This is a genomic window from Paenibacillus sp. FSL H8-0048 (assembly GCF_038002825.1).
Lineage (GTDB): Bacteria > Bacillota > Bacilli > Paenibacillales > Paenibacillaceae > Paenibacillus_AQ.
Genome location: NZ_JBBODF010000001.1, coordinates 3,744,649 through 3,859,991, shown reverse-complemented (window position 1 = coordinate 3,859,991; position 115,343 = coordinate 3,744,649). Strand labels below are relative to the sequence as shown.

94 protein-coding genes, 3 rRNA genes, 1 pseudogene and 3 riboswitches (2 of these 101 only partly in view) are annotated in these 115,343 nt (G+C 50.5%); of the genes and pseudogenes, 84 read left to right on the top strand and 14 right to left on the bottom strand.

Annotated features, from left to right (window positions below):
• From NSU18_RS16335 to NSU18_RS16285, 11 genes are all read left to right on the top strand, one after another.
• On the top strand, nt 1–2,571 hold the 3' portion of the coding sequence (locus tag NSU18_RS16335) for a glycosyltransferase family 39 protein (RefSeq protein ID WP_341149549.1). It extends 1,266 nt beyond the left edge of the window; 2,571 of the gene's 3,837 nt are visible here — the last part of the coding sequence; its start codon lies off the left edge, out of view; the stop codon is at nt 2,569–2,571.
• Nucleotides 2,572–2,668: 97 nt separating this feature from the next.
• Nucleotides 2,669–3,646: a glycosyltransferase family 2 protein gene (locus NSU18_RS16330; protein WP_341014700.1), complete on the top strand. Its 978-nt coding sequence runs from the start codon at nt 2,669–2,671 to the stop codon at nt 3,644–3,646.
• Entirely contained in the window at nt 3,636–4,040 is a 405-nt protein-coding gene (locus NSU18_RS16325) for a GtrA family protein (RefSeq protein ID WP_341014699.1), read from the top strand. Before NSU18_RS16330 ends, NSU18_RS16325 begins: the two co-directional genes overlap by 11 nt.
• Nucleotides 4,041–4,107: 67 nt before the next feature.
• A complete protein-coding gene (locus NSU18_RS16320; protein WP_341149548.1) occupies nt 4,108–4,761 on the top strand; it encodes a class D sortase in 654 nt (217 codons plus the stop codon).
• A gap of 127 nt (nt 4,762–4,888) precedes the next feature.
• A riboswitch (cyclic di-GMP riboswitch) is annotated at nt 4,889–4,970 on the top strand.
• 73 nt (nt 4,971–5,043) lie between these two features.
• A riboswitch (cyclic di-GMP riboswitch) is annotated at nt 5,044–5,124 on the top strand.
• A gap of 13 nt (nt 5,125–5,137) precedes the next feature.
• On the top strand, nt 5,138–5,947 hold the full coding sequence (locus NSU18_RS16315) for a transglutaminase-like domain-containing protein (RefSeq protein ID WP_341014694.1): 810 nt from the start codon (nt 5,138–5,140) through the stop codon (nt 5,945–5,947).
• 370 nt (nt 5,948–6,317) lie between these two features.
• A 16S ribosomal RNA gene (locus NSU18_RS16310) occupies nt 6,318–7,878 on the top strand.
• A gap of 324 nt (nt 7,879–8,202) precedes the next feature.
• Nucleotides 8,203–11,130, top strand: a 23S ribosomal RNA gene (locus NSU18_RS16305).
• Nucleotides 11,131–11,268: 138 nt separating this feature from the next.
• Nucleotides 11,269–11,385 (top strand): 5S ribosomal RNA (rrf, locus tag NSU18_RS16300).
• The 16S, 23S and 5S rRNA genes sit together here, the layout of an rRNA operon.
• A gap of 615 nt (nt 11,386–12,000) precedes the next feature.
• A complete protein-coding gene (locus tag NSU18_RS16295) occupies nt 12,001–12,747 on the top strand; it encodes an acyl-[acyl-carrier-protein] thioesterase (RefSeq protein WP_341149547.1) in 747 nt (248 codons plus the stop codon).
• A gap of 257 nt (nt 12,748–13,004) precedes the next feature.
• Nucleotides 13,005–13,592, top strand: a complete 588-nt coding sequence (locus NSU18_RS16290; RefSeq protein ID WP_341149546.1) for an RNA polymerase sigma factor — start codon at nt 13,005–13,007, stop codon at nt 13,590–13,592.
• Nucleotides 13,567–14,703 (top strand): DUF4179 domain-containing protein, encoded by a 1,137-nt coding sequence (locus tag NSU18_RS16285; protein ID WP_341149545.1) that lies wholly within the window; start codon nt 13,567–13,569, stop codon nt 14,701–14,703. Before NSU18_RS16290 ends, NSU18_RS16285 begins: the two co-directional genes overlap by 26 nt.
• Nucleotides 14,704–14,778: 75 nt before the next feature.
• Here the strand turns inward: NSU18_RS16285 and NSU18_RS16280 are convergent, their stop codons facing one another.
• On the bottom strand, nt 14,779–15,684 hold the full coding sequence (locus NSU18_RS16280) for a helix-turn-helix domain-containing protein (protein WP_341149544.1): 906 nt from the start codon (nt 15,682–15,684) through the stop codon (nt 14,779–14,781).
• A gap of 18 nt (nt 15,685–15,702) precedes the next feature.
• Nucleotides 15,703–16,146, bottom strand: coding sequence for a tRNA (N6-threonylcarbamoyladenosine(37)-N6)-methyltransferase TrmO (gene tsaA / locus NSU18_RS16275; protein WP_341014683.1), 444 nt, complete (start codon nt 16,144–16,146; stop codon nt 15,703–15,705).
• A 130-nt stretch (nt 16,147–16,276) separates the two neighbouring features.
• On the opposite strand from tsaA, the gene NSU18_RS16270 reads away from it, so the two are divergent.
• The 14 genes from NSU18_RS16270 to purN all read left to right on the top strand — a co-directional run bounded on the left by NSU18_RS16270 (nt 16,277) and on the right by purN (nt 32,588).
• A complete protein-coding gene (locus NSU18_RS16270) occupies nt 16,277–18,415 on the top strand; it encodes a DNA topoisomerase III (RefSeq protein ID WP_341149543.1) in 2,139 nt (712 codons plus the stop codon).
• A 147-nt stretch (nt 18,416–18,562) separates the two neighbouring features.
• Nucleotides 18,563–19,810: an MFS transporter gene (locus NSU18_RS16265; RefSeq protein WP_341149542.1), complete on the top strand. Its 1,248-nt coding sequence runs from the start codon at nt 18,563–18,565 to the stop codon at nt 19,808–19,810.
• A gap of 79 nt (nt 19,811–19,889) precedes the next feature.
• Nucleotides 19,890–20,153: a DUF1294 domain-containing protein gene (locus tag NSU18_RS16260; protein WP_341014679.1), complete on the top strand. Its 264-nt coding sequence runs from the start codon at nt 19,890–19,892 to the stop codon at nt 20,151–20,153.
• A 50-nt stretch (nt 20,154–20,203) separates the two neighbouring features.
• Nucleotides 20,204–20,638: a universal stress protein gene (locus tag NSU18_RS16255; protein WP_341149541.1), complete on the top strand. Its 435-nt coding sequence runs from the start codon at nt 20,204–20,206 to the stop codon at nt 20,636–20,638.
• A 163-nt stretch (nt 20,639–20,801) separates the two neighbouring features.
• Nucleotides 20,802–20,903: riboswitch (purine riboswitch) on the top strand.
• Nucleotides 20,904–21,147: 244 nt separating this feature from the next.
• Nucleotides 21,148–21,633 (top strand): 5-(carboxyamino)imidazole ribonucleotide mutase, encoded by a 486-nt coding sequence (purE, locus tag NSU18_RS16250; RefSeq protein ID WP_341149540.1) that lies wholly within the window; start codon nt 21,148–21,150, stop codon nt 21,631–21,633.
• A 239-nt stretch (nt 21,634–21,872) separates the two neighbouring features.
• On the top strand, nt 21,873–22,997 hold the full coding sequence (gene purK / locus NSU18_RS16245; RefSeq protein WP_445321863.1) for a 5-(carboxyamino)imidazole ribonucleotide synthase: 1,125 nt from the start codon (nt 21,873–21,875) through the stop codon (nt 22,995–22,997).
• Nucleotides 22,998–23,003: 6 nt separating this feature from the next.
• The gene (purB, locus tag NSU18_RS16240) at nt 23,004–24,299 is read left to right on the top strand and encodes an adenylosuccinate lyase (protein WP_076080170.1); all 1,296 of its coding nucleotides are present in this window, start codon (nt 23,004–23,006) and stop codon (nt 24,297–24,299) included.
• 369 nt (nt 24,300–24,668) lie between these two features.
• Nucleotides 24,669–25,559, top strand: a complete 891-nt coding sequence (locus tag NSU18_RS16235) for a phosphoribosylaminoimidazolesuccinocarboxamide synthase (protein WP_341149538.1) — start codon at nt 24,669–24,671, stop codon at nt 25,557–25,559.
• A 71-nt stretch (nt 25,560–25,630) separates the two neighbouring features.
• Nucleotides 25,631–25,876: a phosphoribosylformylglycinamidine synthase subunit PurS gene (gene purS, locus NSU18_RS16230; protein ID WP_019913657.1), complete on the top strand. Its 246-nt coding sequence runs from the start codon at nt 25,631–25,633 to the stop codon at nt 25,874–25,876.
• A gap of 5 nt (nt 25,877–25,881) precedes the next feature.
• Nucleotides 25,882–26,571 carry a phosphoribosylformylglycinamidine synthase subunit PurQ gene (gene purQ, locus NSU18_RS16225; protein ID WP_341149537.1) on the top strand — a complete coding sequence of 230 codons (690 nt, stop codon included), beginning with the start codon at nt 25,882–25,884 and terminating at the stop codon, nt 26,569–26,571.
• Entirely contained in the window at nt 26,549–28,795 is a 2,247-nt protein-coding gene (gene purL / locus NSU18_RS16220) for a phosphoribosylformylglycinamidine synthase subunit PurL (RefSeq protein ID WP_341014669.1), read from the top strand. The genes purQ and purL overlap by 23 nt, the downstream gene beginning before the upstream one ends.
• Nucleotides 28,780–30,276, top strand: coding sequence for an amidophosphoribosyltransferase (gene purF, locus NSU18_RS16215; protein WP_341014668.1), 1,497 nt, complete (start codon nt 28,780–28,782; stop codon nt 30,274–30,276). Before purL ends, purF begins: the two co-directional genes overlap by 16 nt.
• 657 nt (nt 30,277–30,933) lie before the next feature.
• The gene (gene purM, locus NSU18_RS16210; RefSeq protein ID WP_341014667.1) at nt 30,934–31,974 is read left to right on the top strand and encodes a phosphoribosylformylglycinamidine cyclo-ligase; all 1,041 of its coding nucleotides are present in this window, start codon (nt 30,934–30,936) and stop codon (nt 31,972–31,974) included.
• Nucleotides 31,974–32,588, top strand: coding sequence for a phosphoribosylglycinamide formyltransferase (gene purN / locus NSU18_RS16205; protein ID WP_341149536.1), 615 nt, complete (start codon nt 31,974–31,976; stop codon nt 32,586–32,588). Before purM ends, purN begins: the two co-directional genes overlap by 1 nt.
• A gap of 109 nt (nt 32,589–32,697) precedes the next feature.
• On the opposite strand, the gene NSU18_RS16200 is transcribed toward purN, so the two are convergent.
• On the bottom strand, nt 32,698–32,847 hold the full coding sequence (locus NSU18_RS16200; protein WP_341014665.1) for a hypothetical protein: 150 nt from the start codon (nt 32,845–32,847) through the stop codon (nt 32,698–32,700).
• Between the two features lie 388 nt (nt 32,848–33,235).
• Here NSU18_RS16200 and purH point away from each other — a divergent pair, with 388 nt between their 5' ends.
• The 8 genes from purH to ilvA all read left to right on the top strand — a co-directional run bounded on the left by purH (nt 33,236) and on the right by ilvA (nt 43,120).
• Complete coding sequence (gene purH / locus NSU18_RS16195; protein ID WP_341014664.1) at nt 33,236–34,783, top strand: bifunctional phosphoribosylaminoimidazolecarboxamide formyltransferase/IMP cyclohydrolase; 1,548 nt, start codon at nt 33,236–33,238, stop codon at nt 34,781–34,783.
• A 23-nt stretch (nt 34,784–34,806) separates the two neighbouring features.
• Complete coding sequence (purD, locus tag NSU18_RS16190) at nt 34,807–36,072, top strand: phosphoribosylamine--glycine ligase (RefSeq protein WP_341014662.1); 1,266 nt, start codon at nt 34,807–34,809, stop codon at nt 36,070–36,072.
• A gap of 228 nt (nt 36,073–36,300) precedes the next feature.
• Complete coding sequence (locus tag NSU18_RS16185) at nt 36,301–37,623, top strand: SEC-C metal-binding domain-containing protein (RefSeq protein WP_341149535.1); 1,323 nt, start codon at nt 36,301–36,303, stop codon at nt 37,621–37,623.
• Between the two features lie 70 nt (nt 37,624–37,693).
• Complete coding sequence (locus NSU18_RS16180; RefSeq protein WP_341149534.1) at nt 37,694–37,867, top strand: hypothetical protein; 174 nt, start codon at nt 37,694–37,696, stop codon at nt 37,865–37,867.
• 84 nt (nt 37,868–37,951) lie between these two features.
• Nucleotides 37,952–38,794, top strand: a complete 843-nt coding sequence (locus NSU18_RS16175) for an NmrA family NAD(P)-binding protein (RefSeq protein WP_341149533.1) — start codon at nt 37,952–37,954, stop codon at nt 38,792–38,794.
• Nucleotides 38,795–39,331, top strand: a complete 537-nt coding sequence (locus NSU18_RS16170) for a PadR family transcriptional regulator (RefSeq protein WP_341151053.1) — start codon at nt 38,795–38,797, stop codon at nt 39,329–39,331.
• 286 nt (nt 39,332–39,617) lie between these two features.
• On the top strand, nt 39,618–41,660 hold the full coding sequence (locus NSU18_RS16165; protein WP_341149532.1) for a methyl-accepting chemotaxis protein: 2,043 nt from the start codon (nt 39,618–39,620) through the stop codon (nt 41,658–41,660).
• A gap of 197 nt (nt 41,661–41,857) precedes the next feature.
• Nucleotides 41,858–43,120: a threonine ammonia-lyase IlvA gene (ilvA, locus tag NSU18_RS16160; protein WP_341014658.1), complete on the top strand. Its 1,263-nt coding sequence runs from the start codon at nt 41,858–41,860 to the stop codon at nt 43,118–43,120.
• Between the two features lie 461 nt (nt 43,121–43,581).
• Here the strand turns inward: ilvA and NSU18_RS16155 are convergent, their stop codons facing one another.
• Nucleotides 43,582–44,520 (bottom strand): hypothetical protein, encoded by a 939-nt coding sequence (locus NSU18_RS16155; protein WP_341149531.1) that lies wholly within the window; start codon nt 44,518–44,520, stop codon nt 43,582–43,584.
• 41 nt (nt 44,521–44,561) lie between these two features.
• Nucleotides 44,562–45,224, bottom strand: a complete 663-nt coding sequence (locus tag NSU18_RS16150; RefSeq protein WP_341149530.1) for a DUF1129 family protein — start codon at nt 45,222–45,224, stop codon at nt 44,562–44,564.
• Nucleotides 45,225–45,409: 185 nt separating this feature from the next.
• Here NSU18_RS16150 and NSU18_RS16145 point away from each other — a divergent pair, with 185 nt between their 5' ends.
• The 13 genes from NSU18_RS16145 to corA all read left to right on the top strand — a co-directional run bounded on the left by NSU18_RS16145 (nt 45,410) and on the right by corA (nt 57,927).
• Nucleotides 45,410–45,610 carry a hypothetical protein gene (locus NSU18_RS16145; protein ID WP_341014655.1) on the top strand — a complete coding sequence of 67 codons (201 nt, stop codon included), beginning with the start codon at nt 45,410–45,412 and terminating at the stop codon, nt 45,608–45,610.
• Between the two features lie 204 nt (nt 45,611–45,814).
• On the top strand, nt 45,815–46,645 hold the full coding sequence (locus tag NSU18_RS16140; protein WP_036693266.1) for an alpha/beta hydrolase family protein: 831 nt from the start codon (nt 45,815–45,817) through the stop codon (nt 46,643–46,645).
• Between the two features lie 83 nt (nt 46,646–46,728).
• On the top strand, nt 46,729–47,505 hold the full coding sequence (locus NSU18_RS16135) for a DODA-type extradiol aromatic ring-opening family dioxygenase (RefSeq protein ID WP_341014654.1): 777 nt from the start codon (nt 46,729–46,731) through the stop codon (nt 47,503–47,505).
• Between the two features lie 576 nt (nt 47,506–48,081).
• On the top strand, nt 48,082–49,191 hold the full coding sequence (locus NSU18_RS16130; RefSeq protein WP_341014653.1) for a DUF3048 domain-containing protein: 1,110 nt from the start codon (nt 48,082–48,084) through the stop codon (nt 49,189–49,191).
• Nucleotides 49,192–49,396: 205 nt separating this feature from the next.
• A complete protein-coding gene (locus tag NSU18_RS16125; protein ID WP_341014651.1) occupies nt 49,397–50,014 on the top strand; it encodes a DUF47 domain-containing protein in 618 nt (205 codons plus the stop codon).
• Nucleotides 50,015–50,026: 12 nt separating this feature from the next.
• Nucleotides 50,027–51,016 carry an inorganic phosphate transporter gene (locus NSU18_RS16120; RefSeq protein ID WP_341014650.1) on the top strand — a complete coding sequence of 330 codons (990 nt, stop codon included), beginning with the start codon at nt 50,027–50,029 and terminating at the stop codon, nt 51,014–51,016.
• A gap of 332 nt (nt 51,017–51,348) precedes the next feature.
• Nucleotides 51,349–52,077: an amino acid ABC transporter ATP-binding protein gene (locus tag NSU18_RS16115; RefSeq protein ID WP_036693252.1), complete on the top strand. Its 729-nt coding sequence runs from the start codon at nt 51,349–51,351 to the stop codon at nt 52,075–52,077.
• 33 nt (nt 52,078–52,110) lie between these two features.
• Nucleotides 52,111–52,965 (top strand): glutamate ABC transporter substrate-binding protein, encoded by an 855-nt coding sequence (locus NSU18_RS16110; protein WP_341149529.1) that lies wholly within the window; start codon nt 52,111–52,113, stop codon nt 52,963–52,965.
• Nucleotides 52,966–53,150: 185 nt separating this feature from the next.
• The gene (locus tag NSU18_RS16105; protein ID WP_341014648.1) at nt 53,151–53,801 is read left to right on the top strand and encodes an amino acid ABC transporter permease; all 651 of its coding nucleotides are present in this window, start codon (nt 53,151–53,153) and stop codon (nt 53,799–53,801) included.
• Between the two features lie 29 nt (nt 53,802–53,830).
• Nucleotides 53,831–54,481 (top strand): amino acid ABC transporter permease, encoded by a 651-nt coding sequence (locus tag NSU18_RS16100; RefSeq protein ID WP_341014647.1) that lies wholly within the window; start codon nt 53,831–53,833, stop codon nt 54,479–54,481.
• Nucleotides 54,482–54,568: 87 nt separating this feature from the next.
• Complete coding sequence (locus NSU18_RS16095) at nt 54,569–55,858, top strand: ATP-binding protein (RefSeq protein ID WP_341014645.1); 1,290 nt, start codon at nt 54,569–54,571, stop codon at nt 55,856–55,858.
• Nucleotides 55,859–55,861: 3 nt separating this feature from the next.
• Entirely contained in the window at nt 55,862–56,764 is a 903-nt protein-coding gene (locus NSU18_RS16090) for a response regulator (RefSeq protein ID WP_341014644.1), read from the top strand.
• A 203-nt stretch (nt 56,765–56,967) separates the two neighbouring features.
• Nucleotides 56,968–57,927: a magnesium/cobalt transporter CorA gene (gene corA, locus NSU18_RS16085; protein ID WP_341014643.1), complete on the top strand. Its 960-nt coding sequence runs from the start codon at nt 56,968–56,970 to the stop codon at nt 57,925–57,927.
• Nucleotides 57,928–57,954: 27 nt separating this feature from the next.
• Here corA and NSU18_RS16080 read toward each other — a convergent pair whose 3' ends face one another.
• The gene (locus NSU18_RS16080; protein WP_341014642.1) at nt 57,955–58,503 is read right to left on the bottom strand and encodes a tyrosine protein kinase; all 549 of its coding nucleotides are present in this window, start codon (nt 58,501–58,503) and stop codon (nt 57,955–57,957) included.
• Nucleotides 58,504–58,877: 374 nt separating this feature from the next.
• Between NSU18_RS16080 and NSU18_RS16075 the strand changes: the two genes are divergently transcribed.
• The 33 genes from NSU18_RS16075 to NSU18_RS15915 all read left to right on the top strand — a co-directional run bounded on the left by NSU18_RS16075 (nt 58,878) and on the right by NSU18_RS15915 (nt 97,412).
• Nucleotides 58,878–59,168, top strand: coding sequence for a YerC/YecD family TrpR-related protein (locus NSU18_RS16075; RefSeq protein ID WP_019913624.1), 291 nt, complete (start codon nt 58,878–58,880; stop codon nt 59,166–59,168).
• Nucleotides 59,169–59,171: 3 nt separating this feature from the next.
• Nucleotides 59,172–59,936, top strand: a complete 765-nt coding sequence (locus NSU18_RS16070; RefSeq protein WP_341014641.1) for a sirohydrochlorin chelatase — start codon at nt 59,172–59,174, stop codon at nt 59,934–59,936.
• 118 nt (nt 59,937–60,054) lie between these two features.
• A complete protein-coding gene (locus NSU18_RS16065; protein ID WP_341014640.1) occupies nt 60,055–60,948 on the top strand; it encodes a diacylglycerol kinase in 894 nt (297 codons plus the stop codon).
• Between the two features lie 387 nt (nt 60,949–61,335).
• Complete coding sequence (gene rlmD, locus NSU18_RS16060; protein WP_341149528.1) at nt 61,336–62,895, top strand: 23S rRNA (uracil(1939)-C(5))-methyltransferase RlmD; 1,560 nt, start codon at nt 61,336–61,338, stop codon at nt 62,893–62,895.
• Nucleotides 62,896–63,202: 307 nt separating this feature from the next.
• On the top strand, nt 63,203–64,186 hold the full coding sequence (locus NSU18_RS16055) for an ABC-three component system protein (protein ID WP_341149527.1): 984 nt from the start codon (nt 63,203–63,205) through the stop codon (nt 64,184–64,186).
• Entirely contained in the window at nt 64,125–64,400 is a 276-nt protein-coding gene (locus tag NSU18_RS16050; RefSeq protein ID WP_341149526.1) for an ABC-three component system middle component 6, read from the top strand. Before NSU18_RS16055 ends, NSU18_RS16050 begins: the two co-directional genes overlap by 62 nt.
• The gene (locus tag NSU18_RS16045) at nt 64,391–66,109 is read left to right on the top strand and encodes a DUF2326 domain-containing protein (RefSeq protein ID WP_341149525.1); all 1,719 of its coding nucleotides are present in this window, start codon (nt 64,391–64,393) and stop codon (nt 66,107–66,109) included. The genes NSU18_RS16050 and NSU18_RS16045 overlap by 10 nt, the downstream gene beginning before the upstream one ends.
• 117 nt (nt 66,110–66,226) lie before the next feature.
• Complete coding sequence (locus NSU18_RS16040) at nt 66,227–67,054, top strand: ParA family protein (RefSeq protein ID WP_341149524.1); 828 nt, start codon at nt 66,227–66,229, stop codon at nt 67,052–67,054.
• The gene (locus tag NSU18_RS16035) at nt 67,002–67,937 is read left to right on the top strand and encodes a ParB/RepB/Spo0J family partition protein (RefSeq protein WP_341149523.1); all 936 of its coding nucleotides are present in this window, start codon (nt 67,002–67,004) and stop codon (nt 67,935–67,937) included. Before NSU18_RS16040 ends, NSU18_RS16035 begins: the two co-directional genes overlap by 53 nt.
• A gap of 92 nt (nt 67,938–68,029) precedes the next feature.
• Nucleotides 68,030–68,197: a hypothetical protein gene (locus NSU18_RS16030; protein WP_341149522.1), complete on the top strand. Its 168-nt coding sequence runs from the start codon at nt 68,030–68,032 to the stop codon at nt 68,195–68,197.
• Entirely contained in the window at nt 68,197–68,802 is a 606-nt protein-coding gene (locus NSU18_RS16025; RefSeq protein WP_341149521.1) for a hypothetical protein, read from the top strand. Before NSU18_RS16030 ends, NSU18_RS16025 begins: the two co-directional genes overlap by 1 nt.
• A 20-nt stretch (nt 68,803–68,822) precedes the next feature.
• Complete coding sequence (locus NSU18_RS16020) at nt 68,823–69,935, top strand: SAF domain-containing protein (protein ID WP_341149520.1); 1,113 nt, start codon at nt 68,823–68,825, stop codon at nt 69,933–69,935.
• A 14-nt stretch (nt 69,936–69,949) separates the two neighbouring features.
• Nucleotides 69,950–70,672, top strand: coding sequence for a hypothetical protein (locus tag NSU18_RS16015; protein WP_341149519.1), 723 nt, complete (start codon nt 69,950–69,952; stop codon nt 70,670–70,672).
• Nucleotides 70,673–70,715: 43 nt separating this feature from the next.
• Complete coding sequence (locus NSU18_RS16010) at nt 70,716–71,564, top strand: MinD/ParA family ATP-binding protein (RefSeq protein ID WP_341149518.1); 849 nt, start codon at nt 70,716–70,718, stop codon at nt 71,562–71,564.
• A complete protein-coding gene (locus NSU18_RS16005) occupies nt 71,561–73,423 on the top strand; it encodes a pilus assembly protein CpaF (protein ID WP_341149517.1) in 1,863 nt (620 codons plus the stop codon). The genes NSU18_RS16010 and NSU18_RS16005 overlap by 4 nt, the downstream gene beginning before the upstream one ends.
• Complete coding sequence (locus tag NSU18_RS16000; protein WP_341149516.1) at nt 73,413–75,482, top strand: hypothetical protein; 2,070 nt, start codon at nt 73,413–73,415, stop codon at nt 75,480–75,482. The genes NSU18_RS16005 and NSU18_RS16000 overlap by 11 nt, the downstream gene beginning before the upstream one ends.
• 81 nt (nt 75,483–75,563) lie before the next feature.
• Complete coding sequence (locus NSU18_RS15995) at nt 75,564–76,043, top strand: ABC transporter permease (protein ID WP_071639604.1); 480 nt, start codon at nt 75,564–75,566, stop codon at nt 76,041–76,043.
• A gap of 64 nt (nt 76,044–76,107) precedes the next feature.
• Entirely contained in the window at nt 76,108–76,494 is a 387-nt protein-coding gene (locus NSU18_RS15990; protein WP_341149515.1) for a hypothetical protein, read from the top strand.
• Between the two features lie 11 nt (nt 76,495–76,505).
• Nucleotides 76,506–77,054 (top strand): hypothetical protein, encoded by a 549-nt coding sequence (locus NSU18_RS15985; RefSeq protein WP_341149514.1) that lies wholly within the window; start codon nt 76,506–76,508, stop codon nt 77,052–77,054.
• Entirely contained in the window at nt 77,041–78,003 is a 963-nt protein-coding gene (locus tag NSU18_RS15980; protein WP_341149513.1) for a hypothetical protein, read from the top strand. The genes NSU18_RS15985 and NSU18_RS15980 overlap by 14 nt, the downstream gene beginning before the upstream one ends.
• Nucleotides 78,004–78,109: 106 nt before the next feature.
• Nucleotides 78,110–79,216: a copper amine oxidase N-terminal domain-containing protein gene (locus tag NSU18_RS15975; protein ID WP_341149512.1), complete on the top strand. Its 1,107-nt coding sequence runs from the start codon at nt 78,110–78,112 to the stop codon at nt 79,214–79,216.
• A 4-nt stretch (nt 79,217–79,220) separates the two neighbouring features.
• Nucleotides 79,221–82,457 (top strand): DUF5704 domain-containing protein, encoded by a 3,237-nt coding sequence (locus NSU18_RS15970; protein WP_341149511.1) that lies wholly within the window; start codon nt 79,221–79,223, stop codon nt 82,455–82,457.
• Nucleotides 82,458–82,481: 24 nt separating this feature from the next.
• A complete protein-coding gene (locus NSU18_RS15965; RefSeq protein WP_341014618.1) occupies nt 82,482–82,973 on the top strand; it encodes a hypothetical protein in 492 nt (163 codons plus the stop codon).
• Between the two features lie 17 nt (nt 82,974–82,990).
• Entirely contained in the window at nt 82,991–90,199 is a 7,209-nt protein-coding gene (locus tag NSU18_RS15960; RefSeq protein ID WP_341149510.1) for an N-6 DNA methylase, read from the top strand.
• Between the two features lie 68 nt (nt 90,200–90,267).
• Nucleotides 90,268–90,579: a DUF6664 family protein gene (locus NSU18_RS15955; RefSeq protein WP_341014616.1), complete on the top strand. Its 312-nt coding sequence runs from the start codon at nt 90,268–90,270 to the stop codon at nt 90,577–90,579.
• A gap of 82 nt (nt 90,580–90,661) precedes the next feature.
• Nucleotides 90,662–91,483 carry an Rpn family recombination-promoting nuclease/putative transposase gene (locus tag NSU18_RS15950; protein WP_341014614.1) on the top strand — a complete coding sequence of 274 codons (822 nt, stop codon included), beginning with the start codon at nt 90,662–90,664 and terminating at the stop codon, nt 91,481–91,483.
• Nucleotides 91,484–91,590: 107 nt separating this feature from the next.
• Nucleotides 91,591–92,553, top strand: a complete 963-nt coding sequence (locus NSU18_RS15945; protein ID WP_341149509.1) for a DUF3991 and TOPRIM domain-containing protein — start codon at nt 91,591–91,593, stop codon at nt 92,551–92,553.
• A gap of 181 nt (nt 92,554–92,734) precedes the next feature.
• The gene (locus NSU18_RS15940; protein ID WP_341014612.1) at nt 92,735–93,682 is read left to right on the top strand and encodes a hypothetical protein; all 948 of its coding nucleotides are present in this window, start codon (nt 92,735–92,737) and stop codon (nt 93,680–93,682) included.
• Nucleotides 93,683–93,790: 108 nt separating this feature from the next.
• Nucleotides 93,791–94,354 carry a GNAT family N-acetyltransferase gene (locus NSU18_RS15935; RefSeq protein WP_341014610.1) on the top strand — a complete coding sequence of 188 codons (564 nt, stop codon included), beginning with the start codon at nt 93,791–93,793 and terminating at the stop codon, nt 94,352–94,354.
• A 43-nt stretch (nt 94,355–94,397) separates the two neighbouring features.
• Nucleotides 94,398–95,081, top strand: a complete 684-nt coding sequence (locus tag NSU18_RS15930; protein ID WP_341149508.1) for an RNA polymerase sigma factor — start codon at nt 94,398–94,400, stop codon at nt 95,079–95,081.
• Nucleotides 95,071–95,691 carry a DUF4367 domain-containing protein gene (locus NSU18_RS15925; protein ID WP_341014608.1) on the top strand — a complete coding sequence of 207 codons (621 nt, stop codon included), beginning with the start codon at nt 95,071–95,073 and terminating at the stop codon, nt 95,689–95,691. Before NSU18_RS15930 ends, NSU18_RS15925 begins: the two co-directional genes overlap by 11 nt.
• A gap of 295 nt (nt 95,692–95,986) precedes the next feature.
• A complete protein-coding gene (locus NSU18_RS15920; RefSeq protein ID WP_341014606.1) occupies nt 95,987–96,340 on the top strand; it encodes a plasmid mobilization protein in 354 nt (117 codons plus the stop codon).
• Between the two features lie 16 nt (nt 96,341–96,356).
• Nucleotides 96,357–97,412 (top strand): relaxase/mobilization nuclease domain-containing protein, encoded by a 1,056-nt coding sequence (locus NSU18_RS15915; RefSeq protein ID WP_341149507.1) that lies wholly within the window; start codon nt 96,357–96,359, stop codon nt 97,410–97,412.
• 466 nt (nt 97,413–97,878) lie between these two features.
• Here the strand turns inward: NSU18_RS15915 and NSU18_RS32420 are convergent, their stop codons facing one another.
• Nucleotides 97,879–97,953: a putative holin-like toxin gene (locus tag NSU18_RS32420; protein ID WP_445321862.1), complete on the bottom strand. Its 75-nt coding sequence runs from the start codon at nt 97,951–97,953 to the stop codon at nt 97,879–97,881.
• 472 nt (nt 97,954–98,425) lie between these two features.
• Between NSU18_RS32420 and NSU18_RS15910 the strand changes: the two genes are divergently transcribed.
• The 3 genes from NSU18_RS15910 to NSU18_RS15900 all read left to right on the top strand — a co-directional run bounded on the left by NSU18_RS15910 (nt 98,426) and on the right by NSU18_RS15900 (nt 108,031).
• Entirely contained in the window at nt 98,426–99,238 is an 813-nt protein-coding gene (locus NSU18_RS15910; protein WP_341014579.1) for a DUF6273 domain-containing protein, read from the top strand.
• A gap of 63 nt (nt 99,239–99,301) precedes the next feature.
• Nucleotides 99,302–103,606, top strand: coding sequence for an S-layer homology domain-containing protein (locus NSU18_RS15905; protein WP_341149506.1), 4,305 nt, complete (start codon nt 99,302–99,304; stop codon nt 103,604–103,606).
• A gap of 399 nt (nt 103,607–104,005) precedes the next feature.
• Nucleotides 104,006–108,031: an S-layer homology domain-containing protein gene (locus NSU18_RS15900; protein ID WP_341149505.1), complete on the top strand. Its 4,026-nt coding sequence runs from the start codon at nt 104,006–104,008 to the stop codon at nt 108,029–108,031.
• Between the two features lie 75 nt (nt 108,032–108,106).
• Here the strand turns inward: NSU18_RS15900 and NSU18_RS15895 are convergent, their stop codons facing one another.
• Nucleotides 108,107–108,862: an SDR family NAD(P)-dependent oxidoreductase gene (locus NSU18_RS15895; RefSeq protein ID WP_341014575.1), complete on the bottom strand. Its 756-nt coding sequence runs from the start codon at nt 108,860–108,862 to the stop codon at nt 108,107–108,109.
• A 145-nt stretch (nt 108,863–109,007) separates the two neighbouring features.
• On the opposite strand from NSU18_RS15895, the gene NSU18_RS15890 reads away from it, so the two are divergent.
• A complete protein-coding gene (locus NSU18_RS15890; protein ID WP_341014574.1) occupies nt 109,008–109,874 on the top strand; it encodes an AraC family transcriptional regulator in 867 nt (288 codons plus the stop codon).
• 35 nt (nt 109,875–109,909) lie between these two features.
• Here the strand turns inward: NSU18_RS15890 and NSU18_RS15885 are convergent, their stop codons facing one another.
• Nucleotides 109,910–110,047, bottom strand: a complete 138-nt coding sequence (locus tag NSU18_RS15885) for a hypothetical protein (protein ID WP_341149504.1) — start codon at nt 110,045–110,047, stop codon at nt 109,910–109,912.
• A gap of 319 nt (nt 110,048–110,366) precedes the next feature.
• Nucleotides 110,367–110,441, bottom strand: coding sequence for a putative holin-like toxin (locus tag NSU18_RS32415; RefSeq protein WP_445321861.1), 75 nt, complete (start codon nt 110,439–110,441; stop codon nt 110,367–110,369).
• Between the two features lie 268 nt (nt 110,442–110,709).
• On the opposite strand from NSU18_RS32415, the pseudogene NSU18_RS32410 reads away from it, so the two are divergent.
• A pseudogene (locus NSU18_RS32410) lies at nt 110,710–110,820 on the top strand (hypothetical protein); the annotation flags it as partial.
• 201 nt (nt 110,821–111,021) lie between these two features.
• On the opposite strand, the gene NSU18_RS15880 reads toward NSU18_RS32410, so the two are convergent.
• The 4 genes from NSU18_RS15880 to NSU18_RS15865 form a co-directional block, all read right to left on the bottom strand.
• Nucleotides 111,022–111,792: a helix-turn-helix domain-containing protein gene (locus tag NSU18_RS15880; RefSeq protein WP_341149503.1), complete on the bottom strand. Its 771-nt coding sequence runs from the start codon at nt 111,790–111,792 to the stop codon at nt 111,022–111,024.
• A gap of 272 nt (nt 111,793–112,064) precedes the next feature.
• A complete protein-coding gene (locus tag NSU18_RS15875; RefSeq protein ID WP_341014572.1) occupies nt 112,065–113,123 on the bottom strand; it encodes a hypothetical protein in 1,059 nt (352 codons plus the stop codon).
• Nucleotides 113,124–114,962: an HSP90 family protein gene (locus NSU18_RS15870; protein ID WP_341149502.1), complete on the bottom strand. Its 1,839-nt coding sequence runs from the start codon at nt 114,960–114,962 to the stop codon at nt 113,124–113,126. It lies immediately after the preceding gene.
• Between the two features lie 214 nt (nt 114,963–115,176).
• Nucleotides 115,177–115,343: the final stretch of a class I SAM-dependent methyltransferase gene (locus tag NSU18_RS15865; RefSeq protein ID WP_341149501.1), read on the bottom strand. 610 nt of this gene lie beyond the right edge of the window; the window shows 167 of its 777 coding nt (coding positions 611–777); its start codon lies beyond the right edge, outside the window; the stop codon is at nt 115,177–115,179.

Below are 115,343 nucleotides of genomic sequence, written 5' to 3'. Positions count from 1 at the left end.
GCTACATTGATTAAGCCGCAGGCACTGATTTTCACACCTGTGCTGCTGCTCGCCTTCTACCATCACCGGGCCTGGAAGCAGCTTGCGCTGGGAGCCCTGTACGGACTGGGGATTTTTCTTGTCCTCGCAGCTCCGTTTTTCTGGAACAATGGAGGGTTTGCAGGCTTAATTAACCTTTACAAAAGCACACTGTCCTCCTATCCGTATTCCACAGTGAATGCCTTCAATCTGTATGCCTTGACCGATCCGATGTGGTCGGCGCTGGATGTGACCTGGCTCGGCATCCCTTACCGTATATGGGGCTTTATTTTCATCCTGGTTGCAGTTGCACTTGCTGCGTATTATTCCTTGAATACCAAGGACCGCAAGGATCTCTCCAAGTCGTACTTCATCGCTATGGTGCTGATCACGGTTGTCTTCGTATTCGGTACCAAGATGCATGAGCGTTACTTGTATCCGGTACTGATCCTGTCCTTATTCGCCTTCATGGAGAGCCGGGACCGGCGGTTCCTGACCCTGTTCCTCGGTTTCTCCCTGACTCAGTACATCAATGTTGGTTACACACTGGCGTACCTGAATACCGGAGGAAATCCGCCGGCTGACGGCATTGTTCTGGTTACAGCTATTACCACTATCATTCTTGCGATATATCTGCTCTATATTGGATACGATGTATATATCCGCCGAACTGCGAAGCTTTTGCCTGAACCGGTTACTCCCAAGGAGGCGTACTCAGCAGATTTACTGCTTGCAGAAGGCATTAAGCCGCTTGCTCCTGCTGAGCGGCGTTCTCCGCTGAGGCTGAAGCGCAGAGACTGGATCTGGATGCTCGGTATCACCGCCTTGTACGGGGCGCTTGCCCTCTATCATCTGGGTGACAACAAGGCACCTGAGACTCTGTGGGAGCCGGCGGCCAGCGGCAAGAGCTTCTATGTGGATCTGGGGCAGGCCCGTCAGCTGGAGCGGGTTAATGTCTTCGGTGGTGTCGGAACCGGGAAATTTCAGCTGGAATTCAGCCAGACCCCTGATAATTGGAGCAGTCCGCTTGAGGTAAGCGAGGATGTCGGCAATGTCTTCATCTGGAAAAGCCAGCCGCTTAATGTATCCGCAAGATATGTCAAGCTCTCGGTTACATCTCCAGGCTTCACTCTTAATGAGATGGCCTTCTATGAGCAGGGGGCACCGAAGATTCCTCTGACCATAGCAAGCGTAACACCTGATTCAGGAGCAGCTAAAAGAGGAACGCCGGCCAATTTGTTCGACGAGCAGTCCGTCATTCCGGAGAACTCTAATTTCATGAACAGTACGTATTTTGATGAGATCTATCATGCCCGTACAGCTTATGAGCATTATCATAATATTGTGCCTTATGAGAACACGCACCCGCCGCTTGGCAAGCTGCTGATCGGGGTAGGGATGGAGCTGTTCGGCGTCAATCCGTTCGGGTGGCGGATCATAGGTACCTTGTTCGGGATTGCAATGCTGCCGCTGATCTATATCATGGCTATACGGTTGTTCCGTAAGACTACCTATGCGGCACTGGCAACAGGATTGTTCGCTCTGGACTTCATGCATTTCACCCAGACGCGGATATCAACCATCGATGTGTACGGTGTATTCTTCATTATGCTGATGTTCTATTTCATGCAGCGGTATTTCACGATGAACTTCTACCGGGTGCCGCTGCGGACAACGCTTGTTCCGCTGTTCTGGTCAGGACTGTTCTTCGGCATCGGGGTTGCTTCGAAGTGGATCGTGATTTACGGAGGCGCGGGACTTGCTATTATGCTTGCGCTGGTACTGTTTGAACGCTACAGGGAATACAAAGCTGCCGGACGTCTGCTGGCTGAAGGCAAGCTGGGAGGGCAGGAGCTCAAAGCCGCCTGCAGGACTGCAGATCAGTCCTTCTGGAAGAACACGATCATCACGCTGGCCAGTTGCATCGGATTCTTCGTCATCATTCCGGGAATCATATACAGCTTGTCCTTCATTCCTTCACTGTCTGCGTCGGCAGAGGGCTTCACCCTTAAGGGCCTGATTGATGCCCAGAAGAATATGTATAACTATCACAGCCAGCTTGTAGCAACACATCCGTTCGCCTCCTCCTGGTGGGAGTGGCCGTTCATGAAGCGTCCCGTGTGGTTCTTCAGCGGCGGCGAAGGCTTACCCGCAGGCAAGACGAGCAGCATAGTTACCATGGGCAATCCGCTGATCTGGTGGACAGGAATCTTCGCGATGCTGGCCGCCGTATGGTTCACTGTGAAGCGCCGGGACAAGAACCTGTACATGATCTGGATCGCCTTCTTCTCACAATATGTTCCCTGGATGCTTGTACCGCGTGAGACGTTCCTGTACCATTACTTTGCGATGGTGCCGTTTATGATTCTATCCATTGTGTACATTATGAAGCTGCTTGACAGCAGGTTCCAGGGTGCCCGATATCTGCGGTACGCCTATGTTGCGGCTGCTGCCATCCTGTTTGTGATGTTCTATCCGGTATTATCCGGCATGCAGGTGAACAGCAGTTATATCATTCAAGTACTTCGCTGGTTCCCTTCCTGGGTATTCTAGGAGGGGAGCTGTAACGAGCCGCATAGTTGTTGGAAGCTGATATTGATGAGGCACATCAAGGAAGCTGTGGCTTACAATAAATTTAGGAGGAACCCTTGTGAAGGCCAGATATAGTGTAATTGTCCCCATGTATAATGAGGAGGAAGTCATTCAGGTAACCTACGAGCGGCTCAAAAAAGTAATGGATGAGTGCGGGGATACCTATGAGCTCGTGTTCGTCAATGATGGCAGCCGGGACCGTACAGCTGAGATTATGCGCGGAATCAGTAATAGGGATGAGCATGTCAAGCTGATTGACTTCTCCCGTAACTTCGGCCACCAGGTGGCGATTACGGCGGGCATGGATTATGCTGAAGGTCAGGCTGTCGTGGTGATTGACGCAGATCTCCAGGACCCGCCGGAGGTTATCCTGCAGATGATCGCCAAGTGGAAGGAAGGCTATGAGGTAGTCTATGCCAAGCGGCTGAAGCGCCACGGAGAGACCTTTTTCAAGAAGGTGACGGCCAAAATCTTTTACCGTCTGCTCAGCAGCATGACCAGTGTGGAGATTCCCACAGATACAGGGGATTTCCGGCTGATCGACCGCAAGGTCTGCGATGTGCTGCGCGGTCTGAAGGAGAAGAACCGTTATGTACGGGGGCTGGTGAGCTGGGTCGGCTTCCGGCAGACCATGGTGGAATATGTGCGGGAAGAACGCTATGCCGGGGAGACGAAATATCCGCTCAAAAAAATGATCCGCTTTGCGCTCGACGGAATCACCTCCTTCTCGCATAAGCCGCTCAAAATCGCCTCCTATGTCGGCTTCTTCCTGTCCTTTTCCAGCTTCATCTACCTGTTCCTGGTCTTATTCCAGAAGGTCTTCACCTCCTGGACCGTGCCGGGCTGGGCGTCCATCGTCGGGGTGAACCTGTTGTTTAACGGCATTGTGCTGATGCTGCTGGGCGTCATTGGCGAATACATCGGACGGATCTATGACGAATCGAAGGATAGACCGCTCTATATCGTGCGCGAGACCAGAGGCTACCCGGATACAGAGGCTGAAGACACCCGGAAGGAAAGTGATTATGCAAGATAAGGCTTGGCGCGCAGGCATGATTCAGTTTCTGAAATTTAATGCGGTGGGCCTGCTTAACACATTCATAGATTTTGCGGTATTTACCCTGCTGCATTCCCTGGGGATGCTTAACACTCCTGCACAGATTATTTCCTACAGTGCCGGGACGGCCAACAGCTTTTTCTGGAATAAGAAGGTGACCTTTAAGGGAAGAGACAGAGGCGGGGATGGCGGCTTTGACCGGATGCAGCTGGTGAGATTTATTGTCCTGAATCTGCTGGTGCTGGGCATTTCGGTGCTGCTGATTCATCTTCTGACGGACCGGCTGGGGATACAGGTACTGCTGGCCAAGGTGCTGGTTACCTTCATTACAGTGATCATTAATTTCTTTGGAAGCCGGAAATGGGTATTCTAAAGAGACAGCATATCTTCCCGGTATTCTGAGGAGGTAGCACTTATTCTATATTGCGGAGGCGATTGTCATGCGGAAGTTATCCTATTTGATTATACTTGCCGGGGTCCTGATTATGCTCTACCCCAAAGGAAGCGAATGGTACGAGGACGCTCAGCAGCAGAAGCTGCTGGAAGAGGCCGAACAGGCTTATAGTGAAATCGTTCCTTCGGCTACCGCTCCTGCCAGCCAGGATCTGAGCAAGCCTTATGCGGAAGTCACCCAGCTGCTGGCGGAAGAGTCTGGTGCAGAAGAGCCGGTACCCACTACAGCGCCCGAGATTGAAGTTGGAGGCAAGATCACCGCCATTATTGAAATCGACAAAATCGATCTGAAGCTTCCTGTACTGGAGGGCGCCACCAAGACCAATATGAAGCATGCTGCGGCGCATATGAAGGTGACGGCTCCGATTGGCGCGGTAGGCAATGCAGCGATTGCGGCACACCGGTCAAGAACGGCAGGGCGGCTGTTCAACAGACTGGATGAGGTCGGTAAAGGGGATACCATTACTGTTATTACAAGCGGCCAGGAATACAAGTATGTTGTATATGATGTATCTATTGTAGAGCCTACCGATATTTCGGTGCTGAAGGGAAAGGATGATGATAAGATTCTGACTCTTATTACCTGTGATCCGCTTGTCAACCCGACCCACAGACTTATAATTCATGCCAAGCTGACCTGAATCTATCAAGACAAGGCGATAAAGGTCGAAAAAAACATAAAATTTTAGTATATTTGTGGTGGAATCTAGCATTTTGGGTCTTGATAATAGATAGAGGTATGGTAAAATAGAACTATCAAAAGCTAATACACGATAACGGCAAACCTATCGAAAGGTAGGGACGCAAAGCTACAGGGCCTTCCCGTCATGGATGGCAGCCAGCTACCGAATGAAGAGGCTTTTTTTGTTTGTTTTAATTCAGAATCTGTCATTATGTGGTAGTAGATTGGACAGATAAAGCTTATACGATAACGGCAAACCTATCGAAAGGTAGGGACGCAAAGCTAAAGGGCCTTCCCGTAAGAATGGCAGCCAGCTACCGAAAGGAGTTTTATCCATGAAAAAGTTTTATTTAATGCTGATTACACTTTTTGTGATCGTCACTTCCGTGCAGACAGGCACTGCTCAAGCCGCTAATGCAGATTCAGGCTGGTTAAATGTTGGACAACTTGATCAAGGGGTCATCGGGGTTTCGTACGACGTTCCTAAGGACAAGAAGATGAAGCTCATGATTACCAAGGACAATAACAGCTATACTTACAACTTATACACCTCCAAGCCGAACGAGACGTTCCCGCTGCAACAAGGTAATGGCTCTTATAAGGTTTCCGTTCTTGAGAATACTACCGGCAACAAATATAAAGTGCTATCTTCCGAGACTGTATCTCTCTCCATGAGCAATGTGAATGCCGTATATTTGAGCTCCGTACAGAATGTAAAGTGGAGTTCTTCCGATAAATCCGTTCAAAAGGCAGCCCAGCTTACAAAGGGTCTGACTACAGATGCAGACAAAGTTAAGGCTATCTACAATTACATCGTAACTAACGTGAAATATGATTACTCTCTGGCTAACAGCGTAAGCACAGATTATATTCCGAACAACGATAACACGCTTGCTACCAACAAAGGGATCTGCTACGATTACGCATCCTTGTTCGCTACTATGCTCCGCAGTGAAGGGATTCCAACCAAATTGGTTATGGGGAATACAAGCTATGTAACTTCATACCATGCCTGGAACGAAGTGTTCCTGAACGGCAAATGGGTAACGATTGATACTACAGTTGATGCAGGTCTGGGCAAGAACACAGCATCAACAGAACTGGTCAAATCAGCAAGCAAATATACTGCAGCGAAATTCTACTAAAAATAGCTGTGAACTATAGCATTACCTGAGAATAACCCGCTTAATGATTAAGCGGGTTATTTTTATTTATATAAAGGTTGCTTTTTAATAGAAGGATAGGTTATTATAAATAAGCGTTGTTGGAGCGGCAAAGGAAATGAGAGATTACTTAAATAAGTGATTTCGAAAATAAAGCTTGCATTGCTCGGAAGAACGTGATATATTATAAGAGTTGCTGGTGACGCGGTAATCGTCGCTGACAACGAGCTTGATCTTTGAAAACTGAACAACGAGTGAGTATCTGGAGATCACTTCGGTGAGATCCAAAATTAGAGAATGTAACAATTCTCGTCAGATGTTTCAAAATGAGCAATCGCTCTTTCTAAATACCAATTTGGAGAGTTTGATCCTGGCTCAGGACGAACGCTGGCGGCGTGCCTAATACATGCAAGTCGAGCGGAGTTTGAGAGGAAGCTTGCTTCCTTTCAAACTTAGCGGCGGACGGGTGAGTAACACGTAGGCAACCTGCCCTCAAGCCTGGGATAACTACCGGAAACGGTAGCTAATACCGGATAATTTCTTTCTTCTCCTGAGGAGAGAATGAAAGGCGGAGCAATCTGCTGCTTGGGGATGGGCCTGCGGCGCATTAGCTAGTTGGTGGGGTAACGGCCCACCAAGGCGACGATGCGTAGCCGACCTGAGAGGGTGAACGGCCACACTGGGACTGAGACACGGCCCAGACTCCTACGGGAGGCAGCAGTAGGGAATCTTCCGCAATGGGCGCAAGCCTGACGGAGCAACGCCGCGTGAGTGATGAAGGTTTTCGGATCGTAAAGCTCTGTTGCCAGGGAAGAACGTCCGGTAGAGTAACTGCTGCCGGAGTGACGGTACCTGAGAAGAAAGCCCCGGCTAACTACGTGCCAGCAGCCGCGGTAATACGTAGGGGGCAAGCGTTGTCCGGAATTATTGGGCGTAAAGCGCGCGCAGGCGGTTATTTAAGTCTGGTGTTTAAACCTTGGGCTCAACCTGAGGTCGCACTGGAAACTGGGTGACTTGAGTACAGAAGAGGAAAGTGGAATTCCACGTGTAGCGGTGAAATGCGTAGATATGTGGAGGAACACCAGTGGCGAAGGCGACTTTCTGGGCTGTAACTGACGCTGAGGCGCGAAAGCGTGGGGAGCAAACAGGATTAGATACCCTGGTAGTCCACGCCGTAAACGATGAGTGCTAGGTGTTAGGGGTTTCGATACCCTTGGTGCCGAAGTTAACACAGTAAGCACTCCGCCTGGGGAGTACGGTCGCAAGACTGAAACTCAAAGGAATTGACGGGGACCCGCACAAGCAGTGGAGTATGTGGTTTAATTCGAAGCAACGCGAAGAACCTTACCAGGTCTTGACATCCAACTAACGAAGCAGAGATGCATCAGGTGCCCTTCGGGGAAAGTTGAGACAGGTGGTGCATGGTTGTCGTCAGCTCGTGTCGTGAGATGTTGGGTTAAGTCCCGCAACGAGCGCAACCCTTGACTTTAGTTGCCAGCAGGTGAAGCTGGGCACTCTAGAGTGACTGCCGGTGACAAACCGGAGGAAGGTGGGGATGACGTCAAATCATCATGCCCCTTATGACCTGGGCTACACACGTACTACAATGGCCGGTACAACGGGAAGCGAAGCCGCGAGGTGGAGCCAATCCCAGCAAAGCCGGTCTCAGTTCGGATTGCAGGCTGCAACTCGCCTGCATGAAGTCGGAATTGCTAGTAATCGCGGATCAGCATGCCGCGGTGAATACGTTCCCGGGTCTTGTACACACCGCCCGTCACACCACGAGAGTTTACAACACCCGAAGTCGGTGGGGTAACCCGCAAGGGAGCCAGCCGCCGAAGGTGGGGTAGATGATTGGGGTGAAGTCGTAACAAGGTAGCCGTATCGGAAGGTGCGGCTGGATCACCTCCTTTCTATGGAGAATCGTTTCCTGCAACGGAAACATTCAAATCTTAAATCTAGCCGGTCGGCTAGTTACTCACTCGTTGGTCAGTTTTGAGAGCTCAAACTCTCACGCAAGAAACTTGATCCTTGAAAACTGGATACCGAAACGAATTTGCGTTTTAGAACATTCCTTTAAGCTGAACTTGTGTAAACAAGTTTTGAAGTTTTTAGCGATACTGAGCGATGGTTTTGGATTATGAGGGACTTTTGGCTTTGAATATTCTAGCAGGCGGAGTAATCCGGTTGCGCTATTCAAAACAAGATGAGCGAATAAGCCAATACCGGAGCGATTTGGTTAAGCTACTAAGAGCACACGGAGGATGCCTAGGCGCCAGGAGCCGACGAAGGACGTGGCGAACAACGAAACTGCCTCGGGGAGCTGTAAGCAAGCTTTGATCCGGGGGTGTCCGAATGGGGAAACCCAGCTGTGGTAATTCGCAGTTACTCGTATCTGAATACATAGGATACGCAGAGGCAGACCAGGGGAACTGAAACATCTAAGTACCCTGAGGAAGAGAAAACAATAGTGATTCCGTCAGTAGCGGCGAGCGAACGCGGAACAGCCTAAACCAAGGGGCTTGCCTCTTGGGGTTGTGGGACGTCTCACATGGAGTTACAAAGGAATAGGGTAGGCGAAGAGGTCTGGAAAGGCCCGCGATAGAGGTAAAAGCCCTGTAGCCGAAATGGTATTCTCTCCGAGACGGATCCCGAGTAGTGCGGGGCACGTGAAACCCCGTATGAATCCAGCAGGACCATCTGCTAAGGCTAAATACTACCTGGCGACCGATAGTGAAACAGTACCGTGAGGGAAAGGTGAAAAGCACCCCGGAAGGGGAGTGAAATAGAACCTGAAACCGTGTGCTTACAAAAAGTCAGAGTCCTCTTTATGGATGATGGCGTGCCTTTTGTAGAATGAACCGGCGAGTTACGTTTAACATGCAAGGTTAAGGTGAGAAGCCGGAGCCGCAGCGAAAGCGAGTCTGAATAGGGCGACTAAGTATGTGGACGTAGACCCGAAACCGTGTGATCTACCCCTGTCCAGGGTGAAGGTGCGGTAACACGCACTGGAGGCCCGAACCCACGCATGTTGAAAAATGCGGGGATGAGGTGGGGGTAGCGGAGAAATTCCAATCGAACTCGGAGATAGCTGGTTCTCCCCGAAATAGCTTTAGGGCTAGCCTCGGTGAATGGAGTGGTGGAGGTAGAGCACTGATTGGGTGCGGGGCCCGCAAGGGTTACCAAGCTCAGTCAAACTCCGAATGCCATTTACTTCTTGCCGGGAGTCAGACAGTGAGTGCTAAGATCCATTGTCAAAAGGGAAACAGCCCAGACCATCAGCTAAGGTCCCCAAGTGTGTGTTAAGTGGGAAAGGATGTGGAGTTGCACAGACAACCAGGATGTTGGCTTAGAAGCAGCCACCATTGAAAGAGTGCGTAATAGCTCACTGGTCGAGTGACTCTGCGCCGAAAATGTAACGGGGCTAAACACACCACCGAAGCTATGGCTAGATGCTTTGCATCTGGGGTAGGGGAGCGTTGTGTAGGGGTTGAAGGTGTACCGTAAGGAGCGCTGGACACTACACAAGTGAGAATGCCGGTATGAGTAACGAAAAGATCAGTGAGAATCTGATCCGCCGAAAGCCCAAGGTTTCCTGAGGAAGGCTCGTCCGCTCAGGGTAAGTCGGGACCTAAGGCGAGGCCGACAGGCGTAGTCGAAGGACAACAGTTTGAAATTACTGTACCACCGTAATCCGCTATGAGCGATGGGGTGACGCAGGAGGGTAGTGACGCGGACTGATGGATGTCCGTCTAAGCAGTGAGGCTGGTGTGTAGGCAAATCCGCACACCGTAAGGCTGGGCTGTGATGGGGAGCGAAAATTACAGTAGCGAAGGTCATGATCTCACACTGCCAAGAAAAGCCTCTAGTCAGGAGAAGGTGCCCGTACCGCAAACCGACACAGGTAGGCGAGAAGAGAATTCTAAGGCGCGCGGAAGAACTCTCGTTAAGGAACTCGGCAAAATGACCCCGTAACTTCGGGAGAAGGGGTGCCTCGGTAGGGTGAATAGCCCGAGGGGGCCGCAGTGAAAAGGCCCAAGCGACTGTTTAGCAAAAACACAGGTCTGTGCGAAGCCGTAAGGCGAAGTATACGGGCTGACGCCTGCCCGGTGCTGGAAGGTTAAGGGGAGCGGTTAGGACGCAAGTCCGAAGCTGTGAACCGAAGCCCCAGTAAACGGCGGCCGTAACTATAACGGTCCTAAGGTAGCGAAATTCCTTGTCAGGTAAATTCTGACCCGCACGAATGGCGTAACGACTTGGGCGCTGTCTCAACGAGAGATCCGGTGAAATTTTAATACCTGTGAAGATGCAGGTTACCCGCGACAAGACGGAAAGACCCCATGGAGCTTTACTGCAGCTTGATATTGAATTTGGGTACGATCTGTACAGGATAGGTGGGAGCCGTTGAAGCAGGAGCGCAAGCTTCTGTGGAGGCGCCGTTGGGATACCACCCTGATCGTATCTAGGTTCTAACCTAGTACCGTAACCCGGTACGGGGACCGTGTCAGGCGGGCAGTTTGACTGGGGCGGTCGCCTCCTAAAGAGTAACGGAGGCGTTCAAAGGTTCCCTCAGAATGGTTGGAAATCATTCGCAGAGTGCAAAGGCATAAGGGAGCTTGACTGCGAGACCTACAAGTCGAGCAGGGACGAAAGTCGGACTTAGTGATCCGGTGGTACCGCATGGAAGGGCCATCGCTCAACGGATAAAAGCTACCCTGGGGATAACAGGCTTATCTCCCCCAAGAGTCCACATCGACGGGGAGGTTTGGCACCTCGATGTCGGCTCATCGCATCCTGGGGCTGAAGTAGGTCCCAAGGGTTGGGCTGTTCGCCCATTAAAGCGGTACGCGAGCTGGGTTCAGAACGTCGTGAGACAGTTCGGTCCCTATCTGTCGTGGGCGCAGGAAATTTGAGAGGAGCTGTCCTTAGTACGAGAGGACCGGGATGGACGTACCGCTGGTGCATCAGTTGTTCCGCCAGGAGCATGGCTGAGTAGCTACGTACGGACGGGATAAGCGCTGAAAGCATCTAAGCGTGAAGCCCCCCTCAAGATGAGATTTCCCAACATGTAAGACCCCTTGAAGACGACGAGGTAGATAGGTTGGAGGTGGAAGTGCAGCAATGCATGGAGCTGACCAATACTAATCGGTCGAGGGCTTATCCAAATTTCGATCACGCAGATTCGTTTCGGATCCAGTTTTCAGGAATCAAATTCCTGAATGATTTTAAGCTGCATGTCCTTTCTAAGGATTGATATTTTGCGGGAGTGATCTCACAGATGTCTAGGCAGCGCAAAAATCACGTTTGGTGGCGATAGCGGAGGGGTTCCACACGTACCCATCCCGAACACGACCGTTAAGCCCTCCAGCGCCGATGGTACTTGGACCGAAGGGTCCTGGGAGAGTAGGACGTTGCCAAGCACTTAAGACCACTGTTGATTACTCAGCAGTGGTTTTTTTGTATGTATGGGGTGATGGCTGAAGGATACGAAGAAAGAAGGATACAGAGGGACAAGCATACACAGAAAGTAGGAGAAGGAATAGAAGACAGTTGGATTTTCTACACTTGCTGAGGAAGAAAAGGGTGATACTCGGACAGCAGTTGGATAAACCACACGTACTGAATACGAATTTAGCCCAAGCCATCGTAATGCTCCTCAACAGATGCTATTTATCCAACTGTTTCAGCTGAACGCGCCGAAACCGGCGAAATAAGATGCGTTTATCCAATTGCTTCAGGCGAACCGATCGAAACTAATTAGAGTGGCAGGTCACTTCTACTGCTGCAGCCTTCCAACAGAAACCAGCAAAGCGAAAAATCCTTCTATGCTTGGTGAAATTGAAGACGAGCAAGTAAGCTCTAGATGTGGACAGCTTGTGTGCAGATCAAAGAAAAATTCAAGCGGAAGAATACTTATGCACATGTGGATAGATTTAGATTTTTTTATACTTCTCCCCAAATAATGTGGATATCCGGTAAAATAATGTGGATAGATGCGGAAAATTGGGGATAGATATGCAAAGGAGTGTATGGTTATGGACAAGCATAGCAAGCTTTTGTGGACAGAGGCGTTCCAGGTTCATGCGAGTGATACTGACTTTCGCTCGAAGGGCAGATTGTCCTTCCTGCTTGATATCATGCAGCGTGCCGCAGATTTAGCGGTTAGCAATCTGGGGTTAAGTAACGATGAAATGCTAAAGTCGGGGATGGGCTGGATGGTCATTACGATGGATCTGAATCTTCAGCGTGAACCGTTGCAGGGGGAGCTGCTTCGTGTACATACCTGGAGCAAAGGCAATAAAGGGGCGCTCTGGCAGCGGGATTACCGGATCTATGACAGCCAGGATATAGAGCTTGCCTCTGCACGCTCCATCTGGGCACTGGTGGATATTAAGAAGCGGAAGATCCTGCGTCCATCGGCTCTTCCGATAGCTGTGGAGCCTTATCTCGAGGATTCGGTAGGAGACCAGCCGGACAAAGTAGTGATTCCGCCGGAGCTTACTTTGCAGGAAGCCTACACTTATCAGGTTAGATACAGCGGGCTGGATAACAATAGACATCTCAACAATGCACGTTATGTTGACCTATGCTGTGATGCGCTGAACTTGGAGGAATGGGAAGCGCGGGAGCTTACCGGCCTGCATATTACTTATGCACAGGAAGCCCAGTATGGCGAGGAAATTACGATTCTGCGCACTCCGCTGACCGATGATGGAGTATATATCCGGGGGCAAGGCAGCGGCCGGATGTATTTTGAGGCTTGTCTTAAGCTTAAGAAATAGGTTACTATCCAATATATTTAATTCAATTGCATTCAATTAAGACAGTTGCCTGGATTCCAAGGGACTGTCTTTTTTTAAAATATAAGAATTTATTTCATCCACACTATAACTTATCCTTATATTTCTCGCTGAAACGATACAGCCCTTAAGAAGGACGGCAAAGCCGTTTCTACTTGTATTCGCTATTTCCTGATATGTCACAAATACACAGTTGGCAGACGTTATACAGGTGTACAAGGAAAATGGAGGTGATTCTTTTGGAGCAAGGCAACCCCGGGGGCCAAATGAATCCAAATGGGATGGAAGAAGCTATTCAGAGGGTACACGCAGGTGACAGACAAGCTTTCACTGTCATCATTACTGCTTATGAAAGGCAGATCTATACGTATTGCTATTATATCTTAAGGAGCCGTGAAGAAGCAGAGGATGCTGTGCAGGATATATTCGTTAAGGTGTATCAGCAGCTTGGGCGTTATGAGAAGCGGGTTTCTTTTTCGGCCTGGCTGTATAAGGTGGCTTATCATCATTGCCTGGACCAGCTCCGCAGACGTAAGCGCCGCAGCCGGTTGCTGTCCCTTTATAAACTGCAACTGATGACGAATCAACAAGCATTGCCGGAGGAGTCACCGGTAGACCGGATTTTTGAAAAGCTCACTTCAGAAGAGCGGGGATTACTAATCCTTCGTGTCATTGAACAATATAGCTTCGAAGAAATTGCGATGATTACCGGAAGCAGTTCGGCGGCGCTCCGCAAAAAGTATGAACGGCTCCGTAAAAAACTGATCCAGGAAAAAGCGGATGAAGGAGGAGGATGCGCTCATGGAGAAGTGGCAGAATCAAACTGAGCAACAGATGCTGGAACACATCCGCAGCAACATGGGAAGAATCCAGCTTCCGGTAGATAGCTATAATGAGCAGATTATGAACCGCATTGAACTTTTGGAGACCAGAGGAGGAAATAAATTGTTTAAAAAGACGTTAGCAGCTGCAAGTATAGCCGCCCTGATAGGGCTCGGTACAGTAACTGCAGGATTCATCTCTCCGGCCTGGGCCGAAACCTTGAGTCAAATCCCTGTGTTCAGCAGTATATTCAAGCATACGGACAACCCGGGATTAAAATTGGCGGCGGAACAGGGCCTGACGACTTCACCTAACATGAGCGTAACCAAAGATGGAGTGACGTTAAGTGTTACGGAGGTATTTTATGACGGGATTCAACTGGCCCTTGGATTCAAAAGAGCTGGTGTAGCGGATGAGCGGATGCTGGCGGAGATTACTGATTATAAAACCAACGAATTCGATCAATCGACCAAAGGACTGTTGGGATTGCCTGAAGTTACCCTGGAATCTGGTGAGCGTATTGGCTTCGGCTCTTCTTCTACAGGAAACGTACAGGGGCAACCTAATACCCTTTTATTAGAAATGAGGGAATTGTGGAATACATCAGCTCTTGGAGATGAATTCAAGATTAATATCAGTGTGCCGGTTGCCCAGATCGGCGAGCCCTTTAAGTTCCAGGTAACGGTGAAAAAACTTGCGGAGGGCATCATCAATCTTACTCCGGGTCAGGGGGCAAGCATCGGCTCCTTCCATTATAAAGTGAAGAGTCTGGACATTACACCTGCTGCCATGAGACTAGTGATAACCAGTGACGGGGAAGTGCCTGCATCACCGGAGCAGACTGGGGAATTTGGTCCAACTGAGGTATTCTATGAGCTTGTGGATGATGCCGGTAATGTTATGGGTCCAAAGGGTCTCGGGTATGCCATGATGAAGGCGGTTCAGCATCCTATCGTGGATAGCCTGTACAATAACTTCCCGCAAAAACCTAAGACGATTACGGTCAGACCGTATACAATGACTTTGGATAATGAGCCGAAACTCTTGTTGGATGCTGATGGGAAACCGGTGAAAACTTATATGAAGGAGCTTGAAACAACGATACAAATTCCTTGAATTTCAGAAAAGTTAGGTGTGAAATAAATTATAATCTAGTCCGCGTCTGCTGTGCAGATGCGGGCTTTTTGACGATTAAAGCAATGTTAACGGGATGTAGATTTCACTTACGGAGTCCGGATGGTGGGGGCCCAGATAATCTTGGCCGTAGTATTCAAATTCATAAGAGAGGTTCAGGCGGTAATCGGTTCTTGGCAGAAAAACGCCATAGATATATTTGTAGGTGGCAGAAACCTCTGCGGATGGCCCTGTATGCTTAAATCTGAGATAACGTGCTGGCGGCAGAGTATGAGTTGTTAATTTGGTGCCTGTGAGCTCGCAGCTGGACTGAACGGTAGTGCCGGTACGTACAGATGCTAGGCTGTTCAACTCACAGGCAATGTGGAAGGAGATTCCCTGATTCTCATAGTTATCCGGCCAATAGCCTACCTGGTAATATTGTTCTGGAAGCTTACGGTCCGGGATAGCAGAAAGGCTGTGGAACAGCTGCTCCCATGCTGATCCGATGACCGACTGATCTTGCGTAACGGTAATGAACGGCCCCTGAAGTCTGATTTTCCCAAGCTCAATCAGGTCAGGAGAGGCACCCTTCTGGTCTGACCAATGCGGTAAATCAGCCGGCTGCAAGGGATGGAGCAGCAGAGGGATGTCCGGGTTAGACTTGTGGCGGATATGGGTGGGAGTAGTGTGCAGCAGTCTTTTGAAGGCCCGGGTGAAGGTCTCGTAATCATTATAAGCATAGTCCAGTGAGATCTCGTGACAAGTCCGCCCGGGTCTGCTTAGAATATCCCTGGCCGCCTCGGAAATCCTCCGTCTTGCTATATAGTCGCCCGGTGTGAGTCCGGTAACCCCTTGAAACAGGCGGATGAAGTGGAACAGGGAATAACCGGTCTCTCTGGAGAGGTCCAGAACAGACAGCGGCTGCTTCAGCTTCGATTCAATATATTCTATCGCCTGTAGAATGAGCTGGCTGTTCTTCATGTAGTCCTCTCCTCTAGCTTACTCTACAGTCCACTCTCCCCATGAGGCAGCCCATGCAGGCACTCTAACCTGACAGACACGGTCGGTGGACGGGAAATAAGCTTTGATATCAAGCACGGGCGTTCCCGGATAGGCATCCAGTCCGCTGACCTCCACAATTCCCTGATCTAGGTCAACGGATAGAATACGGGCAACCGTGAGTCCAAGCGGATTAGGGCGGACCGGAGACCGGGTCGCAAAAACACCGCTTACCGGAGCATCATAGGGAGGCTCGATCTGAGTAGTCCCCCGGAAGCTATCATCTGCAAACTCATGAATCCACCACAGGATCTGGCAGTGGCTGAAAGCATCTAACCCCTTTAAGGCAGGTCGGTATTCGGGTCTAATCTCAAGTTGCAGGTTCTGCTGTGTTCCGGTTACTACTCCTACTGGTATAATATTATACGATTCTAAGGCGGGCATTGGCTGTGACTCCTTTCGGCTGGGGGATGATTCTAGTCTACCGGAAGTGAAGGGAATTCGGCCTGATGATAATTGCGGACTTGTATGTCATGGTATAATAGGTTGTTGATGACAGGGAGGGGTTTGGACGATGAAGGTATTGGTATTGGCTGAAAAGCCGTCGGTGGCCCGTGAGATTGCGCGGGTGCTGGGCTGTGGAAATAAACAGAAGAGTTATATGGAAGGTCCGAAATATGTGGTGACCTGGGCGCTGGGGCATCTGGTTGGCCTAGCTGAGCCTGAGGACTATAACAATAAATATGCAACGTGGGCGCTGGAGGATCTGCCGATTCTGCCCGAGAAGGCCAAGCTTAAGGTGCTGCGTGAGACCAGCCAGCAATATAAGGCTGTGCAGCAGCTGATGAAGCGGCAGGATATTGAGGAGCTGATCGTAGCAACGGATGCGGCGCGTGAGGGTGAGCTGCTGGCCCGCTGGATTATGAATATGGCAGGCTGGAAAAAGCCGTTCCGGCGGCTGTGGATCTCTTCGCAGACGGATAAGGCCATTAAAGAAGGCTTCGCTTCGCTGCGGCCTGGACGGGATTTCGACCGGCTGTATGAGTCTGCACGCTGCCGTGCTGAGGCGGATTGGATGATCGGGCTGAATGTGACGCGGGCCTTAACCTGCAAGTTCGGCGCGCCGCTCTCTGCGGGGCGTGTGCAGACACCTACCCTGGGCATGATTATGGACCGGGAGAATGAGATTACCGGCTTCCGTTCCCAGGAATATGACCTGCTGACTGCGGATTTCGGGAGCTTCCAGGCGGGCTGGCGGGCGCAGGGCGGAGATGGGCGGATTTTTGACAGGGAAAAGACGGGGGTTCTCAAGGATAAGCTTACTGGCCGCAGCGGACAAATCACCAAGGTACAGAAGAGTGAGAAAAGCGAGCCGCATCCGCTGGCGTACGATCTGACAGAGCTGCAGCGTGATGCCAACCGCAAATTCGGCTTCTCGGCCAAGCAAACCTCAAGTGTGCTTCAGAAGCTGTATGAGCAGCATAAGTTGGTCACTTATCCGCGTACAGACAGCCGTTATCTGACCGCTGATATGACGGGTACATTAAAAGAAAGACTCGACAGCGTGGCTGTCGGGCCGTATGCAGCCCTTGCCAGACCGCTGCTGCGGAAGCCGCTGCCGATGACGAAGCGGATTGTCGATGACAGCAAGGTCAGCGATCACCATGCGATTATTCCGACAGAGCAGACAGTGCTGCTCAATCTGCTGAGTGCGGAAGAGCGGAAGCTCTACGATCTGATCGTCCGGCGGTTCATTAGCCTGTTCTATCCTCCGGCCCGTTATGACGCCGTAGCTGTGACGGTAACCGTGGACGGTGAAGGCTTCTATGTGAAGGGAACTACCATCAAGGATGCAGGCTGGCGTGAGGTATACGGCGGGGATATGAGCCTGGATGACGACGAGGAGAATGCGGGGGATGAGCCCGCAGCAGGAAGTGTGAAGCTGCCGGAGCTGCGGGAAGGCGATAGCGTGAAGCTTGCGCGCTGCATCATCAAGCCGGGACGGACACAGCCGCCGAAGCGTTATAACGAAGCCACGCTGCTGACGCAAATGGAGAAGCATGGGCTGGGGACACCGGCCACACGTGCGGATATCATTGAGAAGCTGGTCAGCTCGGATACGATTGAACGGCAGGGCAATCTGCTGCACCCAACCGGCAAGGGCAAGCAATTGATTGAGCTGGTCTCGGGGCAGCTGCGTACACCGGAGCTGACGGCACGCTGGGAAGCGGAGCTGGAGAGAATTGCGCGCGGGCAAGGGCGCCCGGAGCCTTTTTTGCAGGGTATCCGCAGTATGGCACAAGAGCTGGTGTCCGGGGTGAAGAACAGCGGGGCGGAATACAAGCCGCATAATGTCTCTAACAGTCATTGTCCGGAGTGTGGAACAAGGATGTTAGAAAAGAAGACCAAACGCGGCAAGCTGCTGGTCTGTCCGAAGGAGGACTGCGGCTATACCCGGGCGGGCGAGAAGCAGTTGTCGAACCGCCGCTGTCCGCAGTGCCATAAGAAGATGGAGATGAAGGAAGGCAAGGCCGGAAAGTATGTGCAGTGCCTCGGCTGCGGCATTACAGAGACGATGGATAAGGACCATAAGCATATCAATAAACGCGAGCAGCAGAAGCTGGTTCAGCAGTACAGCAAGACGGAAAGTGCCGGCAACAATCTTGGCGATCTGCTGAAGGCTGCGATGGAAGCGAAACAGAAGGGCGAATAGGCTTAAGGAATAAGACTGCCGGGATGTACCGGTGGTCTTGTTGCGGCTTCAGGGCTGTTCAAGGGACGGTAGATATGCTTTACTTACAAAGATTGAAAAGGGATCAGGCTTCAGGGTTTCGATAAATAGAGTGGGGCAGGTGGAGAAGTGGCAGCGGCTGAAGGTTTAGCGAATGTGGTGAAGGCGGCAGAGGCCCCGGGTAAGAAGGGGAGCAGCCGGTTGTATTTTCTGGTAATAGTCTTTATGTTCTGGTTCTCTTCGTATATCTATGTTCCGGTGCTCTCGCCGTATGTGGAGCATCTGGGGGCTTCTTATGTCATGGTGGGAGCGGTGCTGGGAATCTACGGCCTGATGCAGATTCTCTTCCGGCTGCCGATAGGAATGGGTTCAGATGTGCTTAACCGGCGGCGGCCGTTCATCTATCTGGGGCTGATCGCGAGCGGAGCGAGCTGTCTGCTGTTCCTGGCAGGGGCCCATCCGGGCTGGGCGCTGGCGGCGCGGGCGGTCTCGGGGATAGCGGCATCGGCGTGGGTGGTGTACTCGGTGATGTTCGCGGGGTATTTTCCGAAAGAGGAGGCGGGCAGGGCTATGGGGATGCTCCAGTTCACCACGGTGATTGCCCAATTGACCAGTATGATGATCAGCGGTTATATCGTTGATCACTTCGGCTGGAATACCCCGTTCATCATCGGAGGAATCGTGGCGGTGGCTGCGATGCTGCTGGTCGTCCGTCTGCCGGAGCAACAGCTGGAGAAGCGCACAGCGATTAAGCTCAAGGATCTGGCCGGTGTCGTGAAGGAACCGCTGCTGGTAAAAGTATCGCTGTTATCGGTGCTGGCCCATTGTGTGCTGTTCATTACGATGTTCGGCTACACGCCGAATCAGGCGCTCTATATTGGCGCGAGCAAGGGGAGCCTCGGCTGGCTGACGCTGGCTTTTATGCTGCCACATGCGATAGCGACCCTCTATGGTGCGCGGCTGTTCGGCCGGTGGCTGGGGGACCGGGGGACACTGATGCTGGGTTTTGCCGGAAGTGCGGTGTTCACGCTGCTCATTCCCTCGATGCCTACGCTCGCGGCGTTATGTGTAACACAGATTGGGAACGGGTTCATGCAAGGCCTGATCTTCCCGCTGCTGCTGGGGAAATCCGTCTCCGGGGTAGCTCCGTTTAAGCGGGCGACAGCGATGGGGTTCTATCAGGCGGTGTATGCGATCGGTATGTCGGGCGGTCCTTTTGTAGCGGGATGGATGAGTGCGGCGTACGGTCTGCGAGGAGGCTTCTGGCTGGGAGCCATTGCAGCGGTGCTGGCGGCAGTGCTGTCCTGGTTCTGGATCAGAGAGGCCGGAGCCGCAGGCGGGCGGAGCAAGAAAGAGCGGGAGCTGCAGGGCCGGTGATGTGAGGTTATTGGTTTTTTGCCGGAAAGGGTAATATAATAGAGAGCAAGGTAGGATGCCAGGAGGAGGGGCCGGAAGGATGGTCAAGGCGGTATTGCTGTGGTTCGCGCTGATCAACATTATCGGGTATGTAGTGATGTCGGAAGACAAGAACAAGGCCCGGAAAAGACGGGATCGGGTGCCGGAGAAAACATTGTTTCTGCTGGCGTTCATGGGCGGTGCGCTGGGTGTGCTGATTGCCATGTACCGCAAGCGCCACAAGACGAGGCATACTTCCTTCAGACTCGGAATTCCGCTACTGCTGCTGCTGAATATGCTGCTGTATGGGTATTTTTTGAGGTAAGCCGCTTGAGGGCTTGGTAATGATGTAAATAACAGAAAGAGGTGGCGTATATGTTATTCTCTAAAATTGTGCTTGCCTATGACGGTTCAAAGGCTTCGAATCAGGCTCTGGAACGGGCGATCGAGCTGGCTAAGGTAACTCCAGGGTCCTCCCTGTACGTCGTACACGCATTTGAATTCCCGCGGTTCTTCATCGGGGAAGCTCTCGCGCCTCTGCCGGCATCGGTGAACAAGGATTATTATGACCTCGCGGTCCAGACAACGGATGAAGTGAAAAGCCGCCTGGATGCCGAAGGTCTGAATGCTACGGTAGAATTGCTGCAGGGATCGCCTGCGGAAATTATTCTGAATTATGCCAAGGAGCAGGGTGCAGATGTGATCGTAATCGGCAGCCGGGGGCTGGGCGGTATCCGGGAGTTCGTTCTGGGCAGCGTCAGCCATAATGTGGTGCAAAGCGCGCGCATTCCGGTGCTGGTTGTTAAATAATAGAAGCTCTAGTAGAGGAACGCTGTGGCGTTCCCCTTTTTTTAGTACGTAAATGGGCAGATTAGCGGGAATAAGATTTTCATTTATGCCCAAAAGCGAACAATTTACAAGTCTGATATGACAATGTTCGTGTTTAAGTTGACATGATGTGTAGGGCGTTGTTAAACTGAATCTATGAAGAGCTCGTATAAAACCGGGGATAGGGCCCGGAAGTTTCTACCCGGTAACCGTAAATTGCCGGACTACGAGGAAATAGGATAACTGGAACGACAGCAGGGTAGCCTCCCCGCAGCCCGGGGCGGTGTTCCTGTATTCTCCTGCCTGTTAGGACGGGGAGAGTGCGGCTGCCGGGCGGTTATCACCTGATTCCTTAGTAGTCCGGGTCCACCCGCAGCAGAATGCGTCTGGAGTCCGGGCTATTTTTCACGGTTCATGCGGGAATTGGCAGGAAACGGGACACAATGAAATCAGAGAAATCTCTATAACGGAAATGGAAGGCTGGGTGAACGATGTCTGTGCAAGTAGGTGTCATTATGGGCAGCAAATCGGACTATGAAACGATGCAGCATACCTGTGAAGTGCTGGAGGAGCTGGATATAGCTTATGAGAAAAAGGTTGTCTCTGCACACCGCACACCGGATCTGATGTTCCGTTATGCCGAGGAGGCGGCGGAGCGCGGCCTGCGGGTCATCATCGCTGGAGCGGGCGGTGCGGCGCATCTGCCGGGTATGGTGGCTGCGAAGACCATGCTGCCGGTCATCGGTGTACCTGTGCAGTCGAAGGCCTTGAACGGCATGGACTCGCTGCTGTCGATTGTGCAGATGCCTGCGGGCATTCCTGTAGCGACAGTAGCCATCGGCCGCGCCGGAGCTATCAATGCGGCGCTGCTGGCAGCGCAGATCATCGGCGCCTTCGAGCCGGAGGTGGCGCAGCGTGTGCAGCTGCGGCGCGAGGCGACTCAGCAAGAGGTGCTGGAAAGCAGCGAGAGTCTATGAGCCTGGAGGAGCTGAGGGCCGGACGGCTGGAGGGTGGCGCGGAGCAGGCTAAGGCGGAGCGGGGGATGAAGGCTCAAGGCGGAGCGGAAGGCTTCGGGGCAGAGCGTGCGGTAAAGGCTGAAGGCAGAGCAATAGCTGCCGGAGCCGAGCCGGAGCGGGAAGAGACCGGGGTGCAGCCGCCACTGACGCTGCTGCCCGGTGCTACGATCGGCGTGCTCGGCGGCGGGCAGCTGGGGCGCATGATGGCGCTGTCCGGGAGCGCCATGGGCTACCGCTTCGTGGCGCTGGACCCGGCAAAGGATGCGCCCTGCGGGCAGATTACGCCGCAGATCACAGCGGCGTATAACGACCGGGACGCCGCGCGCGAGCTGGCGCGGCGCTCCGACGTCATCACGTACGAATTCGAGAACGTGGACGCTGGCGTAGCCGCGCTGCTGACGGAGGAATCGTACGTGCCGCAGGGCAGCGCGCTGCTGTATACGACGCAGCACCGGCTGCGCGAGAAGGCGGCGGTCGAGGCGGCGGGCGTACCCGTTGCCCCGTACCGCAAGGTGGGCAGCCTGGCGGAGCTGGAAGCCGCGGCTAAAGACCTGGGCTTGCCCTGTGTGCTGAAGACCGCCACAGGGGGGTACGACGGCAAGGGACAAGCCGTCATCCGCAGACCGGAAGAGCTGGCGGCAGCGTTTCGGCAGGTCGCGCCGGGGGCATCGGCTCAGGCTGACGGGGCCGCACAGGTGGACGCGCCGGAGCTGGTGCTGGAGAAATTCATCACTTTCAAATGTGAGATTTCGGTCATCGCCGCCCGGAGCGCCTCGGGGGAGGTCAAGAGCTTCCCGCCTGCCGAGAACATTCATGTGGATAATATCCTGCATCTCTCGATTGTGCCTGCACGGGTGCCGGAGGAGATTCAACAGCGGGCCTGTGAGCTGGCCGAGCGGATTGTCTCCGGCATGGAGGCGGTCGGGCTGCTGGCGGTAGAGATGTTCGTGACAGAGGATGGAGAGCTGTTCGTCAACGAGCTGGCGCCGCGTCCGCATAACTCCGGTCATTACACGATGGATGCCTGCGTGACCTCGCAGTTCGAGCAGCATGTGCGGGCCATCTGCAATCTGCCGCTGGGCGCTACCTCGCTGCTTACTCCTGTGGTGATGGTGAATGTACTCGGCCAGCATCTGGAGGGAGCCGTTCAGGCAGCCTGCCGTGCGAATGAGGAAGCGGACAGGCTTGGAGTATCACCCAAGCTTCATATATATGGTAAGACCGAGAGCAAAACCGGCCGCAAAATGGGCCATATCAACCTGCTCTGCAAGGATACCGGCGACGGCTTGTCCTGGGTAGAGCAAACTAACCTTTGGAGGAACTGACAAGCTATGATTGAACGTTACAGCAGACCTGAGATGCGGGCCATTTGGACCGAAGAGAATAAATTCAACGCGTGGCTGGAAGTTGAGATTTGCGCCTGTGAGGCATGGGCCGAGCTGGGAGTCATCCCGCATGAAGATGCCGCGAAGCTGCGCAAGGATGCCAAATTCGATATCGCGCGGATCGATGAGATTGAGCTGGAAACACGCCATGATGTGATTGCTTTTACCCGTGCGGTATCTGAGAGCCTTGGCGCAGAGCGCAAATGGGTGCATTACGGACTAACCTCGACAGATGTGGTCGACACGGCGCTCGGTTACCTGCTGCGTCAGGCCAACGAGATTCTGGAGCAGGATATCATCCGGTTCATTGAGATTCTAAAAGACAAAGCTATCGCCTACAAGGATACCCCGATGATGGGCCGTACCCATGGCGTACATGCAGAGCCTACGACATTCGGGCTGAAGATGGCACTGTGGTATGAGGAAATGAAGCGGAACCTGGAGCGCTTCCGTCATGCCGCGAACGGCGTACAATTCGGCAAAATCTCCGGGGCCGTCGGCACCTATGCCAACATCGACCCGTTCGTGGAAGAATTCGTCTGCCGCAAGCTGGGCACCAGCCCCGCACCAATCTCCACGCAGACCCTGCAGCGTGACCGTCACGCAGAGTACATGGCGGCGCTGGCACTGGTTGCTACTTCCCTCGACAAGTTCGCTACCGAGATCCGCGCTTTGCAGAAGAGTGAGATCCGCGAGGTCGAGGAGGCTTTTGCCAAGGGTCAAAAGGGCTCGTCTGCTATGCCGCACAAGCGCAACCCGATCGGCTGCGAGAACATCTCCGGTCTGTCACGTGTAATCCGTGGCCATATGATGACAGCTTACGAGAACGTGCCGTTGTGGCATGAACGCGATATCTCGCATTCCTCCGTAGAGCGGATCATCCTGCCGGATGCGACCATGCTGCTGAACTATATGCTGAACCGCTTCGGCAACATCGTGAAGAACCTGACTGTATTCCCTGAGAATATGAAGCGCAACATGAACCGCACCTTCGGCGTTCCGTTCTCCGGCCGCATCCTGACCAAGCTGATCGACAAGGGCTTCAGCCGCGAGCAGGCGTACGACACCGTGCAGCCGCGCGCGATGCAGGCTTGGGAGGAGCAGACCCAGTTCCGTGACATCGTGGAAGCCACCCCGGAAATCACTGCCGTGCTTAGCGCGGAGGAGATCGAGGATGCGTTCAATCCTTCCTGGCATCTCAAGCATGTGGACACTATCTTCCGTAAGCTGGAGCTGATCTGATTTATAAAAAAGGTAAGTCAGTGGTGAAGGGATGAACTGGAGAAGAGTTGGGCGGAGCGGTGCGGGAAGAGACGTTGGTCTGGAGCGTATGCGACAGTGGATGTGATTTAGATATTAGGGTTAAAGGAGGAACGGAGAGGGATTTTGGAACTGTAGAAGCGTCAGCGTTCGCCTTTATGTTTGGATTTCCACCGCTAAGCGGTTCAAATCAAGAAATTCAAACATAACAGCGATCGGAAGTCCAAAATTCCCGCAGTGACCCTATTAACCCGAAGGAGAAGCAGTTTCCGCTGATGCGAAGGGAACAGACCGCCCCAGGCGCTTTTAGCCAAATATACGCAAGATCATTTGTTCAAGGGAGGAAAGGTCATGACATCTTCGGCCATATCCACTGCCGTGGAACTAGTAAATGCGCCGCTGCTCTACAAAGGCAAGGTTCGTGAGCTATATGATTTAGGGGATGAGATACTGATCGTGGTAACAGACCGGATCTCTGCCTTCGATTATGTGCTGGATCCGGCGGTGCCGGACAAGGGCAATGTGCTGAACAGGCTCAGCGCCTTCTGGTTCGGCCAGACCCGGGAGCTGATCGAGAACCATGTGGTGCATATCGAGGTGGACAAGCTCGGGGACATTGTGAAGGACAGGGAAGCGCTCAAGAACCGGATCATGGTTGTCCGCAAAGCCGAGAGGATTGACATCGAATGTGTCGTGCGCGGCTGCATTACCGGCGGCGGCTGGCGGCAGTACCAGGAGACCGGAGAGGTCAACGGCATTGAGCTGCCCAAGGGACTGCGGAAAAATGCGGTGCTGGCGGAGCCGATTTTCACACCTGCGGCTAAAAATGATGTTGGTCACGATGAGGACATTCCGTTTGAGCGGATGCAGGAGCAGATCGGCGCAGAGCTTGCGCTTACGCTTAAGGAGAAGAGCCTGAAGCTGTTCGCTTTTGCCAGAGCCTATTGTGAAGAACGCGGCATCATCCTCGCCGATTGCAAATTCGAGTTCGGTCTGTTGGACGGTAAGGTGATTCTGATCGATGAGATCTTCACACCGGATGCTTCCCGCTTCTGGGCCAAGGACAAGTACGCACTGGATATCGAGATTGACAGCATGGATAAGGAGCCGGTTCGCACGTACCTGTCAGCCTCCTCCTGGGACAAAAACAGTACGCCGGACCCGTTGCCGGCTGAGGTGGTCGAAGAAACGTCGCGCCGGTACCTGGATATCTATCACCGCCTTACTGGAAAGTCGTTGTAGATTCATTTTAGTTGTATTCTCTACATTAAGCCTAATTCAGTTCATTAAATTCTAGGAGGAACTACAAGCGTATGTTAAAAGCGACAGTCTACGTCACCATTAAGAAAAGCGTGCTCGACCCTCAGGGAGTTGCCGTGCAGGGTGCCCTGCATTCCGTTGGATTCCAGGAAGTTGAAAGTCTGCGGATCGGCAAGTATATGGAGCTGACCCTCGATACCGATAACCGCGCAGAAGCGGAAGGACGCCTGAAGGAAATGTGCGAGAAGCTGCTGGCCAACACGGTGATCGAGGATTACCGCTACGAATTGGAGGACTAAACGTCATGAAATTTGCAGTACTTGTCTTTCCAGGCTCCAATTGTGACATTGACTGCTACAAGGCAGTAGAAGACAGCCTCGGCGAACCAGTGGATTATGTATGGCATACAGCGACAGACCTGTCGGCGTATGACTGCATTCTCGTGCCGGGCGGCTTCTCTTATGGTGACTACCTGCGCTGCGGCGCAATCTCCCGGTTCGCTCCGGTAATGGCTGAAGTGGCTAAGGCGGCAGAGCAGGGCAAATTCGTGCTCGGTATCTGCAACGGGTTCCAGATTCTGACCGAAGCAGGTCTTCTGCCGGGCGCGCTGCGCCGCAACATGTCGATGAAGTTCCGTTGTCATGACTCGGTGCTTAAGGTCGTTAATAACACAACCCCGTTTACTATTGACTATGCGAAGGATGAAGAGATCGTCATTCCTATCGCGCATGGCGAAGGCAATTACTATTGTGATGAAGAGACGCTAGCAGAGCTTCAGGCGAACAATCAGATCGTATTCACCTATGGTGACAACCCGAACGGTTCGGTGGCCGATATTGCCGGAATCAGTAATGTGGCGGGCAATGTAGTCGGCATGATGCCTCACCCGGAGCGTGCAGCGAATAGCCTGCTGGGCTCGGAAGACGGCAAACGGATGTTCACATCCATTCTCAAGACATGGAGGGATCGTTATGACGCAGCAAGTATCCGCTAAGGAGCCGAACGCAGAGCAGATCGCGGAGCAGAAAATCTACAGTCAGTTCGGTGTATCAGACAGCGAATATGAGCTCATTACCTCCTTCATGGGACGTAAGCCCAATTATACTGAAATCGGTGTGTTCAGCGTCATGTGGTCTGAGCACTGTGCATATAAGAACTCTAAGCCGCTGCTGAGCCGCTTCCCTACAAGCGGACCGAAGGTACTGATGGGACCGGGTGAAGGCGCGGGCATCGTAGATATCGGGGATAACCAGGCCGTTGTCTTCAAAATCGAAAGCCACAACCATCCGTCGGCAGTAGAGCCTTATCAGGGCGCGGCAACCGGGGTGGGCGGGATTATCCGCGATATTTTCTCCATGGGAGCAAGACCGGTGGCCTTGCTGAATTCCCTGCGCTTCGGGAAGCTGGAAAGTGACCGGGTTAAATACCTGTTCGAGCATGTCGTGTCCGGGATTGCAGGCTACGGCAACTGTATCGGGATTCCGACGGTCGGCGGCGAGATTATGTTCGACAACAGCTATGACGGCAATCCGCTGGTGAATGCGATGTGTGTCGGGCTAATCGATCATGACAAAATTCAGCGCGGTGTCGCCAAAGGGGTAGGTAACCCCGTATTCTACGTAGGTCCGCCTACTGGCCGTGACGGCATTCATGGTGCGACCTTCGCATCGGTGGAGCTGAGTGAGGAATCGGAAGCTAAGAAGACCGCCGTACAGGTCGGCGATCCGTTCATGGAGAAGCTGGTGATGGAATCCTGTCTGGAGCTGATCGACAGCGGCATCGTCCTCGGCATTCAGGATATGGGCGCAGCCGGACTGACCTGCTCCAGCGCAGAAATGGCGAGTAAGGCAGGCAACGGTCTGGAGCTGTATCTGGATCAGGTGCCGCAGCGTGAAGACGGGATGACCCCATATGAGATGATGCTCTCGGAATCCCAGGAGCGGATGCTGTTCGTGGTGGAGCCTAAGGATGAGGCGCAGGCGCAGGAGATTTTTGACCGCTGGGGCGTGATTTGCCGCAAGGTAGGTAAGGTGACCGATGACGGCCGCCTGAAGCTGTTCCATCACGGCGAAGTGGTCGGCGATATGCCGGTGAAGGCGCTGGTGGATGAATGTCCGATCTATAACAAACCGTCTGCAATTCCTGCATACTACGAGGACAATGCAGCGATTGATACGCTGCGGTATGAGGAAGTGACTGATCTGGGCGGTGCGCTGCGCACTGTACTGGGATCGCCTACCGTAGCAAGCAAAGCATGGGTATACAATCAATACGATTATATGGTACGCACCAGCACGGCGGTTCGCCCGGGTTCCGATGCGGCAGTGGTCACCATTCATGGTACGCGCAAAGGTCTGGCCATGACGACGGACTGTAACGGCCGTTATGTCTATCTGGACCCTGAAGTGGGCGGACGCATTGCTGTCAGCGAAGCGGCGCGAAATATCGTCTGCTCCGGTGCCCAGCCGCTGGCGATTACAGACAACCTGAACTTCGGCAGCCCGGAGAAGCCGGAGATCTTCTGGCAGATGGAACGCGCGGTAGACGGTATGGCAGAAGCTTGCCGGGTGCTGGATACGCCGGTTATTGGCGGGAATGTCAGCCTGTATAACGAGAATGCCTCCGGGGCCATCTACCCGACACCGGTTGTCGGCATGGTGGGACTGGTTGAAGATACGGATCACATTACAACCCAGGCCTTCAAGCAGGAAGGCGATGCTGTACTTCTGCTAGGCGTGACGAAGGCAGAGCTGGGCGGCAGTGAATTTCAGTATGCTGTGCATGGCTTGACGGAAGGCCGTCCGCCGGAGCTGGACCTGGCGACTGAGCGCAAGCTGTTGGATGCCGTCCTCGCTGCCATCCGCAGCGGTCTGGTGCGCTCGGCGCATGACCTGTCTGAAGGCGGCTTGGCCGGAGCGCTGGCAGAGAGCTGCATCAGCGGCAGTATCGGCGCGAATATTGAGCTGTCCGCAGGCGGGCTGCGCCCGGATGTGGCGCTGTTCAGCGAGAGCCAGTCCCGTATTATCCTGACTTCGGCGCCTGACCATGCAGAGGAGCTGAAGGCGGCAGTTGCCGCATACGGCGTGCCTGTAGAGATCATTGGAACCGTTGGCGGAGAGCGCCTGCGCGTTACACTGGACGGCTCGTCTGCACTGGATGAAGCTGTTACCGGACTGAAGACCATTTGGGAGGATGCTATTCCATGTCTTATGAAATAAAGACCGGGAACAAGCAGGAAGCCCCTATCCTGTGGACCGGCGACTTTTACAATGAAGGAACGGGCTCGGGAGATATTTTTGACACGTTAAAAGAGGAATGCGGCGTCTTCGGGGTCTTCGGACACCCGGAGGCTGCCTCCATGTCCTATTACGGACTGCATGCCCTGCAGCACCGGGGCGAAGAGAGCGCGGGCATCTGCGTGGCGGATGGACGCGACTTCAACTATCACCGCGGCATGGGCCTGGTGAAGGAAGTCTTCGACAAAGACAAGATTGCTTCGCTGGTCGGAGACATGTCAATTGGCCATGTGCGGTACTCCACCAGCGGAGACAGCCGGCTGACCAATGCGCAGCCGCTGGTCTTCAAATACCGTGACGGCGATCTGGCGATTGCCACGAACGGCAACATCGTCAACGAGCCGCTGATCCGCAAGCAGCTCGAACAGGGCGGCTCGATCTTCCAGACGACCAGTGATACCGAGGTGCTGGCGCATCTGATTGCGCGGTCACAGAAGGATTTTGTCGAAGCTACGAAGGATGCCTTGTCGCAACTGGTCGGCGGCTTCGCCTTCCTCTTGATGACCAATGACAAGCTGATTGTCGCCTCAGATACCCACGGACTCCGTCCGCTCGTGATGGGCCGTCTGGGCGAAGCCTATGTCTTCGCTTCCGAGTCGTGTGCGCTTGAAGTCATCGGCGCTGAGCTGGTGCGTGATATTGAACCGGGTGAGCTGTTGGTGCTGGATCAGAACGGCTTCCGTGAAGAACGCTTCGCAGAGCCTAAGCGCAAAGCACTGTGTGCGATGGAGTACATCTACTTCGCCCGCCCGGACAGCGACCTGAACGGCTCCAACCTGCACTCCGCCCGCAAGCGTATGGGCAGCCGTATGGCGCTCGAAGCCTTCGTGGATGCGGATATTGTCACCGGCGTGCCGGATTCCAGTATCTCCGCCGCCATCGGCTATGCCGAGCAGACGGGCATCCCGTACGAGCTGGGACTAATCAAGAACAAATATACCGGCCGTACGTTCATCCAGCCCAGCCAGGAGCTGCGTGAGCAGGGCGTCAAGATGAAGCTCAGCGCGGTACGCCGCGTCGTGGAAGGCCAGCGCGTAGTGATGATCGACGATTCGATCGTGCGGGGTACCACCTCGCGCCGGATCGTCAACCTGCTGCGCGAAGCCGGAGCCTTAGAGGTCCACGTGCGGATTACCTCGCCGCCGTTCAAGAATCCGTGCTTCTATGGCATCGATACCCCGGACCGCCGGGAGCTGATTGCCTCTTACAAGACCATCGCCGAGATGTGCGAGGAGATCAACGCCGATTCCCTGGCGTTCCTCTCTCCCGAAGGGCTGATCCAGTCCATCGGCGGCTATAATAGTGACGATTACAAAGGCGGCCTATGCCTGTCCTGCTTCGACAATGATTACCCGACGCAGGTGGATTTCGGCGGGGAAGAGAAGGACGGATGCAGCTGTTAACATCCCCCTAAGTCCCCCTTGCGAAGGGGGATTCCGGAGGGCGCTGCCCTCCGGCCACCCGAAAGTTTGGTGGAAGGAGCTTGCTCTAAACTTGCTAAGTAGGCTTGGGTGCGCGTCCCCGCTTTGTCCCTGTGTGCTGCGCACGGACGGGACACGCTTAGCGGCGCTGCCCCCCCGGCGGCCTGCGGTCCGCCGGCCCCTCCGGCTCCAGAATCTGTCCTGTTTGCTGCGCAAATCAGGAGATTCTGTCGCCTTAAGGCCCGCACGGCTTCGCCCCGTGCGGAGAAGAGCTCCCGCCCCCGTCCCGTTTGCTGCCGCAAAGTCGGGGTGACGGTCGCCTAAGGAGGCGCTGTGCGAAGCCCAGCGCCGACCCCTTGCCGCTGTGCAAGGCGCGAAGCTTCGGCTTGCGGCAGGGATTTAAACCCGGTGGTTGGAGTCATGGAGAGGAAATTTGGAACTGTAGGAGCGGTAGCGTCCGCCTTTATGGCCCGATTTCTACCGCAAGTAGCGGTATCAATCAGGAAATCGGGCCATAACAGCGGCCGGAAGTCCAAATGTTCCTCGGAATGACGACTATAACCACCCCAGAAGTGAAGGGTTCAAATCCCTGCCGCCCCGAACCCGCGCTCTAAACTAATCTAAATGAGGTGTCCAAACGTGTCAGAAGCGTACAAGAAAGCCGGAGTGGATATTGCGGCTGGCAATGAAGCAGTAGAACGCATGAAGAAGCATGTGAAGCGCACATACCGCCCAGAGGTAATGACGGAGCTGGGCGGCTTCGGCGCCCTGTTCGGCCTGAATAAGGACAAGTACGAAGAGCCGGTTCTCGTATCGGGAACAGATGGTGTGGGCACGAAGCTGAAGATCGCGTTCGCGGCTGACCGCCACGACACGATTGGCATCGATGCGGTCGCCATGTGCGTGAATGACATCGTGGTACAGGGCGCTGAGCCGCTGTTCTTCCTCGATTATCTGGCCTGCGATAAGGTTGTGCCGGAAAAGATTGAAGCCATCGTATCCGGGATCGCGGAAGGCTGCCATCAGGCGGGCTGCGCGCTGATCGGCGGCGAGACTGCGGAGATGCCCGGCATGTATGCGGCGGGCGAATATGATATCGCCGGATTCACTGTCGGCGTGGCCGATAAGGCGAAGCTGGTCACCGGAGCAGACATTGCTCCAGGAGACACAGTTATTGGACTGGCTTCGAGCGGGATTCACAGCAATGGCTTCTCGCTGGTGCGCAAGCTGCTGCTGGAGGAAGACGGTTACGGCCTGGATGAGGTTGTACCGGAGCTGGGAGCGCCGTTGGCAGACGTTCTGCTGGCCCCGACCCGGATCTACGTGAAGCCGCTGCTTGCACTGCTGGAACAGCTTCCGGTCAAGGGCATGGCCCATATTACCGGCGGCGGATTCATCGAGAATATTCCGCGCGTATTGCCGGAGAATGTGAATGTAGAGATCAACTACGGCTCCTGGCCGATTCAGCCGGTCTTCACTCTGATGCAGAGCAAGGGGCAGGTCAGCAACCGTGACATGTTCACCACGTTCAATATGGGCGTAGGGCTGGTGCTGGTAGTGGCAGAAGCGGACGCAGAGCGTGCGCTTGCGCTGCTTAAGGCCAGCGGGGAAGAGGCTTACCGGATCGGCACAGTTACTGAAGGAGAGCGCGTCGTTACCTTCACGGGAGCTGAAGTCTGATGGAGTGGGGCCGAATCGCTGTCTTTGCCTCCGGAACAGGCAGCAATTTCGCTGCACTGGTCCAGGCACAGCGGGAGGGCAGGCTGGGCGGAGGCAGCATAGAGCTGCTGGTCTCGGATAAACCGGAAGCGCCTGTAGCACAGCGGGCAGAGGAGGCAGGAATTCCTGCTCTGCTGCTGCGGCCGAAGGACTTCGCGGGCCGGGAGCAGTACGAGGCCGCGATTGTTGCTGAATTGCAGCGGCGGAACATCGGACTGGTGGTGCTGGCCGGCTATATGCGTCTGGTCTCCCCGGTTCTGCTCGCACCGTATACCGGACGGATCATCAACATTCATCCTTCGCTGCTGCCGGCGTTTGCCGGGAAGGACGCCATCGGGCAGGCGCTGGAGTATGGCGTGAAGCTGACGGGCGTGACCGTGCATTTTGTAGATGGAGGCATGGATACGGGAACGGTGATTGCCCAGCGCAGCGTGGAGGTCCAATCTGGAGATACCGCCGAATCGCTGGCTGCACGCATCCATCAGGTTGAATACGCGCTGTATCCTGAGGTAGTGAGTGCTTTTGCCGCCGGAAAAGTAGAATTGAACGGAAGAATGACGACTATTGCCGATTAAGCGAAGCTGTTGTATAGCTACCTGTGTTGACTGTTGAACCGGACTGATTTCGACATTTCAGGCAAACCCCGGCCGATTCTGATATTTCTCGGGAAATACTGCTGGAGCGTCAGAAATTGACGTAAGCTCTGGCGGCTTGGCCTGAAATTGCGAAAATACAGGTTTGCTGGCGTAAAGACAGAAGCACAAATAGCAGGACAGAAACACCAGGAAATTCTAAAATAATAGTTTGTTCTGCAGGATTCATCGCTGCAATCATCCGGAGTTCATCCGACAATCATCCACAGGTACAAGGTAATACTAATTTAAAGGTTTAGTATTCCCAACTCAATAAGCTAAGCTGCTGGAACAGGTGGATTTTCTCCATCTAATCTGGCTGATATATGCGGTTAGCGGAGCACAAGTGGAAAAAGTACAACTAATCCGGCCTCAATCGAATGATTGACCTTATCTGGCGTCATTTAAGTGTACATTTTCCAACTACTGCCCCGCTACGTGCTTCCCCGCCGAAATTAGATGACAAAAATCCAACTAAATCAGCTGCACCAATGAGTGGGGGCAAGCCGTCTTCAAGAGCAGCTGATCCATCAAGTAACTCTTACAACACCCCAATAATCTAGCGTCAATCCAGAGGAGGACTATTCAAAGTGAGTATCAAGAGAGCGCTGGTCAGCGTATCGGACAAACAGGGCATCGTGGATTTTTGCCGCGAGTTGTCTGCATTAGGCGTAGAAATTATCTCCACAGGCGGCACCAGCACACTTCTCGCGAAGGAAGGCGTTCCGGTCATTGGCATCTCTGATGTTACCGGCTTCCCTGAGATCATGGATGGACGCGTCAAAACCTTACATCCAGCCGTACACAGCGGCCTCCTGGCCGTTCGTGACAACGAAGAGCATACCCGTCAGATGAATGAGCTCGGCCTTGATTACATCGACCTTGTCGTGGTGAATCTGTATCCGTTCGCGGAGACGATTGCCAAGCCGGATGTGTCTTATGAAGAGGCGATCGAGAACATTGATATCGGCGGACCGACGATGCTGCGTTCTGCGGCGAAGAACCATGCGTTTGTCAGTGTGGTGGTCGATGCGGCCGACTATGCGAATGTGCTTGAAGAAGTACGCGCCGGTGGGGATACAACCCTTGCAACCCGCAAACGTCTTGCGGCCAAAGTCTTCCGCCATACGGCGGCTTACGACGCCCTGATTGCCGATTATCTGGCGAATGTCACCGGTGAACCGCTGCCGGAGCGCTATACGGTCACTTATGAGAAAATCCAGGATCTGCGTTACGGGGAGAACCCGCATCAGAAGGCTGCGTTCTACCGCAAGCCGCTGGCGGCGCAGGATACCCTGACGGCTGCCGAGCAGCTGCACGGCAAAGAGCTGTCCTACAACAATATCAATGACGCGAACGCGGCGCTCCAGATTGTCAAAGAGTTCGAGGAGCCTGCCGTTGTAGCCGTGAAGCATATGAATCCTTGCGGAGTCGGCGTGGGCACTAGTGTCTATGAAGCGTATCAAAAAGCGTACAATGCGGACCCTACCTCCATCTTCGGCGGAATTGTGGCTGCCAACCGGATTATTGATGCGGACACGGCTAATCTGCTGAAGGATATTTTCCTCGAAATCGTGCTTGCACCGGGCTTCACCGAGGAAGCACTGGACATTTTGACCAAGAAAAAGAACATCCGCCTGCTTAAGCTTGGCCACCTCAGCACTGCCGCATCCCGAAAGAGCAGCTTTGTGGTCACCTCTGTTGAAGGAGGTATGGTAGTGCAGGAGAGTGATGTACATTCTGTGAATCCTGAGGAATTGCAAGTGGTAACCGACCGTAAGCCTACCGAAGAAGAGCTGAAGCAGCTGTTGTTCGGCTGGAAGGTCGTGAAGCATGTGAAGTCCAACGCCATCGTGCTGGCGGCTGACGATATGACGGTCGGTGTAGGTGCAGGACAGATGAACCGTGTCGGTGCGGCCAAGATTGCCATTGAGCAAGCAGGCGGGAAAGCGAAGGGGGCTGTGCTGGCATCAGACGCTTTCTTCCCGATGGGCGATACTCTGGAAATGGCTGCGAAGGCGGGCATTACGGCAGTGATTCAGCCGGGAGGCTCGATCAAGGACGAAGAGTCGGTTAAGGTTGCCAATGAATACGGCATTGCCATGGTCTTCACCGGCGTACGCCACTTCAAACACTAGCACGCTGGGAGGATCAGAGTCTTATGGATATTTTAGTAGTCGGCGGCGGCGGACGCGAGCATGCGATCATCTGGAGCTTGTCCCGCAGTCCCCGTGCCGGTAAAATCTACTGCGCTCCCGGCAATGCCGGGATTGCGCAGCTTGCGGAATGTGTGCCGATCGGCGTCTTCGAGTTCGATAAGCTGACCGCTTTTGCCAAGGAAAAAGAGGTAGGTCTGGTGGTGATCGGACCGGATGATCCGCTCGCTGCAGGCATTGTCGATGCCTTCGAAGCCCAGGATATCCGTGTATTCGGCCCGCGTAAGAATGCCGCAGAGATTGAGGGCAGCAAGACCTTCATGAAGGATCTGCTGCATAAATACAGCATTCCGACAGCCGCGTACGAGAAATTCAGCGATTATGAGACCGCCCTGTTTTATCTGCGGAGCCAAGCGCTGCCGATTGTCATCAAGGCGGACGGCCTGGCCGCAGGCAAAGGGGTAACCGTGGCGTATTCCCGGGAGGAAGCGGAGCAGGCCCTTCAGGAGATCATGGTCGACAAGGTTTTCGGGGAAGCAGGTGCGCAGGTAGTCATTGAAGAGTTCCTTGCCGGGCAGGAAATGTCGATTCTGGCGTTCGTGGATGGCGAAACGGTGCGGCCAATGGCTGCGGCCCAGGACCATAAGCCTGTATTCGACGGCGATAAAGGACCTAATACGGGGGGCATGGGTACCTATTCCCCGCTGCCTCATATCGATGAAGCGATCATCCGTGAAGCGGTAGAGACGATTATTGAACCGACAGCCAGAGCGATGGTAGCAGAGGGGCGGCCCTTCAGCGGAGTGCTGTTCGCCGGGCTGATGATCTCGCCGGACGGCAGACCGAAGACGATTGAGTTCAATGCCCGTTTCGGGGACCCGGAGACCCAGGTGGTTCTTCCCCGGCTGCGGAGCGATCTGCTGGAGATCTTCCTGGCTGTGACCGAAGGCAGACTCGCCGATATTCCGATCGAGTGGAGCGATGAGGCGGCAGTCTGCGTGGTCCTGGCCTCGGAGGGATATCCCGGGCCTTATCCGAAGGGAGTGCCGATCAGCGGGCTGGAAGACAGCGGCTCGGCACTGGTCTTCCATGCTGGAACTGCACGCAGCGAGGACGGCGGCTGGGTGACTACCGGCGGCCGCGTGCTTGGAGTGGTAGGCCTGGGGGCAACCATTGCCGAAGCACGTACATCAGCTTATGCCAGTGCGGAGACTATTACGTTTGCGGGTAAACAGAACCGCAGTGATATCGCAATGAAGGCACTGGTCTGAGGAGAAAGTCCCAAAAAAAGGACTGACAAGTTGTAGGAGAAGTGCTATAATACAACTCGTACGGGGGAAAATGTGCGGATATATACAGATAAAGGGTCTTTCCTTTCTAAGGAAAGGCCTTTTTTAAAATTGAAGCATTCATATGTTTCGCGCTACGAATGCTATTATAGTACAATAACAGCGATGCTTATGCGGATGTACAGTTACTGATTTAAGGGGGAATTAGTTTTGAGTAAGGTAGGAAGAAACGACTTATGCCCGTGTGGAAGCGGGAACAAATATAAGAAATGCTGCATGGAGAAAGACAGAGCCGCAGCCCAGTCGATGCTGCGGCTGGTTAACGCAGGAGATGCAGCTGCGCAAGCACCTGTAACCATCCCCGGCGTAATCGTGCAAGAGGAACAGCCGGCTACGGTAAGTGCTGCTCCTGCTGCGGCCAAGCTAACGCTGCCCAAGCTCAAGAAGATGGTGACGAAGGAGCTGAGCTGGGAGCATCCGGCCCATGAACAGCTGGCGCTGGAGCTGATCGAGCGTATGAGAGACCAGTATGACCGGGAGCTGATTCTGGAGGCACTGCTGCTGTGGAACGGTTTCTCCCGCCAGACCAAGCCGGCCGTGAAGAAGACAGGCTCCTTCTGTGCGGCAATCGAATACCTGCTGTCCGAGGAATACGGCTTCATGCTGTCGCAGGCGGAGCTGGCAGACAAATACGCGATTACCACGGCCACGATCTCCCGCAAGGTTAAAGAGATCTATAACTATGTCGAGGAATACGGCATGACCGGGGAAGCAGACGATTTGATGGCGCTGAACGGAGACGAAACTCCGCAGGAGAAGGCGCAGACCCTTCTGGCCCAAGCTATGGAGGCAACCTCTGCGAAGCGGCGGGTCCAATTGGCGGAGAAGGCGCTGGAGCTCTATCCGGACTGCCCGGAAGCCTACCTTATTCTCGCCGAGGAGACGGAGAATGAGGAGGACGCCCGGGAGCTGCTGAAGGCGGGAATCGCCGCAGGCAGACGGGAGCTGGGCGAGTCTTATTTTACGAAGCATAAAGGGTTCTTCTGGGGGCTCTATGAGACCCGTCCTTATATCCGGATCTGCCAGAGCTACGCGGAATCCTGCTGGTTCGGCGGTAAGGCGGAGGAAGCAACAGAGATGCTGGAGCATATTCTGGAGCTTAATAAGGATGATAATACCGGTGCCCGCTATCTGCTGACTGCTGTATATCTGTATAGCAACCAGCTTGAAGCAGCAGAGCGGATCATTAAGAACTACGGTGAAGAGGATGCGGCGGCGGCTTTTGCCTATGACCGGATTGTGCTGGAGTTCAAGAAGAACGGGATTACCTCGCAGCTCAAAATGCTCTACCGCATAGCCCGCGGAGTGAACAAGCATGTGCCGGATTACCTGCTGGGCTTGAAGCGGCTGCCGAATAATCTTCCGGATTTTGTCGGTATGGGTGATCCCAATGAAGCGATTGAATATGTAATTATGCACTCGCGCTTGTGGGCGAGCCTGCCGGACCTGCTTAAGTGGATGCTGAAGCAATAGACGCTATAGATGAATACCAGACACAGTCCTTCGGGGCTGTGTTTTTTTATGGAAATTAGGAGCGACCTCCGTGATTTCACCGCACACCGCCCATGTAATCGAAAAACCGACTACAATGGCGATGGCGGGGGTAGATGAGCGCCATGTAATCGAAAAACCGACTACAATGGCGGTGGCGGGGGTAGGTGAGCGCAATGTAATCGGAAAACCGACTACAATGGCGGTGGGATTGGGCAACATATAAAACCCCTTGCCAACTTAGTCTAATTAGACTATATTATGAATTATAGTCTAATTAGACTAAACTATCTGAAAAGAGGTCCTCCTAATGTTATTTATTACTGGAGCAACTGGAACTGTCGGAAATCGGGTTGTACATCACCTCAATTCTAAGGCTGTCCATTTCAAGGCCCTCACCCGGACACCGGAGAAGCTGATAAGCGATCAGAGCGATCATATGAGTGTCGTCACCGGCGATATCAAGGAGTGCAGCGTCTGGTCAGACAGCCTGAGCGGTGTGGAGACCTTATTCCTGATTCTGCTGGATGATGCCGAAGAGATTCTCCAGGCTGCCCGGGACAAGGGTGTACGGAACATCGTGTTTTTATCCTCAGCCTCCATCAACCGCTCGGATGCCGGTTACAATGAGAACGCCATGAAGCATAAGAAGGTCGAGGAGCAGATACAGGCGTATGGCTTTCGGTATGTGTTCATCCGGGCGGAGGCGTTCATGCACAATACCGTTTACTGGAGGGACCTTTTTAGATACAATAAGGGGACGATCCGGTTACCGGCCCTGGAGGCTAAGCTGGCCAGTGTGCATGAAGCTGATATTGCCGAAGTGATCAGTGAGGTAGTAGCGGATTTTGACAGATTCTCCGGGCAGGTCTTGACGCTCACAGGAGCAAATATTCTTAGCCAGCGGAACATATTGACGGAAATCTCCAAGCAGCTTGGACAATCGATTCAACTGGAAGAGCAGACGATCGGGGACTTCCGTTCCTATATGAGTAAGTACATCGCTGAAGAGTATATCACCCTTAGAGTCCAGGACTGGGAGTATAGCCTGAAGCACAAGCTCGCCGTGACAGATACGGTGCTGACGATTCTTGGCCGGGAGCCTTATACGTTCAGAGAATGGATTGCGGAGCATCTCGGTGATTTTCAATAAATACAGAAAGAGGAATTCACTATTATACCCTTACTTATACTGGGTCTGCTGAAGGATTGCGGACAATCCAGCGCTTATGAATTGCTCAGTGTCTTCAAGGAACGGGATTACCGCTACCTTATCCATATGACGAAGGGATCGCTGTATTACAACCTCCAGAAGCTGGCGGGTGAAGGCTTGGTCCGGCTGGTGGAGGTCGTTAGCGTGAACAACTATCCCGAGCAATACATCTACGAGATTACCCCGCAGGGTGACGAGCATTTCAAAGGACTGATGGCCAAATACTCGGTGCAGACGGACGATATTACGTTAGCCTTTTATATGACTACGCTGTTCGCCCACCAATATGATCCTGAGCAATTCAAGGCGGCTGTAGCGGTGCAGATGGAACAGACACGGCGCAAAATTGCTGAAATTGACTATGCGCTGGATGCCAAGCAAGATAAGATCTACGATACGGCCAAATCGATGATGAATAATGTCAGAGCACACCATGAACTCAACCTGAAGTGGTTTCAGGAGCTGCTGGAACAGTAGGACGGTGTACTCCCCATACTCCCTTTTATTTGCTGAATACAGCAGAGACAAGGGAGTATTTTTTTGTGCAAAAAACCTGACATGAATAAGCGTAAATGCGGAAGAAGCGGGTGTTTAACAGGGTAATCATGAGAAAATACCTGACATGGACACAGTTCTTTCACAGCTTGCGGAGAAACGGTAAAGGGATAAAGGGATTTTTTGCAGAAATAAGTCGAAAAGACAGAGAATAGCCGCAGGTAGAGCTTAAGGCCTGAGTCTATTGACATGGGGATGGGGGAGTTGTATGAAAGCATTAAGGAATATGGGGATTCGTAGCAAGCTGTTTTTGTCGGTGATTCTGTCTGTGGTGGTTATTTTCATAGCGGTGTCTATAGTGATCTACAGCAATGCCAAGCAGCTTATCGTGGACGGGCTGAAGAGCTCACTGACGTACGAGAAAGGGGAGATCGGGGTGCAGGTCAGTGACCTGCTGCAGCCTGCTATTGACAGTGTGGCGCTGCTCAATGCCAATGCCTATCTCCGCGATTTCATCCCGAGGGTGAAGGATGCGCAGACGCTGAAGACTACGGACGGGTACGCGCAGCTGATCCAGACGCTGAACCTGATCAAGAACAACAATAAGAATCTGCTCAATGTATACATAGGTCTGGATGCGGTGAACAAGGTGATTACCCAGGATGAATTCGAGCCTCCGGCAGACTATGTGCTGAAGGAGCGAAGCTGGTATTCCGCTACGGCTGCGAACAAGCGTGTTACCATTACCAATCCTTATATTGATGCCGGGTCAGGCAAAATGGTCGTCAGTGTCAGCACACCGCTGCTTGATGATTCAGGCAAGCTGCTCGGTGTGGCGAGTGCAGATATTTCGATTGAGCAGATTACAGCGGCGCTGGGCGCTTTTAATTATAAGGGCAGCGGCTATGCCGTGCTGATTGATGAGACAGGGACGTTCATCTACCATCCCAATCCGGATCATATCCTGCTGAAGAAGATGGCTGACCTGGGCGGATCGTGGAAGGCTGTTGGCGATAAAATGCTGCAGTGGGGCTCGAATGTCTTCCAGACAGAAATAGATGGCGAGCCCAGCTATGTATCCTATTCACCGGCTGTGGCTAACCAGTGGTCAGTCGCACTGATCGTACCGCAGAAGCATGCGGAGCTTGCGCTGAAGCACTTTGAGCTGATATTCTTCCTCTCGATCATTGCTTCAATTGCGGTGCTGTCTGTCCTGCTGTATCTGGTCTCGGGCAGTATCCTGAAGCAGATTCCGCTGCTCACAGCTGCGTTCGGGCAGGCGAAGGACGGAGACCTGTCGGTAAGGGCAAGAGTGACCGCGGGAGGCGAGATCGGGGTGCTGGCCGAGAGCTTCAACGATATGATTGAGTCGCAGCAGTCGCTGATTCAGGAGATTATGCACAGCTCGCAGAGTATCTCGGGAGCGGTAGGAAATACAGAGCAGAACGTATTCGTGCTGGACGGCAGCATCACCGATATCTCAGGAGTTACGGAGGAGCTGTCGGCAGGTCTGCAGCAGACCGCCGCCTCGATGGAGGAAATGAATGCCAGCACAATCCAGGTCAAGGCTGCGATCCATGGGATTGCCCGCAAAGCCCAGGAGGGGGCGGAAGCCGCCGGAGAAATTAACGTACGGGCGGAGCGGCTGAAGGAGAGAGCCTGGGAATCCCGCACACATGCGGATAGCGTGTATGGGCTTAGTGAAGAGAAGCTGCGCACGGCCATCGAACAGTCGGGGTCGATCTCGCAGATCAGCGCGCTTACGGGCGCCATTCTGGAGATTGCCGCCCAGACCAACCTGTTATCGTTGAATGCTTCAATTGAAGCGGCACGGGCCGGAGAAGCGGGCCGGGGGTTCGCTGTAGTGGCGGAGGAGATCCGTAAGCTAGCCGATAATTCGCGTGAGACGGTGACTGAGATCCAGGGAGTGACTGGAGCGGTTGTGCAGGCGGTGTCCAATCTGGTGGAGGCTGCGGAGAGTATGCTTGGCTTCATGGACAGCCAGGTGAAGAAGGACTACGATGCCATGCAGGAGACCGGAGAGCGGTACAGTGAGGATGCCAGGTATATTGAGGAGCTGGTGACGGATTTCAGCGCCACCTCGGAAGAGCTGCTCGCTTCCATTCAGAGCATGCTTACAGCGATCAGCGAGACAAGCAGTGCGACGAATGAGGGGGCGGAAGGAGCGGGGGCCATTGCTGCCGGAGCGGAGCAGATCATCGGGCGTTCCGGCAGCATCGTAGCGGAGATGGAGGAGATTAAGCTCAGCTCGGCGCAGCTGCTGAGTGCAGTGTCGAGGTTTAAGGTATAGGGGGCTGCGTTGAGCGGGCGGTCCGGCTGGTAGAAGCCGGACCGCCCGCTTGCTTATCGGCAGGGTGCTCCTGCGCTCCATTCCACTCTCAGTGGATGTTATGGTGTGTGGAGAGGACAAGGGTTGAAAAAAAGTCCTTGGAAGAGTATGTTACAAGAAGCGAAACGATAAGAAAGAGACAGTGAGGCGGGGAAAACATGAGAGAAGGCGAAAACCGGATCGTAGGAATGGAAGATATTGTACGCGCACACCATGTGCTGCGGGAGGTTATCGTCCGTACGCCGCTCCAGCTGGATGCGGTATTGTCGGCCAAATACGGCTGTAATGTATATTTGAAACGTGAGGATCTGCAGATTGTACGCTCCTTCAAAATCCGGGGAGCCTATAATATGATCCGCAGTCTGTCTGACGAAGACAGAGCCAAGGGCATCGTCTGCGCCAGCGCGGGCAATCATGCCCAGGGGGTGGCTTATTCCTGCAAGGCACTAGGCATCAAAGGCAAGATATTCATGCCTAGCACTACTCCTAATCAGAAGATTAAGCAGGTCCGGCGCTTCGGCGGCGAATTCGTCGAGGTAATTCTGAAGGGTGATACCTTCGATGATGCTTACGATGAAGCGCTGCAGGCTTGCATTGACCATAGCATGACCCTGATTCATCCGTTCGATGAGCCGCGTATTATTGCCGGCAACGGTACCATTGCCATGGAGGTGATGGAGAATCTGGACAAGCCTGCGGACTTCGTGTTCGTCACCATCGGCGGCGGTGGGCTGGCAGCCGGTGTAGCTACCTATATCAAGACGGTGAGCCCGGCAACTAAGGTTATTGGTGTGGAGCCTAGCGGCGCAGCCTCGATGATTGAGGCTATGGAGAGCGGCGAGGTGGTCACCCTGAAGGAGATTAACAAGTTCGTAGACGGCGCGGCGGTGAAGCGTGTGGGCGGCCTGACCTTCGATATCTGCTCGAAGCTGCTGGATGATGTGGTGAAGGTGCCGGAGGGCAAGGCGTGTACCACTATTCTGGAGCTGTATAACGAGAACGCCATTGTGGTGGAGCCTGCCGGTTCCCTCCCGATTGCTGCGCTGGACATGTACCGTGATCAGATCCGCGGCAAAAGCGTGGTCTGCATCGTCAGCGGCGGCAACAACGATATTGACCGGATGCAGGAGATCAAGGAGCGTTCCCTGATCTATGAAGGGCTCAAGCATTACTTCATGGTCAACTTCCCGCAGCGTGCGGGTGCCCTGCGCGAGTTCCTGACCGAGGTAGTCGGACCTGACGATGATATCACCCGGTTCGAGTACACGAAGAAGAATGAGAAGGAGAACGGCCCGGCCCTGGTCGGCATTGAGCTGATGTCCACCGATGCCTACGCCCCGCTGATTGAGCGGATGAAGCAGAAGGGCGTCGATTACGTGGAGATTAACAAGGATGTCAATCTGTTCAGTATGCTGATCTAATCTTATAGAAAACAGCCCCGTCCGGCGTGATTGCGGACGGGGCTGTTTCCCGTTTTAGGGGAATGTTGCAAGAAGTGCAGCAATACTGCCCCATAGAAGCGACTTATGCTGGAATCCTGCATGAAATGCAACAAAGCCAGCCCTAACTTGCACTAAACACCAGAATTTCTGCAAATGATGCAACAATGTAGCTTATCCAGTAACATTTTTAGAGAAATCCTGCAAAATGTGCAACAATCCGGCTCCATCAAGCGCTCGGTGAGAGAAAACGCTTAGAAAGGGCAAGAGATAGGCGGAGCACCTCCAAGAAAGGAAGAAGCCCTTCAGATCGTATGCGAAAACCGGCTGCAAGGTGGCCAAAAGGCATATGGGCTGGATGAATATCATCAGAAGGCGATGAGGCATCAGCATCCTTCACCCGTTAGGATAATTGTGTCTTGTATGGGATGTAGTTGAACCGCCTACAGCTGAGGCACCTCAGTCTTCAAATACTGCTTCGCCTCGTCGTCCAGCAGGTAGCCGTTACTCTTCATCAGCTTCATGAAGCCCTCAAGCTTCTGCAGGAAGGCGCTTGTGCCGCTGTTCTTGGCCAGGATTCCGGTGTAGGCCTTCTGCGCCTCCAGATCCATCTCCAGATTATCGTAATGGAAGAGCGGGGTGTTGTTCTGGCCGTAGAAGGTGTTCACAGCATACTGGTCATACAGCTTCTTGACGGCCTGCACCCGGTTGGATTTGGGATAGGTCTGGATGAATTGCTCCTGGGTCAGCGCACGGTCGGCCACCTCGCCCCAGGCAATGATCAGCCCGTTATCCTTGGAAGGAGGCAGATCGGATTCAGCCGCCATAATGGAAATATAGCTGCTGATATCCTCCGTTACATAAGGCTTATATTTGCGGTAAGCCGCATAATCAATCACCGGGTAAAAGCTTCCCTCGGCGGTATCCAGCTTGTACCCGCTCTCTCCCGCACTTTGCAGCAGGGCGCGCAGGGCGGCGTTATCCGTACTCTCAGCCAGCTTCTCCATGCTGACTCCTCCTCTGTAGACGGTGAGGAGCTTCCGCTGGACCTCGCTGCTGCTGAATTTCTTCTCCCAGGAGGGGAGCAGCGCCTTATGCAGGTTCTCCAGCTTCAGCGTCAGTACAGTCGCCTGATACGGAGTGACTGCATATAACTTCGTCTTCATATAGGCAATGGCTCCCGGCAGGTTACCGCTGGACAGCAGCGGCAGCGCGGCCGTATAGACCGCTTCTGCATGGCTGGCAGTCTTAGCGCTCGCAGCTGTACCGGAAGTGCCTGTCCGGCTGCTTCCGCTGCCTTCAGCACCGGCCTGTCCGGCTGCGCCTGACTGAAGCCCTATGAGCAGGGCGATTGCGGCGGATAGAACGGCATGCTTTTTCATTCGTGTCTCCTCCTGTGTGGAATGGATGTGGGATACAGCCTCTAAGATGGGAAGAATATCAATTTCAGCCCTAGACCTCCGGCGGCGGCCAGAGCCAGACTGACCCAGGGCGAGACCGGAATGACCGGGAACAGATTATCGAGGAATATGCCGGCGAATACCGCAATCACGGCAATTCCGATATAGATGCCCAGGGCCTTAATGTCGAAGGTCTTAGGCTTCGGACTGTCGTCCTCCGAGAGGGAGGCCATCCATTTCATAATAAGCTCAACCAGCACGATGGAGCCTGCGCCGACAACGACCAGAGTGAACAGGCTAAGCTGGCCGAAGAGTTCGTGCGGACCGCCGCTCCACTGTGTAATCAGGCCGGCAATGCCCATCGTCCCGAACAGCAGGGTCAGAGCGGACCAGGAGATCATCAGGGAGTTCTTCAGCCGGCTTCGCGGTGTGCGCGGCGGGGCACTGTCCATCACGTCCTTGAAATAATCGCCGGGCTTCTCGCCAAAAACCTGCTTGGCGTTCTTCCCCTTGGCTTGTCCCTTCAGCAGCAGCGCGGCCGCCTCCAGCAGCAGCTCCTCTGCACGTACAGCATCTACTGAACTGGCGCGCATCGCCAGAATCATATCTTCGAAATAAGAGCGGTTAGACGGCGTCATCTGCTCCCGCAGCAGGTTGTTCTGCTTAATCATAGCTTTGACTTTCATAGTGTGGACCTATACCTCCAGCATTGAGTGATCAGGATACCTTCAACCTAGAGTATACGTTTGTGAACCAGCCGTGTGCAAGGACAACGTTCGTTCACGAAGGTCTGAATAATCCTTTTGGAAGAGTAAACACTGAAGAGGTGGTGGCTTCACCAACTATAGCTAGAGGGAAGGCAGGGAGCGTTATGGAACAGGAGAACAAGCAGGATCCGGGCAAGGCTGTGAACGGCGGTACCACGCCTGCACCGACTAATGATGTGGGGGACTGGGGCAATTCTGACGGCTTCAGCCTATGGGATGCTGCGGGTCAGGGCCAGGAGGACGGGCTCGGGGATTGGGAAGGCCGGCAGGAGACACACGACATGTTTCACGACAGCTATGACTGAGTGATGCCTAAGCGGATATGGGCCTCTTTCGCTCCAGAGGGAGTGGAAGGGGCCTTTTCTCCTGTAGAGCTGATGTAAGCTGCTGGCTTCATGCGTATTGACAACAAATTAGTACAGATAATATAATAGAAGTATTAATCATACTAAATTAATCGGAATTATTATAATTTAAAATAAATTAGTGAATCAGGGGAGGACGCCGCAATGGAACGGAATATCATCATCCGGCATAACGGAGAGGAATTGACAGCGAGCATACATTATCCGGCCGCAGACCGGGCAGGGACAGGACGGTGCAAGAACCGGGTGCCGCTTGCAGTGATCTGCCACGGCTTCGTGGGCAGCCGGATCGGTGTCGACCGGATCTTCGTCAAGGCCGCCCGGGAGCTGGCGCAGGATGGCTATATGGTAATCCGTTTCGATTATGCAGGCTGCGGGGAGAGCAGCGGCGATTACGGCAGTGAGGATATGGAGTCGATGATCGGGCAGACCCGGGCGGTGCTGGATTACGGCATCAGCTCGGCCGATGTGGACCCGCAGCGTGTGACGCTGATCGGACACAGTCTGGGCGGCGCGGTGGCGCTGCTGACCGGTGTCCGTGACCGGCGAGTGAAGAATCTTGTACTGTGGTCAGCCGTCGGCTATCCCTTCAATGACATCGTCAAGATTGTCGGCAGGGAAGCCTTCGACCGGTCGGTGAAGAGCGGTTCGGCCGATTACGCCGGCTATTCGTTCACTCCGGTATACTTCAATTCCCTGGCCGCTTTCCAGCCGTTCCAAGAGGCAGGGAAGTTCAGCGGCGATGTGCTGGTTATCCACGGGACTTCCGACGATGTGATTCCTGTAGATTATGCGTTCCTCTACCAGAAGCTGTTCTGGACCCGGCCGGAAGGACGGTGCGACAAGGAGATTATTTTCCAGGGCGATCATACCTTCTCTTCGGGTCCGGCGCAGGAGCAGGTGCTGAAGCGTACCCGGGATTGGATGAACCAGCAGGAGCATCTGCAGGAGGAATGGCAGAACTGGATGATATAGGAGCGGTAACGGCACTCGCAATGGCAGGGAATTAGCTGTAAAATAAAGGGGAAGACCATACCGGAAATGGAGGCTCTTACCCTATGAAATTACCGGCCTTTTTCATTGCGCACGGCTCTCCGCTGCTGGTACTTGAGGATAACGACTATACGCGTTTCCTGCAGCGGCTGGGTTCGGATCTGGGGAAGCCCCGCGGCATTGTGATCTTCTCAGCTCATTGGGACAGTCCCGATCAGCTGATCACAGTGGACGCACAGCATGAAACGCAGCATGATTTCTACGGATTCCCGGAAGAGATGTATCAGCTGAGTTATCCTGCTCCAGGTGATCCTGCACTCAGCAACCGTATTTCGGAGCTGTTCAAGAATAGTAATCTGCCCCATCAGCCCGTGCTGGGCCGGGGTCTGGATCATGGCGCATGGGTTATCCTGAGCACCATGTTCCCGCAGGCGGATATTCCGGTCGTGGCCTTATCTGTGGATTCGCTCCGCTCGCCTGAGGAGCAGTACAACATCGGCCGGATGCTTGCACCGCTGCGCGAGGAAGGTGTCCTCCTGATTGGCAGCGGCGGTCTGGTGCATAATCTCAGACTGCTGAAGCAGAAGGATCAGCCGGAGCAATGGGCGCTTGACTTCGACGGATGGATTGCAGGGCGGCTTAAGGCCTGGGATCTTCGCTCCCTGTATGCGTATGAGAAGCAAGCGCCGCATGTGAGGGAGGCTGTACCTGCCTACGGCAAGGAGCATTTTATCCCGCTCTTCTATGTAATGGGGGCAGCCGATGAAGGCAGACGGGCACAGCTAATGATTCAGGCCTACCAATACGGTACACTCAGCCTGAACTGCTGGATGCTTGACTGACTACTATATGAATGTCAAACGAATGGGTACAGGATACAGCCGTTAATCAGGCTGTGTCCTTTTTTCGTTACCGGGGATAGTATATATTTCAAAAATGGGCGGATATCCAAACCGGCGCATAAGGAAGCACGGAACAGCAGGTGGATTTTCTCCCCTTGTTCAGGAACGGTACATCACCTTTCCGGCAACAGTTGGAAAATCAACACTTAATAATCGACGAAAAATCAAATTGGACAAAACTCACGAAATTAAATGACGTTTATCCAATTAATTCCCCTGAATGAGTCAAATCCTCCAAATTAAGATACGTTTATCCATTTATTGCATAGAGCGAATGAGTGACGTAGAGCGGTTGATTGACGTAGAGCGGATAATTGGTGTAGAGCCGATGGGATCATGAGCAGCAACAGCAATAGGCATTGGGTCTGATCCAGCCGTAAGGAGGCTTAGATGTACCCACCAGGAAATGTGTGAGGTAGTGCGTTCTGTGAAGATTTTTGCTGCACTCAAGACAAACTCTGCCAGCTATGATTAAATGAAGGAAGCAAGCTGTAACTTACGATTAGGAGGAACAACGTGTCTATATCGATGAACCGTTATGTATCCCGTCCTGTATATGCTCTAGTCCTTGCCGCCGTGCTGCTCTCTGCCTGCGGGGAAGAGCAGGCAACGCCTGTGCCTGTGCGGGTGGTAGCGCCTACAGCCCAGGCGCAGCCGACCGAAGTTACGCAGCCGTCGCCGACAGCAACGCCGGCCCCGCCAATAGCGGTCTCCGTCTTAACAGGTCTGCCTGCTGAGGAGGAGAGCCTGCCACGTCCGCTCGCGGTTATGATCAATAATGCTCCGGCGGCCCGTCCGCAATCCGGGATCAGCGAGGCGGATATTCTGTACGAGGTGCTGGCCGAGGGCGGTATTACCCGGCTGATCGGTATCTTTCAGAGTCATGCCGGGGTGGTGAAGATCGGACCGATCCGCAGTATCCGCCCGTATCTGATCGATATCGGCGAGAGCTACGGCGGCATAACGGTGCATGCCGGAGGCAGTCCGGACGCTTATGCCATTCTGCAACGGCAGAAGAAGGCGGATATGGACGAAATCGGCCGCGCGGGTGCCTACTTCTGGCGGGACAAGGAACGCAAGGCTCCCCATAACCTGTACAGTAATGCCGCTAAGCTTAGAGAAGGGGCAACGAAGCTGGGGTATGAGGAGAACGTGAAGGTCCCCGGGTTTCTTTTCAATGATCCGGATTACATACCTGTGGAGGGCACCCCGGCGCTTGCGCTGAGTGTGAACTTCCTGCTGAAGAGCTACAATGTCGGGTACCAATACAACGCAGAGCAGCGCACGTATGCCCGCCTGGTGAACGGCAAGCCGCATCTGGATCTGAATAATAACCGTCCGGTGGAAGCGGCGAACATCATCGTGATGGGTTCGGATCATAAGGTGCTGGACGATGTAGGCCGGTTGCAGGTGGATACGGAGCTGGGAGGAGAAGCGGTGTTGTTACAGCGCGGCGTAGCGATTAACGGCAAATGGTCGCGCAGCCCCGGAGACGTCATCCGGTTTGTGAAGAAGGACGGCAAGGAGGCGCTGATGTTCCCGGGAATCACCCATATTCTGATTGTCCCGAACAGCCCCTCGTTCAGCAGTCATGTCGAATATGAGCTGGCGCCTGCATCCCGCTAAGGCCGGCTGGAGAATTGAATGTTCGGATGATTATTTTCGCGATTACAGGGAATTGTTATTATAGTGTAAAAAAGTTCGTTTTTTTGTCTTCTATCCCTTCTGTCGATATGATAAGATAACAAGGGTTGTCATTCATTTTCATGCGGTTTACATGGAATGACTTCATTTTTTTCACGGCAATATTATGTAAAGGGGTCTTAGACTAATGAAGCTCAGAAAAAAGGATATATTCTTTGAGACGCTGGAAAACATGGCTGACACCATTGTTCAGGCTGCGGATTATTTCGCTCAGAATATCTCGAGTCTCCAGGGCAATGTGGAGAACTTCGCCGGGGAGATGAAGAAATACGAATCCCAGTGCGATACTTACACCCATACTGTCATCAAGGAATTGAACAAGACGTTCATTACGCCGCTGGAGCGGGACGACATCATGGATCTGATCACAAGCATGGACGATGTCATTGATGGTCTGGAGGCCTCTGCCTCGCGTTTCTATATGTATAACCTGCTGGATGCGGATGAATATATTGTTCAGTTCGCAGAGATTCTCCGCCAGAGTGCATACGAGATCCAGAAGGCGGTTCATTTGCTCTCCCAGAAGAAGCTGCTGGCGATCCGCGAATACACCATCCGTCTGAATGATCTGGAGAACCAGGGCGACGAAGTCCTGCGTATCTGCACCAAGGCCCTGTTCGAGACTGTGAAGGACCCGATTGAGCTGATTAAGCGCAAAGAATTGTATGAGCGGCTCGAGACCACCACGGATAAATGTGAAGACGTAGCCAACATGCTGGAATCGATCATCATGCGTAACTCATAAGGGGCCTTAAATATGGATACATCTATATATGTATTAGCTTTTGTTATCTTTCTTGCGCTGGCGTTCGACTTCATCAACGGGTTCCATGATACCGCTAATGCAATTGCTACCTCTGTCTCGACCCGTGCGCTGAAGCCGCGTACAGCCATCATGCTGGCCGCCTCGATGAACTTTATCGGCGCATTGATGTTCACCGGCGTAGCGAAGAAGATCGGGGGCAGCATTACCGATCCGACCCTGCTGGATAACGGGATAGACATTGTCACAGCGACGCTCATTGCGGCAATTATCTGGAATCTGGTCACCTGGTGGCTGGGTATTCCTTCGTCCTCCTCCCATGCGCTTATCGGTGCGTTAGCCGGTGCGGTGTATGTCGGGGCAGGTACAGAGCATATCAAATGGAGCGGGTTCATTGAGATCGTAGAGGGGCTGATTTTCTCCCCGCTGATCGCTTTTGTAATCGGATATATTGTGATGACGATCTTGAAGTGGATCTTCGCGAAGCGCAGTCCGCATACGGTCAACAAGGGCTTCCGTTCGATGCAGATCGTGACGGCCGCGCTGCAATCCTTCACCCATGGTACGAATGATGCGCAGAAGGCGATGGGGATCATTACCTTTGCCCTCGTCACCTCGGGACGGCTCGATACGATGGAGGTTCCGCTCTGGGTTAAGATTGCAGCGGCTACATCCATGGCACTCGGAACGTCTATCGGCGGCTGGAAGATTATTAAGACGATGGGCACGAAGATTTTTAAAATCGAGCCGATCAACGGCTTCGCGGCGGATATTTCGGCGGCCTCTGTTATTTTCACGGCTACGCTGCTGCATCTTCCGGTAAGTACAACCCACGCGATTACCTCATCGATTCTGGGTGTAGGTTCAGCCAAGCGCTTCTCCGCTGTCAAATGGGGAGTGGCCGGACGGATCGTGGTTACCTGGTTCATTACCATTCCGATCAGCGCCTTGCTGTCGGGAGTGATCTTCAAGCTCTTCTTCTAAGACTGAACAGAATAGATTGCCTGGACAAGATGTCGCAGAAGCCATGGATGGCTTTAGGACATCTTTTTTTGCGTTCAGCGGTAAGCCCCGGCCTAAGCGGAGGTTATTTGATTTTTCAAGAGAGGAATGTCACAAAAGGCTACACGAATCTGATAAAAAATGTTAATAGGCATAAAAAGAAAATGAAATACATCACATATTTAAAAGAAAATAACATATGAGAAATGAATTTTGCGTAGTATTATGTAGGATTTGGTAGTCTCTGAAGTAAGGTTTGTTTTAAGTGTTACCATTGCTGACAAACACCCGAATAGACAAAGGAGGCCTGGCCATTGATCGACTTTCATCAGGTAGACAAACATTACGGACAATTCCATGTACTGAAGGGCATTGACCTGCATGTTCAGGAAGGGGAAGTAGTTGTTGTAGTCGGTCCTTCCGGCTCCGGCAAGAGCACGATGCTGCGCTGCATTAACCGTCTGGAGACGATCACGAGCGGCGGATTAACTGTGGACGGTATAACTGTAAACGAACGCAAGACAGATATCAATACCCTGCGCAAAGAGATCGGAATGGTCTTCCAGCACTTCAACCTGTACCCGCACAAAAAGGTCATTGATAACATCACGCTGGCCCCGGTGAAGGTACTGGGCTTAAGCAAAGCGGAAGCGGAGAAGACCGCAATGTATTATTTGGAGAAGGTCGGCATTGCCGACAAGGCAGAGTCCTATCCTTCCCAGCTGTCCGGCGGACAGCAGCAGCGGGTGGCGATTGCCCGGGGTCTGGCGATGAAGCCGAAGATTATGCTGTTCGACGAGCCGACCTCGGCGCTGGACCCGGAGATGGTCGGGGAGGTGCTTGATGTTATGCGCGCCCTGGCCCGCGAAGGCATGACGATGGTCGTTGTGACCCATGAGATGGGCTTTGCCCGCGAGGTGGCGGACCGGGTTATCTTCATGGATCAAGGGCAGATCGTGGAAGAGGCGGAGCCGGAAGCCTTCTTCGCCAGCCCGAAGGAAGAGCGGACGCGTACTTTTCTCAGCCGTGTATTAAGCCATTAAATTAAATAAATAGGAATCCGGGGAGGAACCGAAATGAAAATGTCCAAGAGCTTCAAGGTGTTAAGTGTGCTGATGATTGCGGCCATGCTGGTCATTGCCGGATGCGGCAACAACAAGGGCAAGAACGAACCTGCGGCAGGCGGCAATGCAGCCGGAGGGGCAGCAGCAGACTCTGCGGCCATTGCCAAGATCAAGGAGCGCGGTAAGCTGCTCGTCGGCGTGAAGTTCGATACCCGCCTGTTCGGTCTGAAGGACCCGGCCTCCGGCAACGTGGAAGGCTTCGACATCGACATCTCCAAGGCCATCGCTAAGAAAATTCTCGGTGACGAGAATGCCATTGAACTGAAGGAGGTCACCTCCAAGACGCGTATCCCGATGCTGAATAACGGCGAGATTGATATGGTTGTGGCGACCATGACTATTACGGAGGACCGCAAGAAGGAAGTAGATTTCTCTGACGTCTATTTCCAGGCCGGGCAGTCGCTGCTTGTGAAGAAGGGCAGCCCGATTACAGGCCTTGCGAGCGTTACGAAGGATACGAAGATCCTCGGCTCCAAGGGGGCAACCTCGATCAAGAATATCAAAGAGAAGGTGCCGGGCGTAACCGTGCTTGAATTCGATAACTATCAGGATGCGTTCAGTGCGCTCAAGGCGGGCCAAGGGGATGCGCTGACTACGGATGATGCGATTCTGTACGGAATGGCTTCACAGGACCCGGGCTTCGAGGTGGTGGGGAAGCCGTTCACGGATGAGCCTTACGGCATTGCGGTTCAGAAAGGCAACGCAGATGTAGTTAAGGCGATTAATGATACACTGGCTGAACTGAAGGCGAATGGGGAGTATGATGCCATCTATACGAAGTGGATTGGTAAAGCTCCGGCTAAATAAGCCTGTTCCAAGCAAGGGCTAGCTTCATCCAAGGGAAGAATAAATATATAGGTTACACACTAATTTCTTGTAGAAACGGTACCGCCTTTTCCAAGGACGGCAACGCCGTTTCTACTTGTTTGTAGGAACGGCAGTCGAGCCGGGCAGGAACGAACTCATCCACAGGTAAAGGCAGGTGAACATTAATGGATTTCTCAATATTAACGAACTACTTTGGACTCTATATGGAAGGCTTCTACGGTACGCTGCTGTCCAGTGTGCTGGCCCTGATCGGCAGCTTCCTGATCGGTGCGGTCATTGCCGTCTTCCGTATTACTTCAGTGAAGGGTCTGCGCTGGTTCGGCGCGGTGTATGTGGAATTCATCCGCAATATCCCGCTGCTGCTGGTCGTGTATATTTTCTATTACGGGCCTTCCGCTCTGGGCTTCACACTGGACGGCTTCAAGGCAGGAACCATCGGACTCGCCGTATATACCTCGGCCTTCATCGCCGAAGCGATCCGTGCCGGAATTATGGCCGTGCCCAAGGGACAGATGGAGGCGGCCCGTTCCTCCGGTCTCAGCTACATACAGACGATGCTGCATATCATTCTGCCGCAGGCGATCAAACTGGTCATTCCACCGCTCGGCAACCAGTTCATTAACCTGATTAAGAACTCCTCGGTACTGACTCTGGTGGCCGGTCTTGATCTGATGTACTTCGCCGACGGGATCTCTACAGAGACTTACCGTACCTTTGACACCTACATTTTCGTAGCGGTATTCTATCTGGTGCTTACGCTTCCGCTCAGCTACGGCGTGCGGGTCTGGGAGCGTAGACTGCAGCGCAAATATTAAGAGAACGCTTGAGCTAAAGGAGGGATATTATGGATTTCACAGGTGCATACTCTGCCGAGAATCTGAAGTTTCTGCTGGACGGATTGTATGTAACGCTGATTGTTGCTTTTGTATCGATCTTCCTGAGCTTTATCATCGGCTGTATCATTGGCGTCATCCGCTACTCGGAGGTGCCGGTGCTGTCTCCGGTCATGTTCTACCTGGTGGAGCTGATCCGTAATCTGCCGCTGCTGCTGATCATCTTCTTCATCCGCTTCGCCTTGCCGGAGGTCGGGATCAAGCTCGGACTGATTACTGCGGCCATTGCGGCATTAACCATCTTCGAGGCGGCGATGATTGCCGAGATTGTCCGCGGAGGCTTAATGTCGATCGACAAGGGGCAGATTGAGGCGGCGCGTTCCTCCGGTCTCAGCAATGTACAGACCTTATGGCATATCGTGCTTCCCCAGGGGCTGCGGCGGATGGTTCCGCCACTGGTCAGCCAGTTCATCTCCCTGCTGAAGGATACCTCGCTTGCTGTTGTGATTTCACTACCGGAGCTGATGCATAACGCCAACATTGTCATCGGCCACAGCTACAGCTATGCGATCCCTACGCTGGCGCTGGTTGCCCTGATTTATTTTGTCGTCAATTACCTGCTGTCGCTGCTGTCCAGAAGGCTTGAGCACAGAGCGGTATAACCTTAGCCGAATGAGGATTAAGCCATATTCAATCCAGTGCGGCTATGATACTATAGTTGTCAACCTCTCTAGGCAGGAGCAGTGGCGATGGGACAATCGATTCTGAGAATGAAGGCGGTACAGATTCTGCTGGTGGCCGCTGTTACTGCGGTAGCCGGAGAATTCAAGATCAACCCGTTTGACGGAGATGTCTTCCGCATTGCCATGGGCAGCAGCGCCTTTCTCCTCTTCCTGTTGTTGATGAGGCAGCTGCCGTATATCCGCACAGGCTGTGCCACCGGGGTGGTCGTGCTGTTGTTCCGGACTGCTATGGATATGGTGGAGGGAAGCGGACTGACGGTAGAGCAGAGCCTTAGCAGCCACTTCTCGGCAATGATCTATTACATGGTGTTCGGCGCACTGATGCATATCATCAAGAGCCGGATCGATACCTTCCATCCGCTGGTGCTGGGCGCCGTTGCTGCGGTGATCGATCTCCTGTCCAATGAAATGGAGCTGCTGACCCGGCTGATTGTGCTGGATTCGGCTACCTTCCGGCTGAACGAGTGGACGTACCTGATGGCAATTGCGGTCTTGCGAACGTATTTCACCACTGGCGTATACAGCAGCATCTCTGTCAGCCAGCTGCGTATCCGGGAGCGGGAGCAGCATGAACGGACCCAACAGATGCTTGGATTCGGCTCCGGCTTGTACGGGGAAGTGTTCTATCTGAAGAAGTCTATAGGCACCCTGGAGCAGGTAACGCTGAACAGCTTCGAGCTGTACAGTAAGCTGAAGGACGGGGAAGGTACGAGGCGTTACAGCCGGCAGGTACTCGACATCACCCAGCAGCTCCATGAGGTGAAGAAGGATTCGCAGCGGATTCTGGCAGGACTGGTGAAGCTGGTGGAGCGTGAGGTGAACGGGGACATGCCGTTATCGGGCATTCTGCAGTTCGCGGTCAAGAGCAATGCCAAATATGCGGAAATGCTGGGCAAAGAGATTAAGTTCCATATTCGCATCACCTCCGATTACACAACCGACAGCTACATTCCTCTATTGACCCTGCTTAACAATCTCACCGCCAATGCGGTGGAAGTCATCCAAGGAACAGGCAGCATCCATCTGAACGCTTTTGAGCAGGACGGTATGACGATTCTGACAGTGACTGATAGCGGGACGGGCATCGGGGAGCATGATCTCCACCTGCTGTTCGAGCCGGGCTTCACCACGAAATTCGATGAAGAGGGCATCGCTGCCACAGGGATCGGGCTCTCTCATGTACGGGATATAGTGAATATGTTCGAGGGAAGCATTACGGTTCAGCCGGTATCGCATACCGGAGGGGCGATGTTCCAGATTACAGTGCCGAGCATGAAGCTGCGGAAGGAGGAATAGAGGATGCCGCTATCATTCTGTATTGTAGATGACGACGCGTCGGCGAGAAGAATGCTGCAGCATATTATTGAGGACAGCGGGCTTGGTGAGGTGACGGGTACTGCAGCGAGCGGACAGGAAGGGGTTGCTCTGATCCTGAGCGAGACCCCGGACATTGTGCTGATGGATCTGCTGATGCCGGACCAGGACGGGATTGAGACTATCCTCTCTCTTCAGGCACAGGGCTGCCGCTCCAAATTCGTCATGATCTCGCAGATTGAGAACGGGGATATGGTCAGCCGCGCCTACAGGAGCGGAATTGAATTCTTCATCCGCAAGCCGATCAATAAGATTGAAGTCGAATCTGTTCTATATAAAGTGAATGAACGTTACGCCATGGGCCGTTATCTGGATGAGATCAAGCTGACGCTGGGCAAGCTGGAGGGCCTGCAGTTCGGACTGCCGCAGCTGCCGCCGGGCAAGCGGACCGTTAAGGAAATTGTCCAGCCGATTCTGATGAATATGGGCATGATTTCGGAGAATGGCAGCCGTGATATTATCACGATCATGGAACTGGCGGTAGCGGAAGGGAAGAGCGGAAGTCTTCCATCCCTGAAGGAACTGTATGAGCTGACTGCTGCCAAGTACAGACCGGTGCCTGCGGAGGCAGCCAAAGAGGTCAAGGCTATCGAACAGCGTCTGCGCCGCGCCTTGGCGGCGGGTCTGACAAGTCTCGCGTCCATCGGTCTGACGGATTACGGGAATCCGAAGTTCGAGCATTATGCGCCGCTGTATTTCGACTTTGAAGAGGTGCGCCTGAAGATGAAGGAGATTGAACAGGGCCGGGATAGCGGCAAGGTGAAGGTGAACATTAAGAAATTCCTGCAGGTGCTGCATCTGGAGGTGCTGGAAGGCTTGGGCCGCTAAGCCGGATACGGGACTATGGGTCCGGGCCCTTCAGAGCAAATGGCATCGTCAACTATAGAGGCAAGACCCAAGAAACCTCCGGAGCCGCTGTTCAGCGGGCTGGCGGTTATTTTTTTGCGGGGACATGCGGTACAATGGGAGAAAGCAACTAGAATAGCGCGGCTCTGCTGCGGATTGCCTACATAGGGCGGAGGAATTATATTATGATACGAACACTTGCCGTAACGCATACAGGTGAAGTACTGACCGATCTGCAGCTTCAGGATATCATCCTGGATGATTATTCCTGGATCTGGGCGGATTTCGCTATGCCGACGGAGGAAGAAACCTTGAGGCTGGACACCTATTTTCATTTTCACCCGCTGGCGATTGAAGATTGTATGCATGTCTTGCAGCGGCCGAAGCTGGATTATTACGAGGATGTGCAGTTCTTCGTGCTGCATTCGCTGAATGAGCGGACGCTGGAGGCTGAAGAGATCGACCTGTTCCTCAGCCCGAAGTTCCTCGTCTCCTACCATCATCAGGACAAGCCGGAGATGGAGGAAGCGTGGCAGATGGTCAAAGCTGAGATTCATAGCCGCAAGGGCTGGTCGGGCGGGCCGATGGCCGCTGCTTATACCGTGATGGACAAGCTGGTCGACAGGTATTTCCCGTCCCTGTATACGCTGGAGGATGAACTCGCGGATCTGGAGAGCCAGGGCGGTAACGAATCGGTGGAAGAGCTGATGAGCCAAGTCTTCAATGTGCGCGGAAGGCTGCTGAAGCTGCGGCGGACAATTGTGCCAATGCGTGATCTGATGTACCGGATTGTCAATTCGCAGCATGTACAGAGTAACGGGGAGGAACGGGTCTACTTCGGCGATATCTACGATCACCTGCTGAAGCTGACCGACATGATTGAAGTTGACCGGGAAATGACCGCCGACCTGCGTGACAGCTATATCTCGCTCAACTCCAACCGGATGAATTCCATCATGAAGACACTCACGGTGATTACCACGGTATTCATGCCGCTGACGCTGATCGCCGGAATCTATGGAATGAACTTCAGGGTGATGCCGGAGCTGGAATGGAAATACAGCTATTTCGCAGTGCTGCTGCTTATGCTGGTGCTGGGAATCGGAATGTTCGGCTGGTTCCGGCGGAGCGGCTGGTTTAAGTAACGGGAAAAGCGCGTTAAACGCCGCCGCTTAGGAACGGCGGCGCTTAACGGAGGAAGGCCCGCCGGATTTACGCTTTTTGGAGGTGGTATGGCGGCGCTTCGGGGCGGGGCGTCTTTTTTTGCGCCGTTTGGGGCTATAGAGGGCTGCATCCTCCTCGGCGGCGAGCTCTCCCGCTCCGCTTCCCTTGCCTTTGCCGAAGCCGCCCATCACTAGCTTCACCATCGGAGCCATCTGTGAGAAGCCCTGCATCACCTTCTGCACCTTGCCCATGGTGTTGACTATTCCGTCAATACCGCCCATCCGGTCAACGATTCCCTTGAGCTGTTCCATATTCGCCAGACTTCCAAGATTGCCGAGTCCGCCCAGGAGGCCTCCGGCCTTCGCGGTAGAAGCTTCTGCAGCAGGGAGCGCGAGTGCCGTCTCGGTGACTTCAGCACCATAAGCAGGCAGCAGCTCAGGTTCTCCGGGAAGCGGGGCAGGTGTATAAGCAGATAGTCCCGGGTAAGGCGACGGATTGTAGGGTTCAGCCAGGGAACGGCCTTGCTGGCGGGAATGATTATAGTAATGCTGAGGCATAGGATCACATTCCTTCGTTAGTGGTTTGCTATACTGTATGTCATGGGCGAACAGACGGTATAGACGAATGCCCGGGTAACCGGGATACCAGCGGAAAAGGGCGGATGCCTATAGAACGGAAGAAGGAAGTGAAGAAACCGTGTCCATGCTTGATTTTGCACGGTTTTGTAGTACTATGAGTAAGGCGGTCTAACCTGGAAGCCGGAAATAGATTAGAATTAACCCCGGCTACGGTGTGCGCCTGGGGTGGACGTTTGTCCGTCGGTTTCACTCTTTACAGCGTGAAACCGTTAATGCTTGAAAAATGTGCTCCAGTACAATATAGTAGAGGCAAGATAGTCATATTAAGTTAATGCTTAGGGGATGATAGGGCGATGCAGCTAAAGAAGCTAAACGATAAAAGTATCGATCAATTATTTGAGGCTATTTTAACATTGAAAAATATGGAAGAATGCTATGTATTCTTTGATGATTTGTGCACCGTGAACGAAATTCAATCGCTCTCACAGCGCCTTGAGGTTGCGCGGATGCTGGGCAAGGGGTCTACATATAATCAGATTGAAGCCGAGACGGGGGCAAGTACAGCAACAATCTCCCGTGTGAAGCGCTGCCTGAACTATGGCAATGACGGTTATAAGCTTACGCTGGAACGTCTGGGCCGGTAATCCATGGTTCCGGGTGTATTGTTAATCAGTCACGGCTCCCGGGATCAGGCCTGGGTGTCGATGGTTGATGAGGCAGTGAGCCATCTCATGCTCCGGGAGGAGCTGCCGGTGGCAGTGGCTTTCCTTGAGCTGGTAGAAGGACGATTGATACAGGATGGAATTGATAAGCTGGAACATGCAGGGGTCACAGATATTATTGTGATCCCCTTGTTTGTTTCTTCCGGCAGTACGCATGTCGATGAGATAGAGTATGCACTGGGCGCTAAGCCGGTTCCTGAGCGGGAGACCGACCTTGCGCCGTTCAGGGTTGCCGCGAAGGTTCATTATGGCTATCCTGTCGATGATGATCCCGATATTGCGCAGATGCTGTGGGATAAGCTTCGGGAACTGTCGCAGCATCCCGGACGGGAGATGGTACTGCTGGTCGGACACGGCAGCAGGCATAACGGCTTCCGGCAGCGCTGGGAGCAGGGAATCTCTTCGCTTGCTGCGCGGGTACGGGAGGTTAGCGGGCTGGCTGCAGCTGATTACGGGCTGTTGAACCCGGACAGCCTGAGAAGCCGGGTGGAGCATTGGCAGGAGCAGGGCTATGATGTGCTGGTGGCTCCGCTTTTTTTGAGTGAGGGGTACTTCACTAAGGTGGTTATTCCGCAGCGGCTTGAGGGGCTTGAGTATGCCTATTCCGGCCAGACACTGCTGCCGCATCCGCTGCTGCCGCGCTGGATTCAGCGGCAGGTGGAAGCAGCGCTCCAGCGCCTGGAGACTTGAGAGCCAACGTTAATTCGTACGCGGGTAATGGAGCTGACCCCCTGACATTGCTTGTGGGGTACAGAATTGGGTATAATCAGTAAAGTTATCCATTATATAAACAGGTGGCGTTCCGGTAATGAAAACTGCGAGATTGATTTATAATCCCACTTCTGGTCGGGAAGAAATGAAAAGACGACTCGCCGATATTCTTGACCGGCTGGATATGGGCGGTATCGAAGCTACCTGCCATGCAACAACGGGAGAGGGCGATGCTACTGCGGCTGCAGCCCAGGCTGTGGAACGCGGTACTTATGATCTGATCATAGCTGCCGGAGGCGACGGTACGCTCAATGAAGTGATTAACGGGATGGCGGAGAAGCCGAACCTTCCGCCGCTAGGCATATTACCGCTGGGAACAACGAATGATTTCGCGCGGGCCATGGGCATTCCGAAGAATTGGGAGGAAGCCTGCGACCTGATTCTGCGTCAGGAAGCGCGCTTGATTGATCTCGGCAAAGCCAATGACCGTTACTTCATTAATATAGCAGGCGGCGGACAGCTGACGGAGCTGACCTATGAGGTCCCCAGCAAGCTGAAGACCATGATGGGTCAGCTTGCCTATTACCTGAAGGGGATCGAGAAGATGGCCAGCCTTGCTCCACAAGAGCTGTATATCCGCGCGAACGGCCAGGAGATGATCCATGACGAGTTCATGCTCTTCCTGATCGCCAACACGAATTCGGTCGGCGGCTTCGAGAAGCTGGCTCCGGGGGCGCGTATCGATGACGGCTTGCTCGATGTTATTGCCGTTAAGAAATGCAACCTGGCCGAGTTCATCCGGCTGGTGCGTCTGACCATTCGTGGAGAGCACCTGAGCGACAAGAAGGTTGTCCATTTCCGCACCGATGCCATGGAGGTAACCTCTCCCGGCCACGTGCAGCTGAACCTGGACGGTGAGCTGGGCGGTACCCTGCCGGGCAATTTCAGTATCCTGCCGCAGCATCTGCGGATTTTCGCGCAGAATAGTTAGTTGACTGGCTGGTGGCAATGGGGAGAGGTATGCTGAGGCCAAGCGTCAGCGGTGATGCGGCGGGCGGCGGATTGAGGCAAGGCGTGTGATGGAAGGGTCTGAGCGGCCAGTGTGCTGTGGCGAATTGCTGGGTTTGCGGACTCAGCGGCGCTTATTTGTGCCAACAGCTGTTTTGCGGCAGCTAAGTGGACTCCAGTGACCTTATGTGCGGATTTTGAGCTCGGAATTGTCTGCTGGAGACGAAATAAGCGCACTACGGTCCGCATCGACGCCGGATTCACAGCTTTTTGAGAAAATAGCGGCTTTACAGTCCTGCTTGCTTCGTTTGATGGTACTGTAATTAACGTGATAAATAGTGAAGAACATGAAAGAAGTGAACCTATATCTATGAGTAAACACCGCAGCGGGCGCAGTGGAAGCCGCCGGAAACAAGCACCGGCCGCTGTTGTCGGACTGCCTGTAAATAAGAATGACGAGGTCCTGCTCGATATTATCGGCATGACCCATGAAGGTGAAGGGGTAGGCCGTGTAGAGGGCTTTACCCTATTTGTGCAGGGAGCTCTTCCCGGTGAGAGAGTCCGGGCCAGAGTGCTGAAGACCAAGAAGCAGTACGGCTATGCCAAGCTGCTGGAACTGGTGCAGGCCAGCAGCGACCGTATCGCGCCGCCCTGCCCGATCTATGATCAGTGCGGCGGCTGCCAGCTGCAGCATATGGAATACACCGCGCAGCTCGCGTGGAAGCGGCAGCTGGTAGTGGACAACCTGCAGCGGATCGGGAAGCTAGAGGTGGCTGGTGCCGGTGCGACAAGTAGAGATACAGTGGGCGGTAGCGCTGATACGAATGGTGCAAATGCAGGTGCAGAGCTTGCTGCGGTTGAAGGTGGCAATGCGGCCGATGCAAGTTACCGGGCTGAAGGCATCCGCGTGCTGCCTACGCTCGGCATGGACGAGCCCTGGCGTTACCGCAACAAGGCCCAAGTACCTATCGGGGTGGCCGAAGGCGGTCTGGTCGGCGGCTTCTATGCACGGGGCAGTCACCGGATCATCGACATGGAGACCTGTCTGATCCAGCACGAGGATAACGACAAGGTCGTCGCCACCGTCAAGAGCCTCGGCCGTGAGTTGGGCATCACCGCCTACGACGAAGAGACCGGCCGTGGCCTGCTCCGCCACGTTGTGGTGAAGAAGGCATTCCGCACCGGCCAGATGATGCTGGTGCTGGTCACGAACGGCCGGGATATCCCGCATCTGGATGCTTGGCTTGGCAGCATCCGTGAGCAGCTTCCGGCAGTGGTCAGCATCTGCCAGAATATCAACACCCAGCGGACCAATGTCATCTTCGGCAACGATACCCGTGTCCTCTGGGGCAGTGAGGTCATCTATGACTACATTGGAGATGTACAGTTCGCTATCTCGGCACGCTCCTTCTACCAGGTGAACCCGGCGCAGACCGAGGTGCTGTATGGCAGAACTCTGGAATACGCTGCACTCACCGGCAAAGAGACCGTAATCGATGCCTACTGCGGCATAGGCACCATCTCCTTATTCCTGGCGCAACATGCGGATCAGGTGTACGGGGTTGAGATCGTGCCCGAAGCCATTGAGGACGCCCGCGCCAATGCGAAGCTGAACGGAATGAACAACGTGAAGTTCGAAGTCGGCGCTTCGGAGGATGTCATCCCGGCCTGGAAAGAGCAGGGCATCACCCCGGACGTCATCGTCGTCGATCCCCCGCGCAAGGGCTGCGACCCGCGCCTGCTGGAGACCATCCTGCTGATGCAGCCGGAGCGTGTCGTGTACGTGTCTTGCAACCCGTCGACACTGGCCCGCGATTTGCGGGTGCTGGAGGATGGGGGATACCGGGCGGTGGAGGTCACGCCGGTGGATATGTTCCCGCATACGACACATGTGGAGTGCGTAATAGGACTATGTCGAACAGATACGTAGAAGTCTTCCGTTGCCAGCTTCCAGTTAATTATATGTCCTTTACCAATAAGGGGAAGGACTACAGAAATAAGGTATTGAATGACACCATAGATGTTTCTATTGTTTTGGATTTGAAGTGGGAAAATGACTTTGGTAGCTTCTAGTTGAAATAAGAATGCTGAGAGAGTGTCCTTACAGGATGCTCTTTTCAATTTTCAGGTCTTTTCTTTTTAAATTCAATATGGATCTATTAAGCAATTGGCTGAAGTAGTATAATGTAATAATAATAATTTTGCTTTCAATTATTATTATTTGGGGGACTGTCTGAATGAAAAGGCAAAGATACTACACCTACATCTCAGAAAGACTAGAAACTCTTGCTAATAGAATAAAAACGAACGGTAAATTAAATGTACTGGATTTAAATATCCATGCTGAGTCTTTTTTCAGAGACTTATTAAACATTGTTTTGAAATTTAACTTACAGTCAGCTAATACATCAACGGCTAACACAGAAGCAATTGATTTAATAGATGAAGTAAATAAACTAGTTGTGCAGGTTTCCTCAACTGCCACAAAACAAAAAATTGAGAGTACATTGAAGAGGGAAAAAATATCGGCTTATGCTAAGTTAGGATATAATATAAAATTTGTGTTTATTGCAGATGATGCAAAAAATTTACGAAACATTACTTATAACAATTCTTATAATATCTCTTTCGATCCTCAGCAAGACATCATAGATAAAGTAAGCATTTTAACTACTATTTCTCAATTATCTATAGGAGATTATAGCTTAGTATATGACTTGTTTGTAAAAGAGTTTGGAGGAGCACCAAGTCAGGTGAAAATCACTTCAAACTTAGCTACTATTGTGAATTTGTTAGCCGTAGAGGATTTAGAAGAAGGAACTTCAACATCTGTCTTAGATGCATTTAATATTGATGGCAAAATAATTTTCAATGAACTGGAACTTATCAAAGAAACAACTATTAATGAATATATTCCCTATTATTCAAAACTTGATTCAATATACAAAGAGTTTGAACGAGAGGGCAGGAATAAGAGGATTTCTGTACTACGTAAATTGACATCTCTTTACGAGAAGGAATTATGTAAGCCAGAATTGAGTAATGTGGAAAAATTTTTTAATGTGGTTACTAATCTTGAAGAGTATATTGTCAGTAGTAACAATTTAGATGACATTGAGGAAGATGTTATTGAAATGTGTGTGAAAATAATTACTGTAGATGCATTTATTAGATGTAAAATCTTTAAGAATCCAGAGGGGTACAATTATGTTGCTTCCTAACGATATAAAACCAGAACTTAGTGTTTATTACTATGCATCATTAATACTTAAAATAATTACGGAAAAAAAAGAGAATGAAATACTTACTCTTTACCAAATTGTTAAGCAAAAATTTGATATTTCGCTAAGAATGTTCTCATACTGCTTAGACTGGCTGTATTTAATTGAAGCAGTTAAAGTTGATGAGAAAGGAATTGTATCTATATGTACCTAAAACAACTTATAGTATCTTCTTTTTCGGAAATTATTCGTAATATTAATTTTCATCTTGGAGCAAATTTAATAGTTGATGAAACTAAAGGGAAAAGTGATTTAGAAACGGGGAACAATGTTGGGAAAACAACGGTTCTTGCTCTTATAGATTATTGTTTGGGAGGAAATGCAGAAGTAATCTATATTGATCCTGAGACTAAAAAGAACATTGATTATGTAAAGAGTTTTTTGATGGATAAGGAAGTTCTAATTACCTTAATCCTTAAAGAAGATATTACAGATGATTCTTCTCAAGAAATAGTAATTAAGCGGAATTTCTTGCAGAGAAATAAAAAAATTATGTCTATTAATGGAGAAAACTTAACTAAGAATAGTGGTAAAGATTTTGAAAGAAAGCTAGACGAATTAATTATAGGGAAAAGAGAAATTCTTAGCCCCTCTTTTCGTCAACTCATAGCTCATTATATCAGGTATCAAAATGACAGAATTAATAATACTTTAAAAGTGTTAAATACATTTACGACCAATTTCGAATATGAAACTTTATATTTGTTTATGTTTGGGTTACCTGTTTCTGATAGATCTCAATTAAATACTAAATTGAAGGGAGAACAGGAGCATAAAAAACGGCTAGAAAAACTTCATTCCAAAAATGAACTGGAAATGCAATTAGATATTGTTAGGAATAATATTTTTGAACTCAACAAGAAAAAATCAAACTTAAATATTAATGAAAATTATAGGCAAGAACTTGAAGAACTGAATGATTTGAAATATCGGGTAAGCACTATAAGTTCTAGGATAAGCGAATTGACATTGCGAGAGCAACTTCTTCTTGAGACAGAGGAGGAACTGAAGCAAGACATGTCAAATATTAATTTACCTGAACTAAGAGAAATATACACGATAGCTAAAAAAAATATAAGTAGTATTCATACTACTTTTGAACAACTTGTTGAATATCATAATAAAATGATTATAGAAAAAATAAGATTTGTTACTCAAGATATTCCTAGAATTCAATCATTAATTGTTGAACATAAAAAAGGTCTTGATGAATTACTGTTAAATGAAAAATACTTATCTCAGAAAATTATTGCAAGTGATACTTTTCAGGATTTGGAGAATATTGTGAGTGAACTTACAAAATTATACCAACGCGTAGGTGAACTTGAAAGCGGAATTGAGCAATTAGAAACTGTGGACAAGAGTATTACAAATATTTTTAATGAAATAACATTACTGGAAGGCAATAGATTTTCTGATGGTTTTCAAGAAATACTGAAAAATAAATTGAAGGAATTTAATAGTATATTTGCTAATGTTTCTAACCAATTATATGGTGAACAATACGGGGTATCTTTTACAGTGTCAGAAGATACTAAAACTAAACAAGACTACTATAAGTTTGAAAGCTTTAATGCAAATACGAGTTCAGGAAAAAAACAGGGTGAAATTATTTGTTTTGATATAGCCTATATTTTATATGCAAGAAAAGAAGGTCTGCCTAATTTGAATTTTATTCTTAATGATAAAAAGGAATTAATGCATGGCAATCAGTTAAAAAAGGTCAGTAAGTTTGCAAAAGAAAATAAAATTCAGTTAGTGTTCTCAATCTTAAAGGACAAGCTGCCTACAGAACTTAATAGTAATGAACACATTGTTTTACGCTTATCGGATCAAGAGAAACTTTTTAAAATCGAAAACTAGGTTATCCAAGAGAGTGTCCTTCACAGGATGCTCTTTTTTTATATAGATATTTCTAAAGAGCCGATTGCCCTGAAATTCAGCGCAGTCGGCTTTTTCACATTGAAGGGAGGAAATCAAATGACAAAGGTAATCGCCCTAGCTAATCAAAAGGGCGGTGTAGGCAAAACGACAACGGCTGTAAATTTGGGAATCGGCTTGGCTAAGGAAGGCAAAAAAGTATTGCTAGTGGATGCAGATGCGCAAGGGAATTTGACAGATTCCTTGGGCTACCGAGAGCCTGATAGCATTCCTGTTTCGTTAGCTACTTTACTTGTCAAAACGATGATGGAGGAGTACTACGATTCACAGGAAGGAATATTGCAGCATAAGGAGGGCGTTGCACTCATCCCAGGCAATATTGAGCTGTCGGCGGTTGAGGTTTCTCTTGTAAACACGATGAGCCGCGAAACGATTCTGCGCTCATATATCGACAGGGTAAAGCCGGATTTTGATTATGTCCTTATTGATTGCATGCCAAGCTTGGGGATGCTGACAATCAATGCCTTGGCAGCAGCAGATAGTGTCATTATTCCAGTACAGTCGCATTATTTGCCAGCAAAGGGTATGGCTCAGCTTTTGCAAACCATTGCCCGTGTGCGCCGTCAAATTAATCCGAAACTGGCGCTGGATGGTGTACTGCTCACGATGGTAGATAGCCGCACGAATTTCGCCAAGGATATTGCTCATCTGCTTCGGCATGAGTATGGGGACAAGTTGCGTGTTTTTGAGGATGAAATTCCCTTGTCCATCCGCGCGGCAGAAACGAGTGCCAAGGGAAAAAGCATCTATGCGCATGATCCAAATGGTCAGGCTGCGAAGGCGTATATGGCTTTTACGAAGGAGGTGCAGCGTATTGGCAGCGAAAGACGACAGACGCGCCAGCATCAAGCTGAGCACAGTCGATGATTTATTCTCGACAGATGAAAGCCGTGCTGATGCGCAGCGGGAAAAGGTAGTGGAGATTCCACTTGCTGAAATCAGTGAGTTTCACGGCCACCCCTTTAAGGTCAAGGCAGATGAAGCCATGCTGGAAATGGCAGATAGTGTGAAGCAATATGGTGTTCTTGTTCCCGGTCTGGTGCGTCCGAAGCCAGATGGCAGCTATGAAATGGTTGCGGGGCATCGGCGAAAAAAAGCCAGTGAGCTTGCGGCTGCAGAAACTATGCCGTGTATTGTAAGAGAACTGGACGACGATCAGGCAACGATCATTATGGTGGATAGCAATTTACAAAGGGAGAACATTTCAGCGAGTGAGAAGGCCTTTGCTTACAAAATGAAGATGGAAGCGATGAATCGGCAGGGTCAGCGTAGTGATTTAACTTCCCGACAAGTTGGCGGGAAGTTGGACAGTGCTGATGCTATTGGTAAGGAAGCAGGGGAGAGCGGTAGACAAATTCAACGTTATATCCGCCTAACCGAACTTACCCCAACCATTCTTGAAATGGTGGATGAAAAGCAAATTGCCTTTAATCCGGCAGTAGAGCTATCTTACTTGTCCGAAAAAGAGCAGCAGAACCTCTACGAAACGATGCAGTCTGAGGATTGTACGCCATCATTGGCACAAGCGCAGCGTATGAAGAAGCTAAGCCTGGATGGGCGGCTGAATATGGATGTTATTTTTTCCATTCTTACGGAGGAGAAACCGAACCAGAAGGAGAAGCTGCATATCCAGCGTGAACGAATTGAGCGTTTTTTTCCAAGGGAATTCACTGAAAAGCAGAAGGAAGACCTCATTGTGCAACTGTTGGAGGGCTGGTATCGAAAGCGGCAGCGTGAGCATGAGCGCTAATGCTTGTATACACAATCAAATAGGGTAACCGGCTCTCCTGTAAAGGGAGAGTTTTTTTATGCCCTTTTTCAGAGAGAGGAGGTGAATGAAACATGGATTTTACTAAGGGGATGCGACGTGCCTATGAACGCTTGATGAAGGAAAAGCCCGGCTTTGGTCGCCATAAGCAAGAGGATGACAAGGAAAGTCATCATCCGTGCATCTCAGACCGTAAGCAACGGACAGGAGAACAAGAAAAGCATGGAAAAGAGGATGCTTAATGGCGCAGGAGAAACGGGTGGTAAAGGGATATGAGGTCGTTCAAGCCATTGAAATCGGCAAGGTTGAGGTGATTCTCGCTGTAGCCGAGCAGCAGAACAAGCCTTATTTGGTCTGTTATTGCACACGGCAAAATCTGCTGAGCATGGAGCAATATTATGGTGCGGAGTCAGGAAACGACTATTTAATGGCTATGCAGGATTTTACGGAGCGTATTCAGGATGAGGTAGCTGCCTTGCAGCAAGAGCGGGCCAATCTTCTGCTGGATATGCCTGTATTAACGGCGAATGAATGTTATGCACTTACCAGTGAAGCTAATTTTGAAAATGAGCTGCTGGCTATTCGCCCTGAACGCCTGCGCCCTGAATATCGGGCCGCACATCACCAGCTTGTTGTGGCTATAGGCGGCTTTGGGATGTCCCCTCACTCCAGAGGCAGGACTGTATATGTCAGAAATGTATATTCGGGTAAGGAGCAGCGCTGGAATCGGGACGATATGCTGGGGAGCGTGAAACCAGAGCATATTCCACGTTGGGTGCAGCAGCGACTAGAGCAGCAGCAAGCACCGGAGAAGAAAAGGGCGCAGCAGCGTGTGGATGCACGTTAAATAGAAAGGAGATAGAAGCTATGTCATGGACGTATCATCGTCGTAAGCTATTCATCATAGCTAGCATTATTTTAGGCGTGTTGTTCCTTACCGCAGCGGTTGTTTTTACCGTAAAAAGCCAGGCGGAGCAACAGCAGCAGAAACAGGTCATAATTTCAGAATATGAACAACAAATTCAGCAATTGAAGGTAGCGGAGCAGCAGGCACAAGGTGAAACATGGGCATTAACTCGCGCCCTGTCTGCTGGAAGCCAAATTACAGCGGATGATTTAAAATCAGTTGCAGTACCTGCTGTCATGCTAAAGGCAAATGTAATTACAGATAAAAATGCGATTATTGGCAGGTACACCAAGGTCGAGCTACAGACCGATGCGCTTATTTCTCCAGCTATGCTATATGAGGGTAAGCCAATTGCAAACGATGTACGGGTTCAAGAGCTTCAAATTATACAGCTTCCCACGTTGCTGAAAAAGGAGCAATACGTGGATGTGCGGATTCAGTTTCCCACAGGTGAGGACTTTGTAGTTCTTTCCAAAAAGCAGGTGCTACAGCGAGAAGGGACTGTCATTTGGCTAGAGCTAAATGAGTCCGACCGAATGCTGTTCTCCAGTGCGACTATAGATGCCTACTTGCAGGGAGCAAGACTATATGCATTGACCTATGTAGAGGCTGGTCTACAGGCAGCAGCTATCGTAAATTATCCCGCAAGCAGCGTAGTGCTGGATTTGTTGGAACAAGACCCAAATCTGATTGAAAAGGCAACGACAGATCTGGCGCGTAGACTTCGTAAAACACTGGAAAGTAATTTGAGTGACATGAGCGAGGCAGATAAGCTACGGGTGATGTCTGGCAATATTTCCGTGCAGCAGCAGCTTATGAATGAGCGCGCAGCAACGCAGCAAAGCAATTTGGCACAGCAATCGACCTTGCCGCAGCCGGAGCTTGCTGAGCCCGCAGCACAGGAGCCAATTTCAGTAGAGCCCGGGGTGGAGGAAGTACCTACCACAATCCCAGGAACAATGCAGCCAACGAGTGAACCTGCTCCACCATCCCCACAGGTCACTCTACCTGCTTCTTCAGAGCCACAGCCATCTAGTGATACGGATAAGCTACAGGAAATTTTTAATCAGTGAGGAGGAAGTACAACGTGAAGAAAATTGCGTTCTTAGGCGCGCCGGATAAGAGCCATCTGCTTCTCATTTTGGGTAAGCTGCTAACGACTATGGGGCTAAAGGTACTACTGGTGGATTCCACTATAGGACAGGGAGTAAGGAGCTATTTACCAGACAGCTCTTATCTTGCAGCGGTGTATGAGTTTAAAGGAATGGATATTGCTTATGGATTTATCACAGTAGCACAATTAGAGCGCCAACTCCAGCCACAGACGACCGCTAGGAGCTATGATATTATGCTGCTGGATACCGACCATACAGAGTTTATTTCAAGGAAAGAACTACTCTCCTATGACAAGCGAGTCTGGTGCAGTAGCCAGTGGATGCACCATTTAAAGCGAAATGCAGAGCTAATGCAGCGATTGTGTTTGCATGAAGTGGAGGAAAGACCCTTGTCCTTCTATAAAATGCTCACCCAGCTTATGCCCGCAAGCATCACAGAAATCTATCTTGATGAACTGCTGGATACCCAGCATATCCAGTGGGAGAATCCTATTTTTCGTTTTGCACTGGACGAGCGTAATCTTTCTGTGGAGCTGGATAATCAGCATCACAACCGAATAGACATTAGACGGATAACAGGCAGCTATCGCCGCACTGTGCTGGATATGGTCAAGCATCTGCTGGAATGGGATGAGAGGGCAGCGCAGCAGGCATGGAAGCAACTGCGGAAGGCACGAGTCAGAGGAAGATACTGATGATGATGAAGAATGAATTGGACAATAAGGAGGGAGTTAATCTGTGGGACATACGATTGTGTGTTGGAGTCCGGTATCCGGTCAAGCGGGAGTAACCAGCAATTTGACGGCGGTATCTGCCTTGCTGGGACTGGAGTATACGGCACGTTCCGTGCTGTTTGGTCACACCACGAGCAGTTTTGCCGCACTGGAGCAGGGTTTTACACGCGCCTCATGGCAGCAGGGTGACCTACTGAGTGGCACGGATATGGGGGTGGATGCGCTGCTGCGGCTGGTGCAAAATCAAAAGCTGCAGCCTACCATGATTTATAACTACACACTGCCGTTGCTTAAGGACAGGCTAGACTTGCTGCCAGGCTCTGAGCGAACAGATGAGAGCTTTATGCTTACGGCAATGCCTTGGCTATCCTCCATGTTGGATATGGCGAAGCGCGCTTATGATTTGGTGCTTGTAGACGGTGGCTGCGGTGCTAGGAGTGCGTGGACGATGAAGCTACTACAAGAGGCGGATGTGCTAGTGATCTGTCTGCCACAAAATAAGCTGGTACTTCAGCAGTTTTTTCGGCATGCAAGCATGCAGGAGCTACTGGAAAGTAAAAAGCATTTACTCGTGTTTGGTCAGTATGATAGCCATTCGGTCTGGACTGCCAAAAATTTGTTGCGACAGTTTGGCAAGCAGCGTGAAGCTACTTATCCAATGAGCTACAACACAGGCTGGCTGGATGATCGTCAGCATGGCGATGCGCTTCGTTATTTCTTCCGAAATCGGCAGGTAGGAAAGGCGCATGAAAATTATAATTATGTCCAGGAGGTAAGAAAAGTGGCGCAGGCACTCATCAACGAGTGCGGACTCCAGCCCTTCTTTGGTGGAAGGGGGGAGACGGATCAATGATGGCCACTTGGCATGGCTTGCTTATTTTAGGCTTACTGCTGGCAGGAGCTAGCCTGCTGTTTCTTCGCATGAACCGCATCATGCCCGACCAGCCGAAAGAAGCTCCCATTTATACGCTGGAGGGCATGACAGATTACATCAAGCATACGCTGCATGAGCTGACAAGCGCGAATCTGAGCGACTATGGCTTATCAGAAGAGGAGTATCGTCGGCGTAAAAGCAAGCGGGCAGAGCTGAAACGCGCGCTGCGTGGTGCAACCTCTGGCGATTTGCGGGACAAGCAATATGTAAAACAGGTGATTACTGATTTGCTTACCCACCACTTTACACTGGATGAAGTCAGCCTAAATCGGCTAATTCCCTTTGACAATCCTGAACAGCTTACATCACAGGAGCACTTTGATATTTTGCTGCACAAATATAAGCAGCAGCATGGCTATGAGGCGCTTAGTCAGTTGATTCAGTGCTATGCGTTGGACGAGGCAAAGCTGCTAGAGGATGAAGGAAATGAGGAGGTTTATCGCATCACAGCCGAGGAGATTACTGAGATTTATGAGCAGGAGCAGCCGCTGCTTGAAGTGCAGGACAAGCTGGAGCTTGTGGTTCAATGGATTTATCAGCAATACAAGGGCTTTAGTGTGGTGGACGAGCTACGGGATATGCACATAGATGGCATATCTGGCGGGGTATCGGGTATTCCTCCTTCCGTATGGGAGGGCGAGGGCACAGCCCAGGCAAGACTGCGAGAGGTTCCGCGTTCCTATGATAGTGTCTGGCTATTCTATCAGGGGAAATCTATTCATTTGAGCTTTTTGTCCTTTGGTTCAGAACAGGAGCTTCGCCGTGTCTGCCAGAATATTTACAAGCACAATTTCCCCGGTCAGCTGTCCGAGGCAAACGGCTATAAGGTCAATGAAATGGCAGATGGCTCTCGCGTGGTTGTGCTGCGCCCCCGATTATCCGAATCGTGGGCTTTTTTTGTGCGTAAATTTGATGTGCAAAGTGCCACACTGGAGCAGCTTTTGCAGGACGAACATGCGGAGCTGCCGATTGGACTTATTCGCTTTTTGGTCATGGGTGAACGGATTACAGCAATTACCGGTGCACAGGGTAGCGGTAAAACGACCCTGCTTATGGCAATGGTAAAACATATTTCGGCGCTGCTTCCCATCCGGGTACAGGAAATGAGCTTTGAGCTACAGCTCCGCAAAATCTATCCGAATCGTAACATTCTCAGCTTACGTGAAACAGATACCATTTCTGGTCAGGCAGGTCTGGATATTCAAAAGAAAACGGATGGCTCCGTTAATATTTTGGGTGAGGTAGCCACCGATCCGGTCGCAGCCTGGATGGTTCAAATGGCGCAGGTGGCTTCCTTGTTTACACTGTTTACCCATCATGCCAAGACCTTTCGAGATTTGGTTTATGCGCTTCGTAACTCCCTGCTTAAAACAGGTGTGTTTACGAATGAACGAGTAGCCGAGCAGCAGGTCGTCAGCGTCATTAACTTTGATATCCATCTGCGCCGTGATTTGGATGGGCGGCGTTATATTGAACGCATTACAGAGTGTGTGCCATTGGAGCATGAAACAGCCTATCCCACACACTTTCGGGAGCTGCCTACGCTAGAGGGAAAAATGAGCGCCTTTATGGATACGATGACCACGTATTTTCAGCGCTCTACGGACCGCCCGTTATACGAGGCGCACAATGTAGTGGAGTTTCAGAATGGGCAGTATGTTGCCGTGAATCCTTTATCAGCCCCTTGCCGCAGCGCCATTCTGGAGCGGCTCTCTGGCCCTGACCAAGCGGCTTTTTTGGCATTTCTAAGCCATTGGGGGGATGAGCATGAGGCTTGATGGACTTTCGTTACTGCTGGGAACAGCAACGGTGCTGTTTCTGGGTGTCGGGGTTGCCTTTCTCTGGCTCTCTCGCTACAGCTCTGAGGTAGGTGCGGCGCGACAATATGAGGCCTTGCGCAAGCCAGCCAAGAACAGTAAAAAGCACGCACTGCATCAGCTCATGCAGCGGCTATACCTGCTGTGCAGTAGGTTGCCTTTGATTCATGCCTATCTAAGCTCCATTCGCAAACGGTTGACCATCCTGCAAATGGGGGATGAGTGGAAGCTGCGGCTGGAAACGATGCGCGTGACCATGTGGGCATGGAGTGTGCTTGTATTGGCGAGCCTCCCCCTGCTCTTCTGGGTGCGTGATCCCTTGAGTCTGCTCATGCTGATCATTGGCTGCTGGGTCGTGCATGGGATGATGGCCGATGTGGCAGTGCAGCGCTTGGAGGTTCGCCTGCTGCGCCAGCTTCGCACCTTTTTAGGTGATCTGCGGCATCATTATCATCGGCATGGCATGGTGGAGGAGGCACTTTATGAGGCGGCAGATTCCGCCGCTTATGAGATGGCGCTTCATGGTCAGGAACTGGTGGAGGTGCTATCAGACAGTCATTCGGAGGAACGGCTGGAGCAGTATTTAGAAACTGCACCTAACCGCTATTTAAAAGGCTTGGCGGGACTTTCCCACTTGACGAAGGAATACGGGGACAAGCAGACCGAGGATGGCTCTCTATATTTAAAATCATTAGGCAAGCTGACCAATGAGCTGAATATGGAGCTACTTAGACGAGAACGGCTTGGCTTTCTGCTGCAAGGCTTATCCGTGATTGCCCTATTTCCGTTGTTGTTCACACAGCCTCTGGAGGCATGGGCAAGTCGTTATTTTCCGGCAATGGCAGCCTTTTATACGAGTACCTCTGGCTGGGTAACCAAGCTAGGTGTGCTGCTAGTGGTATGGATCTCCTATGTTTTGCTGCGGCACATTCAGGAGCTGGAGGTAACGCCCAAAACTACGAATCGAGCAATTTGGGAAAAGCGCTTGTATCAGTGGGGCTGGGTTCGCAAGCTTGTCCATCGCTTAGGGCCAGCTCCTGGCTCCGATGAAGCGACCAAGCTAACTAGGCTGCTCAAGGAAAGCGGATCTCCGCTGCGGCTGGAATGGTTTACGCTCCGGCGAATAATGGCAGGAGCCCTCGCCCTGCTCATGGCAATCTGCATAGGTACGGCACTGCACATCACAGAGCGCCATCAGCTCCTGTACACGCCTGTGCGCTCTGGCATCCTGCTCGGTCAGCCGACATCGGAGGAGCAGGCAAGCGCAGAGGCCTCTTTAGCTCTGGATAGACAGATGATGGAGCAACTAAAGGGGATGAAGCAGCGCTCAATGGAAAACATTTTATCACTTTTAGGAGGTGAGGCCGACAAGGGAAAAACCGAAGCGCAGCTTGAGGCAGATGCGCGGCGCATTTTAGGCAAGCTGGAGCAGCTTGACCAACAATATGTGAAATGGTGGGAGGTGCTGCTTATTCTGCTAGCTGGCTGGGCGGGTTACTACCTTCCAGTAGGCATTCGTCTATTTCAGCGAAAAATGCGGCAGATGGAAATGAAGCATGAGGTAGATCAATTGCATACAGTCATAGCCATGTTAGCCCATATGGAGCGCATGTCGGTGGAGGATTTACTGATTTGGCTGGAGCAGTTTGCAAGGCTATTCAAGGAGCCGCTGGAATCCTGCCTGCTGCATTTCGACCAAGGCGCTGAGCAGGCGCTTGTACAGCTCAAGGAGGATGTACCCTTTCTTCCCTTTGTGCGCACAGTCGAAAAACTGGAGCTGGCGGCTCAGAGTCTGCCACTTCGAGAGGTTTTTGACGATTTGGAGTCCGAGTATGCCTTTGCCCAAGAGCAGCGCAAGCAGGAGTATGAGCAATTAATTGAACACAAGGCAGGCTGGGGCAGATGGATTGGGTTCGCTCCTATGATGACGCTCATTTTTGGCTATCTGGTGCTGCCCCTCATTTGGGTCAGTCTGAATCAAATGTCGGTGTATTATGAACAACTTCAACGCATTCAATAACTCACAAGGCTCTACAGGCTCTTCCATTAGGGGAGGGCTTTTTGCTGTACCACTTTATACCTTCAAAGGAGCGAAAAAGATATGTCAAATGCACAAAAAGCACTGGTAATGGCCGCAGGGATTTTCCTTGCCATCGCCCTGATTACACTGGCGGTTGTTTTGTTTACGTCCGCACAGGATTCCACCAAGGCGGCGCAGAGCAATTTCAGTAATATTCAAACCGAGCTATCCCAAACGGCATTTACCGTCTATGACAATACCACGCTGTCTGGCAGCCAAGTCGTCAATGCACTGCGTAAGTTCAGCGATCAGGAGCAATTCGGCATTCAAATCGTGACAGGTAAAAATCCGACAGGACAATGGTATGGCAAGGTGATTAATGCTGGAGTGCCGCTGGATAGCATCACCTATGGAACGGTCGTTGGCGAAGCGCCAGGAAAGCTTAGTCATACGGTGGATGAGGCGAATGTGAACTATGTCAATCCGAGTGGGAAGTTTAAGGCACAACTGGTACTGGATCGCAGTAACGTCATTCGTGGTATTATTTTCCGTCAGCAATAAGAAATAGCAGGGTTAGTGGGCAGACCTGCGTCTGCTCGCTGCTTTTAAGAAAGGAGGCAGCGACATGGGACATGCAACCAGGAGTATGCTGGAGATGAGCGCGGCATGCTTGCTGTTCCTGCTAGCGATAACGAGTGGGCTAGGGCTATTCACCACAGGGAATGCCATGACGAGGACTGCTTACTTGGCAGGAACAGGGCTGGATCGCAGCATTCAGCAATCTCTTAGCCCCCTTACGGGAGATGGTCGTTTGTCAGGCAATGAGGTTTTGCATCTGCTTGCCCGTTTGGAGGAGGGAGCTGTTGAAATCGTGGTCGATGGTGTGCGGTATTCCGCTCCCATCGAGCGTGAGAACGGACTGCCTGAGGGCCCTCGGATGAATGCACGCTATCAGGTGCATTATGACCGCGATTCCAATGGAGAAGTGCTACGTGTCCGCTTGTCCTCATAAAGGAGAATGCGATGAACAGCTATATGAAGGTTTTTTCCATCCTGTTAGCTGTGCTGCTGTTGTACCTGTATCCCATCTATACCGCTTTTCAGCAGCAGGATGATTTATCGGAGCTAGTGGCGATGAAGGCGACAACCACGTTTGTAGACAGTGTACGAGACAAGGGGTATATTTCGCCAACAATGTACAATGATTTTGTTCAAGCACTGTCCGTAACAGGCTTGGTGTTTGACGTACAGATGCAGCATGAAAGCAAAAAAATTGTGCCTGTATACACCGATGTGACGCGGCCTGAAACCTTTCAAAATCGCTATGAGCTGCTTACAGACAACTTTTATCAGGCACAAATTATGGAGACGCTGTTCCCCAAACAGTCTATGCCTAAGGATGACCCGCTTCGCCGCTACAAGCTGCAAATAGGGGATACCTTTGCCGTAACGGTCGCCAATAAAAGTCGCACGCCAGGCACAGTGATGTTTGATTTTATAAACAACGCTGTCAGCGCAAGCGAGAAAATAGTCATTCCTTACGGCGGGGTGGTGCGTAATGAAGTGGATTGAATGGGCTGTTGTTGGTATATTGATCTTCTTTCCGTTCGCGCAGATCAATCAGCTTGAAACCGAGCTGCTGCGGAAAACAATGCTGCTGGAGCTACGCTACGATGCTGCTTTGGATGCCGCTGTAGATGCAGCGGCGCAAGCGCTACTTCTGAATGCAAATGAGCAAAAGGAGTCCCGCTACGAATCGGTCAAGCGTATAGCCATAAACAAGGAGGCTGCAATAGAAGCCTTTTATCACACGCTGTATCTAAACTTTGGGATTGCGGCAGATCCGATAGCGCAGGGTGTGCTAAGGCGATATGTTCCGGCAGTCGCTATTGTTGGCTATGACGGGTTTTATGTGTATACAGAGGATGAATGGATAGATAGCAATGGCCAGACCATTATGGGGGCAGCCTGGGGCTTAAAGAAGCCTTATGTCTATTCGGATACGGCGGGCAATAGCTTTTCCTTTACACTGGATGAGCAGGTATTGGCATATGCTGCTGGCACGCATAGCTGGCAGGAGGGCTTACGCTCGGAGCTATCAGCAACAGCTATTCCGCTGCTGAACGATGGGAGCCTCTTTAAACAGGTTCGGCAAAGCACTATTGTTCAAGCTCTTCAGGACGAGCTGGCTTATCGGATTAACCAGCATACTGAGGTTGCCCTACGTAGCGGTGTAGCTTATACCTTTACACTGCCATCCATTCCACTAGAGGATTGGCACAATTCCATTCAAGATGCAGGTGTCATTGCTTTTTTGCAAGGAATTCCGATGGGCAGCAAGGTGTACAACAGCTATGCCTTTGGTGGTAGTCGAGTGGTCAAGCTGCCCGAAATTGTGGGCGCACGCAAAGGAGAATTGAAGGTATATTACCGCCGTTCCAGTAGCTACAACTATCCTATCGAAGAAACCTTCACCAGCGAGCATGCTGCCGCACAAAAAGGCTATATGCCCTTGCCTTAAAGCTTTGCGGGAAGGGTAGACATGCTATTATGTTGACGTTATGCTTACTGTAATAGGGTTATCCTTCCAATATTGTAATTGAAAATAATCGAAGAGGTGAAGCAGGATGAGGAAATGGACACTGGCTATGCTTATAGCCGTTTTGCTTGTGAGTGTACCTGTTGCAAGTGCGACTGCCTCCAGTTTACCGCCTACCTTTGTGAGTGTCGTGCTGGATGGCAAGAAGATTTGGTTCCCCGATGCACAGGCCTATATTGATGCGAATCAGCGTACGCTAGTACCTGTAAGATTTGTCGCGGAATCGCTTGGCGCCAAGGTGGGCTGGGAGGGGAAAAGTCGATCTGTTCCCATTTCTCGTGAGGGGCAGGATATTCGCCTGACCATTGGCTCCGCAATAGCTACTGTGAATGGGAAGCAGGTCGAATTGGATACACAGGCTGTCATGACTGACGGTAGAACGTTTGTGCCGCTGCGCTTTGTCAGCGAGGTGCTGGGCGCTGAGGTAAAATGGGAGAGCAAGACATCAACGGTGCTGATACAAACAAAAGAACTGTCCGAAGCAGATACCAATGAGTGGGGACGACTCATCCGAAAGATCAATCTTCCTAAAAATGCGGCAGATTATCCGTACATTTTGGCAGATATACCGAATGAAATGTATGAATTGGCTTATCCGTATTCAGAGCCAACTGATCGAAGAGTGGCGGCACAGCTTTACTCCAAGGTTCCTGAATTTACAATGGAAAATATAAATGTATGGATGGGGCGATTAAAGACTTTTGGCGGTCTGTGGCTTAATGTCGATTACAGAACAATAGACGATGCTTGGGTGCAAGCTGTGTTTAATACAAAAATGCAAAACTCTAATGCAGAACTAAAATACATTCGACAGTATGTAGATTGGGTAAAGACCAACAAAATTCAAGTGGCAGGCTATTTGGAGCCAGAGCCATCACTAATTTATAAGGATGGATTTGGTTCTTATCACGTACGAGTAAAATTTCGAGTAAAATTTATCGCCTTTAATAAGCAGGAGCAGCTTATTTATGATGAGTGGTTTCCCCAAGATATAAAGCTTGAAAAAAACGTATGGTATGAAGGATACTCCGATATTAAATTGACTACGAACGTAGGTGGCGATTGGGGAAAAACCCTAAAGGTTTCACCAACTGCAAGCCTATTTAATAATTACACCATGTCAAAGGTGGAGTAATCTTATGAAAGATACAAAATTTTATAAGCGTCTACTGTGCATGCTGCTTGCATGCACTTTTTTTATGCCAATCTTCCCTAACCAGCAAGCAAAAGCTGCACCGCCTATTATGGGTGTAGAGGACGGCATGGTGAAGTTTGAAATAACCAGCACTGCTGCATCCAACGCTATCCGATACCGTACAGTGGGATGGGTTGTAACAAGAGAACAGGTATGCTCTACAACCATTCCCAAGCAATGTGCTGATCCAAGGACTAAGCCTCATGCTGTATTCCTTAATCAAGAGGTGAAGCAAACAGGACAATCTCCAAATCCTCCAGTACCAGGAAAGCCCCTGACCTCCTATTACAAAATACCAGAGGAGATTGTAACACAGCGGCTTTGGGCAGCAGGCATGGAGGGCATTAAGGATAATGATGACCTGTACTTTTATGCGGTTATGGTTTCTATCAATGGGGATGGTACGGTTCGCAAGGGACCATTTTACACCTTGTCTGGTATTAAGGGCGCGGAGGGCTGGCGGCATCCCGATGATCTCGATGATTATTTTGGCATCCATCTATACTATCGAAGTGCTGACTTTCCAGTAGATATTATTGCTAAAACGGTTGATGGACAAGTCATTCAACAGCCTCAGGTTACTTTTTTAAAGGGTAAATATAAAATCGGGGAGGAAATCAATCACGAATTTCCAGAAGTTATTGAAGATGGGGGCAAAACCTATACGATTGTCCGATCCTATATATCACCAAAGCAGGATAATACCCAAAAAAAATGGCTGCAAGAAAATCCAGAAACAAATGATAAGGTGCGTGTTCGGAGCTTTACCGTTGCATTAGGTGGAACCGATCTTGTTGCAGAATACAAGCAGCAGGACGGAGGACAAACAGAGGAGCCTTTACCTGGGGGCACGAAGGAAGCTGAAATAATGGAGCCATCAGTAACAGCGTCTATACAAGCAGATAAACGAGGACAAGAGAAATTTGATGTGCTCAAGGGCATTCCAACCTCAGAGTCTCTTTATGTACAAGCTCAGGCCAAATCCTATTTATATCGTAGCAAGTTCTCAGAGATAAAGGGCAAAAAATCATACCCTATTACTGTTAGCCGCACCTATACTTTGCGCTGGACAGAAACCAAGCCGGGTCCTCCTGACAGTGAGGGAAATGCAACGACTGTATCAGTTAGCCGTTCAGATACACAAATAGTGACCAATAGCTATACAGTAGAGCGAAAATATAGCTATTGGCTGATTAATCGGTTAGAAGTGTACGGCCTTGAAAAAGCAACCGTTTCAAATTATGCACTGCCTGCTGGTCAGGTCGTACTCCAGCCGAAGGGCTATACACAGCCCAATGTAGCTGTCACGCATACAACAGATACTGCATCTCATCTCACTGATCCTGTCTATCAAAACGTAACGCTGCCTGGACAAACGATACAGGGCGGTAGTAGTCGTCCAAGTGTCCCTAGTGAAAACTGGAAGCCACAGGCGGAGGCAGCCATTGGGAAAATCAAGGTAAGAAACGATTCACTGGTGTTCAGCGGTCAAACGGTGATGGATAGCCGTCAGGCAGAGGAGGCCGCACCAGCACCGGGAAGTATTCCTGCGCCGTCCATGATTGGACAGAATGTGTTGTATGGGCAGGGCTATGTGATTGATGCAAGCAAGAGCAACAAGGTTAGTCAGCCAAGCTCAGGCAAGCTGGATTATAAGCTGGTCAAGGGGATTGGTGGCGGACAAGCACAAAGCTTCCCGATTCAAGGCATCAATCCTGTAACCGTTCATACTCCCGTAGTTAACCTGGCATCCGTATCTGACGACAAGGCGCATAACCAGAAAACACAGCCCACTGCTGGACGTTCAGCGCTCATTTTAAATCGTCCCTTTACTGTAGCTATTCCAACCAGCGGACAGCATCGGAGCATCACAGGCTACGGCAGTCGCGATTATGCCAAATATATGCGGGACAAGCAGGTTTGGTTTCCATTTGATGTGTATCGGGCAGATCGGACAACACTGATTCCCAAGGAAACCTGGATCTCCATTCCTGTCGGGGAGCTACAGACTGCCTTTTATCTGCCGACTTGGGTGGATGAAGGCCATTATACCATGTTGTTCCAAACGCTTGCTGAAAACAGTCCCGCAGCCTTCACCTCACAAATGCATGCCAATCTGGACAATGCGCATCATGTTGCGACACAAACCGTTGATGTGGAGGTAATTGGGCGTATATTCGATTTTCGGATTACGGATATTGCCGATTATCAGTGGGAAACGGTGTTCCGTACAGCTAAAGGCAGTGCCACACCGACCGGAAATAGCTACTGGGTTGGAAAAAACGGCATTGATGGTGCAGCAAGAGGAAATACCTCTCCATTTGTGCTGCCGATTCGTCCTGGTAGTCACCCGGAAATAGGCAAGAAAAATATTGCGGTAAAAACAGGCTATCAGTTCAAGTTTGAGGTGAAAACACTCGGTAACATGTTCGGTTCAGGCGATGGCATTAAAATTACGCCTACCTTTTATTTTGTAGACAGTACGGGGAAAAATCGACAGGAGGTAGACCTGTACTATCACTCGGGAAATACACGCTTCATCCGAATTGGCTCTAGTGCAGATACAGAGCGAAGACAGGTCATACTGGACACGCGCTTACGAAATGTTTCCCAGCAGGAGTTGACGCAAACGGCTATCTCTCTATGGGCCTTAAACGGTTCAACTGGAGATCAGCAGACGTATGTTCGTCAATTTCTGAAAAATGCACAACAGAACACCTACGTGGGCGGGTACGATGTCATGCTGCTGCCGCCACAATTGCGAACCCTGATTGGCAGCAAGAAGGCTCCATCAGGTGTGAATGCTGCTCGCGTCCAAGCCTCGGTACAATGCTGGTTTGGGGAGTACAGTCTGCCCGCCGCACCTTATGTCGTACCTAAGGGCTTTAATGTAGCTGAGTACGGGCGCACCCATCGGCTGGACGACAAGTCTTCTATTTTTCTTCGGAATGGTTATATTATCGTAAATTTCAAGCTGGAAACGATTCGCAACCAAAAGCTGAACGAGCCGCATTTGCAGTATAAGGATGCGCCGCTCAGCAATCAATGGCAACTGGAGGGCTTTCAGCGTAGCTTTGTTGATCCTTACGGGGCAACCTTCTCCCTGCTGGATGGAGATGTTGTCTTTTATCATGCCAACTTATCCAGCTATAACGACTTTGGAACAGGGGGCACCCATTAACTAAACCAGCCGGGAGGAAAAGCTATGGATGAAAAGCTGCAAGCCACCGCACCAGAGGATGCGGCTTATTTTTATTCCGCATCTGCTGAGGAGGAAATTAGTCGAGCCTGTATCGGGCATTTGCGTGGTGATTTTGGGCGTTCAGGGGAGGAGTTTTGGGTCAATTGGTTCACGAGAAGCTCCCCTTATGAAACGCCTGCGTTTAAAGATGAATTGGGCAAGGTATTCCAAGCGATGGGTGAACAGGAGGTATTGAAAAGTCGCCGTCACATGCTTCGCTTTTGCAGCCAGCATCCGGAGGCGCGTATTGGTGGTGCATGGAGTACAGATGTATACGGGTTTTCCATGCAAACCCAGGAGCATCGTTATTATTTACGCTGCTTTCCCTTTGCGGGCGATTACAATTTCTATGTGTATTGCTACCGTAAGGAGCATTTTCTGGAAAAGCCGCTGGCGAAAGGGTCAGAAGCGCCAGTAGCATCACATAAAAAACTGCCGCGCGGAGCGGAGCGTTAAAAGGGGAGGGGCGAGCATTGACTGCAAAAATGCAGCAAATGGTGGAGCTTTCTGCACAAACGGCTCGTAGCGTCACGGATGATCCTGAACAGTGGGGCGCTTTTTTGCGAACAGCAGCATGGAATTATAAGTATCCCTTTCATGACCAGCTGCTCCTGTTTGCACAGCGTCCCGATGCAACGGCCTGCGCAACTATAGAGGTGTGGAATAAGCGCTTGGATCGCTGGGTAAAGCGTGGAGCCAAAGGCATAGCATTAATTGAGGATCGGGGTAGCACGCTTGGTCTTCGCCATGTGTTTGATATTTCAGATACGCAAAGCCGCAAGGCACAGGAGATAACACTTTGGCATCTCAGGCCAGAGGACAACACTGCGATTGCCGAAACACTAAGCAATAGGCTAGACCAAGAAGGCGAATATGCCACCTTACCTGAATTACTAATCGCCACCGCAAAACAGGCGGTAGAGGACAATAGTACAGATTATGTTCAGGCGATAATGAAGGAGCTAGAGTTCAGCTTATTGGAAGAGCTGGAGCCATCGCATGTAGAGCTGTTGTTTCGCCTGAACGCACAGTATGCGGTAGGCTATATGCTACTGACACGATGTGGCTTTTCTGCCGCGGACTATATTGGCGAAGAAGAGCTAGCAGGTATTGGCTATTTTAATACCTTGCCTACCCTATCTCAATTGGGGGCTGCCATCAGCGATGTGTCAGAAATGCTGCTGCGCGAGTTGGAATCAACCATTCGAGAGCAGCGACGAGTTGAACGTGCCCCCGTACAGCAATATAAGAGCCGCAGCCTTGCAAAACTAACACCGCTCCAGCACAATAAAGCTAACAAGACAGAAGGGAAGGATGAGCATGGAACTGAGCTACACCCGTCAAGGGGACTACCAGCTTCCAAATCTGGTATTGTCGGAGGAGGTAATGGCGATTGGCAAGTATGGGATGCTGCGCAAAAGCTACCTCCAGACGCAGCAGAAGGGCTTGTACGCCAGTCTAATGTTATCGGGCAAGCTACAGGCCCATCTGACAGAGATCGAACAGACCCTGCGACAGCAGCTCGAAATCGTTATGAGCCAGCTCCTGCTGATGCAGCCAGCACCAGACAAGGCGAGCGAGCCGATGGCATGGACGGCTCACATGAACAGCCTCAAGCAACAGGCGGAGGAGCTTCTACTGCCGGAGCTGATTTACAGCTAAAATGGCATGATCGGAGTGCGGAGGACAATCGTCTTCCGTTTTTTCATGACTATAAGGCGATTAATGAGCTGCTGCGCATAGCGCCCTTGCGCGAGAGCAAGGCAGCTATTGAACTGTTTTTTGCTCAAAATGATGAGCCGCAAGCACGGCAACTGTATGTACGAAGTCTGTTTGAGCCTGAACCGTCGGAGCTTATACTAGCAAGCGGACTGCGTATCGGCTATGAGCCTTATGCGAATGTCCTGCATCTATGGACAGGATTAGCAGAAGCACGAGAAGCACAAGGCTTCTATGATTGGGGCGTCATTGCCGGACATATTCAAAGCATGCTGCTTCTACAGGAGTTTCAAGAGCAAGCGACATTACCCACCGTTGAACAACAGCTATTATGGATGGAGGAAGCAGAGGCGGAAAAGGCCTCTGCTTTTGCTTTGCCTCAAGCGGTCATAGATGCCATATTACAGCAGGGAAGCGGATTTGAGAATAGCAAGTATCGGATTGCTGCTCATTTTCAACAGCATTTATCTCCCAAGGAGCATGCCGATTTTCTAAAGCAGGAGTACGGTGAGGGTGGTCGTGCCCCTATTCTTACGGGTACGGAAATAAGGGAATGGCATAACAGGAAGGGGATTACACTTGAGCGTGGCTTCAGCGGAAAGCCTGACGACAAAATCACCTTGTCCTGGATGAAGGTACAAAAGCGTATCCGTGAATTAATTGCGTCTGGACGTTATTTGACCCAACCAGAGAAGGAACAATTCGCTCTCTATCTGCAAAGAGAACAAGGAGAAGCAGAGCTTGTTCATAATGAGGCTGTGACTAATGAAGCTGTTCAAACGAATCAAGATACAGCCAAATATGAGCGATATATATATTCTCAAGGGGATACAGTATTTGAAGATGAAACGGAGTATGAGATTGCCTTCTTCACCAAGGAATTTGTTCGACTTCGGGATGCAAATAGCCCCTATTATACAATGGATGTTTCTCATGAGCAGCTCAAGCATCTTTTGCGAATCAATCCGCTAAATTCAGATTTTTGGCGGCTTCTTGACAGAGAAGAACAAGCTCAGACCATTATCAATAAAAATAACCAAGATGATCCTTTACAGAGCATGAATAATCAAGAGAAGGACATCAGGCAAACACAAGTCCAAGCTATAAGCAACACTTCATTAGGAGACCAGGATACAAAAGGTTCTAATGCAAACCATCCCGCTCCAGGTAATTTTCGTATTCAGGATATTGAGCTTGGACATGGTAGTGCCAAAGTAAAGTTTACCTACAATATAGAAGCCATTCAGCTTTTAAAGCAGGTGGAGGAGGAAAATCGTCAGGCCACCACTGAGGAGCAAAAAATTCTTGCCCAGTATGTGGGGTGGGGAGGATTAGCGCAAGCCTTTGATGAGGGAAATACCCAGTGGAGTAGCGAGTACAATCAGTTAAAGAGCATACTGGAGCCGGAGGAATATGAGCTTGCACGTTCCTCCACACTAAATGCCTATTACACTCCCCCAACCGTTATTCAAGCGATATACAAGTGCCTGGAGAGAATGGGCTTTCGTAGCGGAAATATATTAGAGCCAGCCTGTGGAACAGGCAACTTTTTGGGTCTTGTGCCGGATTCCTTTCAGGATTCACGGCTTTTTGGCGTGGAGCTGGATAGCCTTACAGGCAGGCTAGCTAAGCAGCTTTATCCCGATGCATCCATTACCGTAAGTGGCTTTGAGCAAACGACACTGCCTGACAGCTTTTTTGACCTTGCCATTGGCAATATACCCTTTGGTGGCTATGGCGTTTCCGACAAAAAGTATGACAAGCACAAATTCTTAATCCATGATTACTTTTTTGCCAAAACGTTGGATAAGGTACGACCTGGTGGAATCATTGCCTTTGTCACCTCAAAGGGGACAATGGACAAGCAAAATCCTTCGGTTCGTAAATACATCGCAGAAAGAGCAGAGATGCTTGGTGCCGTAAGACTGCCCAATAATGCCTTCTCTAATGCAGGAACGGAAGTAACAGCAGACATCTTGTTTTTACAAAAGCGCGACCGCATGGTTACTGTCAGTGAACAAGGCGTGGAATGGCTTAGCCTTGCTGAAACGGGTGATGGTTTGCCAATCAATGCGTATTTTGCAGCGCATCCTGAAATGGTGCTTGGCACAATGGTCTTTGATGACCGGATGTATGGCAATAAGCGAGAAACAGCCTGTCTGCCCCATCCCAACATAAGCCTAAGCGAGCTTTTAGAGGAAGCCATGCTGGGCATTCATGCAGAGTGGCAGGAATTAGAGCGCGAAGAACTTCCGGATGAACAAGACTTCTCTTTACCTGCTGCTCCAAATGTTCGCAACTTTAGCTACACACTGGTGGATGGGTGCGTTTATTATCGGGAAAACAGCCGTATGCACCGAGTGGATACCTCAATTACCGCTACCGGACGTATTAAGGGGCTACTGGCTTTACGGGAAACGGTGCGCACACTGATGGACTATCAGATAGAGGATTACAGTGAGTCGGCCATCCGTGAGCAGCAGCAAAGGCTGGGGAAGCAGTACGACCAGTTCACCAAGCAATATGGCTTGATTAATAGTCGAGCCAACAGCCTTGCTTTCTCCGATGATAGCGCCTATTTTTTGCTTTGCTCACTGGAGATATTGGATGAGGAGGGACGACTGCTTCGCAAGGCGGACATGTTCAACAAGCGAACGATTAAGCAACAGTCTGTCGTAGAGCGTGTAGATACAGCGGCAGAAGCACTTTCCATATCTATTGGGGAAAAGGCATGTGTTGATTTGCTCTTTATGGAGAATTTAACAGGCTTCACAAGAGAACGGCTGGTACAGAAGCTGCAAGGCATCATATTTGCCAATCCAGAACGAACGGATGTCGAAGGAAATCCGATATATGAAACGGCTGATGCTTATCTTTCCGGTCATGTGCGGGATAAGCTGCGAATTGCCAAGCAGTTTGCCACGTATGATGAGGCAAGGTATGGCGAAAATGTCAGGGCGCTTGAAGTGGTGCAGCCGAAGGATTTGGATGCCTCTGAAATTGATGTGCGGTTGGGTGCAACTTGGCTGCCAGCGGAGGATATCCGCAGCTTTATGTTTGAGCTGCTGGATACGCCCTATATGTTCCAGCAATCCATTCAGGTGCTTTTTTCTGAGTATACAGCGGCCTGGAATTTACGCGGCAAGAATGAGGACCACAGCAATAATATTAAGGCCAATATGACGTATGGTACAAGCCGAATGAGTGCGTACAAAATAATGGAGGATACACTAAACCTGCGGGATGTACGCATCTTTGATACGGTGGTTGAGGACGGGGTAGAAAAGCGAGTGCTAAACAGGCAGGAAACGGCAATCGCTCAGCAAAAGCAGGAGCAAATAAAGGAGGCCTTTCAGGAGTGGATATGGAAGGAGCCTCAACGAAGGGAACGATTAACACAGCTTTACAATGAGCGATTTAATGCGATTAGGCCGCGCGAATATGATGGCAGTCATATTCGCTTTAAGGGTATGAATCCGGAAATTGGACTGAGACAGCACCAGATTAATGCAGTTGCTCGTGCCTTATATGGGGGAAATGCGTTGTTTGCACATTGTGTGGGCGCGGGGAAGACCTTTGCAATGACTGCTGCGGCGATGGAAAGTAAGCATTTGGGATTATGTAACAAAAGTATGTTTGTTGTTCCCAATCACTTAATCGAGCAGTGGGCAGCAGAGTTTTTGCAGCTCTATCCCGCAGCTAATGTTTTAGTAACGACGAGGAAGGATTTTGAAACTAAAAATCGCAAGCGTTTTTGCGCTCGAATTGCTACAGGGGATTATGATGCAATTATTATAGGTCACTCACAGTTTGAAAGGATTCCGATTTCAACAGAACGGCAGCGTCAGCAATTGCATGATCAAATTGTTGAAATTACGAGTGGTATTCGGGAGTTGAAGGAAGCTAAAAGTGAGCGCTATGCGATTAAGCAGCTAGAGAAGACCAAAAAAACGCTTCAGGTCAAGCTGGAGAAGCTGAATGATACGAGCCGCAAGGATGATGTTGTTACCTTTGAGGAGCTTGGCGTGGATCGGCTGTTCGTGGATGAGGCTGATTCCTACAAGAACCTGTTTTTGTATACCAAAATGCGTAATGTAGCGGGTTTATCCCAAACAGAGGCTCAGAAGTCCTCCGATATGTTTGCGAAGTGCCGTTATTTGAATGAGCTGACAGAGGGGCGCGGGGTTGTTTTTGCAACAGGCACCCCCATCTCCAACTCCATTACTGAAATGTATACGATGCAGCGCTACCTCCAATATGAACGGCTACAAAAGCAGGGATTGCAGCATTTTGATTCCTGGGCGTCCACATTTGGTGAGACAGTTACCGCTATTGAGCTTGCGCCGGAAGGAACAGGGTATAGAGCGAAAACAAGGTTTGCTCGCTTTTACAATTTGCCCGAGCTAATGAATATGTTTAAGGAAGTTGCGGACATTCAAACAGCAGACATGCTCCAGCTTCCTGTGCCAAAGGCATATTTTCATAATGTTGCTGTACCACCGAGTGAATTTCAAAAGAACATGGTAGCAGAGCTATCAGAGCGTGCAGAAAAGGTTCGTGCTAAGGTGATCGAGCCTCACGAAGACAACATGCTCAAGATTACAAATGATGGACGCAAGCTGGCTTTAGACCAGCGATTGGCTAATCCAATACTTCCTGATGATGAGAGCAGCAAGGTGAGCGCTTGTGCAAGCAATGTCTATCAGCATTGGTTAGACGGATCGAAGGAACAACTCACACAGCTTGTATTTTGCGACCTGTCTACCCCCAAAACGGATGGTACATTCAATGTGTATGATGAGTTAAAGCGAAAGCTAATAGAAAAAGGTGTGCCGGCAGAGGAAATTGCCTATATTCATCAAGCCAATACAGATGTACAAAAGAAGGAGTTATTTGCTAAAGTGCGGGTCGGGCAGGTGCGGATTTTGCTTGGTTCAACCGCCAAGCTTGGCGCGGGTACCAATGTGCAGACAAAATTGATTGCACTTCATGACCTGGATTGTCCGTGGCGTCCAAGAGATCTGGAGCAGCGTAGTGGACGAATTATTCGGCAAGGTAATCAGAACGACGAGGTTCATATTTTTCGCTACGTCACCGAGAATACGTTTGATGCTTATATGTATCAGACGCTAGAGAACAAGCAGCGCTTTATCTCCCAAATTATGACCAGTAAGTCCCCTGTACGCTCTGCGGAGGATATTGATGAAACAGCGTTGTCCTATGCTGAGGTAAAGGCGCTGGCGACAGGCAACCCGTACATTAAGGAAAAGATGGATTTAGATATTCAGGTATCCAAGCTAAAGCTGCTAAAGGCCAATCATTTAAGCCAGCGATATGCACTGGAGGATAGGCTTCTCAAAATACTGCCTGTGCAAATTAAGTCCACAGAAGAGAGAATTGCGGGCTTGGAGAAGGACGTAGCCTTGTTCAAACTGGCTATTCAAAAATATGGGGATGACTCAGTCTTTCCTGGTATAGTTATTGAAGGAATTAGCTATATGGAAAGGGTGAAAGCAGGCGTAGCCTTGCTAGAGGCATGCAAGAAAATGACATCGCCAGATCCACAGGAGATTGGCAATTATTTGGACTTCAGCTTATGGCTGTCCTTTGACAGCTTTCAAAAGGAATATAAGGCAACGCTTCGCGGCACGCTTGGTCATACTGTTTCATTGGGATCAGACGGTGGGGGCAACATGACACGCTTAAACAATGTGTTGTCCGACCTGCCAAGCAAGCTGCAATATGCTAGACAACAACTAACAACACTGTACCAGCAGGTGGATACCGCCAAGGAGCAGGTGGTTATGCCATTTGAAAAAGAGCAGGAGCTACAGGAGAAAGCTAAGCGACTTGCCGAGTTAAACATCTTATTGAATATGGACAAACGAGAAAATGAAGGAGTAGATACTGTTCCCGATGAGCAGCAGGAGTCAACTCGCAGGCCCCCTCATAGGGAGAGATAATTCGTTTGACACATTCGATCTCCTAGCCTGGCTTTTGTATAGTGGAGACAGGGAGGGGTGTGTATGCATTGGAGCTATGGACAGAGCTATTAAAAATGGGCTTTAGTGAAATAGAAAATGAAGTGGTCAGTCGGCTGCGTGCAAGTGAATTGGCATACCGACAGCTAGGGGAGCAGCGTTCGCTTCTGTTACAGCAGCATCCGTTGATCCAAAACGTATCGGAGGGCAATCGGACCTTGTTTCCAAATCAAGAGGACTTTGAAGCTTGGTTATTAAGTAAAGCGCTTGGGGATGAGCTTGATCAGATGGAGCGAGCAGCCATTTACATGCAGGGTCATGCCGACTGTTATTCCTACTTTAAAAAAATAGGTGTGCTCTAATCGAACCAGCCAAGGTGAGTATATTCAACTATAAAGGATACAATGGTATAATGAAGATAGTTAGGAATGGAGTGAGAGGCCCATGCTGGAATTGCTTGATCCGCGTGTAGATGTTATTTTTAAACGAATCTTCGGCAGCGAGCATAACAAGGATGTGCTGCTGGCCTTTTTGAACAGCACCTTCCGCGAGGCGGGTGAACCACCACTGACTGAAATTGTGCTGCTTAATCCGTACACCGAGCCAGACAGTCCAAATGACAAGCAGTCCATTATGGACATTAAGGCAAAGACAGCCAAGGGTGAGCTTTTGAATATCGAAATGCAATTATTTAACCCGTATCATATGGAAAAACGAACGCTGTTTTATTGGTCAGAAATGTACTATCATCAGATACCTAAGGGTGGAAATTACAATACATTAAAGAAATGTGTAACCATAAATATACTGAATTACTCCTGTCTGCCTAACGACCGTTATCATAACGTATTTCATTTGCGAGAGGATCGCACCGGAATTCAATTGGTGGATGACATTGAAATTCACATCATGGAGTTGACCAAGCTGAGCGAGCATTCGGCAGAGCTTGGAGAAGGCGGACTGGTGAACTGGCTGTTGTTTTTAAAGGGAGTCGATAAATCCAATTGGGAGGTGCTAACGATGAAGGAGCCAATGCTGAAAAAAGCAATGGATACACTGGAGTTTCTGAGCCAGGATACCGCCGCACGCCTGGCTTATGATGCCCGAATGAAGGCACTAAGCGATGAGCATTCCCGAATCGAAGGGGCCAAGACTGAAACCAGCAAAGAAATTGCGATTCGACTTTTGGACAGAGGTGTGGATTTGCAAACCATTTCGGAGGCAACTGGCTTAACGGTTGAAGAGATAAAGGAATTGAGGCAGTAACTCAAAGCGTAGTGCTTACCATACAATTTATAATGCAAATTCATGGCAGCCGCAGGGCTGTCTTTCTTTTTTCCAAAATTACGTTTAAGGGATTGGGGGGAGCTGCCTTGAGCTACGTAAGTAAAGAGCAAATTGAACAGGCGAAGCAGCTTGATTTGCTGACATATTTACAAGTGTACGAGCCTTACGAACTGGTTCGATGCTCTCGCAACGTGTACTGCACTCGAACCCACGACAGTCTAAAAATCTCCAATGGGAAATGGTTCTGGTGGTCTCGGGGAATCGGAGGTCGTTCTGCATTAGACTACCTCATTAAAGTCAAGGGATTAACCTTTCTAGAAGCTGTGCTTGAACTAACAGGGCAGGCTTCAATAGAAAGACCGCATAGGGATGTTCAGCATGATATCTTAACTTCTTCTAGTAAGGAATTTAAGCTTCCGGAGCGAAGTGGCAGCAATCAGCGTGTCATTACTTATTTAAAAAAACGAGGGATTGAACAAAGTATCATTGAATTTTGTATTGTATCCGGGCGACTGTATGAAAGCCATCCTTACCATAATGCTGTTTTTGTTGGCTTTGATCTGCAAGATGTTCCCCGCTATGCGGCTATCCGTGGCACAAGTAAAACAAAATATATGGGCGAGGTAGGGGGTAGCGATAAGCGCTACTCCTTTTCTATTGCGGCAAAAGATGACGGGGAAAATCTTCATTTGTTTGAGAGTGCAATTGATTTGCTATCGTACTGCACGCTAGCAAAGCTGAAAGGCTCGGATTGGAGGCAGATGCATTTGCTTTCATTGGGTGGTATCTACAAGCCATCAGTGGGCAAGGAACAGGTGGATGCTCCAGCAGCCTTAACCCAGTATTTAAATGCTCGCCCTGAAATTAGACGACTGGTGCTGCATTTAGATAATGATGAGGCAGGGAGAATGGCAACGGCAACTATTCAAGTGTTGTTATCCTCTCAGCTTATTGTTATGGATGAATCACCTACAACTGGAAAGGATGTAAATGAGGAATTACTCTGTTTTCGTAGTCAACAGCTAAGGAAGGTTCATAATCAGCGATAACTACAAAACAACAACTTAATAGTGGATTAAGTTAATGGAAAAGTGAAGCAAGGATACTCAGAAAAACTGAATTAAATAATTTTCACTCCATTGCAACATAATCCCCTTTTCATTTGTGTATATGGCAGAACCACAAAAAAATGTGGAAAAATAAAACCAAACACGAGAGGGAGTTATAGAAATGAAAAAAATGGTAGCTATTGCACTTAGCGGTATGATGTTGATGTCCTTCACAGCCTGCTCCAATATGGAGCCAGCAAAAAACAAATCTCAAGCTCAAGAAAGCAAGCAAGTGATTGGTGGAGATGTCGAAATTCCAAGTCCTTTTCATGAGTTTAAAACTTTAACAGAAGCTGAGACATTTGCTGGTCTTACTATCACATTGCCTACCAGTTTACCTGCCGGTTATACACAAAAGCTGATAGAGGCTGTTGAAAAAAATATGATTCAGATTATTTATCAATCTGACAATGGCGACATGACGATTCGTAAGGCAAAAGGCAGTGAGGATATTAGTGGCGATTACAACAAATATACAGAAGCAAAAGAAATCACCATTGGGAAACTAAAGGTGAAAACAAAAGGTGAGAACGGTAAAATACACAATGCAACCTGGACTGAAGGGAATTATACGTATGCTATTACTGATAGCACCGGACTTGACAGTGCGACGTTAAGCGATATGATTAACAGCATGAATAGTACAGGAGGCATTGGTGGAGATGTCGAAATTCCAAGTCCTTTTCATAAATTCAATACTCTTGCAAAGGCAGAAGCATTCGCTGATCTAACCCTGACACTGCCTGATAAAATGCCTGCAGGCTATACGCAGGAACTGATAGAGGCTGTTGAAAAGGACATGATTCAGGTTATTTATCAAACTGCTAATGAACAACTAACGATTCGCAAAGCAAAAGGCAACGAAGATATTAGTGGTGACTATAATGAATACAGCGAAAGCAAATCGCTGACGGTTGGTGATAAGAAGGTAGCAACCAAGGGGAATAACGGAAATATTCAAGTGGCGACATGGACAGAAGGGGAGTACAGCTATTCCATTACAGCTAGTAGTGGTGGAGTTGCCCTCGATGCTGCTGCTATCAGTACGATGATTGAAGCGATTCGTTAATTAAACAAAAGATATAAGAGGATGGCGGCGCTGTTTACTACAGAACCGTCATCCTCAATATAGAAGTATATTTGTAGGAAATAGCAAGAAAGAGAAAGGATTCCATTCATGGTGGCATTAAGCACGTTACTCCCAGAAGATAACCAGCTTTCTATATTTTTAGTTAACAAACTGTATATAAACAGCTTTCCTAAGAAGGAACGAATCCCGTTTAAACTACTGCTAAAGCTTTGTGATGAGAATAAGATGGAGCTGCTGCTCGTCACGGATCGTGATTTGTTTGTAGGGTTTCTCTTTGTTGTTCACTATAAAGAACTGGTTTTTATTCTTTATTTTGCAATTGATGAAATTTTCCGTGGAAATGGCTATGGGAGTAAAGTGCTTCAATTAATGAATGAACGATATTCAGATAAGCGTATCATATTAAACGTTGAATCTACACAAGTAATGGCTGCAAATCAAGCTGAGAGAGAAAGAAGGAAAAAATTTTACGTGCGACATGGTTACAAGGAAGCTTCGCTTTCAAGTATTGAAAGAGGAGATACCTATGAGATGTTGATTTTTGGCGGTGAAATAGAAAAAGAAGAATATATTGAATTACTGAAATACACTATGGGGAAATTGCTTTTTTGGTTACTGGCTCCTAAGGTTATTGATGAGGTAAGACAGTGAGGCTAATGAAAATCGAATCTCTCTATGAGAGTTGTACTATAAAATGGGGATGAAGAAACTGTCAATTACAACAGAAATTGAGGAAGGTGATGAAATGATTGATGTGTACAGGGGCTACAGTCTGCTTCGGGAAATGTTGATGCTTTTAAAAAGAGGTATCGACTCTCTATTCTACTATTTGCTTTCTACGATATCCATGAGTAGTGATAGCAAGATAATCCCTATGCAGGGGGAATTACAGTCTGTACAGGTAAATGAGCAAGCGAAGCAACTCATGTCCCTCTACGGGAGTAGTGTACTTCGTATAGCATACTCCTATTTGCATAATATGAGCGATGCAGAGGACGTTTTGCAGGATACATTGATTCAATATATTAGAACACAGCCTCACCTTAAATCCACGGAGCATGAAAAGGCATGGTTTTTGCGGGTTGCCATGAACATTAGCAAAAATAAGATTAAATACAATAAAATCCGAAGGACGGACGATTTGAATGAAGGTTTAGTAGCAAGTGAAGCAGAGGATCTTGCTTTTGTGTGGGAGGCAGTAAAGCAGCTCCCCACTACTTATCGTGAAGTGGTGCATCTCTATTATCACGAGGGTTATTCTACAGCTCAAATTGCTTCGGTATTATCCAAAAGAGAGGCAACGGTGCGCTCCTTGCTGCTACGTGCTAGATCCAAACTAAAGCTTGTACTGAAGGAGGTGTATGATTTTGGAGAATAAGTACAATGAAGTGATGGAAAAGATTGAAGTTACTGCAGAAATGCAGACACGCATTCTGAACCATCTTCAGCAGCTTGATTGGGAACAGAAGCCAAAGAAGGTCATACACTTTCCGAATTACAAAAGGTATATGACTATAGCTGCTTGCTTTCTGTTTTTGCTCGTAGGTTCAGTGGTGATTCACAACGTAATGCAAACAACCAATGAACCACCAGTTTTGGTGACACCCGATATTGTTGAAGTTCAATCGATCGAGCAGCTATCCAAGGGTGTCGGTTTTACCATGAAGGAAATCACCGATCCTTTATTTAGTGTTAAGCAAGTCAAATATACATCCTATTGGAATGATCTTGGGGAAATTATCTATAGTGGTGAACAACAACAACTTGTGTTCAGGATGTCCTCACGTAATGAGGATGTGAGTGGAGATTACGCAGAGAATACTAGCAAGAAGGACATCACTATTAATAGAAGCCATGTAACGCTGAAAGGAAACGATAATCATTATGTACTTGCGATCTGGCAAAGTGACGGCTTCTCCTATTCTGTTCAATTTACCGAACCTGTATCTGAACAGGAAATGATAAGAACTGTTGAGAGTGTAAGGTGAAAATATTATGCAGGTGATTAGGGATTTGTAAAGAGACTTAAAAATATGGAAGGCGCCGGTACTGATTGAATCGGCGTCTTTTTGCTGTAGATGATTTTTTTCGGCAGGTATGTTTTAGGACAACACGAGACAACTGTCTCGTGTTGTAGCAAGCACTGAATTTGGTTGCCCAAATTCGCTTGTTAGGGGCATAGCCCCTAATACCCCTACAGAATGACAATGTTTTTTGCATATTTGCTTTCATTATAGAAGCATTGGTTTTAAGACATATTATTAAAAAAAGGAGGGCGCATTGTTGAGAAAACGAGACATCCGAGTTGTAATTCGGCTCAATGAAAAGGAGAATAAACGTTTGCTTTCGCAGGTTCAAAGCTCTGGTCTTTCCAGAGAAGCATTTATTCGTTTATTGATTCAAGGATATTCTCCTAAAGAGTTGCCTCCTCCAGACTACTATGCCATGACAAGAGAGCTTCATGCTATTGGGAACAACTTAAACCAGCTTGCAGCCAAGGCTAATGCAACTGGACATTTGGATACATTTGTTTTTCAACAGGAGGCCGACCGACTTCGGAAATCAGTCCAGCATATTCAACAGGCAGTAACCGCTCCAGAAAAACGGGCAAGCTTAAACTCAACACCTTCACCATAAGTAAGGAGGTGTGTCATTGGCTACAACAGCCATTTGGGATGTGACAGATCGGCTAAAGCGAGTCATTGACTACGTTGCTAATCCTGAAAAAACATATTTATCTCAAGCAATAGAAAGCGGCCTAGAGCAAGCCTTGAATTACGTACAAGACAGCAGCAAAACGGAAAAGCAGCTATATGTGAGTGGCATCAATTGTGATCCGCTTACTGCATATGAGCAGATGCAACGAACAAAAAGACAATTCCAAAAGACGGAGGGCATTCTGGCCTTTCACGGCTATCAATCCTTTGCACCCGGTGAAGCAACACCGGAAATTGCCCATGCTATCGGAATGAAGCTGGCGCAGGAGCTATGGGGAGAGCGCTTTGAGGTGGTGGTATCGACCCATCTGGACAAGCAGCATTTACACAATCACTTTGTGCTAAATGCTGTTTCTTTTTTTGATGGCAAGCGCTACTACGATAACAAGGCCTCCTATGCACTGCTCCGTCAAACCTCGGATCGGCTTTGCAGAGAGCATGCATTGTCAGTTATTACACAGCCCGAACACGGAAGGGCTACACATTATGGAGAATGGAGAGCAGAGCGTGAAAAGCGTCCAACCTGGCGAGGACTCATTCGTGAGGATGTGGATCAGGCGCTGACTGCCGCGATGACTATGACACAGTTTTTTTCGCAATTACAAAAGAAGGGATACGAGGTAAAGACAACGGCAAAGCTTTGGGCAATCCGTCCTCCAAGTAAGCAGCGCTTTGTTCGTTTGCGTAGTCTTGGAGAATCGTACAGCGAAGAGGCACTCAAGCAGCGTATTCTCCAAAACAAAGCTCCCAAGCAAGCAATGCCAGCTCTACCACCACGAAAACGAAAGGGTATCCTGTACGGGAAAGTGGCCGGCAGTCGCAAGCTTCAAGGCTTACAGGGCTTATATGTAAAGTACCTGTATCAAATGGGCATTATTCCCTCCAATCGTAAGACAGCTAAAAGACCAACCTTTCGTTTGCGTGAGGATGTGCGAAGGATGTCGCTGCTGACTGCACAAGCCATATCGAATCAGTCGCTTTACTGGAGCTGAAATAGTACAGTGGTGGGGAGCCTTGTGTATCAAGGGCTTTTTCTATGATACAGCTGCGTGGAAGTTAGTGGGACAGGGAGTTTGATTGTTCGTTGGTGCAAATGTGGTGCGAAAAATTAAGATAATCGCCAGTAACTGGTGATAATTCGACATAAAAGAAAGCAAGAAGGCGCTCGGGAATTACTCCTGTAGCGTCTTTATTTTTGCGCTTTTCCCAAGCCTGGTCCGCTGACTGGAGCGCATGGCCGTAGATGTTCATGGTTATGTAGTAATGTAGTGTAGTAATTGTACGTTACTACATTATTACTTTATTATTTATTTGTGGTATAGTAAAGGCAGAACAAGCGTACAATGCAAAGAGAGCCGTGCGCCAACACGACTCCCTGTGCAATATCCGCTTTTAAGGGCGGGCCTCAACAAACAGGACACGACAGATAGACCGCATGCCTTTGCGAGAGGGGGCGGTCTATTTGCGTTTACTGGACAGCAGCGCTACGATAAGCGAACCAAAGGTTAGCATAAGCATCATTGCTTCAAACACTGTCACAAGGCATCCCTCCCTTCTGAGAGAGGTAGCCGACCGACCCTTTAAGCCTATTCTATTGCTCAATCAGTATATCATAAATGGCTGAGAGGATAAGAGAAAAATTCCAATTACCAAAGCACACACCGCACATAAAAGCCTTTATTCTACGCAGTTTCCCACCACTACAACAGAAGCCCCAATAACGGGATGGTTGCCCGCATACGGTGCATGTGGAGTCGGTCGGCAAAAATAGACAGAAGACACCCGAAAACTTGAAACGCGCCCACTGTCAAGTAGACAGAAAATAAAAAGCAATATATAAGCAACCTGAGTCCGGTATTCATACGGACTCAGGTTTTTTTAATTCCGTTGAGGCCGCTTTTTCCCTACACACTTTTGTAACAAGAATCTGGAAATAAGAGCAAAGACAAATTGGGATTAATTTGATAGGATGGGACGATAAACTCTTAATTAGGAGAATTTAACCATGATAACCAACAAAAAAGTTTGGTTTTTTTTGAGCCTGTGCCTTCTTTGCGTGGCTGTATTTAAAGGCCGTGATGCCCTTTCTGCCTTGGAGGCAGGTGCATTTCTGTTCTCAGCAGATAAGAAAGAGCAGCTCCTAGATTTAGCTTACGATCGTAATCCGAAGAAAGGCTACACGGTGTATCTCAAAGAAGGCAGCGAGTATGTGCCCTACCTTGTGGTTTCATCGAACTATGGCGGTAATGTGCTGCTATTAAGAAGAGAACTGCTAGAAACGATGATGCCGTTCAACAAGAATGAGAGGCATATGTGGGCCCGGAGTCAATACGGAGCTTATTACGAGAATAGTTCCATAGATCAGTACTTGAATGGCGAATTTATCAGCAGATTCAGTCAGGCAACACAAGAGGCTATGGTTAGTAGCGATATTACTATTACGGACAAAGCCAGTATAGGGGTTACGGGTGAGAGTACGATTGAAATTTCGCGTAAAGTATTCTTGTTGTCGTTGAAAGAATTGAATGGTGCGGACTCCAGGGCGAGTGTTGCCGAAGGCAAGACGCTAAAGTTCTTTGACGACGATTATAAGAGAAGAGTAGCGTATTTACCCAATCAGGAAGCGAATCCATACTGGACACGCACTCCTGAAACTTGGGAGACCTCCATCGTTTTTACCATAGGCCCCAAGGCAACAGGTGCAGGAGGTGCGGATATACACAGTGGGGTCCGCCCGGCTTTTTGTTTGGAAGGATCTACTGTGTATAAGCAGCGTTCTGACATAATAAGCGGGCAGACGGTTTTTGTTATTGAATGATGCTCGTAGAGAAGGTACCGCTTATAAGCGTTATCATATAAAGAAGAATTGAGGATGATTAGGTTGTTCAAACGTTTATTGATTATTTTACTTGCAGTCTGCCTTATAACGGGAGGGGCTTCATTCCCTCTACTAAATGCAGCGGTTTATGCAGAAGAGTTACCGGATAACATGTCTGGTATGATGCAGGCCATTTCCTCTGGTGAGGATCTTACAGAAGGTCAAACAGTGGCCAGTGAGGTTTATTTGCCTATTCATCCGCCGCAAGTCCATATGACGGCTGCCAAGCCGCCGCAGTCCAATCAGAGGCTCCAAGCAGCAAAAGCATTACCATTGCCCACGAACGAAGTGCTTCGTTATTCTGTTCTCGTGCTGGATACATCAGCTTCTTCTAGTTTCGTAGATTCGAAAGGCCGTGTTTTTTACACTGCCGATACAGCTATAGATTATGTTAAGACATCTGCGAAGAAATTTATTGAAGCCACGCAAGTTGCAGATGGAACGAATTACGTAGCCATCGTTTCTTATAAAGGCTCCCAAGCTTCCGTTGTTTCTCCATTTTCAACTGATGTGAAGGCATTAGGGACGGCTATTGATAGTATCTATGCATCAAGCAATAACCGGAATGTTGCAGCCGGACTTCAAGCTGCGGATAAGCTAATCAGTGAAATATCTGAACCTTCTGCAGTGAAAAATGTTGTTCTTGTTACCACCGGGATGACCAATGATGGAAAGTCTAATTATAATGGTCACTACGATGAAAGTACGGTTGGCAGCAAATGGCGGCGCATGGATACGGAAATCCGATTATATGCGTATGCGAACGTAGCGTATGAAGCGGCGGAAGCCCTTAAACAAAAGGCAACCCTGAACACCATTGGGCTTTTTCAGACCTTTGAGGGCATGCCGGAAGAAGGAAAGGAAGTCGCGCAGTTCTTCAAGCTGAGTGCCCTGGACTGGGCGACATCACCACAGCACTTTTATGATGTGAAGGACCCAAATGACTTAGAGTTTGTGTTCGGTGAAGTGGCTAACAGCATTGTCAAGAAAACCGGTACATTTAAGTATCTGGGGGATGGCCGGGACTACAGCGCGACCTATTATTACGAGGACTCCTACTTCTACAATAGCGCATATCTGTACAATGAACATCTCGCTACAATGTCTCTCAATCTTGAACTCTCGGCTTGGGCGAGTGCAGATGCGGGTGACTCCTATGAGAATAAAAGTAACAACGCTTATAACCTTTTAACCGACATAGGGTTTACTGACTTCGAATCGAATGACTGGTTCAAGGCAAAGCCGACCAAAGACTCTATCGGTGCAGTTGCAGCCCGCAAGAAAATTACGGAAGACGGTAAAGATTATACTCTTGTCGCTTTAGCTGTTCGCGGAGGCGGATATGAAAGCGAGTGGGCAAGTAACTTTACTATCGGTGAGAGTGGTCAACATCAAGGCTTCAGTGAGGCCCGCGACCAAGTACTCACCTTTTTACAAGAATACATAAGTGACAAAGAGATCCAAGGCGACATTAAATTGTGGATTACGGGATTTAGCCGTGGTGCGGCAACAGCAAATATGGTCGCAGGTAAAATTGATGAGGGTGGGGTATCCTTCCCTGGAACAACACTTGCACTCCACGACATGTATGCCTACACGTTCGAAACGCCGGCAGGGGCACAGTTATCCGACATGAAGAGTGATGTGTACGGTAACATATTTAATATTATTAATCCTAGTGATTTAGTACCGAAGGTAGCTCCTGCAGTGTGGTCCTTTACCCGCTATGGTATTGACAAGTGGCTTCCAAGTGCCGAGACAGATTCGGAGAACAGCTACAGCGAAAGTTTATCGAGAATGCTTGCGCGTTACAATGCCTTGGAAGAAGCTGCACCGTATGTCGTAGATGACTTTTTGATGAAGAGGATTCATATTGACGGGTGGAAAATACTTCCCGGCGGCGATCCGTTTATTAGTATCATTGATGATACGAAAAACGCCCAGTCCCAGAATGCCTTCCTGAATGCTTATATCACAATGCTGACTAAGGATTTCCTGAAGAGCCGGTCGAACTTCGTGGGTAAGTTCCAAAACGGAATCAGGGATATATGCGGCCTGTTCTTTGGAGCTAGTTCATCGCAAAGTGAGAAGTTAATTGCTGCAGCAACGGAGAAATTCTCCAGTAAATGGGGTTGGCTGGCCTATGAGATGCTTAAGCCCAATCTAAATCCTTGGGGAAGCAATGAAAAGGATGCCTATGAAAAGGTCGCCCAGTATCTGAAAGAAAGTCTGGACGAGGCTGGAATTACAGCTTACTCACAGACTGAATTCGATAATGCAGTAGTTACTCTGCTAGACCTGGTTGCAGCTGTTCTGACTAACCATCCGAACCTGGCAACGACAATGGTTAAGAACATCGGTGGTATCGGGCAAGCCCATCATCCGGAGCTGGCGCTTGCGTGGATGCAATCTATGGATTCTTACTATACACCTGGCGGTGCGGTAGGATTCTCAAGCGGCAAGTACAGAATTGTGCGGATCAACTGTCCGGTTGATGTACAGGTGTTCAACGATGACAACCAGTTGGTTGCCTCGATTATTGACGATGTGCCTCAAGAAGTAAGCACGATTATATCTGCACTTAATGAGGATGGGGAGAAATTAGTCTTCCTGCCTGCATCGGAAAAGTATACGGTTGTAATTACGGCAACTGGTGATGATCGAATGACTTATTCTATCAATGAATACAGTCCTGAAGCGGGTGAAGTGAACAGGCTCATTAACTACAACGATGTGCCGATTGTAACCGGGCAAGAGCTGTCTGGCGTAGTGCCGGCGTACAATCCTTCTTCCTTAAACAACATAACTGAGGAAGCATCGGATACGGTATATCGCTTGGAAACAAAAGGAACTGAGATTACCTCAAGTGCTGACTTATCCGGTAAAGAGGCTACTTCTGCCTATTTCACAATCAATGCTTCAGCGAATGATGAAACGCTTGGGTTGGTGCAGGGTTCTGGTACGAGACAGCTGGGAACATTTGCCCAGGTTGAAGCAACTGCGTATGCCGATAGTGAGTTCCTGGGTTGGTATAAGGATGATAAGGTGCTCGTATCTAAAGAGGCGGCGTATAGATTCCGAGTGGATAGTGATTCCAATATAACCGCCAGATTTGTAAGTACAGTCTCAAATGATGCTAATCTGGCTATGCTCTCGCTTGGTAAGGATATCGCTTTTACACCGGCGTTCAGTCCGGAGCATACGAGTTATACTGCAAGTGTGGGTAATGGCATTTCAAGCGTAACAGTAACTGCGGCCTCCAGTGATCCGGACGCTACCATTAGCGGAATAGGCTTGAAATCTCTGAGTGTTGGGGAGAATACGATAAACGTAGCCGTTACTGCTAAGGATAACAAGTCGAAGAAGACATACACGATAACAGTAACAAGAGCAGAAGCATCTGGAGGAGGAGGGGGAGGATATAATCCGCCTGCACCGCAGCTATCCATGAGTATGGAATCCACTTCGCTGTCGCTTCAGGATGCTAAAGATACAATCAAGCTGGGTGAGATTTATTCGTTTACACCCGTTCTGAATTCAGGCCCGAGCAAGCTATCGAAAGCGCTGAAATTAACGGTTGATGGTGCCGCCGTCCCTGATGCAAAATCTGGTGAAGTGTACACATTATCTAATTTGGCTGCAGGCACGCACACGATAGTTATATCTTATCCGGGTGAAGGTAACTACAATGCCACAAGCCTTACTAAGAGTGTAATTGTAGTACAAGGAGACTCCCTTATTAAGTCGGAAGAACCTGCATTTGTAAATGTATTCACGGATGTTGCTGAGGGGGCATGGTACTATGAACACATTATGTGGGCCGTTAAGAATGGAATCGTAAGCGGTGCAGGGAACGGAAAATATGCTGCAGCTAAGCCAGTTACAAGAGCTGAATTTGTAGCAATGCTAGCACGATACTATAAAGCTGATGTGGAGAGCTATGGCGAGGTTTCGTTCACGGACGTGTCTGAAAGTGCTTGGTACAGCAAATATATCGGCTGGGCAGCGGCGAACGGAATAGTTACTGGTTATGGCAACGGCAGATTTGGGGCTAATGATAACCTGTCGCGCGAGCAAGTGGCTGTTATTCTGTATAACATTCATGCAAAGCCGCCGGTTACAGGGTTATCCCTTGCATATACCGATAAGAAAGAAATTTCCGCTTGGGCGGTGGATGCGGTGGCATACTGGTCCAATGCCGGTGTGCTCAAAGGCAAAGAAAATCAATTATTTGACCCGAAGGGTTCCATTACACGCGCAGAGAGCGCAACGGTTCTGCACGAACTGGAAAATCACCATCATCAGTAACCCCGAACATGGGGGTTGAACCTTGACAAGCGCTCGGATTGAATGCTCAGAGTGATAAACAGAACACGACAAATAGACCGCAAACCTTTGGTGGGAGGGCGGTCTATTTGCGTTCATCAAACTCCCTTCCTATGCCAGATATCCTTATTCCTGGAAGCTTAGGCTGAGAAGTGTGTCTATTTTCGTAATATATTAAAATCATTCGTGCATTACCCGTATTTAGACTTTCTCTTCAAGTTGCTAATATGAAAGCTGTTACAGCCTAATCATCCGCTTTTGTGAATGCGTTTACAAACATTGTCTGCCATTAGGTTCAGAGGGAGGTGCGGGATTGACTGTCAAGCCAGACTTGGCGTAACCAAGGGTAAGAATCTCCATAAGAAAAGGAGTCAAACTTAGATGAACAGTAGAAAATATGTAATCAGCATCTCCCGCCTTCTCGTTATCATCATGTTGTTCTCCATCTTCACGTATACTCCCGTCCCGGCAGCTGCGGCTGGAGAGGAAACGTCTGTTGAACTGAGCGGACTCATTGCGCAGGCCGAAGCTCTAAAAACCGGCAATACGGAGTTCCCGCTCCAAGTCAGCCATTCTGTGTATGGATCGGTCTATGGTTCTGACGTGGAGCGGGCTTTTCCGTGGGTGCATGTTGACGAGCTCCAAGCTCTGAATGATGCGATTGAGCTCGCGCGTAACGCGAACACTCCCACTGACGAAGCTGTTGCTGCGCTTAAAGAAGCCATAATGAATTTCAGCAAAAATATTAAATCAGACGGCTCCGATCCTTATTTCCGGCTTGATCCGGGTCCGGGTAAGGTTTCTGTAAAAGTTACCGCGCCCACGAATGCCTGGACAGCCAGAACTCCGCTGGATAACCGTGTCCCTGCCGACTTTGCCGGCGGCACCTTCAAGACGATTGCGTATCCTTTTGCAGATGCCCAAGGGAAAGCGGAAGTGCTCCAGATTAATTACGCCCACAACGGGAAAAGCACCTTCGGCGGCATCAGTCTGGAATCCCCGTTGTCCCCGGCCGTCAATGTTACAGAGGGTTCAACGATTGAATTCGATGTCTACTATCCGAAGAGTGCGCAAGGCAAATTCATGAGATGGAGAGTCAGAAATGCCAATGACAACCTGGACAGCTACCTCAGAGATTACCAGTACAATAACCTGAATCCTGACTGGGTGGGCAGCTACAATGGTGAATCCTGGCTAAAGGCTCATCACAGTATCACCGCCTCAACGGGTAATTCCTCGAAATTCATTCTTGAGCTTCATGGAGAGAATGCCCGCCCTGAAGAAACCGGTATGCTGCTGGTCTCGAACATCCAGATCACGGCTCCAGATCCGAATGGCCAGGCTCTTCCGAACGTAGTCAATAAGGAAAACCAGAGTGTCGTAGCGCCTCTAAAGAGTCTGTACAATAAGGAGAATGGCTTGTTCATGGTCGGAGCGATCGGCACAGGGCCCGTAACCGGAACCAGAGCCAATCACTATGAGATCTTCGTTGACGGCAACAATCTGAAGGCCGATGGCACGCATCCCCGAGGGCCGGAATGGCTGAAGAACGTGAACGGCGAGGCCATGAATGGCGCAACCACTGCCCCTGGCTTAGCGGAATACAGCTTCCCGACTAACTCCTATCAGGCGATCCGGGATTCGGGAACTCCTGGGCAGTACAAGTCTCACGGTCATGTTCTGGCATGGTATAACCAGGCCCCTGGTTGGATGGCGCAGATGATCCCTGCAAGCCTGCCCTCCGGGTATAACGGCAGTGCCGAGTTCTACGGACTTGGTAACGGCGTTACGACTACAGTTAAGGTAGATAAAGACATGGCGAGAAGAGTGCAGTTTAACCATACCATGTATGTGATGCGGCACTTCCTGACTACAGATACGAAATATGGCTCAAGCGAAGCGCGTGGCGTCATTCCTTTCAATTCGTGGGATGTGCTGAACGAAGAGGTACACGAGAGCCGCCACAGCGAGATTATCCCTAAGGATGCCAACAGCTGGAGAACGAGCCTGAAGCACACCAACTGGCTTGCTGCTATGTCGGATGATCAGATTGGCGGCGACATCACCGATCATTACGTATACCTGCTGTTCAAAAACGCGCACATCGCGGCACCCAACGCCAAGATGGCGGAAGCTTACAAAGCCAATTATGCTAACCTTCCAGAATACATGAAGCTGGATGGACACGACACCAAAGGCAGCATTGACAGCTACATCGTTGACAATCCTCCGAAGCTGACCTACAACGATTACGGGCTTGCGACCCGCAGTAAAGCCAGAACCGTATACAATATGGTTCTCGAATTAAATACCGCATGGCGCTCCGATCCGCTGTATGACGGAAGACCTCTGATCGAAGACATCGGTATCCAGGGACATGATGCGGTAGGTAAAACCCTGGCAAGCGACAACCAATATGCGATGGCCCTCTATGCCTCTCTCGTTGACCGGGGCCTGCTGTCGGGGATTACCTATTCAGAGCTTGATCTCAAGGTGCCAACCGATGCTCCTGGAGGAGGCGCAACTGCTCCAGCAGCGCTTAATGTCAGACAGTCGGACGCCCTTGGTTATCAGTACGCACTGCTCTACAAAATGTTCAACAAGTTCGCCCCGTATATTGATCACATCATCAGTTGGGGCGTAACCGGTTCGGGATGGCAGGGAAGCTATGTCCTGTTTGACGGCCAAAGTAATGCGAATGCCGGGTACTATGGCGCTATGAAGCCGGACCGGTTCATTCTGGGACATTCGTATCTGGATGATTATTTTGCTGGCGAATATCAGGCCATCGGGAATAATGCCATCGACCTTGGCGATCTTGGAGTCTATACACCTAATAGCGTGAACGCCGACCTCAGCAGCTTGTCCTTGAGTGCAGGAACACTTGAGCCGGCGTTCAACGCAGCCATCACAGAGTATGAGGTATCCCTGAAGGATGCCGGCAGCATTACCGTGACAGCGGCGGCGGCAGACAGCAGATCCATCCTGAAAGTCAACGAGACGGTGGTTGCCAGCGGTGCAGCTTCCGAAGCTATAACACTGACACCGGGCACCAAAACAGCTATAAAGGTTGAGGTTACAGGGGTAGACGGAAGAGTAAAGACCTATACCCTGAAAGTAACCAACAGTAAGACGGAGAATCCGTCCACTCCGGGGCCTGGAACACCATCACCAACACCTGAACCAGCAACACCTGCGCCTGCAACGTCTGCACCTGGCACCTATTCAACGTCTGCACCCGCAGCTTCTCCAACACCATCACCCGTTGCAGAAGGCCAGAAAGTAACCCTGCAGGCAACAGTGAACAATACGACTGCATCCGTTAGGGTATCGGATCTGGCACAAGCAAAGGAATTCATCGGGAAAAATGTGACGCTGAACATCCCTGCCGTGCAAGGAGTGAATTCATACTCGGTAGGCTTGCCTGCCGCAGCACTGACCGGCGGAACCAAGGATAACAAGCTGACCATTTCCACCGAATTCGGTCAGGTTGTCATTTCCGGTAATCTATTGACAGGCACACCTGAAAGCAGCGGCAGGGAAGTCGCGCTGGAGATTAGAAAAGTCGACAAGGCGGGGCTTCCGGCGGAAGTAAAGGCGGCTCTAGGCGAAAGACCAATCATTCAGCTTAGCCTTAAGGTAGACGGCAAAGAAACAGCCTGGAGTAATCCCGGTGCACCTGTAACCGTATCCGTGCCTTACCAGCCGTCTGCGGATGAATTGAAGAATCCCGAAATGATCGTGATCCGGTACATGGACGAAAGCGGAAAGCTGATGACCGTACCAAGTGGACGGTATGCTTCCAAGACCGGTATGGTAACCTTCACAACTACTCATCTCGGCGATTTCGCAGTATCTTATGTATCTAAGACCTTCACAGATCTTGGGAAAGCAGCATGGGCCAAGAACGCGGTCGAAGTCCTTGCATCGAAGGATATTCTCAAGACAGAGGGACAGGTTTTCAATCCGTCAACAGATATCACCAGAGCAGACTTCCTGTATTCCCTTGTAAGAGCACTTGGTTTGACTGCGAAGGTAGAGGACAATTTCAGCGATGTACAGAAGAATGCTTACTACTATAATGAACTTGCCATCGCCAAGGCGCTTGGAATTGCGAATGGCACGGACAACGGCAGCTTCGGCAGCGATCAGAAGATCACCCGGCAGGACATGATGGTGTTGACCGAACGGGCCTTGAAGCTGGGGAATAAGCTGAATACCCAGGGTACAGCTGCGGATCTGCAGAAATTCTCCGACAAGTCCAAGGTGGCTTCCTATGCATTGAATAGCGTAGCCGCCATGGTGAAGGAAGGGCTTATCCAAGGCAGCGGTAACCAGATCAATCCTGCCGGTAATACCACCAAAGCAGAAGCTGCGGTATTCCTCTACAGATTGTATAATAAGTAAAAGCTTCTTATAGGAACAAGATACGCCCAAAAGACCGCACTCCTTTGCCGGGAGGGCGGTCTTTTGGCGTTTGAATTAAAGCAAATGTCCGCCAGACACTTCAATGTCCTGGGCTGTAACCCACCCGAACTCATCGGACAGCAAGCTCACAATAACCTTCGCAATATCTTCGGGGTGGCCGATTCTGCCAAATACAGATTGCTCCGCCAGCGGCTTAATGAATTCGGGATGTTTATCGAATACTCCATCGCCGAAATTGCTGTGCGTAGGACCAGGCGACACGGCGTTGACGCGAATCTGACGTGTTGCAAGCTCTTTGGCAATATAGCGGGTCCAGGTTGAGAAGGCTGCTTTTAACGAGCCATAGACGGAATAGCCTGGAAAGGATTGAGTTTTGGATGAACTCGTGATATTGACAATAGCTCCAGCGTCCTCCATGAATCTGGCAAGCTGTTGCGTTAGAAAAACCGGTCCCTTGAAATTCGTATTCAGAATCTTGTCGAAATATTCTTCACTCATCTCATTGAACAGCATGGGTCCGCCGATACCGCCATTATTCACCAAGTAATCAAAGGTTGTCCGGTTCCAAATGTTTTGGAGACTCTCCTTCACTTCTTGAACAAAGTCTGCAAAGGTCGGGATCTGCGTCAGATCCAGCTTGAGTGCAACTGCCCGGACACCTGCATTTTTTTCAATCTCCTGTACGACATCTTCAGCGCGGTCCTTATAGGAATTGTAGGTGAGAATGACGCTAATCCCGCGTTTGCCAAGCTCCAGCGCCGCCGCTTTTCCAATGCCATTACTTCCACCCGTTATTATCGCAATTGTCATAAGATCCTCCTTGTATTATGTTCGGCTTGGTTCTAATTGTAGCCGCAGCTGTGGCACTAAAATAGACCTGAAAATGCCTATTGATTGCCTAAAAGCACCATTCGTGTGATAAACTATGTGCATGAAAAATGTCCTCGAAGAAATAATGGATCTGATGAAGGATGCGGGCACCAGGCAGATTGAAACCGGAGTACCAGGGCTGAGTATGATTAAAGGAGAGATCCCCAATCATCAGCTTGCAGCGCTATACGAGCCAATGATTGGTTTTACGGTTCAAGGAAGAAAGATTCTATCTATAGGGGGGCGCAGTACGGAACTGGCAGGGCCATCTTATTACGTGTTACCCGTGCATGTTCCTGCAACGGCGGTTGTACATCCAGACCATGCTGGACATCCGTACATGTCCCTTGGTCTCAAGTTGAATCAGAATGTTCTTCAGAGTCTGTTAAGAGATCTCCAGGAGAATCTATTACCGGCTGCTTCCGGGCCATTCGCAGCTTGCGACATGGATATTGAATTGATGGAGGCCTGGCTGCGTTTATTGCGATTATCGAAAGCGCCAGGAGATATTCCAGCTCTTGCACCGGCTTATGAGCGCGAAATCCTGTATCGCGTACTGATGGGACCACAAGGAGGGGAGCTGAGGCAATTGGGTCAGCGGGAAAGTGACCTATCCCGGATATCCCAAATTGTGAAATGGTTCCGGAGTAATTTTATGAGGCCCATAGACATTGGTGAGCTGGCATCGAAATCGGGGATGGCTATAAATACCTTTCACCGGCAGTTTAAACGGGCTACGGGGTTAAGTCCTATTCAATTCCAAAAGCAATTAAGGCTCCTGGAGGCCAGAAACCTCATTGCCTTCGAGGGCTATCCGGTAGCAAGTGCCGCATACCATGTTGGCTATCAGAGTCCTTCACAGTTCAACCGCGAGTATTCCCGGTTCTTCGGTGCATCTCCTGCCCGTGACACGGAGAGCTTAAGACAAATTGAAAGCATGAGGGATTATTAGAAGGTCATGCCATGAGCCGCAGGAATTGCAGGCATTCACTCCTGAGCTCCCGCGGCTGTCCCCGCTTCATGGAATAACGCCGGCTGCTTGCCGAAAAGCTTGTTGAGTGTCTCCAGCACTTCCACCGGGTTGTCCTCGTTAAACTGAGTAATGGCAACGCGCAAAGCCGACAACAGCATCGCCGTGCGGACTTGTATAAAGTACTGCCAATTTCTGTAAAATCAATGCTGTGATACGGGCCGGTGCTTATCACGATAATCAAATGCTTAGTTCGATTAAGCAAAGGCTGGGAACGAAATGAGCAGCTCCCATAATTTATTAATCACTGTTAACATGCGTTAACACCTGTGGTATAGTATAAGCAGAACAGGCGTACAATGCTAAGAGAGCCGTGCGTCAACACGACTCTCTCAAGCAATAGCCGCTTTTAAGGGCGGTAGGCATCAACAGCAGGATACGAAGAATAGACCGCATACCTTTGTGGGGGGCGGTCTATTTGCGTGTATTGGACAGCAGCGCTACGATAAGCAAACCAAAGGTTAGCATCAGCATCATTGCTTCAAACACTGTCACAAGGCATCCCTCCCTTCTGAGAGAGGTAGCCGACCGGCCCTTTTAAGCCCATCCTATTGCTCAATCAGTATAACATATCAAATGCCTTAGTATTACCTAAGTTTGAGGAAAATTTGACGTAAATGCGTATTTATAATGCGATAAGAGCAGCTCCCCATATTGGGGGCTGCTCTTTGTGGTACGCCCAGCATGGGCGTCATCTCTAGGGTGAAAGCCCTGAACGGGGGCTGGCAAGCGCCGCCTTTCTGCATGTGAAAAAAGGGTTCGCGAACTGACGAATCGAACATGGTTAATATTAATTGAGGAAATAATCAGGAGATTAAACCGCTTCCTGATGGGGTGGTTTGGCGACTTCATTGGTTCCAGCGGTTGATCCTGTGCGCCGTTCCCGAACAGCTCTGGATTGATGAGGATATCTTACCGTGTCCAACCTCATCAACCCCCCCGGTGTCGGCAGAGCGACCTTTTACCGCATGATTGACGAAAGAGTTCCTTCTATCGATCATCCAAGCCAATTTTATGGAGAGTTTCAAACCGGGCTCGCTAGTATGCTTAGCTAAAAACTGACCTTCGTTCAAGAACGGACCGGCAGGAAGAGCATAAGCAGCGCAGGGAGATGCATATTGCTGGCTTCAATCCGGTAACCTATGCTGCTGTCCTCGAGCCTTTTGCAGTGAACCGGCAAATGCAGGAATGCATCCCGTATAATTCTCTCATCCAGACCGGTTGCCCCTACAATATTCTCCATATTAACAAAGCAGTCAAAGTCATGCCTGGTTAACTCATATAATCCAAATAATACCGTTAACCTGTCAGCATCCGCATAGGCCCGGAGCACAACGTACAGGCTTAACAGTTGATCTGGCTCGAGTTCCCGTTTATCGGCGTGATCGGAAAAGAAGAGCATTCCTTGCCTGGCAATAGTAACTCCTTCCGGTTCGCTGCAAATAGAGGTTCCCCAAGTCCGCTGATCATACGTCTTATCCGGGTCCCAAGGCAGGTAGCCCTTGTAACCATTGGATACGATACCCTCATGCAGGCAGAAGGCGATTTGGCAGGCCAGTGTGAAACGCTCCTTGGCAGGGGTCTGTTCAAACAGAAGCTTGATGTCTTTCACTACGTTCTGATCATTGGCCTCGGGGACACGGCCGAATAGAAAGTCAAGGCTGACTCCGAAATAATTAGCGATCTCAGGTAATAAAGCGGTATCCGGATAGCAAGCCCCGCTTTCCCATTTGGATACGGCTTGATTGGTTACACCGAAGACCTCCGCAAGCTCTTCTTGAGTCTTTCCCTTATTCTTGCGCAGTTCCTGTAATTGCTTATGTATGCCCGCTGTTTTCATAATGTGCTCCTCCTTTACGTTGTACGGAATCATTGTACATCCGGAGTCTAACGTATGCCATGTAGTGGTGCTTGGATATCCCTAAGAATTTTCCAACATTGGGTTGGAAAGAAACGCAGCTAAGTCTTCGGAAGATATCAAATGTTTTAAATTTACCTAATTCCGGGAAAGATTTGACGTAAATACGTATTTATAATGTGTAAAGAGCAGCCCCCATTACTGGAGCTGCTCTTATTTGCGCTTGTTCTTACTCAATGCCGTAGGAATGCATCCTACAGCTTCTCTATCAGCTCAGTATAATAGCCGTTACCGTTCCGCTTATCCAGCTTCTCCGCTGTAGCGAGCGCTAACTTCTGGAAGTATTTCGCAAGCGAAGCTACGTCTTCGGACTGGCGTTCACACGGATGCCCAGCCGGAAGCTTGACCTGGAAGCGGATGGATTCCTCAGACAGACGGCGGAACAGCTTGGCCGAATAAGCGTTGAAGATCATCTGATCGGCCGGGTTCTCATGATCGAGCGAGGAGGCGATATACTCTTCGAAGACCTCCAGGGCCTTGACCGGATCGGTCAGGGTCAGGTAGCCAATATGCTCTCCCTGGTGATACAGGAAATCGCGGTTTCCTTTTACCAGCTTATAGCCTTTCTTCTGCAGCTTATCGGCTTCCTTCTGGCGGCCCAGCCGCAGGAGAGGGAACAGCACCTTCGTAATGGTCACATGCGGGACCTCACCGCAGGTCATCCGGCCCTTGAGAATCGGCTCGGCCGCCTTGACGGTTGCTTCGTCGTCTCCCTGCTTCGACAGGAACTCGACCAGGCCATGCTGTTCACAAGCCTCACAATCGCTCATCTCGTCACGGTCCATGGACTGGACAATCGCCCATTCGGCCTGTGAAGCTTCCAGCTCCCCGAAATCTTCGAGAATATTCGCCCGGTAATAGTGATAGGTCCGGCTGCTGTAGCCTTCGGCTTCGTAGCGGGTCTTCATATCCTCCAGCAGGTTCTCAATCTGAGTGCGGCTAATATCTGCAAAAGCGGTGATGCGGTCCAGCACCCACTTGTACGACCACATCAGACTGTAATCATCGAACCGGCCCGGGTTCTTGTCATACTGCCCCAGCTGCCAGGAAAAGGCGACCAGCGCCTTCATCGGATAGCCGTGGAAGCTGCCCAGCTCTACGATTTCGCTGCGGGCCTCATAGCCCTGATCGATATCTCCTGCGGCATCTGCTACCCGTACCGCCTGCTCCAGCAATTCCAGCTTGGCCTTGCCTCCCGGCAGGCCATAGGCTTCTTCCATTAAATCGTCGAAATCCATCTCGGTAACGTTCATTTATTTCTCTCCTTCTGCGGATCGACTGGCCGTCAATCCCCAATCAATAAATTGAATAATGCCTTGGTTCAGGAGCGCGAGCTCCTGGCGGTTCATCGGATAATGTCCCATCAATAGCGCATTGCAGTACAGCATCTCGACAATAGAAGGCAGCGTGGCCTGATTCCCCTGATGGAATACCTTCTCAATGACCGGATTGTTCAGGTTAAAGTAAAGTGTAGCGTATGCCGTATCCTTAAGCGAAGCGCCCAGGCTGCCTAGCACGGAGGAAAGAGCGTCGGTGCTCACTTCCTTCGTTGCCTCAAGTACACGCCACTGGGCGGATTCCTCGGACAGTGTGTAGAGCACCGGAATCTCCTCCGGCTTGAAGCGGCGCAGCTGCACCTGGCAGCGGAACTTCTGCAGGACACTGTCTGCGAGTCTTACAGATTCATAGTAATCCAGCCGCTCTTGAGGCGTAATATCGGTGAAGGATAAGGACACCTCTTCCGGCAGCAGCCGTTCCGTCTGCACCTCCGGGTCAATAAGCGGAAGCCGGGACAGCAGCTCGGCATCATAGATATACCCGCCGTTCACGACCAGCATGGATTGGGCTGAAGCCACGTGGGTAATCTGGCGGTATTCGTCCAGCGTCGCCGTGAAGTACAGGGGAGACTGCTGCTTCAGCTCGCCAAGCGTCTTTCGGCCATACGTGCTCTCAAACGGCAACCACTCGTGAATGATTGAATAGAACGACGAATCTTCCACCGCGAGCGCCTTCATCGATAAGGCATGCAGCGAAATGATCGATTGCAGGCGGTCCGGGTCATACTCGGCCATCCGCATCAATTCCTGACGAATGGCATTCCCCAGCTCTTCCCGCACCTGCTCCAGCTGGGCATTCTCATAGAAATGCTCCCGGGAAGCGGTGGGCTGGAGTTCATCGGTCCAGATCAGGCATTTCACGAAGAACGCCCAGTCCGGCAGGATATTGCTGGCAGCCTCGGAGACCAGCATATGCTTCAGGTATACCCGGTGATTGCGCTTCGCGTTCAGGTTCACCGCGTGCGGCAGAATGAAGGCGATGCCTCCCGTCCGGCCCGAGGCGGTGTGCAGGGGAATGAAATCACGGAACGTCTCCCCCAGCACCTGTTTGCCGAAGGACAGTACTTCATCGCGGTGCTTCCGGGACAGCTGCGGATCTTTGATCCACGGCGGAGTTAGCGGATTAATCAGGCGGGTGCTGCGGTCCGACACCAGTTGGATCGGATAAGGCAGCAGAGCGCCGTAATGGAACAGACCTTCACGCAGGTTCTCTTCTTCGAAGTAAACTTCCGACCCTTCCTTGCAACGCAAAAAAACCTTGGTGCCCGGGGCATGTGCCCCTTCGAGCTTACGGATCGTATACGTGCCGTCCGGCTTCCCGCGCCATTCCAGAGCAGGACCGCCCTTAGCGGATTGAGTAACCATGACGATATCGTCACTCACCATGAAGCAGGACAACAGCCCGATGCCAAACCGCCCGATAAAAGAGGTATTGGTCGACAGAAAATCTTCGCCCCGCTTGGAGGATTGTCCGATCATGGCCAGGAACTCATGAATCTCCGCCTCATCTAACCCGATCCCGTTATCTTCTACTAATAGGGTCGCCCCGGTGGAGGTCCCGCTTACCTCGACATGGATCTTACCTTCGTAGCCTGCCGGGGAATAAGCCTGGCGTGCAGTAATCGCATCGATGCCATTCTGCAGCAGCTCTCTTAAGAATACTTTCGGGCTGCTATACAAATGGTTAGACAAAATGTTGATCATACCGCTTAGGTTCACCTGAAAGCGGTACGTATCCGGGTTTTGGTTCTCCATCTTGATTCTCCTGTTCTGTAATCATTTTGCTTGTGCTTCATGCCAACAATCAGTTTTTATGTAGACAGAGACAACTCTATGTATTACCCAGAATCTGCATGAGGAGAAACATATATTCCCAAGCGTTCTCTATCATTGCATGATAAAAGAAACCCAAGGTCTTGAAAGGACCCGGGTTTCCAGACCATCTGAAGGCTCTCCGCGTATCTAATACTCAGTCTGCCATCTTCAATGCACAGACCCGCAGCCGCCGGTAGTCGGCGATCCATTGGCCCTGCCGGTAATGCTCCGGCCGCAGCTGTTCTTCAACCTCCTGATAGATCACGGCCTTGTCCGCCGCGCTGACATCGAAGAAGAAGTCATCGGCCATCATGTCCAGCC

Bases quoted from the DNA above. Each gene is read 5' to 3' on its own strand.
- NSU18_RS16320 (WP_341149548.1), top strand. From the start codon at position 4,108: ATGCGGAAGTTATCCTATTTGATTATACTTGCCGGGGTCCTGATTATG.
- NSU18_RS16325 (WP_341014699.1), top strand. From the start codon at position 3,636: ATGCAAGATAAGGCTTGGCGCGCAGGCATGATTCAGTTTCTGAAATTT.
- purB (WP_076080170.1), top strand. From the start codon at position 23,004: ATGATTGAACGTTACAGCAGACCTGAGATGCGGGCCATTTGGACCGAA.
- NSU18_RS16120 (WP_341014650.1), top strand. From the start codon at position 50,027: ATGGATACATCTATATATGTATTAGCTTTTGTTATCTTTCTTGCGCTG.
- NSU18_RS16235 (WP_341149538.1), top strand. From the start codon at position 24,669: ATGACATCTTCGGCCATATCCACTGCCGTGGAACTAGTAAATGCGCCG.
- purK (WP_445321863.1), top strand. From the start codon at position 21,873: ATGATGGCGCTGTCCGGGAGCGCCATGGGCTACCGCTTCGTGGCGCTG.
- NSU18_RS15935 (WP_341014610.1), top strand. From the start codon at position 93,791: ATGGTGGCATTAAGCACGTTACTCCCAGAAGATAACCAGCTTTCTATA.
- NSU18_RS15895 (WP_341014575.1), bottom strand. From the start codon at position 108,862: ATGACAATTGCGATAATAACGGGTGGAAGTAATGGCATTGGAAAAGCG.
- NSU18_RS15940 (WP_341014612.1), top strand. From the start codon at position 92,735: ATGAAAAAAATGGTAGCTATTGCACTTAGCGGTATGATGTTGATGTCC.
- NSU18_RS16255 (WP_341149541.1), top strand. From the start codon at position 20,204: ATGTTATTCTCTAAAATTGTGCTTGCCTATGACGGTTCAAAGGCTTCG.
- NSU18_RS15890 (WP_341014574.1), top strand. From the start codon at position 109,008: ATGGATCTGATGAAGGATGCGGGCACCAGGCAGATTGAAACCGGAGTA.
- NSU18_RS15910 (WP_341014579.1), top strand. From the start codon at position 98,426: ATGATAACCAACAAAAAAGTTTGGTTTTTTTTGAGCCTGTGCCTTCTT.
- NSU18_RS16165 (WP_341149532.1), top strand. From the start codon at position 39,618: ATGAAAGCATTAAGGAATATGGGGATTCGTAGCAAGCTGTTTTTGTCG.
- NSU18_RS16070 (WP_341014641.1), top strand. From the start codon at position 59,172: ATGGTTCCGGGTGTATTGTTAATCAGTCACGGCTCCCGGGATCAGGCC.
- NSU18_RS16050 (WP_341149526.1), top strand. From the start codon at position 64,125: ATGCATTTATTAGATGTAAAATCTTTAAGAATCCAGAGGGGTACAATT.
- purN (WP_341149536.1), top strand. From the start codon at position 31,974: ATGGAGTGGGGCCGAATCGCTGTCTTTGCCTCCGGAACAGGCAGCAAT.
- purF (WP_341014668.1), top strand. From the start codon at position 28,780: ATGTCTTATGAAATAAAGACCGGGAACAAGCAGGAAGCCCCTATCCTG.
- NSU18_RS16280 (WP_341149544.1), bottom strand. From the start codon at position 15,684: ATGAAGAACAGCCAGCTCATTCTACAGGCGATAGAATATATTGAATCG.
- NSU18_RS15930 (WP_341149508.1), top strand. From the start codon at position 94,398: ATGGGGATGAAGAAACTGTCAATTACAACAGAAATTGAGGAAGGTGAT.
- NSU18_RS16000 (WP_341149516.1), top strand. From the start codon at position 73,413: ATGAGGCTTGATGGACTTTCGTTACTGCTGGGAACAGCAACGGTGCTG.
- NSU18_RS16055 (WP_341149527.1), top strand. From the start codon at position 63,203: ATGAAAAGGCAAAGATACTACACCTACATCTCAGAAAGACTAGAAACT.
- NSU18_RS16090 (WP_341014644.1), top strand. From the start codon at position 55,862: ATGCCGCTATCATTCTGTATTGTAGATGACGACGCGTCGGCGAGAAGA.
- NSU18_RS15965 (WP_341014618.1), top strand. From the start codon at position 82,482: ATGGATGAAAAGCTGCAAGCCACCGCACCAGAGGATGCGGCTTATTTT.
- NSU18_RS16315 (WP_341014694.1), top strand. From the start codon at position 5,138: ATGAAAAAGTTTTATTTAATGCTGATTACACTTTTTGTGATCGTCACT.
- NSU18_RS16140 (WP_036693266.1), top strand. From the start codon at position 45,815: ATGGAACGGAATATCATCATCCGGCATAACGGAGAGGAATTGACAGCG.
- NSU18_RS15900 (WP_341149505.1), top strand. From the start codon at position 104,006: ATGAACAGTAGAAAATATGTAATCAGCATCTCCCGCCTTCTCGTTATC.
- purQ (WP_341149537.1), top strand. From the start codon at position 25,882: ATGAAATTTGCAGTACTTGTCTTTCCAGGCTCCAATTGTGACATTGAC.
- NSU18_RS16295 (WP_341149547.1), top strand. From the start codon at position 12,001: ATGGACAAGCATAGCAAGCTTTTGTGGACAGAGGCGTTCCAGGTTCAT.
- NSU18_RS16005 (WP_341149517.1), top strand. From the start codon at position 71,561: ATGATGGCCACTTGGCATGGCTTGCTTATTTTAGGCTTACTGCTGGCA.
- ilvA (WP_341014658.1), top strand. From the start codon at position 41,858: ATGAGAGAAGGCGAAAACCGGATCGTAGGAATGGAAGATATTGTACGC.
- corA (WP_341014643.1), top strand. From the start codon at position 56,968: ATGATACGAACACTTGCCGTAACGCATACAGGTGAAGTACTGACCGAT.
- rlmD (WP_341149528.1), top strand. From the start codon at position 61,336: ATGAGTAAACACCGCAGCGGGCGCAGTGGAAGCCGCCGGAAACAAGCA.
- NSU18_RS16155 (WP_341149531.1), bottom strand. From the start codon at position 44,520: ATGAAAAAGCATGCCGTTCTATCCGCCGCAATCGCCCTGCTCATAGGG.
- NSU18_RS16025 (WP_341149521.1), top strand. From the start codon at position 68,197: ATGGCGCAGGAGAAACGGGTGGTAAAGGGATATGAGGTCGTTCAAGCC.
- NSU18_RS16080 (WP_341014642.1), bottom strand. From the start codon at position 58,503: ATGCCTCAGCATTACTATAATCATTCCCGCCAGCAAGGCCGTTCCCTG.
- NSU18_RS16135 (WP_341014654.1), top strand. From the start codon at position 46,729: ATGAAATTACCGGCCTTTTTCATTGCGCACGGCTCTCCGCTGCTGGTA.
- NSU18_RS16020 (WP_341149520.1), top strand. From the start codon at position 68,823: ATGTCATGGACGTATCATCGTCGTAAGCTATTCATCATAGCTAGCATT.
- NSU18_RS15870 (WP_341149502.1), bottom strand. From the start codon at position 114,962: ATGGAGAACCAAAACCCGGATACGTACCGCTTTCAGGTGAACCTAAGC.
- purE (WP_341149540.1), top strand. From the start codon at position 21,148: ATGTCTGTGCAAGTAGGTGTCATTATGGGCAGCAAATCGGACTATGAA.
- NSU18_RS16040 (WP_341149524.1), top strand. From the start codon at position 66,227: ATGACAAAGGTAATCGCCCTAGCTAATCAAAAGGGCGGTGTAGGCAAA.
- NSU18_RS16285 (WP_341149545.1), top strand. From the start codon at position 13,567: ATGGAGAAGTGGCAGAATCAAACTGAGCAACAGATGCTGGAACACATC.
- NSU18_RS16150 (WP_341149530.1), bottom strand. From the start codon at position 45,224: ATGAAAGTCAAAGCTATGATTAAGCAGAACAACCTGCTGCGGGAGCAG.
- NSU18_RS15880 (WP_341149503.1), bottom strand. From the start codon at position 111,792: ATGAAAACAGCGGGCATACATAAGCAATTACAGGAACTGCGCAAGAAT.
- tsaA (WP_341014683.1), bottom strand. From the start codon at position 16,146: ATGCCCGCCTTAGAATCGTATAATATTATACCAGTAGGAGTAGTAACC.
- NSU18_RS16075 (WP_019913624.1), top strand. From the start codon at position 58,878: ATGCAGCTAAAGAAGCTAAACGATAAAAGTATCGATCAATTATTTGAG.
- NSU18_RS16100 (WP_341014647.1), top strand. From the start codon at position 53,831: ATGGATTTCACAGGTGCATACTCTGCCGAGAATCTGAAGTTTCTGCTG.
- NSU18_RS16200 (WP_341014665.1), bottom strand. From the start codon at position 32,847: ATGATTGCAGCGATGAATCCTGCAGAACAAACTATTATTTTAGAATTT.
- NSU18_RS15975 (WP_341149512.1), top strand. From the start codon at position 78,110: ATGAGGAAATGGACACTGGCTATGCTTATAGCCGTTTTGCTTGTGAGT.
- NSU18_RS16260 (WP_341014679.1), top strand. From the start codon at position 19,890: ATGGTCAAGGCGGTATTGCTGTGGTTCGCGCTGATCAACATTATCGGG.
- NSU18_RS15980 (WP_341149513.1), top strand. From the start codon at position 77,041: ATGAAGTGGATTGAATGGGCTGTTGTTGGTATATTGATCTTCTTTCCG.
- NSU18_RS16175 (WP_341149533.1), top strand. From the start codon at position 37,952: ATGTTATTTATTACTGGAGCAACTGGAACTGTCGGAAATCGGGTTGTA.
- NSU18_RS16125 (WP_341014651.1), top strand. From the start codon at position 49,397: ATGAAGCTCAGAAAAAAGGATATATTCTTTGAGACGCTGGAAAACATG.
- purS (WP_019913657.1), top strand. From the start codon at position 25,631: ATGTTAAAAGCGACAGTCTACGTCACCATTAAGAAAAGCGTGCTCGAC.
- NSU18_RS16105 (WP_341014648.1), top strand. From the start codon at position 53,151: ATGGATTTCTCAATATTAACGAACTACTTTGGACTCTATATGGAAGGC.
- NSU18_RS15990 (WP_341149515.1), top strand. From the start codon at position 76,108: ATGGGACATGCAACCAGGAGTATGCTGGAGATGAGCGCGGCATGCTTG.
- NSU18_RS16065 (WP_341014640.1), top strand. From the start codon at position 60,055: ATGAAAACTGCGAGATTGATTTATAATCCCACTTCTGGTCGGGAAGAA.
- NSU18_RS15995 (WP_071639604.1), top strand. From the start codon at position 75,564: ATGTCAAATGCACAAAAAGCACTGGTAATGGCCGCAGGGATTTTCCTT.
- purL (WP_341014669.1), top strand. From the start codon at position 26,549: ATGACGCAGCAAGTATCCGCTAAGGAGCCGAACGCAGAGCAGATCGCG.
- NSU18_RS15985 (WP_341149514.1), top strand. From the start codon at position 76,506: ATGAACAGCTATATGAAGGTTTTTTCCATCCTGTTAGCTGTGCTGCTG.
- NSU18_RS16270 (WP_341149543.1), top strand. From the start codon at position 16,277: ATGAAGGTATTGGTATTGGCTGAAAAGCCGTCGGTGGCCCGTGAGATT.
- purD (WP_341014662.1), top strand. From the start codon at position 34,807: ATGGATATTTTAGTAGTCGGCGGCGGCGGACGCGAGCATGCGATCATC.
- NSU18_RS15970 (WP_341149511.1), top strand. From the start codon at position 79,221: ATGAAAGATACAAAATTTTATAAGCGTCTACTGTGCATGCTGCTTGCA.
- NSU18_RS15950 (WP_341014614.1), top strand. From the start codon at position 90,662: ATGCTGGAATTGCTTGATCCGCGTGTAGATGTTATTTTTAAACGAATC.
- NSU18_RS16145 (WP_341014655.1), top strand. From the start codon at position 45,410: ATGGAACAGGAGAACAAGCAGGATCCGGGCAAGGCTGTGAACGGCGGT.
- NSU18_RS16030 (WP_341149522.1), top strand. From the start codon at position 68,030: ATGGATTTTACTAAGGGGATGCGACGTGCCTATGAACGCTTGATGAAG.
- NSU18_RS16110 (WP_341149529.1), top strand. From the start codon at position 52,111: ATGAAAATGTCCAAGAGCTTCAAGGTGTTAAGTGTGCTGATGATTGCG.
- NSU18_RS16045 (WP_341149525.1), top strand. From the start codon at position 64,391: ATGTACCTAAAACAACTTATAGTATCTTCTTTTTCGGAAATTATTCGT.
- NSU18_RS15875 (WP_341014572.1), bottom strand. From the start codon at position 113,123: ATGAACGTTACCGAGATGGATTTCGACGATTTAATGGAAGAAGCCTAT.
- NSU18_RS16095 (WP_341014645.1), top strand. From the start codon at position 54,569: ATGGGACAATCGATTCTGAGAATGAAGGCGGTACAGATTCTGCTGGTG.